The sequence below is a fragment of the Leptolyngbya sp. NK1-12 genome, assembly GCF_032598965.1.
Classification (GTDB): Bacteria; Cyanobacteriota; Cyanobacteriia; order Elainellales; family Elainellaceae; genus Elainella.
Window position 1 is genome coordinate 2,808,290 of sequence record NZ_CP053586.1, and the last position, 114,671, is coordinate 2,922,960.

The 114,671-nt window shown below is 51.1% G+C and carries 105 protein-coding genes and 2 riboswitches; of the genes, 52 read left to right on the forward strand and 53 right to left on the reverse strand.

The window, feature by feature from the left end:
- Nucleotides 1–269: 269 nt before the first annotated feature.
- Nucleotides 270–1,400: a HetZ-related protein 2 gene (locus HJG54_RS11755; RefSeq protein ID WP_316435137.1), complete on the reverse strand. Its 1,131-nt coding sequence runs from the start codon at nt 1,398–1,400 to the stop codon at nt 270–272.
- A gap of 155 nt (nt 1,401–1,555) precedes the next feature.
- Nucleotides 1,556–1,828 carry a hypothetical protein gene (locus HJG54_RS11760; RefSeq protein WP_316435138.1) on the reverse strand — a complete coding sequence of 91 codons (273 nt, stop codon included), beginning with the start codon at nt 1,826–1,828 and terminating at the stop codon, nt 1,556–1,558.
- Between the two features lie 190 nt (nt 1,829–2,018).
- On the opposite strand from HJG54_RS11760, the gene HJG54_RS11765 reads away from it, so the two are divergent.
- The 3 genes from HJG54_RS11765 (at nt 2,019) to HJG54_RS11775 (ending at nt 3,718) form a co-directional block, all read left to right on the forward strand.
- Nucleotides 2,019–2,588, forward strand: coding sequence for a 2'-5' RNA ligase family protein (locus HJG54_RS11765; protein WP_316435139.1), 570 nt, complete (start codon nt 2,019–2,021; stop codon nt 2,586–2,588).
- A gap of 81 nt (nt 2,589–2,669) precedes the next feature.
- Nucleotides 2,670–2,984: an STAS domain-containing protein gene (locus tag HJG54_RS11770; protein WP_211621767.1), complete on the forward strand. Its 315-nt coding sequence runs from the start codon at nt 2,670–2,672 to the stop codon at nt 2,982–2,984.
- Between the two features lie 215 nt (nt 2,985–3,199).
- Nucleotides 3,200–3,718, forward strand: a complete 519-nt coding sequence (locus tag HJG54_RS11775; protein WP_316435141.1) for an ATP-binding protein — start codon at nt 3,200–3,202, stop codon at nt 3,716–3,718.
- Here the strand turns inward: HJG54_RS11775 and rbsK are convergent.
- Nucleotides 3,696–4,640: a ribokinase gene (rbsK, locus tag HJG54_RS11780; protein ID WP_316435142.1), complete on the reverse strand. Its 945-nt coding sequence runs from the start codon at nt 4,638–4,640 to the stop codon at nt 3,696–3,698. The genes HJG54_RS11775 and rbsK overlap by 23 nt on opposite strands.
- Nucleotides 4,641–5,135: 495 nt before the next feature.
- Between rbsK and HJG54_RS11785 the strand changes: the two genes are divergently transcribed.
- From HJG54_RS11785 to HJG54_RS11800, 4 genes are all read left to right on the forward strand, one after another.
- Entirely contained in the window at nt 5,136–6,242 is a 1,107-nt protein-coding gene (locus HJG54_RS11785) for a NupC/NupG family nucleoside CNT transporter (RefSeq protein ID WP_316435144.1), read from the forward strand.
- 4 nt (nt 6,243–6,246) lie between these two features.
- Nucleotides 6,247–6,786 (forward strand): nucleoside 2-deoxyribosyltransferase, encoded by a 540-nt coding sequence (locus HJG54_RS11790; RefSeq protein ID WP_316435145.1) that lies wholly within the window; start codon nt 6,247–6,249, stop codon nt 6,784–6,786.
- Nucleotides 6,787–6,811: 25 nt separating this feature from the next.
- Nucleotides 6,812–7,801 (forward strand): nucleoside hydrolase, encoded by a 990-nt coding sequence (locus tag HJG54_RS11795; RefSeq protein WP_316435147.1) that lies wholly within the window; start codon nt 6,812–6,814, stop codon nt 7,799–7,801.
- A gap of 529 nt (nt 7,802–8,330) precedes the next feature.
- Nucleotides 8,331–8,687, forward strand: coding sequence for a septal ring lytic transglycosylase RlpA family protein (locus HJG54_RS11800; protein WP_051925667.1), 357 nt, complete (start codon nt 8,331–8,333; stop codon nt 8,685–8,687).
- A 50-nt stretch (nt 8,688–8,737) separates the two neighbouring features.
- Here the strand turns inward: HJG54_RS11800 and HJG54_RS11805 are convergent, their stop codons facing one another.
- Entirely contained in the window at nt 8,738–9,454 is a 717-nt protein-coding gene (locus HJG54_RS11805; protein ID WP_316435148.1) for a GntR family transcriptional regulator, read from the reverse strand.
- A gap of 270 nt (nt 9,455–9,724) precedes the next feature.
- Between HJG54_RS11805 and HJG54_RS11810 the strand changes: the two genes are divergently transcribed.
- Entirely contained in the window at nt 9,725–10,333 is a 609-nt protein-coding gene (locus tag HJG54_RS11810; RefSeq protein ID WP_316435149.1) for an NUDIX domain-containing protein, read from the forward strand.
- A gap of 1 nt (nt 10,334) precedes the next feature.
- Here HJG54_RS11810 and HJG54_RS11815 read toward each other — a convergent pair whose 3' ends face one another.
- Nucleotides 10,335–11,810 carry a glycosyltransferase gene (locus HJG54_RS11815; protein ID WP_316435150.1) on the reverse strand — a complete coding sequence of 492 codons (1,476 nt, stop codon included), beginning with the start codon at nt 11,808–11,810 and terminating at the stop codon, nt 10,335–10,337.
- Nucleotides 11,746–12,738, reverse strand: a complete 993-nt coding sequence (locus tag HJG54_RS11820) for a radical SAM protein (RefSeq protein WP_036005007.1) — start codon at nt 12,736–12,738, stop codon at nt 11,746–11,748. Before HJG54_RS11820 ends, HJG54_RS11815 begins: the two co-directional genes overlap by 65 nt.
- 258 nt (nt 12,739–12,996) lie before the next feature.
- Here HJG54_RS11820 and HJG54_RS11825 point away from each other — a divergent pair, with 258 nt between their 5' ends.
- Nucleotides 12,997–13,854, forward strand: a complete 858-nt coding sequence (locus HJG54_RS11825; RefSeq protein ID WP_316435152.1) for a TIGR04283 family arsenosugar biosynthesis glycosyltransferase — start codon at nt 12,997–12,999, stop codon at nt 13,852–13,854.
- Here HJG54_RS11825 and HJG54_RS11830 read toward each other — a convergent pair.
- The 5 genes from HJG54_RS11830 to HJG54_RS35460 form a co-directional block, all read right to left on the reverse strand.
- Nucleotides 13,836–14,531 carry a DUF547 domain-containing protein gene (locus HJG54_RS11830; protein ID WP_316435153.1) on the reverse strand — a complete coding sequence of 232 codons (696 nt, stop codon included), beginning with the start codon at nt 14,529–14,531 and terminating at the stop codon, nt 13,836–13,838. The genes HJG54_RS11825 and HJG54_RS11830 overlap by 19 nt on opposite strands.
- Entirely contained in the window at nt 14,524–14,973 is a 450-nt protein-coding gene (locus HJG54_RS11835) for a GNAT family N-acetyltransferase (RefSeq protein ID WP_316435154.1), read from the reverse strand. The genes HJG54_RS11830 and HJG54_RS11835 overlap by 8 nt, the downstream gene beginning before the upstream one ends.
- A 143-nt stretch (nt 14,974–15,116) precedes the next feature.
- Nucleotides 15,117–15,317, reverse strand: coding sequence for a hypothetical protein (locus HJG54_RS11840; protein ID WP_316435155.1), 201 nt, complete (start codon nt 15,315–15,317; stop codon nt 15,117–15,119).
- Nucleotides 15,318–15,757: 440 nt separating this feature from the next.
- Nucleotides 15,758–15,994 carry a hypothetical protein gene (locus HJG54_RS11845; RefSeq protein ID WP_316435156.1) on the reverse strand — a complete coding sequence of 79 codons (237 nt, stop codon included), beginning with the start codon at nt 15,992–15,994 and terminating at the stop codon, nt 15,758–15,760.
- 224 nt (nt 15,995–16,218) lie between these two features.
- Nucleotides 16,219–16,329 carry a phage integrase N-terminal SAM-like domain-containing protein gene (locus HJG54_RS35460; RefSeq protein WP_420717369.1) on the reverse strand — a complete coding sequence of 37 codons (111 nt, stop codon included), beginning with the start codon at nt 16,327–16,329 and terminating at the stop codon, nt 16,219–16,221.
- A 692-nt stretch (nt 16,330–17,021) separates the two neighbouring features.
- On the opposite strand from HJG54_RS35460, the gene HJG54_RS11850 reads away from it, so the two are divergent.
- The 6 genes from HJG54_RS11850 to ltrA all read left to right on the forward strand — a co-directional run bounded on the left by HJG54_RS11850 (nt 17,022) and on the right by ltrA (nt 22,855).
- Nucleotides 17,022–18,419 (forward strand): IS110 family transposase, encoded by a 1,398-nt coding sequence (locus tag HJG54_RS11850; RefSeq protein ID WP_316431088.1) that lies wholly within the window; start codon nt 17,022–17,024, stop codon nt 18,417–18,419.
- A 90-nt stretch (nt 18,420–18,509) separates the two neighbouring features.
- Nucleotides 18,510–19,247, forward strand: coding sequence for a hypothetical protein (locus tag HJG54_RS11855; protein WP_316435158.1), 738 nt, complete (start codon nt 18,510–18,512; stop codon nt 19,245–19,247).
- Nucleotides 19,231–19,788, forward strand: coding sequence for a hypothetical protein (locus HJG54_RS11860; RefSeq protein ID WP_316435160.1), 558 nt, complete (start codon nt 19,231–19,233; stop codon nt 19,786–19,788). The genes HJG54_RS11855 and HJG54_RS11860 overlap by 17 nt, the downstream gene beginning before the upstream one ends.
- Nucleotides 19,789–19,847: 59 nt before the next feature.
- The gene (locus HJG54_RS11865; RefSeq protein WP_316435161.1) at nt 19,848–20,102 is read left to right on the forward strand and encodes a hypothetical protein; all 255 of its coding nucleotides are present in this window, start codon (nt 19,848–19,850) and stop codon (nt 20,100–20,102) included.
- Nucleotides 20,103–20,107: 5 nt separating this feature from the next.
- Nucleotides 20,108–20,497 carry a PIN domain-containing protein gene (locus HJG54_RS11870; RefSeq protein WP_316435162.1) on the forward strand — a complete coding sequence of 130 codons (390 nt, stop codon included), beginning with the start codon at nt 20,108–20,110 and terminating at the stop codon, nt 20,495–20,497.
- A gap of 672 nt (nt 20,498–21,169) precedes the next feature.
- Nucleotides 21,170–22,855: a group II intron reverse transcriptase/maturase gene (ltrA, locus tag HJG54_RS11875; RefSeq protein WP_316434700.1), complete on the forward strand. Its 1,686-nt coding sequence runs from the start codon at nt 21,170–21,172 to the stop codon at nt 22,853–22,855.
- A gap of 439 nt (nt 22,856–23,294) precedes the next feature.
- Here the strand turns inward: ltrA and HJG54_RS11880 are convergent, their stop codons facing one another.
- From HJG54_RS11880 to HJG54_RS11890, 3 genes are all read right to left on the reverse strand, one after another.
- Complete coding sequence (locus tag HJG54_RS11880) at nt 23,295–25,235, reverse strand: ABC-F family ATP-binding cassette domain-containing protein (protein ID WP_316435163.1); 1,941 nt, start codon at nt 25,233–25,235, stop codon at nt 23,295–23,297.
- A 71-nt stretch (nt 25,236–25,306) separates the two neighbouring features.
- Nucleotides 25,307–26,488, reverse strand: coding sequence for a benzoate/H(+) symporter BenE family transporter (locus tag HJG54_RS11885; protein ID WP_316435164.1), 1,182 nt, complete (start codon nt 26,486–26,488; stop codon nt 25,307–25,309).
- Nucleotides 26,489–26,850: 362 nt separating this feature from the next.
- Nucleotides 26,851–27,228: a DUF423 domain-containing protein gene (locus tag HJG54_RS11890; protein ID WP_316435165.1), complete on the reverse strand. Its 378-nt coding sequence runs from the start codon at nt 27,226–27,228 to the stop codon at nt 26,851–26,853.
- Nucleotides 27,229–27,325: 97 nt separating this feature from the next.
- On the opposite strand from HJG54_RS11890, the gene HJG54_RS11895 reads away from it, so the two are divergent.
- The gene (locus HJG54_RS11895) at nt 27,326–28,168 is read left to right on the forward strand and encodes an MOSC domain-containing protein (RefSeq protein ID WP_316435167.1); all 843 of its coding nucleotides are present in this window, start codon (nt 27,326–27,328) and stop codon (nt 28,166–28,168) included.
- On the opposite strand, the gene HJG54_RS11900 is transcribed toward HJG54_RS11895, so the two are convergent.
- Genes HJG54_RS11900 through HJG54_RS11910 form a run of 3 tightly spaced genes read right to left on the reverse strand, consistent with a single transcriptional unit; the run spans nt 28,149 to nt 29,805 of the window.
- Entirely contained in the window at nt 28,149–28,646 is a 498-nt protein-coding gene (locus HJG54_RS11900; RefSeq protein ID WP_316435169.1) for a carboxypeptidase regulatory-like domain-containing protein, read from the reverse strand. The two genes, HJG54_RS11895 and HJG54_RS11900, sit on opposite strands and share 20 nt — an antisense overlap.
- A gap of 30 nt (nt 28,647–28,676) precedes the next feature.
- Nucleotides 28,677–29,408 carry a Crp/Fnr family transcriptional regulator gene (locus tag HJG54_RS11905; protein ID WP_316435170.1) on the reverse strand — a complete coding sequence of 244 codons (732 nt, stop codon included), beginning with the start codon at nt 29,406–29,408 and terminating at the stop codon, nt 28,677–28,679.
- Between the two features lie 28 nt (nt 29,409–29,436).
- Nucleotides 29,437–29,805, reverse strand: a complete 369-nt coding sequence (locus tag HJG54_RS11910) for a DUF2237 family protein (RefSeq protein WP_316435171.1) — start codon at nt 29,803–29,805, stop codon at nt 29,437–29,439.
- Nucleotides 29,806–30,174: 369 nt separating this feature from the next.
- Between HJG54_RS11910 and HJG54_RS11915 the strand changes: the two genes are divergently transcribed.
- The 3 genes from HJG54_RS11915 (at nt 30,175) to bchH (ending at nt 35,372) form a co-directional block, all read left to right on the forward strand.
- A complete protein-coding gene (locus tag HJG54_RS11915) occupies nt 30,175–30,663 on the forward strand; it encodes a GNAT family N-acetyltransferase (RefSeq protein WP_316435173.1) in 489 nt (162 codons plus the stop codon).
- Nucleotides 30,664–30,692: 29 nt separating this feature from the next.
- Entirely contained in the window at nt 30,693–31,334 is a 642-nt protein-coding gene (locus HJG54_RS11920; protein ID WP_316435174.1) for a DNA-processing protein DprA, read from the forward strand.
- Between the two features lie 228 nt (nt 31,335–31,562).
- A complete protein-coding gene (gene bchH, locus HJG54_RS11925) occupies nt 31,563–35,372 on the forward strand; it encodes a magnesium chelatase subunit H (protein WP_316435175.1) in 3,810 nt (1,269 codons plus the stop codon).
- Nucleotides 35,373–35,491: 119 nt separating this feature from the next.
- Here the strand turns inward: bchH and HJG54_RS11930 are convergent, their stop codons facing one another.
- Nucleotides 35,492–36,124: a Uma2 family endonuclease gene (locus HJG54_RS11930; RefSeq protein WP_316435176.1), complete on the reverse strand. Its 633-nt coding sequence runs from the start codon at nt 36,122–36,124 to the stop codon at nt 35,492–35,494.
- Nucleotides 36,125–36,306: 182 nt separating this feature from the next.
- On the opposite strand from HJG54_RS11930, the gene HJG54_RS11935 reads away from it, so the two are divergent.
- The 3 genes from HJG54_RS11935 (at nt 36,307) to HJG54_RS11945 (ending at nt 39,320) form a co-directional block, all read left to right on the forward strand.
- Nucleotides 36,307–37,080, forward strand: a complete 774-nt coding sequence (locus HJG54_RS11935; RefSeq protein WP_316435177.1) for a cobalt-precorrin-6A reductase — start codon at nt 36,307–36,309, stop codon at nt 37,078–37,080.
- Nucleotides 37,081–37,182: 102 nt separating this feature from the next.
- Nucleotides 37,183–37,857 carry an SDR family oxidoreductase gene (locus HJG54_RS11940; protein ID WP_316435178.1) on the forward strand — a complete coding sequence of 225 codons (675 nt, stop codon included), beginning with the start codon at nt 37,183–37,185 and terminating at the stop codon, nt 37,855–37,857.
- A 104-nt stretch (nt 37,858–37,961) separates the two neighbouring features.
- Entirely contained in the window at nt 37,962–39,320 is a 1,359-nt protein-coding gene (locus tag HJG54_RS11945; protein WP_316435180.1) for a cytochrome P450, read from the forward strand.
- Nucleotides 39,321–39,348: 28 nt separating this feature from the next.
- Here the strand turns inward: HJG54_RS11945 and HJG54_RS11950 are convergent, their stop codons facing one another.
- The 3 genes from HJG54_RS11950 to HJG54_RS11960 all read right to left on the reverse strand — a co-directional run bounded on the left by HJG54_RS11950 (nt 39,349) and on the right by HJG54_RS11960 (nt 42,002).
- Nucleotides 39,349–39,948 (reverse strand): GIY-YIG nuclease family protein, encoded by a 600-nt coding sequence (locus tag HJG54_RS11950; RefSeq protein WP_316435182.1) that lies wholly within the window; start codon nt 39,946–39,948, stop codon nt 39,349–39,351.
- A 74-nt stretch (nt 39,949–40,022) separates the two neighbouring features.
- Nucleotides 40,023–41,300 (reverse strand): CIA30 family protein, encoded by a 1,278-nt coding sequence (locus HJG54_RS11955; protein ID WP_316435183.1) that lies wholly within the window; start codon nt 41,298–41,300, stop codon nt 40,023–40,025.
- A 342-nt stretch (nt 41,301–41,642) separates the two neighbouring features.
- Nucleotides 41,643–42,002 carry a DUF3291 domain-containing protein gene (locus tag HJG54_RS11960; protein ID WP_316435184.1) on the reverse strand — a complete coding sequence of 120 codons (360 nt, stop codon included), beginning with the start codon at nt 42,000–42,002 and terminating at the stop codon, nt 41,643–41,645.
- A gap of 196 nt (nt 42,003–42,198) precedes the next feature.
- Here HJG54_RS11960 and HJG54_RS11965 point away from each other — a divergent pair, with 196 nt between their 5' ends.
- The 3 genes from HJG54_RS11965 to HJG54_RS11975 all read left to right on the forward strand — a co-directional run bounded on the left by HJG54_RS11965 (nt 42,199) and on the right by HJG54_RS11975 (nt 46,388).
- On the forward strand, nt 42,199–42,777 hold the full coding sequence (locus HJG54_RS11965) for a TetR/AcrR family transcriptional regulator (RefSeq protein WP_316435185.1): 579 nt from the start codon (nt 42,199–42,201) through the stop codon (nt 42,775–42,777).
- Nucleotides 42,778–43,476: 699 nt separating this feature from the next.
- Nucleotides 43,477–44,538, forward strand: coding sequence for a hypothetical protein (locus HJG54_RS11970; RefSeq protein WP_316435186.1), 1,062 nt, complete (start codon nt 43,477–43,479; stop codon nt 44,536–44,538).
- 35 nt (nt 44,539–44,573) lie between these two features.
- A riboswitch (TPP riboswitch) is annotated at nt 44,574–44,692 on the forward strand.
- Nucleotides 44,693–44,894: 202 nt separating this feature from the next.
- Complete coding sequence (locus HJG54_RS11975) at nt 44,895–46,388, forward strand: sodium:solute symporter family transporter (protein WP_316435187.1); 1,494 nt, start codon at nt 44,895–44,897, stop codon at nt 46,386–46,388.
- 127 nt (nt 46,389–46,515) lie between these two features.
- Here HJG54_RS11975 and HJG54_RS11980 read toward each other — a convergent pair whose 3' ends face one another.
- From HJG54_RS11980 to HJG54_RS11990, 3 genes are all read right to left on the reverse strand, one after another.
- The gene (locus tag HJG54_RS11980; protein ID WP_316435188.1) at nt 46,516–47,625 is read right to left on the reverse strand and encodes a S1C family serine protease; all 1,110 of its coding nucleotides are present in this window, start codon (nt 47,623–47,625) and stop codon (nt 46,516–46,518) included.
- Between the two features lie 639 nt (nt 47,626–48,264).
- Nucleotides 48,265–48,471: a hypothetical protein gene (locus tag HJG54_RS11985; RefSeq protein ID WP_316435189.1), complete on the reverse strand. Its 207-nt coding sequence runs from the start codon at nt 48,469–48,471 to the stop codon at nt 48,265–48,267.
- Complete coding sequence (locus tag HJG54_RS11990) at nt 48,472–48,600, reverse strand: hypothetical protein (protein ID WP_316435191.1); 129 nt, start codon at nt 48,598–48,600, stop codon at nt 48,472–48,474.
- A 110-nt stretch (nt 48,601–48,710) separates the two neighbouring features.
- Here HJG54_RS11990 and HJG54_RS35465 point away from each other — a divergent pair, with 110 nt between their 5' ends.
- Nucleotides 48,711–48,866 carry a ribbon-helix-helix protein, CopG family gene (locus HJG54_RS35465; protein WP_420717371.1) on the forward strand — a complete coding sequence of 52 codons (156 nt, stop codon included), beginning with the start codon at nt 48,711–48,713 and terminating at the stop codon, nt 48,864–48,866.
- Between the two features lie 26 nt (nt 48,867–48,892).
- The gene (locus HJG54_RS11995) at nt 48,893–49,099 is read left to right on the forward strand and encodes a hypothetical protein (protein WP_316435192.1); all 207 of its coding nucleotides are present in this window, start codon (nt 48,893–48,895) and stop codon (nt 49,097–49,099) included.
- Between the two features lie 231 nt (nt 49,100–49,330).
- On the opposite strand, the gene HJG54_RS12000 is transcribed toward HJG54_RS11995, so the two are convergent.
- The 6 genes from HJG54_RS12000 to HJG54_RS12025 form a co-directional block, all read right to left on the reverse strand.
- Complete coding sequence (locus HJG54_RS12000; RefSeq protein ID WP_316435193.1) at nt 49,331–49,684, reverse strand: type II toxin-antitoxin system PemK/MazF family toxin; 354 nt, start codon at nt 49,682–49,684, stop codon at nt 49,331–49,333.
- On the reverse strand, nt 49,685–49,921 hold the full coding sequence (locus HJG54_RS12005; RefSeq protein WP_316435195.1) for an Arc family DNA-binding protein: 237 nt from the start codon (nt 49,919–49,921) through the stop codon (nt 49,685–49,687).
- 190 nt (nt 49,922–50,111) lie between these two features.
- Nucleotides 50,112–50,318 carry a hypothetical protein gene (locus HJG54_RS12010; RefSeq protein WP_316435196.1) on the reverse strand — a complete coding sequence of 69 codons (207 nt, stop codon included), beginning with the start codon at nt 50,316–50,318 and terminating at the stop codon, nt 50,112–50,114.
- Between the two features lie 379 nt (nt 50,319–50,697).
- Nucleotides 50,698–53,163 carry an SUMF1/EgtB/PvdO family nonheme iron enzyme gene (locus HJG54_RS12015; protein WP_316435198.1) on the reverse strand — a complete coding sequence of 822 codons (2,466 nt, stop codon included), beginning with the start codon at nt 53,161–53,163 and terminating at the stop codon, nt 50,698–50,700.
- Nucleotides 53,164–53,243: 80 nt separating this feature from the next.
- Nucleotides 53,244–53,951 (reverse strand): GDYXXLXY domain-containing protein, encoded by a 708-nt coding sequence (locus HJG54_RS12020; RefSeq protein WP_316435199.1) that lies wholly within the window; start codon nt 53,949–53,951, stop codon nt 53,244–53,246.
- A complete protein-coding gene (locus tag HJG54_RS12025) occupies nt 53,948–55,369 on the reverse strand; it encodes a DUF2157 domain-containing protein (protein WP_316435200.1) in 1,422 nt (473 codons plus the stop codon). The genes HJG54_RS12020 and HJG54_RS12025 overlap by 4 nt, the downstream gene beginning before the upstream one ends.
- Nucleotides 55,370–55,837: 468 nt before the next feature.
- Between HJG54_RS12025 and HJG54_RS12030 the strand changes: the two genes are divergently transcribed.
- The 3 genes from HJG54_RS12030 (at nt 55,838) to HJG54_RS12040 (ending at nt 58,897) form a co-directional block, all read left to right on the forward strand.
- The gene (locus HJG54_RS12030; RefSeq protein ID WP_316435201.1) at nt 55,838–56,572 is read left to right on the forward strand and encodes a DUF928 domain-containing protein; all 735 of its coding nucleotides are present in this window, start codon (nt 55,838–55,840) and stop codon (nt 56,570–56,572) included.
- A 209-nt stretch (nt 56,573–56,781) separates the two neighbouring features.
- The gene (locus HJG54_RS12035) at nt 56,782–57,687 is read left to right on the forward strand and encodes an urease accessory protein UreD (RefSeq protein WP_316435202.1); all 906 of its coding nucleotides are present in this window, start codon (nt 56,782–56,784) and stop codon (nt 57,685–57,687) included.
- 178 nt (nt 57,688–57,865) lie between these two features.
- Nucleotides 57,866–58,897: an isochorismatase gene (locus HJG54_RS12040; RefSeq protein WP_316435203.1), complete on the forward strand. Its 1,032-nt coding sequence runs from the start codon at nt 57,866–57,868 to the stop codon at nt 58,895–58,897.
- Between the two features lie 4 nt (nt 58,898–58,901).
- On the opposite strand, the gene HJG54_RS12045 is transcribed toward HJG54_RS12040, so the two are convergent.
- The gene (locus HJG54_RS12045) at nt 58,902–59,645 is read right to left on the reverse strand and encodes a histidine phosphatase family protein (RefSeq protein WP_316435204.1); all 744 of its coding nucleotides are present in this window, start codon (nt 59,643–59,645) and stop codon (nt 58,902–58,904) included.
- A 266-nt stretch (nt 59,646–59,911) separates the two neighbouring features.
- Nucleotides 59,912–60,127: riboswitch (cobalamin riboswitch) on the forward strand.
- Nucleotides 60,128–60,144: 17 nt separating this feature from the next.
- Here HJG54_RS12045 and HJG54_RS12050 point away from each other — a divergent pair.
- Nucleotides 60,145–60,837, forward strand: a complete 693-nt coding sequence (locus HJG54_RS12050; RefSeq protein WP_316435205.1) for a HupE/UreJ family protein — start codon at nt 60,145–60,147, stop codon at nt 60,835–60,837.
- 44 nt (nt 60,838–60,881) lie between these two features.
- Here the strand turns inward: HJG54_RS12050 and HJG54_RS12055 are convergent, their stop codons facing one another.
- Nucleotides 60,882–62,183, reverse strand: coding sequence for a glutamate-5-semialdehyde dehydrogenase (locus HJG54_RS12055; RefSeq protein WP_316435207.1), 1,302 nt, complete (start codon nt 62,181–62,183; stop codon nt 60,882–60,884).
- Nucleotides 62,162–62,569: a hypothetical protein gene (locus tag HJG54_RS12060; RefSeq protein WP_036005141.1), complete on the reverse strand. Its 408-nt coding sequence runs from the start codon at nt 62,567–62,569 to the stop codon at nt 62,162–62,164. The genes HJG54_RS12055 and HJG54_RS12060 overlap by 22 nt, the downstream gene beginning before the upstream one ends.
- A 221-nt stretch (nt 62,570–62,790) precedes the next feature.
- Between HJG54_RS12060 and HJG54_RS12065 the strand changes: the two genes are divergently transcribed.
- The 4 genes from HJG54_RS12065 (at nt 62,791) to HJG54_RS12080 (ending at nt 67,967) form a co-directional block, all read left to right on the forward strand.
- Nucleotides 62,791–64,872, forward strand: coding sequence for a prolyl oligopeptidase family serine peptidase (locus HJG54_RS12065; RefSeq protein ID WP_316435208.1), 2,082 nt, complete (start codon nt 62,791–62,793; stop codon nt 64,870–64,872).
- A gap of 72 nt (nt 64,873–64,944) precedes the next feature.
- A complete protein-coding gene (locus tag HJG54_RS12070; protein ID WP_316435209.1) occupies nt 64,945–65,988 on the forward strand; it encodes an FKBP-type peptidyl-prolyl cis-trans isomerase in 1,044 nt (347 codons plus the stop codon).
- 157 nt (nt 65,989–66,145) lie between these two features.
- Nucleotides 66,146–66,907: an SDR family NAD(P)-dependent oxidoreductase gene (locus HJG54_RS12075; RefSeq protein WP_316435210.1), complete on the forward strand. Its 762-nt coding sequence runs from the start codon at nt 66,146–66,148 to the stop codon at nt 66,905–66,907.
- A 106-nt stretch (nt 66,908–67,013) separates the two neighbouring features.
- On the forward strand, nt 67,014–67,967 hold the full coding sequence (locus tag HJG54_RS12080) for a S1 family peptidase (protein ID WP_316435211.1): 954 nt from the start codon (nt 67,014–67,016) through the stop codon (nt 67,965–67,967).
- Between the two features lie 202 nt (nt 67,968–68,169).
- On the opposite strand, the gene HJG54_RS12085 is transcribed toward HJG54_RS12080, so the two are convergent.
- Nucleotides 68,170–68,715, reverse strand: a complete 546-nt coding sequence (locus HJG54_RS12085; protein WP_316435213.1) for a 4Fe-4S single cluster domain-containing protein — start codon at nt 68,713–68,715, stop codon at nt 68,170–68,172.
- A gap of 19 nt (nt 68,716–68,734) precedes the next feature.
- On the opposite strand from HJG54_RS12085, the gene HJG54_RS12090 reads away from it, so the two are divergent.
- The gene (locus HJG54_RS12090) at nt 68,735–69,013 is read left to right on the forward strand and encodes a winged helix-turn-helix transcriptional regulator (RefSeq protein WP_316435634.1); all 279 of its coding nucleotides are present in this window, start codon (nt 68,735–68,737) and stop codon (nt 69,011–69,013) included.
- Nucleotides 69,014–69,128: 115 nt separating this feature from the next.
- On the opposite strand, the gene HJG54_RS12095 is transcribed toward HJG54_RS12090, so the two are convergent.
- From HJG54_RS12095 to HJG54_RS12115, 5 genes are all read right to left on the reverse strand, one after another.
- The gene (locus tag HJG54_RS12095; protein ID WP_316435214.1) at nt 69,129–69,965 is read right to left on the reverse strand and encodes a nitrate ABC transporter ATP-binding protein; all 837 of its coding nucleotides are present in this window, start codon (nt 69,963–69,965) and stop codon (nt 69,129–69,131) included.
- 214 nt (nt 69,966–70,179) lie between these two features.
- Entirely contained in the window at nt 70,180–72,180 is a 2,001-nt protein-coding gene (locus HJG54_RS12100) for a nitrate ABC transporter ATP-binding protein (protein WP_316435215.1), read from the reverse strand.
- A gap of 196 nt (nt 72,181–72,376) precedes the next feature.
- Entirely contained in the window at nt 72,377–73,219 is an 843-nt protein-coding gene (gene ntrB, locus HJG54_RS12105; RefSeq protein WP_316435216.1) for a nitrate ABC transporter permease, read from the reverse strand.
- A gap of 143 nt (nt 73,220–73,362) precedes the next feature.
- Nucleotides 73,363–74,718 (reverse strand): CmpA/NrtA family ABC transporter substrate-binding protein, encoded by a 1,356-nt coding sequence (locus tag HJG54_RS12110; RefSeq protein WP_316435217.1) that lies wholly within the window; start codon nt 74,716–74,718, stop codon nt 73,363–73,365.
- Nucleotides 74,719–75,528: 810 nt separating this feature from the next.
- Nucleotides 75,529–76,290, reverse strand: coding sequence for a nucleotidyltransferase family protein (locus tag HJG54_RS12115; RefSeq protein WP_316435218.1), 762 nt, complete (start codon nt 76,288–76,290; stop codon nt 75,529–75,531).
- Nucleotides 76,291–76,480: 190 nt separating this feature from the next.
- Here HJG54_RS12115 and hpsL point away from each other — a divergent pair, with 190 nt between their 5' ends.
- Nucleotides 76,481–78,142: a hormogonium polysaccharide biosynthesis protein HpsL gene (gene hpsL / locus HJG54_RS12120; protein ID WP_316435220.1), complete on the forward strand. Its 1,662-nt coding sequence runs from the start codon at nt 76,481–76,483 to the stop codon at nt 78,140–78,142.
- A 75-nt stretch (nt 78,143–78,217) separates the two neighbouring features.
- Nucleotides 78,218–79,201, forward strand: coding sequence for a hormogonium polysaccharide biosynthesis glycosyltransferase HpsN (hpsN, locus tag HJG54_RS12125; RefSeq protein WP_316435221.1), 984 nt, complete (start codon nt 78,218–78,220; stop codon nt 79,199–79,201).
- A gap of 22 nt (nt 79,202–79,223) precedes the next feature.
- On the opposite strand, the gene HJG54_RS12130 is transcribed toward hpsN, so the two are convergent.
- Nucleotides 79,224–79,562 carry a PRC-barrel domain-containing protein gene (locus HJG54_RS12130; RefSeq protein ID WP_316435222.1) on the reverse strand — a complete coding sequence of 113 codons (339 nt, stop codon included), beginning with the start codon at nt 79,560–79,562 and terminating at the stop codon, nt 79,224–79,226.
- 325 nt (nt 79,563–79,887) lie between these two features.
- Between HJG54_RS12130 and hpsP the strand changes: the two genes are divergently transcribed.
- Complete coding sequence (gene hpsP, locus HJG54_RS12135; protein WP_316435223.1) at nt 79,888–81,093, forward strand: hormogonium polysaccharide biosynthesis glycosyltransferase HpsP; 1,206 nt, start codon at nt 79,888–79,890, stop codon at nt 81,091–81,093.
- On the opposite strand, the gene HJG54_RS12140 is transcribed toward hpsP, so the two are convergent.
- Nucleotides 81,090–83,693 (reverse strand): MASE1 domain-containing protein, encoded by a 2,604-nt coding sequence (locus HJG54_RS12140; RefSeq protein WP_316435224.1) that lies wholly within the window; start codon nt 83,691–83,693, stop codon nt 81,090–81,092. The two genes, hpsP and HJG54_RS12140, sit on opposite strands and share 4 nt — an antisense overlap.
- A gap of 310 nt (nt 83,694–84,003) precedes the next feature.
- Here HJG54_RS12140 and HJG54_RS12145 point away from each other — a divergent pair, with 310 nt between their 5' ends.
- Nucleotides 84,004–84,843 (forward strand): SWIM zinc finger family protein, encoded by an 840-nt coding sequence (locus HJG54_RS12145; protein ID WP_316435225.1) that lies wholly within the window; start codon nt 84,004–84,006, stop codon nt 84,841–84,843.
- 121 nt (nt 84,844–84,964) lie between these two features.
- On the opposite strand, the gene psbC is transcribed toward HJG54_RS12145, so the two are convergent.
- Both psbC and psbD read right to left on the reverse strand, forming a co-directional pair.
- Nucleotides 84,965–86,323 (reverse strand): photosystem II reaction center protein CP43, encoded by a 1,359-nt coding sequence (psbC, locus tag HJG54_RS12150; protein ID WP_420717388.1) that lies wholly within the window; start codon nt 86,321–86,323, stop codon nt 84,965–84,967.
- 10 nt (nt 86,324–86,333) lie between these two features.
- Nucleotides 86,334–87,392, reverse strand: a complete 1,059-nt coding sequence (psbD, locus tag HJG54_RS12155; RefSeq protein ID WP_211628055.1) for a photosystem II D2 protein (photosystem q(a) protein) — start codon at nt 87,390–87,392, stop codon at nt 86,334–86,336.
- 409 nt (nt 87,393–87,801) lie between these two features.
- Between psbD and HJG54_RS12160 the strand changes: the two genes are divergently transcribed.
- Together HJG54_RS12160 and HJG54_RS12165 are read left to right on the forward strand one after the other, a co-directional pair.
- Nucleotides 87,802–88,386, forward strand: coding sequence for a photosystem I assembly protein Ycf4 (locus HJG54_RS12160; protein ID WP_036005188.1), 585 nt, complete (start codon nt 87,802–87,804; stop codon nt 88,384–88,386).
- An 11-nt stretch (nt 88,387–88,397) separates the two neighbouring features.
- Nucleotides 88,398–89,204 (forward strand): peptidylprolyl isomerase, encoded by an 807-nt coding sequence (locus HJG54_RS12165; RefSeq protein WP_316435226.1) that lies wholly within the window; start codon nt 88,398–88,400, stop codon nt 89,202–89,204.
- A 46-nt stretch (nt 89,205–89,250) separates the two neighbouring features.
- On the opposite strand, the gene HJG54_RS12170 is transcribed toward HJG54_RS12165, so the two are convergent.
- The 3 genes from HJG54_RS12170 to HJG54_RS12180 all read right to left on the reverse strand — a co-directional run bounded on the left by HJG54_RS12170 (nt 89,251) and on the right by HJG54_RS12180 (nt 94,116).
- The gene (locus HJG54_RS12170) at nt 89,251–91,998 is read right to left on the reverse strand and encodes an EAL domain-containing protein (RefSeq protein WP_316435227.1); all 2,748 of its coding nucleotides are present in this window, start codon (nt 91,996–91,998) and stop codon (nt 89,251–89,253) included.
- 451 nt (nt 91,999–92,449) lie between these two features.
- Entirely contained in the window at nt 92,450–93,460 is a 1,011-nt protein-coding gene (locus tag HJG54_RS12175) for a pentapeptide repeat-containing protein (protein WP_316435228.1), read from the reverse strand.
- A 110-nt stretch (nt 93,461–93,570) separates the two neighbouring features.
- Nucleotides 93,571–94,116 carry a hypothetical protein gene (locus HJG54_RS12180; RefSeq protein ID WP_316435229.1) on the reverse strand — a complete coding sequence of 182 codons (546 nt, stop codon included), beginning with the start codon at nt 94,114–94,116 and terminating at the stop codon, nt 93,571–93,573.
- A gap of 337 nt (nt 94,117–94,453) precedes the next feature.
- Between HJG54_RS12180 and HJG54_RS12185 the strand changes: the two genes are divergently transcribed.
- The 6 genes from HJG54_RS12185 to HJG54_RS12210 all read left to right on the forward strand — a co-directional run bounded on the left by HJG54_RS12185 (nt 94,454) and on the right by HJG54_RS12210 (nt 101,672).
- The gene (locus HJG54_RS12185; protein ID WP_316435230.1) at nt 94,454–96,337 is read left to right on the forward strand and encodes an NAD(P)H-quinone oxidoreductase subunit F; all 1,884 of its coding nucleotides are present in this window, start codon (nt 94,454–94,456) and stop codon (nt 96,335–96,337) included.
- Between the two features lie 98 nt (nt 96,338–96,435).
- Nucleotides 96,436–97,962: an NADH-quinone oxidoreductase subunit M gene (locus HJG54_RS12190; RefSeq protein WP_316435231.1), complete on the forward strand. Its 1,527-nt coding sequence runs from the start codon at nt 96,436–96,438 to the stop codon at nt 97,960–97,962.
- Nucleotides 97,963–97,990: 28 nt separating this feature from the next.
- Complete coding sequence (locus HJG54_RS12195) at nt 97,991–99,298, forward strand: CO2 hydration protein (RefSeq protein WP_316435232.1); 1,308 nt, start codon at nt 97,991–97,993, stop codon at nt 99,296–99,298.
- 659 nt (nt 99,299–99,957) lie between these two features.
- Nucleotides 99,958–100,203 carry a hypothetical protein gene (locus tag HJG54_RS12200; protein ID WP_316435233.1) on the forward strand — a complete coding sequence of 82 codons (246 nt, stop codon included), beginning with the start codon at nt 99,958–99,960 and terminating at the stop codon, nt 100,201–100,203.
- A 10-nt stretch (nt 100,204–100,213) separates the two neighbouring features.
- Nucleotides 100,214–100,660: an HNH endonuclease gene (locus HJG54_RS12205; protein ID WP_316435234.1), complete on the forward strand. Its 447-nt coding sequence runs from the start codon at nt 100,214–100,216 to the stop codon at nt 100,658–100,660.
- Between the two features lie 76 nt (nt 100,661–100,736).
- Entirely contained in the window at nt 100,737–101,672 is a 936-nt protein-coding gene (locus HJG54_RS12210) for an SGNH/GDSL hydrolase family protein (protein ID WP_316435235.1), read from the forward strand.
- On the opposite strand, the gene HJG54_RS12215 is transcribed toward HJG54_RS12210, so the two are convergent.
- The 5 genes from HJG54_RS12215 to HJG54_RS12235 form a co-directional block, all read right to left on the reverse strand.
- Entirely contained in the window at nt 101,663–103,000 is a 1,338-nt protein-coding gene (locus HJG54_RS12215) for an aspartate aminotransferase family protein (protein ID WP_316435236.1), read from the reverse strand. The genes HJG54_RS12210 and HJG54_RS12215 overlap by 10 nt on opposite strands.
- Before the next feature lie 8 nt (nt 103,001–103,008).
- Complete coding sequence (locus tag HJG54_RS12220; protein ID WP_316435237.1) at nt 103,009–103,701, reverse strand: haloacid dehalogenase type II; 693 nt, start codon at nt 103,699–103,701, stop codon at nt 103,009–103,011.
- Nucleotides 103,702–103,760: 59 nt separating this feature from the next.
- On the reverse strand, nt 103,761–104,444 hold the full coding sequence (locus HJG54_RS12225; protein ID WP_316435239.1) for a GntR family transcriptional regulator: 684 nt from the start codon (nt 104,442–104,444) through the stop codon (nt 103,761–103,763).
- Nucleotides 104,445–104,694: 250 nt separating this feature from the next.
- Nucleotides 104,695–105,462 (reverse strand): class II aldolase/adducin family protein, encoded by a 768-nt coding sequence (locus HJG54_RS12230; protein WP_316435240.1) that lies wholly within the window; start codon nt 105,460–105,462, stop codon nt 104,695–104,697.
- Between the two features lie 172 nt (nt 105,463–105,634).
- Nucleotides 105,635–106,549: a DUF4230 domain-containing protein gene (locus HJG54_RS12235; protein WP_316435241.1), complete on the reverse strand. Its 915-nt coding sequence runs from the start codon at nt 106,547–106,549 to the stop codon at nt 105,635–105,637.
- Nucleotides 106,550–107,087: 538 nt separating this feature from the next.
- Between HJG54_RS12235 and HJG54_RS12240 the strand changes: the two genes are divergently transcribed.
- From HJG54_RS12240 to HJG54_RS12255, 4 genes are all read left to right on the forward strand, one after another.
- Nucleotides 107,088–107,459, forward strand: coding sequence for an NAD(P)H-quinone oxidoreductase subunit M (locus HJG54_RS12240; RefSeq protein WP_036005219.1), 372 nt, complete (start codon nt 107,088–107,090; stop codon nt 107,457–107,459).
- A gap of 189 nt (nt 107,460–107,648) precedes the next feature.
- Nucleotides 107,649–110,075: a protein phosphatase 2C domain-containing protein gene (locus HJG54_RS12245; RefSeq protein ID WP_316435242.1), complete on the forward strand. Its 2,427-nt coding sequence runs from the start codon at nt 107,649–107,651 to the stop codon at nt 110,073–110,075.
- A 317-nt stretch (nt 110,076–110,392) separates the two neighbouring features.
- Nucleotides 110,393–112,048 (forward strand): CHAT domain-containing protein, encoded by a 1,656-nt coding sequence (locus HJG54_RS12250; RefSeq protein ID WP_036005221.1) that lies wholly within the window; start codon nt 110,393–110,395, stop codon nt 112,046–112,048.
- Nucleotides 112,049–112,244: 196 nt separating this feature from the next.
- Nucleotides 112,245–112,904, forward strand: coding sequence for a hypothetical protein (locus tag HJG54_RS12255; RefSeq protein WP_316435243.1), 660 nt, complete (start codon nt 112,245–112,247; stop codon nt 112,902–112,904).
- A 142-nt stretch (nt 112,905–113,046) separates the two neighbouring features.
- On the opposite strand, the gene HJG54_RS12260 is transcribed toward HJG54_RS12255, so the two are convergent.
- Nucleotides 113,047–114,420 (reverse strand): PrsW family glutamic-type intramembrane protease, encoded by a 1,374-nt coding sequence (locus tag HJG54_RS12260; protein WP_316435244.1) that lies wholly within the window; start codon nt 114,418–114,420, stop codon nt 113,047–113,049.
- Between the two features lie 33 nt (nt 114,421–114,453).
- Complete coding sequence (locus HJG54_RS12265; protein WP_036005230.1) at nt 114,454–114,648, reverse strand: hypothetical protein; 195 nt, start codon at nt 114,646–114,648, stop codon at nt 114,454–114,456.
- Nucleotides 114,649–114,671: the final 23 nt, after the last annotated feature.

Genomic DNA, 114,671 nt, shown 5'->3' on the forward strand with positions numbered 1-114,671 from the left:
TTAGAGTGCCCAACTCAGGGCTAAGAGCACTCTTCTGCCGTCTCAACCCTTTGTGTAATTTGCTGTGTAATTTGCCTGTCCAACAAGAACACCCGATACATTAGCCATTCAACCGGTTCAATGCCGAGCCGGTCAAAATAAGGCTGCTCATGCCTGACTCATGCCTGATGGTTGTGATAGCTGTTGGGATAATGATTACTACAGAATGGTTACTGCAAATGGTTCCTACAGACCTTTACAGTCCGTAACTCCAGCCTTTAGTCAAAAATTTAGTATATATTGCGCAATTTCTGAGCCGCTAGATAGATCTTACTCCATTCACCTGTGACCTGATTCACTTTCAAATTCAGCTCTTTAGCAATGGTATCCAGGCCACATTTGGCTTTCAACCGTTCAATGATTTCCCTCTGCACTGGTGTGAGACTATCCCAAAGCGTTTGCCATTGTTCTGGGGTGAGTCCCAAATTGTGCTCGGCCAAGGATGTCCCGAGCCATGTGCCGACTAGCTCTGACTGATGCTTAAACCCAAACACGCGAATCGCATGGTAACTAATTTTCTCTCGTAGCCGATAAACCTGATTTACCGTTAGGTTCAGCGTTTGAGCAATCACCTCTTGGGATTGGCCTTGCAGATGAAGTTTGAGCCACTCGGCCGCGGCAGGTTCTACCTCTTGTTCCAAATAAGTCAGGAATTCTTGCAGCACTTTGGAGCGCATTGCCTGCTGTTCTTCCCAAGCTTGGGATTCCTGGTACTGAGAAATTGCCTGAGCGTCGAGCAAACTGACCGGGTTATCGGCATCATCGGGCGTAATTTCTTCAGATACCAAGCGAATCAGTTCTCCGGTTGGCACTTGAGTCATACCTCCTCGCTGAGACCGCCGCAGATAGTTGACAAAGCGATACACCAGCAGCGGCTGACTACGAATCGGACGCAGGCAATACTCTTCAATGCTGGTCAGCATCAGAGCATTACGCAAGCGGGGATTAGTGGTACAGCGCCCAATCCAGCTGATTTGTTGCCGAATATACTTGTCGCTTTGAATTAGCTCCTGGATCACCTCTTGCAGGACATCCATGACCGTGCGGCGGCGGTCCCGAGACAGCGCTACCCAGGTGCGAATTCGGCTACGAATCAAAAACAAACTGCTGAGCCGTTGCAATAGCTGATTGTAGGCTCGTTCAGGATGAACCCCTAAGTAGCGCTGCTGCAAAATCCGCAGCCGGTAGTCCATCGCCTGCTGAGCAACCGCAAGTTGGGCCGACGGTAGTTCCTCGAACCGCTCTACATCTTCGCCTAGCAGCCAGCTAATCACACTCTCCTGGTCGGCAGATGATAGTGTTATTTCGCTTGCCTGAAGTTTTGCTCGCCAGTTTTGTCTGAGTTCCTCAGCCAGTGACATTAGAATTGCAGTTCCTCACTTGGTAGTTTTCTAGTTTATATCCCTCTCCAACGTTTGTCTCATCGTCTGTCTTGTCGTCGTCGATCCTGGGCAGTTTTTAGGATAGTTTATTGAGCCAGTGGTCAGTTCGCGGGCTTGATAGTTGCTAATCTGCGCTAACCTGCTGGCCGGTCAGTTTCTTCGACCGCTGCAACTAGACGCTGCAACGTATCAGTTAATTGGCCCAAGCGCTCCAGTGCACTATCATGATTTTCTGCCAGGGTTTGGACCGCATCGCTCAGCGCAAAAATTTGATATCCCTGCTGTTGCACTTGAGCGGCTAGCGCATCGACCTGAGTGGCCAGTCGATCCACGGCTTCGGTCGTTGCCAACACAGCTTCTCCAATCTGGAGGACTACAGACTCTAATTGATTTGGTTGAACGTCCACTCCTCAATCACCTTCGGTGCGTAACCTCACTCCGTAGCTTAATCTGGATTCTAAATCCGATCAAAACGGCATAACTAAGCCTACTGTATTTGCATAATTAAGCCTACTGTATTCTGGAGTGATTGCGCTAAAGAACTGTTGACATCGGCAAAAATTGTGAGAGTGTGGGCGAAAAGAGCTGAAAATAGAGATGATTGGGGTCGAAGCAGGGCAAAAGCGATTTTTTATAGCATTGCTGCCTCCGGTTGAGGTACAGCAAGATGCAGCCACAATTATTGAGGAGCTAGGCCAGCGCTACCGCACCTCTACCGCCAAGGCACCACCCCACATCACCCTACAACCGCCCTTCCTGTGGGCCGAGGTGAGCACGCTAGAGAACCATCTAGCTACATTTGCCAGCCACCAGTCGGTGATCCCGATCCACCTGTCAGGGTTCGGTGCCTTCGCGCCACGGGTGCTCTATATCAATGTCTTACCAACGCCTGCGCTGTTGACCGTGCAGACTGCCCTTAGCCGCAAGCTAGAAACTGAATTGGGCATCGTGGATCCGATGGCTAAACGACGACCTTTTGCGCCCCATCTGACGGTCGCTTCCCGCAACGTAACTCGCCAGACCTTTCGGCAAGCTTGGGTTGAATTGCGGTCGCGCCAAGCCGAGTGGCAGTTTGTGGTAGAACGACTAACCCTACTGATCCATGATGGCCACCGCTGGCAAATTCAGGCCGAATTTCCATTCGCTCACCGTTTTCCGGCCCTATGACTATCGTTAAGGAATTTTGCGGATCGGGCATACTTGAAGCTGAATCTAAAGCAAGGCAGTGCTAGTGGCAAGAGTTGAGATATGGATTCCAGAGTGCAGATCATCCAAGTGTCCGGTATTTTAGATGGAATGAATGGGGGGCAGCTACGTCGTACCATTGATGAGATGCTCAAGGCCGGAACCCGTGTGATTTTGATAGATTGCACTGCGGTGGAGTTTATGGACAGTTCTGGTTTAGGTGCTCTAGTCATGGCGCTGAAACAGACCAAGCTGCTCGGTGGACAGCTCTCGCTCTGCGGCATCAACGATCAGGTCAAAATGCTGTTAGATCTGACGAATATGAGCAAGGTGTTTAAAATATTTCCGAGCTGTGAAGCGTTTAAGCAATCGGTGTAGCTTATGCTAGTACCGGCTCTTGGTGTAGGCATCTATGCAAACAGCAGCTATCCAACTATCAACTATCTGATCCAACATTGAACTGTAACAACCGTAACTCTATGCAAAGCCTAGCTGAGTGTTTTAGTCTGTAGCGTTTTCTGAATTAGTAGCTTAACGGATAGTTAACTAGTAGCTTAACTGGTGGCTTAACTTTAGGTAGCTTTACTTGAACTGTGACTCAATCGCATCGGTTGCAAGTTAATACGAATTTAGAAGAACTAGCCCAGATTTTGGATTGGTTTAATAGCCATTATCAGGAAAAGTTGACGCGGAGTGTTTTGATCAAGTCGCAAACCATTTTGGCCGAAGCTTTCACCAATGCGGTGCGCCATGCCCATCGCGACAAACGCACAGAAACACCGATTGAGATTGTTGTCTACCTCCATCCGGATCAGATTGAACTTCAAGTTTGGGACTTTGGGCCTGAATTTGATTGGGAGCAGCAGCTCAAACAAGTTCAAGAGGCTGATCCAGTTAATGCTGAGGCCAGCGGCGGTCGTGGCATTTACCTGATTGCCCGCCTCGCCGATCGGTTTCGATACTATCGCACGCCTGATGAGCGCAATTGTTTGCAGATGATAAATGACTTTAGGACTGAGCCAGTGAGTGGGCAGGAGTCAGGAATCAGGAGCCAGCCTTCCCAGAGCGTCAGCCGACGGGAGCCAGGAGTCAGGAGTCAGCACGGGGGTTAGTTACACCGTGTTTTGTTAAAAAAGCATCGAGTTCGGTTCTGGTGGGCAGAGACGGTTGGGCACCCGCTTTAGTGACGGAAAGGGCAGCGACTGCGGCGGCTTGTTGAGTGGCTTCTCGGAGCGGCATACCAGCGGCCAACCCAGCAGCTAATCCACCATTAAAGGCATCGCCTGCGGCAACGGTATCCACGGCCTGAACAGGAAAGGCTGGAATTTCAAACGTTTCGGTTGGCGTCATGCACAGGGCACCCTGTTTGCCCAGCTTGGTGATCACAGTACCAACTCCCCGCTGCTGCAGAACCGTAGCCGCTTTACGGGCTGTTTCTAAATCGGTTATGGGGAACCCCGCAAGCTGACTCGTTTCTACCTGATTGGGCGTGACAATATCAAGCAGAGGGTAGAGCGCGGTTGGCAAATCGGTGCGAGCCGGAGCCGGATCTAAAATCACGGTGACTCCTGACTGTTTGGCAAGTTTAGCTGCGGCCATGACAGCCTCCAGCGGCACTTCCAACTGCAATAGCAGCACTTTGGCCTGGGCTAGCAGGGGCTGCAATCGCTCCACATCGGTTGTATCGATTAAACCATTCGCGCCTGGAATAATCACGATATTGTTTTCACTCGCATCATCTACGGTAATCATGGCTACACCTGAGTGGGTAGTTGCCTCGGTTAAGATTGCATCACAATTTACACTGCTGGCCTGTAGACCTCGCAGCAATGCTTGTCCAAAGGCATCATTCCCAATTCGGCCAACCATTTGAGTGGGTATTCCTAGGCGAGCAACTGCAACGGCCTGATTGGCGCCTTTTCCCCCTGGGACCGTCTCAAATCGGTGCCCAGTTAAAGTTTCTCCCGGCGCTGGAATTCGGGGCGTTCGTGCCACCAAATCCATATTGATGCTGCCAAATACGATCACGCTCATAGCAATTTGATGCTCTGCTTAATCCCCTGAGTCATGCGCTCAGTATATGCTAGGGGCTTCCACTGCTTGTTTGTCAGTGTCCTAAATCTTCAAGAAACTTAGGCAAACTCTATAGCGCTCCTAAAAGTCTCTCTAGAAATTTCAAAGCCATCCTGGCTCCCTGGTTGACTGACAAAACTCTAGTCGCTGGCGGCTCGAAGCAGCGCCTACACAGACAAAACCTGCGCGGGTTACTGAACCAACGAATAGTCGGCCTGCGCCGGCTTGGCTTCGACTTGGCTTGCATAGCAGCGGTTTTAACCACCATAAGAAAGTGACCATAAGAAAGTGGCCATGAGAAAGTGATTGGTCAGTCAATCAGCCCTAGCTCCTCAACATTAAACAATACAAATTGTTGCAATTGGTTAGGTTGATTTGCTCAGGAATGCGATAGAAATAACTGCAATTCTGTCGTGCTTTTGGACAATTTTCCAAACTTGAGAATCGGGAGTGCGCATGGAGCGGTTCATTTCATTGATTGGTATCTTCGTTTTCTTTGGGCTGGCCTATTTGCTATCAGTTGATCGGCGTGCGATTCGATGGCGTCCAGTAATTTGGGGATTTGCGATCCAATTTCTATTTGGCCTATTTGTGTTGCTGTTGCCCGTTGGCTTTGCTATTTTCAGCACCATTGGTAATCTTGTTACCACGTTTCTCAATTTTTCCGATGTTGGGGCTGAGTTTGTCTACGGTGAAAACTTTGCAGAACATTTCTTTGCCTTCAAGGTGATGTCTACCGTCATCTTTTTCTCTGGCGTGATCAGCCTGCTGTATTACTTTGGGATTTTACAAAAGGTGGTAGCGGCCATCGCTTCGGTAATGCGGCGAACGATGAAAACCTCCGGCCCTGAAACCACCTCTTGTTCGGCCAATATCTTTATCGGTCAAACCGAAGCACCCCTGTTGATTCGTCCGTTTGTGGGTAGGGTAACGCTATCTGCAGAGTTAGATGAGGAACTGCGGGCCGTCAAAGCCAAAGCCGAAGCCGAAGGAGTCGATGAACTGGCCCTGCCTAAAGAAGCCTTTTCTACGGCTAGTGACCCAATTGCCGCCCTCGCCGAAGGAGCGATTCAAGGGGTTCAGCTCGTGCTGTCCATTATCGCAATTTTAATTGTATTTCTTTCCCTGATCGCCCTAATCAACGCGATTTTGGGCTGGGCAGGTGGCCTGTTCGGGTTTCCGCAGCTTTCATTAGAGTTAATTTTGTCCTATCTCTTGTTTCCGTTGGCTTGGGTTATGGGTGTTCCTCTAGCCGACTGTAGTGCCGTGGCCGTATTTCTGGGCAAGAAGATTATTTTGAATGAATTCATTGCTTACTCAGCCTTGGCCGAGTCAATCAAAGCCAATCAAATTTCGGCTCGAGCTGCCGCAATTGCTACGTTTGCCCTCTGCGGTTTCGCTAATATTTCTTCTATCGGTCAACAGATTGGGGCGATTGGCGGCATGGTTCCCTCCCGTCGCAACGATGTGGCTCGATTAGGACCACGGGCAATGATTGCAGGTTCTCTCACCAACTTTGTGAGTGCCTGCATTGCCGGATTGCTGTTGGGGAGTGAACTTTAAAATCATGCGCATCTATCTTGCTGGGCCAGATGTGTTTTTGCCGGAACCATTGAAAATTGCTCGCGCCAAACAGGAAATTTGTCAAGCCTACGGATTTGTGGGTTTGTTCCCATTTGATGCCAACCTGGATCTGTCTAATCTATCGCCCTTTGAAATGGGGATTGCGATCTATACCAGCAACATTGAACTGATGGATAGCTGTGATTTGATCATTGCTAACATGACGCCATTTCGGGGTCCCAGTATGGATGTGGGTACCGCTTTCGAGATGGGCTATATGGCAGCCCAGGGCAAGCCAGTGTTTGGGTACACCAATGATGAACGGCTTTACACCCAGCGAGTCACAGTTAGTACTCCCGGATGGGATGCGAATGGCATGTCAATTGAATCGTTTGAGATGGCAGATAATCTCATGTTAGAAGGAGCAATTTTCACAAGCGGCGGTGTACTGACGCGTGAACAAATCAGCTCCGAGTTTTATTACACTGAGTTGAAAGTTTTTGAGACAACAGTACAATCGGCGGCAGAGCGTTTGTTGTATTGATGAGTTGTGTTGATTGATAGGTCTCATGGTTACTCCGAAGGTCAAAATTGTTCTCGATACTGATCCAGGCGGCGACGATTCCTTTGCGTTTCTGTGGTTACAAAGCTTGGCTAAGCAGGGATTGGCCGAAATTATGGCAGTCACGGCAGTAGATGGTAACGTTCACGCTAACTACACGTTTGCGGCTGCCTGCAAATTACTGCAACTCGGTGGATTTCCAGCAGTAGAGGTGGGACGCGGCGTTATTGGTGGCTCCGCTAAAGACGATGTGGAAGATGCAGGTGCGATTCATGGCGCAGATGGGATGGGTAATTTATCGAATACATTGCCAGCGCCTCATCAGGACTATGAAACGGCGCGCTATTCTGACGATGTGTTGATTGAGCAATTGCATGCAGCTCCAGGAGAAATTACCCTTGTAGCGATTGGCCCGCTCACCAATTTGGCAGCAGCGGAGCGAAAATCTCCAGGTGTTCTCAACCTTGCTAAAGAAATTGTGATCATGGGCGGTGCATTCTTGCATCCTGGCAATATTACACCGGAAGCCGAATTCAATATTGCCTACGACCCAGAAGCGGCTCAGCTTGTGTTTAAATCCTCTACGCGGCTGGTAGTGATTCCACTCGATGTAACCCGGCGGCTGATCTTCACGCCCGAAATGGCTCAGCAAATTAGCGCCGTGAATCCTGATAGTTCAATTGCCAAATTTATCATGGCACTCTGTCAATTTATGGTGGGAACGGCGATGGCATTTCGTGAAACTGGTGGTAGGCCAGGATTCTTAGTACACGATGCGGCAACGCTGGCCTATCTGTTTCATCCAGAGACGCTATTGTTTCGACGAGCACAAGTTGAAATCGAAACCAGCGGTGAATGGACACGCGGCAAAACCGTAATCGATCGCCGCCACTCTGCTAAACCCGATGCTAACGCTTGGGTTGCCCTGGATGTAGATGAGGTGAACCTGCTGGCGGTGATGGTGGAGGATTTGAAGCGGTTAGTGCAGGACGGTTGAGGTGAATAGGTGAGGTGAATAGGTGAGGTGAATAGGTGAGGTAAACAATGGCTTGATAACCTTTTCAGTAGCCTGCTGTGACTTTACGGATAGCTCGTGTGGCTTTAATAAAGTTAGGGCAACCCGTAGGAATAATTTCTTGAACTTTCAGTGAAGTTGAAAAAAAGTATTCTGGATTTGAAACGAAGTTTGCTACTTTACACGAAGTAACACTATGAACTTCCTCTGAGGCATAGTACGAGTTTTCGCTCTAACGTAGGTATTGCTATTTATTTAATGTTCAGTTTGAGATAAACCGAATGCAGGTGCATCTATCTTTGCAATCGCCTTTCGTATAGCCTGGAAAGGCAGCTTGAAAAGTGTACAATGAGCTTTCGACCATCAGAATTCGACCACCAGAATATGCGCTCTTACACGTTCTAGTTCCTAGTTCGAACTGTTTCTGGAGCCGTGTGACTCCTGTTTCTTGACGCGATATGTTGACGGAATTAGGTACCCAGCATTAACAGAGACAAAGCAGGTATTAATTATGCGAATTCTAGGTATTTTGCGGTTGTTCACAACTACCTTATTCAGTTGCCTTGGCATCGCTGATGTTGTCCAAGCGGGAACAGAATGCGGAATTGCCGCCTATTATGATCAGGGTGATCTGACTGCCAATGGCGAAGATTTTGACCCCAGTCAACTAACTGCGGCTCACCCCTGGTTGCCGTTTAACTCCTGGGTTACTGTAGTAGATCAACACACAGGTATTTCGGTAAAAGTACGGATTAACGACCGGGGTCCTTGGGACGGGGAACGAATTTTAGATATGACTCCAGCTACTATCAACGTGATCGATCCTCATCGGACTTCCGATCTGCGCCATGTTTGTATCCACTGGTGAGGTTGGTGAGGTCGTGGTGTCTTTCCCAATCCGCCTTTCCCAATCAATTCCTACACAACAGCAGTTTCTGTGGTGTCTAGAGGCTGATGCAGTTGCTGTAACTCATCCACAACTCTAGCTTTGCTAGCGAGTAAGTGGCTCTGGATGGCTTCTACTGCTGCTGCCGAGTGTCGTTGGGCGATAGCTTGATAGATTTGCCGGTGTTCAATGCGAATTTCTAGTACCTTGGGATTATGGCGGGTGGTCTGCACTCGCAGTAGCATCATTTTGTCAAATACCTGATCGAGCAGCGTCACCAGCCAGCGGTTTCCCGAACTTTCGGCAATCAAGCGATGAAACCCATAGTCGAGGTCGAGTAGATCCATCACCTTCAGGACTGGGGTTTGCTCTTGGACCAGTTGCTCAGCCTGCAAAACGTAGCCTTCGAGCTGCTGTAATTGTACCGAGTCGGCGTGTAGACACGCTTCAGCCACAGCCAGTTCTTCTAACGCCAATCGGCAATCATAAAGCTGGGCGGCATCGACGGCAGAAATGGTAGTGACTTGCAATCCTCCCAACCCATCGGCAGTGACCAAGCCGTCTTTTTGCAACTGCCGAATTGCTTCCCGGATCGGAGTGCGGCTGACCTGCAAGCGCTGGGCCAACTGAGTTTCGACTAAACGTTCCCCTGGGGGCAGATCACCGGATAGAATGCTAGCCCGCAATGCCTGATACGTTTGCTCATGCAGTGATTTGCTCCGCTGAATTGGCACTATCCCTGGGGTCATGCTTCTCCTCACTTAGCCGACATAGCGACATTCTAGAAGTTTTGCGGCGTTTTGCGGCTAGGGGGCAGCCGTCTCCTACTAATCAGTCTCCTACTAATCATAAGTTGTACAGGAATGGCCTGGATGAGGCTGATGTTTCCCCGCTCACGGTAATTTAACATTTATTACGAACTGGGAAAACTTGGGTAAAAGGCGTCAGGTAGGCGATGATTGACTGGAAAGCTACCTTTAATTCATTAGCTTGAAATTGATTGGTGTGAAAGAATTGGTGTGAAATTAGCAGATTTAATTACACCCGAAATGCCGGCTGGAACGGCGCTGTTTCTTCAGTGGGATGGGTATCATGTTTTTTCGATTCCCCAACGTGAGTTGGTGCGTGCGGATGATCGGGTCCGCTTTTTTGGGGTGGGCGGTAAGCGACAGGCCCAGGAATCGCTGATCGAGTGTGCTTTGCGAGAGAGCACCGAAGAAATTGGCGCAGTGGTTTCCCATCTAGAAAGCGCGACCCAAACCTACTTTCTGGCTGCCGATGGTAGCCTCAAAACCATTGATCTGGCCGATGAAATCCGACCTCGCTTGATTCTGGAAAAGCGGCAGCACTCTTCCCAGAGCAGCATGGCTCAGGATGCACCCTACTATCTAGTGGCATTTAATGCGCGCTTGTCAGGCAAACCCGTGCCGAGTAACGAAATTGCTGGGATTCTCTACCTCACTGATGTCCACCTTTCGCTGATTCGCCGCTGGAGTGGCCTGACGATGGCTGATATGCTGAGCCAAGGTGCCCAGATTGACGTTCAGCCTCATCAGGCCATCCACCAGTCCAGGATTCTAATTCCCCACGGCACGGCCAAATTTTTGATTCAGCAACTGCCAGCCTAGTTCATCCCACTTCTTCGTTCAGCCAGATTTCATTGCTGCCGTGATGGATGGTTTTCACCCACTTCAAGCGCTTGGGACGAACAGCCATTCGAGCCGTGGTGCTAGCCATTACAGGCAGCCAGTGCAGCATATACACCGTGCCAAAGACACTATTTGACAGGCCAGATGACCAGCTAGAAACGCGCATCAGCCGTCGTTTTGTCGGTTTGTGGCTTTGGGTCTCTGTGGTTCGCCGCATGCCTCGGATCATGCCAACGAAGGCAAACGCTGTTGCCAAGCTAGTGACCGGCATCAGCATCGGCGGACAGTTGCGCACCATCGCCATCAGAAAATCAGGTACCGCCGCCGTCGGCAGCACATACTGCGTGATCAAGAACATGAACAGATCGACTGTCTTGGTCGTACCCAGACGATTTTGGGCAATTAGCCGCCAGTAGTCGAGGTAGCGCTGGTAGCCGCCCTCGGCCCAGCGATTGCGTTGATGCCAAAGGCCAATCGCGTTGGTGACTCCCTCCTCGCCCACGGCAGGCAGCATCAGAAAATCAATGTCCCAGCGGTCGAGGTGCAGCCGCAGCGTCAGGTCAAGGTCGTCAGTAATGGTTTCCTCATTCCAGCCACCGCAGCGTTCTAGAGCCGTTCGCCGTACAAACTGACCGTTTCCCCGCAGTTCACCGATGCCACCAATCGCAATCCGCTGTTGCTGCACATAGCTGTCGAAGGCCATCTCGATCGCTTGCCCTTTGGTCCAGCCGTTGCTGAGAGCGTTAGAAATCGCCTTGCGCACCTGTACTGCGCCCACCTGCTCGCGCTCAAACAGGGGTAGCACCCGCCGCAGCAGATCCTGGGGGACCTTGGCATCAGCATCGAATACGGCAATAATATCGGCCTTGGTGCGCGACCAGACCTGATTCAGCGCCCCAGACTTACCGCCTCCCGCATTGGGCAGCCGCCGCACGACATGCAGATTGTCATATTCGCAGGCTAGCTTGTCCAGAACGAGCGGAGTATGGTCAGTGCTGTTGTCGTCGATCACCCAGAGATCATAGCGATTGCTGGGATAGTCGAGGCTGCAGAGGTCCCGGACTAGGGAACCAATCACCGCTTCTTCGTTCTTGGCGGCTACCAGAATTGACACATAGGGATAATCGGCCAGATTGTCGCTAGTGAGCGGTGCCGGCACAGGGATCGGACGAGCCAGCAGCACCCGTAGGGCGTGAATCCCCATCATGGTCGTCAAAACAATGACCAGCCACGATCCGTAGGTAGATAGGTGGAGTGCAATTGTGCCACTCCAGATCATGGTTAACGCAACGGCAGCCTTGCGGCGGCGTCCGGCAAAACCAAAGCTGAATCGGTCTTTGTCGATTTCAGAATCTAACTCGGGCGTGGCCAGGTCAGACAGATCAGACAAATCAGACAGGAGTGAGCTGATTGGCTCGCCGTAGGAATCGTTTTCTTGCCAGGAATTCCCCTGCATAGGTCATTTGATTGAGGAACCAGTACTTGTCTACACCTTTGAAGAAACTGGGGATGAGGTAACACCACACCGTACAGCCTTCACACACTGAAAGTTTGCCCTGCGATTGGCGATAAGCCTCCACCTGCTCGGATTCACGATAGAGTTCGTACAACCGACCCTCGATCGGAATGCCGGCTTGGGCGAAATGATAACAGGGCAATAGCAGTTCATCGTGGGGCGAAATGGCGATCACCGCATCCACTGCCTTACAGCGAGGATTGTTGGTGTCATTTCCCCCCGCTGCGATAAACGCTAGGGCAGCCCTATTGTAACCAACATTGTCATATTGCTTGGCGGTTGCTTCGATAGCGGCGGCAATCTCGGGTGTGGGGTTCTTCTTGCTGTTGTAGTTGCTGTGGGCCGTAAAGGCTGGATTCAGCCAAACCCGCACGCCCAACCGTGCTCCCAGAGCTGCGACTTCGCTAATCCGCTCGTAGTTTTGGGCCGTCACCGTATGGTTGAGTACCGGAAACTCGCCCAGCGATAGGGCCAGCTTCACCGAGTCCACCAGCGTATCGAAAATTTTGACGCCACGAGACTGGTCGTGAGTATCGGCATCGGGGCCATCCAACGAAAAATTGAGGAAATCCACTAGCCCTTGGATTTCTTTGGCCTTTTTGGGGTAGAGAATCGTGTTGGTCGTCATGCTGGTGACGAAGCCCTGCTGCTTTGCTTCAGCATAGATTTCGGCTACATCTGCACGCAGCAGTGGCTCTCCGCCAGTAAAGTCTACATACTTGACCCCCAGCCGTCTCAAATCGCGTAGGTTGTGCTGAATGGTTGCAAAGCTAGCCTCCTGCTTTGGCTCCAAGGCCCAGATATCGCAGAAGTGGCAGCGGGCATTACAGCGGTAGGTCAGATAGTAATTGGCAACGAGGGGCGGCATAGTCCTCCAGGTCTCCCAGGTAGATTAAGAACGAGACAATGAAAACCTTTCTGTAGGTGCGCAAATGTGCGCTTCGGGAAAAGGGCGGTGATGTGAAATCTCCTTCAAGGAGGTTGCAATTAGTTTACCAATGGAAATGGTACTTTATGAAGCAAATCTAAAGAAGCAGATCGAAAAACTGGCTCAGCTCTCTTTAGAAAGGGCGATGTCTAGCCTAGCTGGATATTGCAGACTATGGACAGGCTATAACCAAAACCGATGGCTCTGGGCGATTGCACCGTAGGGTGTAGAGCCGAGAGCTGCCGAATTCAAGCGCAATCCAGGTTTCGGGCGCAAGAATTGCAGATTATTGAATTAAAAAATATCGAAGATAAGTTTCCCTCTATGGCGGCTCGTGTTTCGATTGTGATCCCAACCTTGAATGAAGCGTCTGTTTTAGAGCGAACGCTGCGCTGTTTACATTCTCTCACGCCACCTGCTTGGGAGATTTTGGTGGTGGACGGCGGCAGTCAGGACGAAACCGTTACGATTGCTAAGACTGCCGATGTAGTTATTGTTACCAGTCCAGCCGGGCGAGCTGTTCAAATGAATCGGGGTGCAGAGGCCGCAACTGGGGATATTCTCTGCTTTGTACATGCCGATACGCTAGTGCCAGACGATTTGGTCACAGTCATCAAACAAACGCTGACCGATCCGAAGATCATCTGCGGTGGCTTTATCTCCCTCATGACCGGCGACCAAACCACGCGCTGGGGCATTTCGCTGCACAACTTTCTCAAAACCTACTACGCTCCCCTCTTATTTCGCCCCCATCGGTTTTTCCGGGGCCTGCGGCTATTGTTTGGCGACCAGGTGATGTTTTGTCGGCGGCAGGATTTTTGGCGCTGCGGCGGTTTTGATCCTGCTATACCGATTATGGAAGAGGCGGATCTATGCCTGAAGCTGAGTCGCTACGGTCAGATTCGGCAGGTAAATCGGGTTGTGCAGTCCTCAGACCGGCGGGTGGCGAAATGGGGTGCTTGGAAAGCTACCGGCATCTACACGGCAATTGGCGTGCTTTGGGGAATTGGAGTTCCCGCCCCTATCCTAAAGCGGTTTTATGAAGAGGTGCGTTGATTGAGCGCCCAGTCGTAGCTTAAATAGCGAATCGGCGTGGTGGCACTGAGCTGAACCGGGAATGCTAAATATTTTTGAACATACTGTGGAATTGAGTGGGAATGCTGAATAAAATCCTGCTGATACCACTGAAAGATCTTGCTGCAATACAGGACTGGTGGCTGATAGCGTACCTTTTGGGGATTGTTGATGAATCGCTGGGCATCTTCCTCTAGCTGGGCCTGCACCTGATCGGGCTGGTAAGCTTGATTCCGCAATAGCGGGCACCCTACTGCTGCACACACCAGGGCGAAATGAATGCGTGGGTCACGAAACTCAGGCCGAATGATCTGATGCTCGATCTGGTTCAACGTGTAAGAATGCCCACCCATTTGGTAAACCGGTTGTTGAAAAAATTGCAGAAAGGCAACCCAATTGGGAATGCCAAGAAATGTGGGCCGAATCGAACGGATGGGATACATCTCCAGGATCTGATCGATCACTAGCGCATTGTAGAGGTTTAACCAAAGCGCCAAGCGCAGATTTGGCTCGGATGCGTGGTTTAATTTCAGTTGGGCTATCTGATGCAGCCAATCTTTGAGCAACTGAGCTGAGGATTGCCAAGTTTGATAATCGACTCGGCCCTGAGCATCGACATACTGACGCAGCATCTGGTCCCATGGTACAAATTCAAGCATTGGTATTTCCCCCATACTCCATCAAAAACCGTTCAGTTGTTTGCTCGTGCACTACAAACCCCTGCCGTCGATAAAACTGATAGGCCGGATTTACGGCTAGTACTCGCAACCGTAGGGGCAACTGACGCTGCTTTGCTTCCGCGATCAACTGCTGCACAAGAAATGTGCCAATTCCCTGCCGCTGAAACTGAGGTAATAAGTAGAGCTTTGTTAATTGTAGATGAGTGGGATGACGTTCTATCGCTAAACAGCCAATATCTTGACCATCAAGTTGAATGATCTGGTGAGTGGACGGATCGATGGAGTCGTAGATGAGTGCCCGCTGATGATTGTCATCCCAACATCCCCAAGTCAACTCTACATAGGCTTGCATCGTTATTTTTGTCACGGCATAAATGAATTCAAAATCAGCTTCTAAAATGGAACGCAGAGTAATATTCATTTTGAAGTTGTATATTTTGAAGTTGTATATTTTGAATTGTATATACTGAAGCATGTTTAGCTCTCATCAGCAAGACAGGAGCAGAGAGCAATCCCCTCTCCTGTCGCCCTTTCAATCGATTCGTGCCTCAATTGGTGGAGCGATTAGCGTTCTAACACCGTCATGAATTTGCCTTTGGCGAAGGGAGCCGGAATGATTGGTGTAAACCGGACTCGGTCGGTGGCAATCCGCTTGACGTAGAACTCGTTGATCTGGTGCAGCACTTGATCTCGAGTGCCGATAATCCAGATTTGCGATTTCTCATCATCGAACAGGTTCAGCTCTTCGTTTAGTTCAGTAGTCATCGTTGGATAGCCTCGCTTGTTGAATTTCGAGAAGAAATCGCTCAAGGAATTGATGCCCTGACTACGGTTTGCATCAAGCGAAGCTATGACTAATTGCACTGAGCTACAGTACAATCAACACAGCCTTGCTCTCTGGTACCAACAGAGAGTCAGGTGAGCTGGTCCTTGCGTGCTGGTAACACCTTGGATCAGCGCCCCGGTTAGCCTTGAGCGGGCAGCCTAGCCTTCTTCCGGAGCTGAGAAGCACTAGTATCGCAAAGCATAAACCAATCCCTACAGAAACACAAGCGTGAGATTGTAATTGTTAACAATAAATGAATATAAATGAACGTTGCTTGCAGTAAAACCCTTCGCTCAGCTCAACCCACCGCTGCACAGCTGCCGGCTACAACCTCAACCCACTGCTTTCCTACAAAACGCTACGCGAACACAGAAGCAATCTACCAAACTCGCCCCTCACCGCTCGGCTGATTTTTCTGGCCCCATGGGGGCAGTGCGCTCGCGTCGAAGCCCCTCCCCCCCACCCCTATCCAAGCCCGGTCGGCATGAGGATAGTTGCGTTCTAGGGCGAATGGCAAGTAGACCGAACCATAGCCCTGCTGTAAATCTCGCTGGTGGGTTTGCCTGACCTGCTGTAGATGCAGCTGCAACGGTTCGAGTAAGCGAGCGGGGAGCATGGTAATTTGACTCTGATTCCCTTTGACATCGCGGACCACAATCTGACGCTGAGCAAAAGCTAAATCCTTGAATGGTCGTGCTCTTGAGGACTATAGAGATCCTCTCGATCTGCGACCGCTTAGCCCTATCGGTTAAACCCGACAGCGCAACGGAACCCGACTCCAGCTCAAGCTGAGATGGACATGCCTCACAAAACAGAATTTATCATTTGTGATTAGTCCATTTAACGGCGAATCCAATAAAGATAGCGTTCCTCAGTGCGAAAGGAATAGTGCTTCAGTCGAATGACATCGCGAACCTGATCCAACAACTGCTTTGGGCGAGCGTTCATCATCAACACAAAGAGCAGTGGTTCATATGTGCTAAATAATACCTTTCGAGCCTCAGTATTGATGATGCAGATTTGCTGAAGGTGACGGGCGAATTTCCTTAGATGAGAGTACTATGCAGAGTAACATCTATCTAACACCCCATAGAAGAGTGTTATGCAGAATACCGTCTGTCTAACGCCTCGAAGCGGGGCAATAAGCAGATTCATCTCTGTCTAATTTGCTGTTTGGGCAATTGAGGCAGACAAAGTTCAGTCTAATGTCTTGTACAAGATGATTAGCCCGATCGAGATCTGTCTAACACGTCTCATTTAGGTAGTTAGACTGAATGGAGGGAGACAGATCATTCTAATAAGTAGTTAGCATTCCACGTGCTGGCGCACCTTCAGGGTGAAAGAAATTAGATTCGTGGATGAGTATTTATGCTTACTGAAAATCTAATTTCTTAGGAGCGCCTCACTAGGGCAGGTTTGCCCTGTGCACGAATGGAAGAAACAAGTCTGTACTCGATTTATTGTAGAGACAATCCTGAGTTAGGAAACCGAGCGGTCAATAGTATCATCAAGGGTCTGATTAGGAGCGTGGTTGTGGGGCGTACTGGCAATGAGATTGGTGAAGGTGGCAAAGCCTATCCCGTTTGAGAGATTAGCTGTTCAGCCCGCCCCAACTTGGGAGGTTAATCGTAATGAGGAGCGTTATGAAAAATACCTCGTCCATCGCAAAGCGTAAGTTAGCTCAATCTCCAGCCTTGCCTGCCCAGCTGGCTCATCTTGAGCAACTCAATCTGCATGCAGCGGGAATTGATGTGGGTTCTGCTGAGCATTGGGTTTGTGTCCCTGCTGGAAGAGCCGAAGTCAATGTCCGTGCCTTTGGTTGCTTTACCCCAGACTTACAAGCGATGGCAGCATGGTTGCAGGGGTGTGGGGTGACAACAGTCGCAATGGAATCAACAGGAGTCTACTGGATTCCAGTCTTTCAGATTCTGGAGTCCAGCGGGTTGGAGGTCAAACTGGTGAATGCACACCATCTCAAAACGGTGCCTGGACGTAAGAGCGATGTGCTTGATTGTCAATGGCTCCAGAAATTGCACACCTATGGTCTGTTAGCTGGCTCATTCCGTCCTGAGGAGCAAGTATGTGTGCTGCGAAGCTATGTACGTCAACGAGAACGACTGATTCAAAGTGCGGCTGTGCATATTCAACGGATGCAACATGCCTTGATTCAGATGAATCTGCATCTGCACAAGGTGATTAGCGACATTACTGGCTTAACGGGGATGTCCATCATTCGAGCAATTGTTGCAGGAGAGCATGACCCTCAAACCTTAGCTGCCCTCAAGCACTCGCGTATCCGCAGTAGCCATGACGAAATTGCCAAAGCGCTCAGCGGTAATTATCGAGCAGAATTGGTGTTTGTTTTGCAACAGGAGTTAACGCTTTACGATCTGCATCAACAGCAGATTGCTGCTTGTGATGAGCAGATCGAGCAGTGCCTGTTGAAGTTTGATGCAAAAACTGAGCAAGCACCACCAGAGGCAAAGAACAAGCGGCGTAAGACCACTCAAAATGCTCCTGCCTTTGATTTGCGTGGGCAGCTATATCGAATCAGCGGCATCGATTTTACTCAGATTCCTGGGCTTGATGCGTTGAGCGTCCAGACGATTCTCTCTGAGGTGGGCTTAGAGTCCAATCGCTTTGCCAGTGTCAAACACTTTTGTTCCTGGTTGGGATTATGTCCTGGGACGCGCATTACTGGGGGAAAGTCGCTGAGTTCTCAGACACGAGTAGTGGTGAATCGAGCAGCGAATGCTTTTCGTTTAGCGGCTCAAGCTGTTAGCCATAGTCGCTCAGCCTTAGGGGCATTTTATCGACGCCTGCGGTCTCGTTTAGGCGCACCTAAGGCAATCACAGCAACGGCTCACAAGATTGCTCGTCTGTTCTACAAGCTATGGTCTGAGGGCGGAACCTATGCTGACCCTGGAGAAAACTATTATGAGCAGCAATACCGGGAACGCCTGGTTAAACACCTGAAGAAAACAGCTCAGTCTCTCGGTTTTGAAGTTGTGCCCCACTCCTCCACTGAAAGTGTTTCTTGAGAGCCTGCTCATCAGCCTTTTCCTCTAGATGTGCCAAATCCCTGTAGTTGAGCTATGATCTGCCTAATATAGCTACAGCAGTCCACAAGTATGGTAATTTCGCTCAACAGTTTCATAGAAAAAGCTGATTTGCTTACACAAACAGAAATTGACAAAGTTAGGCTGCTAGCGTTTTATCACCACAATCATCAGGAAGATTTTGAATTTTCAGTGGATTTGGTATGCGATTGGTTTGAGAAGTTAGGCTTACATAAGCCAAACAAGTCTCAATTAAAGCAGAGTTTGAGCAAGTCTCGATCTTTTGTAAAAGGTAGAGAGCAAGAGTCTTTTCGGCTTCATGTTAATGAGTTAAAGTCTCTAAGAAGAGAACACTCATTTATGGAGGAGAAGAGTGAGGAGATTGAAGCAACAGATACAATTTTGCCAGCTTCACTTTATGAGAAAACTCGCGGCTATATAGAGTCTCTGTCAAAGCAGATCAATGCTTCATGTGAAAATAATATTTTTGATGGTTGTGCAGTTTTAATGCGAAGGCTATTAGAAATTTGTCTAATTCATTCCTGCGAACATCAAAGCATAGATGCTGAAATAAGAGATTCTAACGGCAGCTATAAAATGCTTTCTGGCATAGTTTCAAATGCGATCAATAATCTAAAACTATCATTGTCTAGAAATACAAAATCCTGCTTAGAAGACTTTCGAGCAATCGGAAATTTTTCTGCTCATAAAATTTATTACAATGCGAGAAGGTCAGATATTCAGAAGGTGATATTGGAATATAGAGCAGTTATAGAGGAGCTACTGTACAAAAATGGAATTAAGAAGTGAAGATGTAGAAATGAATAAGCCAGCAAAAGCTAGGATTAACTTTAAGAAAGGTGAAGTCGAGCTGGAAGGTTCAGAACAATTTGTTGAAGGTCAGCTTGCCAACATAGATGCCATTGCTGATTACATAGCATTATTGTCAACAAATAACTCACTGGATGAAGAGAGTATTGTTGAACAGGAGGAAATTGCTGCTGTAGCAGAAGTGGAACAAGAAAAACTTGCATCTACAAGCGAGAGAGAACTTCAAGCTCCTAACACCTTTGGTGAATGGCTGCACAGATTTAAGGATGACATCAGTGATTTAGAAAAAGCACTTATCACAGCTTACTACGTCCAGAAACAGTCATCACAAAATGACTTCAAGACTTCGGAGGTTAACAAGTCTTTATTAGAACATGGCATCAAGTTGTCAAATCCTTCCCGCTCTTTACAAAATCTCTCTAAAAAGAAACTATTTTTTCAAACACGCAAAGATGGGAAATTGAAGTATATGAGAGTCTCTTCTGATGGTGTTAACCACCTTCAGTTATTACGGAGATGAATTTCTTTAATACATATTAATCAGAAATTATATCTACTAACTTGAGTTGGAGGATGTCAATGCTTATCACTTTAGATTTGCCCTCAGAACTGGAAGATGAACTATCTCTTGAAGCAACCCAGCTAAAGTTGCCTTTGGCAGAATATATTCTACGAGTCCTCTGGTTTCGTCCATTTCTTCAAAATCCTCCAAAAACAGGTGCAGAACTCGTTAGCTATTGGGAAAGTAGCGGAGTCATCAACTCGCGTCCCGATATCACCGATAGCCAAGAATATGCTCGCAGGTTACGTCGTGAAGCTCAAACCCGCGAGTGAACTAGGTGGCGGCATTGTATCTAGTTGATACCGATATTTTTATTGATATTCAAAGGGGCTTTACACCTGCTTTAAGTTGGTTTGCCTCTCTTCAAGAACTGCCAAGTGTTCCTGGCTTCGTTGTTATGGAGTTGATTCAGGACGCACAAAATAAGCAACAAGTTCGTAAAGCCTTGCAACTTGTCGCACCACTACCTGTAGTCTGGCCTACTGAAATTGACTGTGCGCGTGCTCTGTCGGATTTCACAGCTTACCATTTGTCACATAGGGTAGGGTTAATTGATTCTTTGATCGCCGCCTGCGCTGTAGGTCAGAGCTTTACTCTATGCACTTTCAATACTAAGCATTATCGAGTTATACCAGGGCTAAGAATGGAGCAACCATATAATCGCTAGGCACAGGCTACACTGCGTTGGTGCGGACGGTACAGAGGTTGTCGGTGAGAGTTCAAGGTTATCTGCCGCCGCTCAACTTAGCCGTGTGCGATTCGTTCATCCTAAATGGGTAGAGATACTCAGGGACGGATGGCGAGGATAGAACCTCGACAACTGAATCACCGTGAGGGTGAAAGTCCCTCTCTACAGGTGCAAGTAGTAACAGCATCACCCCTACGGTAGCGACTGGTCATCAATCCGTAAAGCGGGGAGAAAAGGCGATAAACTGGAAGCCTCATCTGGTAGCCGCCGAGCATGAATCTATGGATAGCGCAAGCGAAGCTATGTCTGAACTGTCGTGAGTTGAACCCAGCCAAATCAGGCTGACAGGCTGGAGCCAAAAGGCAAAGGATATGGGGCGGGCGTTTACGGTTGCGACCCGTATGCACTCCCACTAAACCCGGCAGAAAGTAGCGTTCTAAGGATTCGATTACGGTGATTTGGAACGAAGTAACCGCTCATTGGCTCTTTAAGCAGGTCGATGCTCAAAGTAGGTGCCAACCGCAAGCCATGAGATGGAGAGATGGTCTAAGAAGCCAATGTCCAGAGTAATATCTGGGATATGCAGACGTAGACCCGATAGTTTGGAATGAATAGGTACAACTAGCAGTTGATAAGTCTAAAGCACAGTTGATGAAACTGATGATGGAATGGAGATTTATCCCCTGGCGAAAGCTGGAGCGACGAGTCTTTAAGCTGCAAACGCGCATATTCAAAGCCTCACGTCGTGGTGATATGAAAGCAGTTCGGCGACTTCAGAAGACACTGATGCGGTCATGGTCAGGCAAGTGTCTGGCAGTGAGGCGGGTGAGTCAAGATAATCAGGGCAAGCAAACGGCAGGGGTAGATGGCATCAAATCCCTCACGCCTGATCAACGGCTAGCGCTGGTGAATCAACTGAGGCTTTCCAGGCGGGCAAAACCAACACGCCGGGTTTGGATTGCCAAACCGGGAGGTGAAGGAGAAAAACGCCCACTTGGAATTCCGACCATTGCCGACCGCGCCCTACAAGCCCTGGTGAAATTGGCGCTGGAACCGGAATGGGAGGCTCGATTCGAGCCAAACTCCTACGGGTTCCGCCCCGGACGCGGATGCCATGATGCGATTGAAGCCATTTACAATGGGATTTTCCTGAAAGCCAAATATGTGCTGGATGCGGACATTTCCCAATGCTTCGACCGCATCAATCAAGAAGCTCTGTTAGCCAAGATCAACACGTTCCCGACATTACATCGCCAGCTTAAGGCATGGCTGAAGTCAGGTGTGATGGATCAAGGACAGTGGTTTGCGACATCTGCCGGAACACCCCAAGGCGGAGTAGTTTCTCCGCTATTGGCAAACATTGCCTTACATGGCATGGAAGAACGAATCAAGCAGGCATTCCCCCGATGGGACAGCCAGCGAGGGGGGCATTGTCAAGTGCCTCATCTGATTCGTTACGCCGATGACCTGGTGGTGCTTCATGCAGACCTGACTATTGTGCAACAATGCCAACAGATGCTCTCGGAATGGCTCACGCAGATGGGGTTAACGCTGCACCCCAGCAAAACTCGAATCACTCATACCCTCCACCCGCATGAAGGGAATCTTGGATTCGACTTCCTCGGCTTCACCGTGCGACAATTTCCGGCAGGAAAATATCGCACGGCTCATGATGCCTATGGAACACCCTTGGGGTTCAAGACCTTGATCCAACCCAGCGCAACGAGCATCAAACGACACCAAGGGAAATTGAAACAGATCATCGAGCGGCATCAAGCGGCAACCCAGTCGCAATTGATTGCTGCGCTCAATCCGGTGATTATCGGATGGTCAAATTATTTCTCCACAGTGGTCAGCTCTCAAGCCTACCAACGGTTGGATCATTGGCTGTATCTTCAGTTAAAAGACTGGGCAACGCATCGTCATCCTCGTAAAAGCCAGCGTTGGATTGCCAACAAATACTGGCACATTGACCGAGGAGAAGGATGGACGTTTGCAACGGTTTCCCCAGATGGCATTCAACGCTTAGCAGTACACAATCACACCGCGATAAAGCGGCATATCAAAGTCCAAAGTACTCGCTCTCCGTTTGATGCCGATTGGCTCTACTGGAGTATCCGCATGGGGCGACATCCTCAAGTCAATGGGCGGGTAGCTTTGCTACTCAAGCGACAAAAAGGAAGCTGTCCACTCTGCCGACTGTTTTTCAAAGATAGAGATTTACTGGAAATCGACCACATCATCCCTCGCTTAAAAGGCGGTAAAGATGAATTGAACAACTTCCAACTTCTCCATCGTCATTGCCATGATGTCAAATCTGCCAACGATGGCAGATGAGGTGTAGATGACAACTACCAAGCTATTGAGGAGCCGGATGAATTGAAACAGTTCATGTCCGGTTTTGAAGACCAGCGAGGCTGTCGCCAGCCTCGTTGAGTTTAATTCGACCGCGTATGCTCAGTAATCAGAGAACCATCCAGAAAGTTAAATTATTATGTCACAGACTCTTCTGCTAAAGAAGTAGCGAACAAGGCATCCAGCAGGTGCATGCTTGTTTGGACGCGACCAATACCTATGGACAAGCCATTGCCAATGACCTGTATGAGCAAGGACATCGGGTGCGCGTCGTCACCCCTGGCCGGGTTCAAGGCTTTGCTCAAAGCGAGTTAAGCCGCACCAAACCAGATAGTGCCGATGGGGCAGCGATTGCTTGCTGCGTTGATTACGGGATAGCCAGTCAAATGTACAGTTTGATCAATCTATCCGGCTGTCCAGCTTACTGCAACTCGGCTAGTTCTAACCAGCGTTCAGTACTGGATTCAATTGTATGTTCCAATTCAGCCAACTTTTCAGTCAACGCTTGCATTGCTGTGAAGTCAGTTGGCGGGTTGCTATAAAGAGTTTTCTCCAGTTCTGTTTTCTCGGCTTCTAACTGCGGAATCTGGATTTCTAGCTGTTCCAATTCACGTTTTTCTTTGTAAGAGAGGCGACGCGGTTTGGTGGTATCTGGACTCTTGGCGGCAGGTGCGGCAGAGGCAGATTTTTGCTCAGGCTTTGACTCAGCTTTCAACTGAGATTTTGGTTCTAAAGCTTTTGTACTCTCCTCATTGGTTTCAGCGCAGTAGTCCAAGTAAACTGAATAGTTCCCTGGATACTGCCGAATCAAGCCATCGGTTTCGATGGCAAAAATTGTGTCTACGGTGCGGTCCAAAAAATAGCGGTCGTGCGACACCACAATCACACAGCCGTTGAAGTCTTCGAGATATTCTTCCAAAACCGCGAGGGTTTGCACGTCTAGATCATTCGTGGGTTCGTCTAGAATCAGGACATTGGGTGCACTCATCAACACCCGCAGTAAAAATAACCGTCGCCTTTCTCCACCAGAAAGTTTATTAATCGGCGCATACTGCTGACTGGGCGGAAACAGGAATCGCTCCAGCATTTGGGACGCGGTAATAATCGAGCCATCCGCCGTTTTGACTAGCTCGGCCACATCTTTGAGGTATTCGATTACGCGCTGATTTGGGTTGAGCAACAAATCTTCGGAATGCTGATCAAAGTAGCCAATATGAATCGTGCTGCCAATTTCTACGGTACCAGCATCTGGCTCTACTCGACCTGTGATGATATTCATCAACGTGGATTTCCCTGTACCGTTGCCGCCAATCACTCCAACTCGGTCTTCTGGGTTAAACGCATAGGTGAAATCTTTGATTAGCACTCGATCTCCATAGGCTTTACCAATACCATTCAGTTCAACCACCTTTTTGCCAATCCGCCGACCGGCAGTTGAAATATCCACCTTACCCTGGGTCTGCTTAAATTCTCGGGCCTGCATATCGCGGATGCGGTCGATTCTGGCTTTTTGCTTCGTGCTACGGGCTTTGGGACCCCGCTTCAGCCATTCCAACTCTCGTCGTAAGACACCTCGATGTTTGCGTTGGGAATTAATTTCGACTTCCTCAGCCTCGGCTTTTTTCTCTAAATAGTAGGAGTAGTTGCCGTCGTAGGTGTACAGCTCACCCCGGTCGATTTCTAGAATCCGGTTGGTGACGCGATCGAGAAAATAGCGGTCGTGGGTGATCAACAGCAGCGCCCCCCGATAGCGATTTAGGTAGCTTTGCAGCCATTCTACCGATAGGGCATCTAGATGGTTGGTCGGCTCGTCCATCAGCAGAACATCGGGTTCCGAGAGCAGTGCCGTTGCCAGGGCAATTCGTTTGCGGTAGCCGCCCGATAGCTGGCCGACCCTGGCGCTAAAATCCTCAATGCCCAGTTTAGAAAGAACTATTTTGGCCTGGGTTTCCAGTTCCCATGCGCCGGTGGCATCCATGCGATGCGTGATGCTAGACAGCCTTGCCATCAGCTGATCCGCGTTGCCCTCTCCTCGTGCCAGCCGATCGGAAATTTCTTCGTATTCGCGCACTAGCCGCATGCGTTCGCCACTGTCGGCAAAGACCTGCTCTAGCACCGTGCGGGCTTCATCCACTTCAGGTTGCTGCGGTAGGTAGACAATCCGCACACCAGAGTTGACCAAAATTTGACCGCTGTCTACTGGCTCTAGCCCAGCAATCATTTTCAGCAGGGTCGATTTACCAGAACCGTTGGTGCCAATTAGGCCAACTTTATCCGTTGCACCCAGGCTGAAGTTAGCCTGCTTGAGGATTTCCTTAATCCCAAAGTCTTTGCGAACGGATTGTAAGGTGAAGATACTCATCACTTCATCATCTGCTACAAGCTCACGCTTAGCACCTTAGCATTTACGACTGCTTTAGTGTTGCTGCTGCCCTATTCTCTACGGCACAAAATTGCCATTGCTAATGCACCGGCCACTAATCCCCAAAAGGCAGAGCCGATCCCGAATAAGGTAACACCAGAGGCAGTGACCAAAAAGGTAATCAAGGCTGGTTCCCGTTCCTGCTCATGCATCAGAGCGGTAGCTAATCCATTGCCGATTGTGCCCAACAGCGCCAATCCCGCGATTGCCAGCACCAGCTCTTTGGGAAAAGCGGCAAACACAGCCCCAACCGTTGCGCCGAACAAACCAATCAGGATATAAAACCCTCCAGCCGCCACGGCAGCAACATAGCGTTTGCTCGCATCTTCGTGGGCTTCGCGGCCCATACAAATTGCGGCAGTAATTGCAGCCAGATTTAAGGCAAAGGCTCCAAAAGGCGCTAACACGAGCGTTGCGGCTCCGGTCCAACCAATCAGAGGCGAGATCGGCACCGAGTAACCAGAGGCTCGCATCACGGCCACACCGGGTACGTTTTGGGAGGCCATTGTCACGACAAATAAAGGCAAAGCCACACCGATGATGGAGCCGAGTGAAAACTGCGGCGTGGTCCACACCGGCTGGGCGAGCTGTAACCGAATTGTGTCAACCTGGAGCAATCCTTGGAGCGCGGCAATCAGAATCCCCAACGCTAAGGCGGCCACTACAGCATAACGCGGTAAGAAACGACGCATGATTAAGTAGACGCAAAACATAGCAAACGTGAGCACAAACTGCGTTTTCATCGCCATGAATACATCCAGGCCAAAGCGCAGCAGAACACCAGCCAGCATCCCAGAGGCGATAGAAATGGGAATTCGATTGATCATCCGCTCGAACCAGCCGCTAAATCCAGCCACGATAATTAGGACGGCTGAAACTAAAAAAGCGCCAATCGCCTCTGGCATCGGCACGCCAGCCGCTGTGGTGATCAACATTGCGGCACCGGGCGTAGACCAAGCCGTAACGACCGGCACCCGATAGCGGAGAGACAAAAGAATGCAGGTCAGTCCCATGCCCAACCCCAACGCCAACATCCAAGAGCCGATCTCAACCGGCGAAGCATTCAGTGCCTGCGCCGCCTGAAACACAATTGCCGCCGAGCTGGTAAACCCAACCAATACCGTGACAAAACCGGCGATTACTGTCGAGGTAGAGATGTCACGAGAAAAACCCTTGAAGGATAACATGGACATAGGGCAAAAAAAGCTAAAGCAACAGTGTTTGAGCTGCCCTGGAATCAGGAGCGATTCCAAGCATAGGCTAGACGATTGGCTCTGTCTTGTACATTTTTGCAGTGGATTTTCCAGCCCTACTTAGTCCGGTAGTGCTAAACAAGTGAGGATGTGCCGCGCGGAGCGCGGCACATCCTCATCCCAAAACCATTACTTCTTGAGCACTACCCTTAGTCCTACTGAAATCAACTCCTTAAGTTGGATACTGCATTGAAACAAAATTTCTGTTTGCCTTCAGACATGCATTATCGATACTAATTGAATTTATACACTGGCTTTTCATAATCATGTTGCAGATATTTGTGGCTTAGCTGTTCCTTGAGTTACTTATAGTTCAAGGCGGCCACCGCCAAGCACCCCCAGCCGATCAAAAAGGCGGCTCCACCCAAAGGGGCAACGGCTCCCAGGATTTTAATTCCCGACAAGCTGAGGCCATACAAGCTGCCGCAAAACAGCACCACCCCAGCAATAAAGGCAAACCCTGCCGCCGTTAGCAGCGATTGGGCTGTCTCGGCTCGACTCAGCAACAGGGCTACTATCAGCAAGGCCAAGGCATGATACATCTGATAGCGAGCACCTGTCTCAAAAATTTCTAGTGCCCGTTCGGCTAAACGCTCCCGCAGAGCATGGGAGGCAAAGGCGCCGCCTGCAACAGATAGGCCGCCTAGAATGGCTGCAATCAGCAGAAAGATTTGTGTCATGGTTGGTCTCCGGGTTTGGTATCTGTTTGAATTTTAAAGGTGCAGATTCTCGCAGATCGAGCTATTGTGACAACTGACCCCCCACCCCCCACCCCTTATGTCTCCAGAAACGCCTTCACCCACCTTAAGCGCCATTTACATCTATCCAATCAAGTCCTGTCGCGGTTTTGCGGTCAATTCAGCCGAATTAGATAACTGGGGCTTTCGGTTTGACCGCAACTGGATGCTGGTCACGCCAAACGGACGGTTTATCACGCAACGAGATGTGCCTCAGATGGCGCTGATCGAAACAGCAATTGAGGCAGAAGCTTTGCACTTGAAGGCACCCGGTCAATCAGGGCTGGAATTACCACTTTCACCTGTGGGCGGGACTGGGATGGAGGTTGAGGTTTGGGGAGATCGCTGTCTGGCCATCGATCAAGGCGATGGGGTGGCAACCTGGTTTAGTCAGTTTTTGGGCATCGAGTGCCGATTGGTGCGGTTAGGGGAGGCATACAACCGTCCAGTCAAGCGGAGAACCACGGCTCAGGTCAGTTTCGCCGATGGTTATCCCCTGCTGTTGATCTCAGAAGCCTCGCTGGCCGATCTGAATCAGCGGTTGCCAGAGCCAATTCCGATGAATCGCTTTCGCCCCAATTTAGTCGTTTCGGGTTGCGACGCCTATGCAGAAGATACCTGGCAGCAGATTCGCATCGGGCCGGTGATGTTTGATCTGGTGAAGCCTTGCGAACGCTGTGTGATTACCACCACCGATCAGGCGACTGGCCGACGCGAGAGCAAGGAGCCGTTGAAGACCTTGGCCACCTATCGGCGCAACAAGGGCGGCGTGATTTTTGGGCAGAACGTGATCCACCGCCAGCAGGGGAAAGTGCAGATAGGCAGCAGGGTAGAGGTATTAGCAATCGCCCTAGCTTCAAGCATTAGCGTCTCCGGCGTCTGAAGCCAGCCACACCCAAACCACTGAGCAGCACACCAGCCACCACCATCTGTTTAACAAACGGGTTAGCAGTTACGTGGGGTGCATCGTAGGGCGATTGGCTGATTGCATCCAGGTCTACGCCCTGCTTGCTTACGGGCACAGACAAAATATCGCCGTGGTCGCCTGTGCCAATCTTGACGGACCATTCACCTGCTAGCCTGCGGTCAGGCTGGAACAGGAAGGTGCCGTTTTGATCGGTTTTGCCCTGAAGCCAGGGTCGGGTCGAATCGTTGGGGGCATAGATTACTACTTCAGCACCTTCAAAAACTTCGCCGGTAGAAAAGCTGGACTGGATTTCTAGCGCATCCTCTACGAGTCGATAATCGGTCAAAACGCTGTGGGCGAAGGCGGGCAGCGGACCAAGGGTTAGACTCAAGGTTAGGCTGAAACTGACTAGCAGCACCAGTAATCCGTTTACCGTCTTTTTCATTCTGAGCATGAACATTCCTCCAGTTTCGTTAAGCTGATTCTACCGAGTCCATGATTGTTCGGATTGGCTTTTGGCCGATTCGGCTCGTGTTGCCATCGCCGCCAATGCTTGCCAGTTAGTCACTTGAATCAAACCACCGCGTTTATAGGAGACAACGGGCTGCAACAGTTTGAACAGCCGCACGCATTCTTCGTAGGTGATGCCAACGCTGCGAGCGAGCTGATAATAGGACAGCTTCACGTTGAGCTGTTCGGCTTGATTAGAAGGCGTGGTACCAAACTGCATTGCATAGTAGCGAATTAAGTGAATCAACCGCACTAAGGCACGCTCGGACACTAAATCATGCACCATATTGTGCAACTGCTGCAACCGCTGATTGTAAATTTCTAGGATACGCAGGGCGACTTCCGGACGGCGGCTAATCGCTTGCAGCAAAGCATCTCGCTCGATAGTCAGCACCTCTGCTGGGCCAGTAGCCATGACCGTGGCTGGAGCAATTCCATCGCCGACTAGCGCTGGAGCCGCAAAAATTTCGCCAGCCGGCAGCACCCGAAATACGGTTTCTTTGCCGGTCTGAGCTACTCGCGTGATTTGCAAAACGCCGCTAAACACGACATAGAGCCGGGACGGCAGCGGGTCTCCGGCATGCATCACCACTTCTCCAGTCTGATAGGCATAGAGAGCCGTCGCAGCTTGCAACTGCTCTAGCTCTGCTTCCTCTAGGTCTCGCAAAACCGAAATCTGCCGAAGCTGGGCAATCGAGGCTTGCATGGTGTGTTGAATAGCTGAGGCGATGCATCTAATTGTTGAGCGCGTGCTGTTTTAACTGATCCAGCGATACATACTCTAGTGTTCTGATGTGGGTAGCGGACAAATCTACCGGCGGAGCTACGCCTGCATCGAAGGCTTCTTTCCAGCGGTTAGCGCAGAGGCACCATTTGTCACCCGGTTTAAGGCCAGGAAACCCAAACATCGGAGCTGGGGTACTCAGATCGTTGCCGCGAGATTTTGTAAAGGTCAAAAACGCCTCGGTCATCTGAGCGCAAACAACATGCACACCCCGATCATCTGCGCCGGTTTCACAGTAGCCAGTGCGGTAAAATCCAGTCATGGGAGAGGTACAGCAGGATGCCAATTCGCTGCCTAAAACGTTCATTGGTTTAGCCATTCGATAGCCTCATGGTGTTCTAAACAACAGGAGTGGATCTAGCGGGTTAGTTCTAGGTTCCGCATCCCAATTTAATAGTAGATGGAGTCCAGCCATCTTGCTATGAGTGATAGGTTTGTCGAGATTGTAGACTTTGAACCATTGTATAGAGGGTGTTTTAAAAGTCCTAAATGCTACTGAAATAGCCTCGCCAACCTTCCTTGCTTGAATGCCTGTTAGAGCTATATCTTAGGTGAACCTCGGTTTGAAAGTCCCCCAAACTTGGGGGATTTAGGGGGTCAATCGAGCCGATTTGGGACTTTCAAGCATCTTCTTATTTCTCCACACGGCTCAATGCTTTTGCAATTCAGCAACAGATTCAGCAACATTATGAGAATTAACATCAGACCAGCCGAAATAACCGATGCTGCCGCGATCTTTGGCATATTACAGGCGCTGGAATGGTTTCCGCACTTGAAGTCAGATGCTGCCGCTGCCAGCGAGCAAATGGTCTGCCACCTCAACGCTTGTTTAGCCGACAATAGCCATTCTGTATATGTTGCTGAACAAATTGGCGAGCAAGACACTGAACAAGCAGATACGAAAATTGTCGGCTATGCTGCGGTTCATTGGTTGCCCTATTTGCTTCTACCGGCTCCAGAAGGCTTTATATCTGAATTATTTGTCGATCAGAATCATCGAGGCGAGGGAATTGGCTCCCTGCTGCTGGCCGCAATTCAAGCCGAAGCCAAAGCACGCGGATGTAGCCGCTTAATGCTGGTGAACAGTCGAGAGCGAGAGTCCTATCAGCGTCAGTTTTACCAAAAACAGGGGTGGATAGAGCGAGAGAATATTGCTAACTTTATCTATAAACTCTAATTTGCTTATCGAAGCTGAATCCTACACCATTGCTTCAGAACCACTCACTTCCACCCGACCACCCCCTCTACCCCGATGCACTGCGGCAATTTCGCGCAGATCCACTTCCGCTTAGCACCATCGGCAACCTGCAACTGCTGCAACGGCCAAAACTAGCCTTTTTCTGCTCAAGTGAATGTCCGGATGATGTATGGTCCCAGACTCGCAGCCTGATGGTAGCCCTGCCAGCAGAGATAGCGGTAATCAGCGGCTTTCACGCGCCTGTAGAAAAGCAAGCTCTGTCGCTACTGCTCCAGCGCACTCAAGCGGTGATTTTTTGTCCAGCTCGTAGTCTCGACGGTATGAAGCTCACAGCCGCATGGCAAACGGGAGTAGCTGAACATCGCCTGTTGCTGCTTTCGATATTCTCAGCCAAACAGTCGCGAGCGACTGCTAAACTGGCCCAAACCCGCAATCAGCTTGTTGCCACCCTAGCCGATGCGATTTTGATTGCCCATGCCACTTCCAACGGTAAAATTGCTGCCCTCGCGCACCAGTGGCAGGAGCAGGGCAAATCCCTATTCGTTTTGGATACTCCGATCAATCAAGCATTGCTAAAGCAGGGTGCTAAGCCAATCACATCGGTACACACGCTCTGCGACCAATTTCTGCCTTCCAGTCAGGGAGGCTAGGGAAAATCTCCAGTCCCCACAGGACATATGCAGAAGCAAGCCCCGATTATTCATAGTTATTCTGCCTCCTGCCTCCTGCCTCCCCTAACTCCTAGCTCCTGCCCCCCTGACTCCCCTCGTTCGGCGAGGCTCACGAGCCGTATCTTTCCCAACTCCTTCCCCTCCCAGTACCCCGTCTCCCAAAATCAGCCTAAGATCAGAGAAGAGTAACGTTTTGTGACTTGAAGCATGAAGCGCATTGTCTTGATCGCAGGATTTGAGTCTTTTAATGCCGACCTCTACCGGGATGCGGCCAAACTGGCGCAGCAGCGGTGTCCAGAGTTGGAGATTTGCGTCTTCAGCGACCGCGATCTGGCGGCCCAGCCTGAAGCAGTCGAGGCCGCCTTGCAGGGCGCTCATGTGTTCTTTGCCAGCTTGATTTTCGATTACGACCAAGTGCAGTGGTTACGGCAACGAGTTCAGCAGATTCCGATTCGGCTGGTGTTTGAGTCGGCGCTGGAGCTAATTAGTCTGACGCAGATCGGTAAGTTTGCGATTGGAGATAAGCCGCAGGGCATGCCCAAACCCGTTAAGTTTATTTTGGACAAATTCAGCAGCGGACGCGAAGAAGACAAACTTGCTGGCTATCTCAGCTTTTTGAAAACTGGACCCAAACTGCTGAAATTTGTGCCGATTGGCAAAGTGCAGGATCTGCGCAACTGGTTGATCATCTACGGCTACTGGAATGCGGGCGGCAGTGAAAACGTGGCGGCCATGTTCTGGTTCTTGACTGAGAAGTATCTGGAGCTGGCCGTGGGCGAAATCCCCGCTGCGATTGAAACTCCCAATATGGGTCTGCTGCATCCCGATTATGCTGGATATTTTGAGTCACCCAAAGCTTACTTAGCCTGGTACAGCCAAAGAAAGCGGGTTAGCTCCAATGGACAAAAGCTATCAGGGGATACCACTTCGTTACCTGTAGTAGGTATTTTACTGTATCGAAAACATGTAATTACAAAACAACGCTATATTCCTCAGTTAATTTATGCATTTGAGCAGGCAGGCTTGGTGCCCTTGCCCATTTTTATTAACGGTGTAGAAGGGCATGTGGCTGTGCGCGATTGGCTCACTACAGCCTATGAACAGCAGCAGCGACGCCAGGGTAAGGTAGAAATTCTGTCTCTGTCGAGTGATGCCGTAAAAGTGAATGCAATTGTTTCCACGATTGGGTTTCCGCTCGTGGGCGGTCCGGCAGGATCGATGGAAGCCGGGCGACAGGTGGATGTGGCGAAGCGAATTTTGAGTGCCAAAAATGTGCCTTATTTTGTGGCAGCTCCCCTGCTAATTCAGGATATTTACTCCTGGACGCGACAGGGCGTTGGTGGCCTCCAGAGTGTGGTGCTGTATGCGCTGCCTGAACTCGATGGTGCTATCGATACGGTGCCGTTGGGCGGCTTGGTGGGCGATCAAATTTACTTGATTCCCGAACGGGTGAAGCGCCTAACCGAACGGGTGAAAAACTGGATTAGCCTACGACGAAAGCCACCTTCAGAACGCAAGCTGGCAATTATTTTGTATGGATTTCCGCCCGGATATGGCGCGACTGGAACCGCAGCCTTGCTGAATGTGCCCAAATCCTTGGTTAGGTTGCTGCAAGGCTTGAAGCAACAGGGCTATAACGTTGGAGACTTTCCCGAGGATGGTGAGGTATTGATCCAGCAAGTGAAAGCTGCCGATAATGCCAATGCACCGGATCTAGAAACTACAACGATGGTGACGGTAAAAACGTTAGAGCGATGGTTGGGATATTTGTTTACCTCGCGAATTGAAAAGCAGTGGCAATCCTTGGATAAAACCGGCATCCGGACGTTAGAGAACAGCGATCAGCCGGAGGCATCGCAGTATTTGCTGGGGGGAGTGACGCTGGGCAATGTTTGGATTGGAGTGCAGCCACCGTTGGGTTTGGCAGGCGATCCGATGCGGTTGATGTTTGAGCGCGATTTAACGCCCCATCCTCAGTACGCCGCCTTCTATAAATGGCTGCAAAACGAATTTGGAGCCGATGCGGTGATTCACTTCGGCATGCATGGTACCGTGGAATGGCTGCCGGGTTCACCCCTGGGCAATACGGGCTATTCCTGGTCAGATATTTTGCTGGGCAACCTGCCGAATTTATATCTCTATGCCGCCAACAATCCATCCGAATCGATCCTGGCGAAGCGACGTGGTTACGGGACGCTGATTTCCTACAATGTGCCGCCCTATGGTCGAGCTGGGCTGTATAAAGAGCTGGTGGCGTTGCGGGAATTGATCAGCGAATATCGCGAGGATCCAGAAAAGAATTATCTGCTAAAAGAAGCGATTTGCAAAAAAATTCTCGATACTGGCCTCGAAGCAGACTGTCCCTTTGCCGAGGCAAAACGATTGGGCATCGAATTCACCTCCGAAAATGCAAGGCTTTTCAGTAACCAAGCATTTCAAAATTATCTAGTGCAGCTCTATGACTACTTGCAGGTCTTAGAAAATCGCCTCTTCTCTGCCGGACTGCATGTTTTGGGTGAATTGCCTGATAGCGAATCTCTGCGGCAATATTTGCAGGCTTATTTGGGTGATACGCTACCCGAAACGGTGATTGCCGATATCGTCAACGGAGTTGATTCGCCTACCGCATTAGCTCACTATCATGCTCAGGCGTTGCCCACCGAACCGAGCCGACAGATTGATCCAGAACTGTCAGACCGCATCAATGAGGCCATTCTAATTCGTACCTTGCTCCAGCAAACTACCGATGAACTGACTAATTTGCTGCGTGGTTTAAACGGCGAGTATATTCCGCCCGCACCAGGAGGCGATCTGCTACGCGATGGTCCCGGCGTTTTGCCAACCGGACGCAACATTCATGCCCTGGATCCCTACCGAATGCCTTCTGCGGCAGCCTATGAACGGGGGCGCGAGATCGCTCGTAAAATTATCGACCAGCATTTGCGCGAGCAGGGCACTTTTCCAGAAACGGTCGCTGTGATGTTATGGGGGTTAGATGCGATTAAAACCAAAGGTGAATCCCTGGGAATCCTGCTGGAATTAGTTGGTGCAGAACCCGTAAAAGAAGGAACAGGGCGAATCGTGCGCTATGAGTTGAAGCCCTTGGCTGAGATCGATCATCCTCGGATTGATGTAATTGCAAATTTATCGGGAATTTTTAGAGACAGTTTTGGAAATATCATCGAGCTATTAGATGATCTGTTTCAACGAGCCGCTACTGCTGACGAAGCAGAGGATCTGAACTTTATTCGCAAACATGCGTTGGCGCTTCAGGCTCAGGGAGTTGAGAATGCCTCGGCGCGTCTATTCTCTAATCCGGCTGGTGACTTTGGTTCGCTAGTGAATGACCGAGTGGTGGATGCCAACTGGGAATCGGGTGATGAGCTGGGCCAAACCTGGCAGGGCCGCAATACCTTTAGCTATGGCAGAAAGGACAAGGGACAGGCGCGTCCAGAGGTTCTAAATACGTTGCTCAAAACGACCGAACGCATCGTGCAGCAAATTGATTCGGTAGAATATGGTCTGACCGATATTCAGGAATACTACGCCAACACCGGCGGTCTAAAAAAAGCAGCAGAGATGCAGCGCGGCAAAAAGGTGACGGCCAGCTTTGTCGAGAGTTTTTCCAACGACACCACACCCCGCAAACTCGAAGATTTATTGCGGATGGAATACCGCACTAAACTACTCAATCCCAAATGGGCTGAAGCAATGGTGAATCAAGGTTCTGGAGGCGCTTATGAGATCTCACAGCGAATGACGACGATGATTGGCTGGGCTGGTACAACAGACTTTAAAGATAACTGGGTCTACGACCAAGCCGCAGATACCTATGCTCTCGATTCAGCGATGGCCGAGAAACTGCGCAAAGCGAACCCAGAAGCATTTCGGAATATTGTTGGCAGAATGTTAGAAGCTCATGGCCGCGGATTCTGGCATCCCGATCAGGAGAAACTAGAGCGATTACGGCAATTGTACGAAATAGCAGATGAAGAATTAGAAGGTGTGGCAATGTAGATTAAATTTAGGTTAGCAGTTTTGGATCGGTTCATGCAGGATTGCAATGTGTTTGCCAAAGCATATAGTCAGCTCCCAATAGCCATCGCGTGCTATAAATCAGATCAGCCACATTCCCCTCAACTAGGAAACTGCTGTCTCAATTGTCGTATTGCCTGACTGCTGCTTTGCTCGTAAGCAATTTGCCGATATTGATCTACGATGGTCTGAAGCTGAAGGCTTGGGAAATAGCGGCTGGCTTGTGTGAGGCAATAGGCGTTACCGTCGAGTATATAAACGTTGAGTCTGTTGCCCTTAAACATCCATATCTCCGGCACTTGATAAGGCAAGTAATCATTCACGTTGCTGTAGTTGGTAACGTCAATTTCTAAAACCAAATTAGGAGGTGGATCAACCTGCCAATCGATTCGTTTTTTGCCTCTGACTTGATCCAAACTTTGAATGTAGAAACAGTAGTCCGGTTCAATGCCGCCTGATTCTGGCAACGTCATGGTAATCGGTGTCAAGGAGTCATACTCCAGCCCTTGAGCATCGAGTAAAACTTCGATAATTCGAGCAATCAAACTAGCATCCTTGCCATGCTCTGGTAACGGCACCATCAGAAATAACTCTCCATTGCAGTACTTCATGCGAGGAATTGATCCATCTCCACGCTGGTCAGCGAGCGTCTGATACTCTTGCCAGGTTGCCGGAACCCGAATGACAGTGCCAGCAGGGAGATCAAGTTGTGTGGGTGTGATCAGGATTTGCATGAGATTTAGCTTGAAGCAGTGGATGAAAGCAGCTTGGCTTTATTGTACTGTTTGCCATATCTGTCGCATCACTTTGCTGTTTTGTCACAATGCATGAATCAGCTTGGATGAAGCGAGAGCAGTAGGTGGTATAGGAATGATAGATTATGAATGTAATCTTGATCGCCGCTTGAGATAATCACATGACGATTTGGTTGATTGGCGGCACGCAAGAAAGCGCAGAATTAGCTGAAGCAATGATGGCATTGCATCTGCCCTGTGTGGTAACGGTTGTCAGTGAATCGGCCCGTTCGCTTTATCCAGCATCTCTGCCCATCTGGGTGGGTCAGCTTTCGATCGAGCAAATTCCAGACTTTTTGCAGCAATACCAGATTGACCGGATCCTGGATGCGTCCCACCCCTTTGCAGTAGCCATTTCCCAGCTTGCCATTACTGTTTCTGAACGCTATCAAATTCCCTACTTGCGCTACGAGCGTCCGCCAGTGAATACTGGTACAGATTCAGCGATTAAACCAAGCATCGAGTATTTCGGCAGCGTTGCAGCGTTGCTGAGTACAGACCGACTGGTGAATCAGCGAGTGTTGCTGACTGTGGGCTATCGATCACTGCCCTTATTTACATCCTGGCACAATCAAGCCTGTTTGTTTGCCCGCATCCTGCCGTCTCCGGTTGCCCTAGAGACCGTGCTAGCAGCCGGATTCACACCCGACCGCATTATTGCCCTACGTCCGCCCATTTCAGTTGCGTTGGAAACCGCCCTCTGGCAGCAGTGGCAAATCTCTACTGTGGTCACAAAGGCGTCTGGAACAGCGGGGGGTGAAGCCGTCAAACAACAGGTGGCAGCCGCCTTAGGCGTCAAACTGATCGTGATTGAGCGGCCTGCCATTGCCTATCCCCAGCAGACTAGCGACCCGGATATGGCGCTCAGTTTCTGTAAGGGCGAAGCATTTGGGTGACAAGCTTTCTATTAGTTGCAGAGTACATCTGTCAAATGCTTCACCCTTACGCCAGAGATCTCCTAAGATCTAAAGCAACTTGATTTATCAATCTACAGCCCTATGACCAACCTATCCTCTATCTTTCTAGCCGGAGCAAGCCGTGGCGTTGGGCGGGAGGTTGCCCACTGTCTGGTCCAGCAGTCTTTGGCTGTTACAGCTCTACTGCGAAATGAAGCGACCCGTCCAGCACTAGAGGCAATGGGAATTCAGGTGGTCATGGGCGATGCGCTCGATCCCGCTGCTATGGCTAAAGCGATGGCGGCCAATCCACCTCAGGCGGTAATCAGTACGATTGGAGGACTACCCAAAGATGGTCAACGGGCCGATTATTTGGGGAATAAACATTTAATTGACGCTGCTGTACAAGCTGGCGTGCAGAAATTTATTCTGGTTTCGTCGATTGGGAGTGGCAATAGCGCTGTAGCCCTACCGCCCCAAGCGCTGGAAACATTACGCTCAGTACTGATTGAAAAAGAGCAGGCAGAAAATTATTTGATCGCCAGCGGTTTAACCTATGTGGTTATTCGTCCGGGTGGGTTGAAATCGGAACCGGCAACTGGCAACGGCGTGCTGACTCCCGATCCGACGGTGGCCGGTACAATTCACCGCGCTGATGTGGCCCAATTGGTCTGTCAGTGTCTGCTGTCTGATCAGGCGAATAACCGGGTGCTGTCTGCCGTTGATCGCACCATGACCTATGGTCAAACCGAGTTTGAGATCTTGAGCTTCGCCTAAGCCGCAGACCTACCCATTTGGGGCAGGCCATTGTTCCAGATTCTTGATAGAGTGAAAACGTCACCTAACCCTCCGTTTGCTCTACACCCCTCAGGAGGTGGACCATGACTTCCCAACTGCTTAGCCCTAACCCGGCTCCTCCCGGACCCAAAGGCCATCCCTTCGTTGGTGTTTTGCCTGAATATAGCCGCGATCCGCTTGGTTTCCTGACTCAGTGGGCCAGAGAGTATGGCGACGCGGTGACGCTGTACGGGTTTCGTAAAGCCTATTTGTTCAGCCATCCAGATGCGATTGAGGAGATTTTAGTGACTCAACAGAGCCACATGCGCAAAGATCGGCTGCTGGGCATTGTCGGGAAAGTCTTGGGGAATGGTTTAGTAGTCAGTGAAGGTGATTTTTGGCGGAGACAGCGACACCTAATGCAGCCCGCATTTCACCGAGAGCGAATCACGGCCTACGGCAATTTGATGATTGAGCAAACCCAAACGCTGACTGCATCCTGGCAAAATGGCGAAATTCGCAACTTGGGCCAAGACATGATGGCACTGACGCTGAAAGTGGCAACTCAGGCTTTTTTCGGTACGGATGTGCCAATGGCGATGCACGAAATCGAGCAGGCGATGCTGCGGGTGCAGCAACAATTTGACCTCCGCACGCGGCATATGCTGCTCTATCTGTTGCCCGATCCCATTCCGACGCCCAATAATTTGCGCTACCGACGGGCCGTGCAGGATCTAGACCGGCTGGTTTATCGCTTGATTGAACAGCGACGTAATGACCCGGTGGAACGCGGTGATCTCCTGTCCATTCTGCTAACATTGCGCGATGAAGCCGGTGAAGGCATGAGTAACCAGCAGTTACGCGATGAGGTGATGACCTTTCTGCTGGCCGGCCATGAGACTACCGCCCTCACCTTAACCTGGGCCTTGACACTGTTGAGTCAGCATCCAGACGTTGAAACAACCTTGCTGAGCGAACTGAAAACCGTTTTAGGCGAACGGCCTCCCACTCCCGCCGATTTGCCGCAGTTGCAGTACACCGATTGGGCGATCCGAGAAGCGATGCGGCTCTATCCTCCCATCTGGGCGATGGGACGCTATGTCGCCTCTGACTGTGAGATTGGCGGCTATCCAATTGCCGCCGGCAGCAATGTGGTGATCAGTCAGTACATTGTGCATCGAGACCCGCGTTGGTTTGACGAGCCAACCCGATTCAAGCCAGAGCGCTGGGCCAACGATTTAGCCAAGCACCTGCCGCCCTTTGCCTATTTTCCGTTTGGGGGTGGCTCCAGAGTTTGTATCGGCAAAGCCTTCGCCATGATGGAAGCGGTTCTGGTGTTGGCAACGCTGATGCAGCAATTCCATCTGGAACTCCTACCCGGCCAAGAAATTGTACCGTGGGCTGCCTTCACACTCCGACCTAAACAGGAGATCAAAGTACGATTACAGCGCCGTTTGGCTTAGTTCTGCTGAGATATTGGTGGCCAATTATTTAACTGCCAATAAACGGAGTACTCCAAAACTGCCAGTTTTCTTTATTAAACGGCGATCGCCACTTGTGAATCAGGGCCGATTCCAGCTTTTGGCGCGGACGAGTTTGGACCGGAGCCTGTGACCAAAAGGCAATTCCCAACATGGATTGAAGTTGATACTGATAGTGCGCCTGTCGATAGTTGAGCAAATAGCGCTTGCAGTCATGCTCTCCTTTCCAGCGCTGGTTCGACTTCACCGTTTCACCCACGTACAGTAAAATCGGCCATTCGTAATCGATCACAAAATAGAGGGCTGCCACACCCGCGTCCTCGGCCTTCCAGCGCCAAAACTCGGTATTTTGCTGCGGTAAGCCAAACGGATCGAGGCTGTCCGGATCGATTACATCAGGCGCAGGATTGGAGGTCAGTTGATCAGACCAGTTAAACAAACTGCCCTGCTGCATCGGCAACTGCTGTTTCACCTGCTGCTGATAGTCGAAAATTCGCTGCTTCCAAGCCGATAGAGCCGATCGACTGATTTCCAACTCGGTTTTGGGAGTGACGGCATAGCAACCGCTCAACTCCGCCGCAGAGAATAGGGAAGGCTGGTGCTCTGTCAACCGTCAAACTCCTGACGCAGATTCATCTAGCCAGTTTGGCATAGATTGCTGAAATTGCAGCAGGAAGCTGACAGCTAGCTGGCAACAGACTTGAACAAACAATGCCAATCACCGACCGCACATTTGCCTTCAGCGGCTGTCACAAATAGGCTGAGATTGCGGGCAGCCGAATCGTCTAACGCCGCCAGACAGAGAGCTGCCACATCGATAGCGCTGACTTGGCCCTGAAGCGGTTGACGAGCAACTTGCAGAAATTGACCTCCGGGAATCTCGTTAACCTGGCTGGGGCAAATCATCGTATAGGGAATGCCGCTGTTTTGGAGCAGTCGCTCGGTTTCCTCTGTTGCGCCCACTAGCACCATCCGGGATGGGCGATGGCGATATACAGCAATGGATTGGATTTGCAGTTGGAAGAAACCTGGCTCAAAGTGTGGGTTTAGGGCACCGTCATACTCAAATTTGCTCAGCATCAGTTGCCAAGCATAGACGTGGCTGGGATCCACCGAGCTATTGGCAACTGTCCGGGCGCGAAACACCGGCACTAGGGCCGAAAACGGAATCCGTACCGTGATCCATTCGTTGGCTACAGTATCGAAGGAATAGCAATAGGCTACCCCATCCCAGCGGGTTTCGCTGCGGAGCATGAATTTATAACGCTTGCCATCGCCTTTGACGCGCAGTTCCACACCGTCGTAGGCAGAGAGGTCCAGCGGCGGCTCCAGATTGCGAGTCCGCACTGAGGCAAAGCCACCCGAATTGGCCGTAGACACAACTCCAGTAAAATAGGCCACTCCATCGCCCAAGCGAATGCTGCTCTGACTCACGCCCCCCATCACCACATCATCCAGTGCTCCCCAAATTTCTTGCAGATCGGTCGAAGGCTGAGCAAAATCGAAAATTGGCTGCCGCACCACCCCGTTTTCTACCTGACGAATCAAAGCAGCATCGCGGCTCTGGGATGCCTCAGTACAGCAGATCACAGCATCGCAGATCACAGCATCTCCATTTGGCCCATCGGTTAGCTCGGACAACTCATCAACCTCGATTGATCTAAACCGATAGTTTTGGGCAGTCAACTGCTGTACCAGCTGCTGTCCGACCGCACTTGTCGATCCGATTACCAGAATCTGCTGAGTTGACTGGGTCTCGGTATCGACTGCACCAGATGACTGAACTGGCACCAATCGACGACTATCCACCTTCGGATCTGGACGACTGCCAAACCACTGCTGAAACCAATCCCAATTACTTAAAAACGGAACCACTCCAAAATAGGACAGGGTTTTGACAAATCGCCCCACATCCCACCGATTGGCGGCAGACGAGCCGGGTGAACCAGAATTTTGCGACATAACCTCCTCTCCTGAAGCAGCAAAGAGCGCTACTTACTAGTGCAGCACATCAGCCCCAGATCGGTATCTGAGCAGAGAAAGAAATCGCATATCCATACCTCCATCTCCCCCACTACGGTATACACACAAGTCGAAGATCCCCCCTAACCCCCCTTACCCAAAGGGGGAACCGTAGGTGCAGCCCATACCAACTAGGGATTGAAGTCCCCCTTATCCTACGCCGAAGGCGCATCCCCGTAGGGCTTTAGGGGGATTATAGCCCTGCGGGCATCTCAGAAAAGGGGGATCAAATCCTTACATTGCGTCGCGATCGAGATCGGTGTACACGGTCGCATCTCCCCCTCACCTCCCTCTCTGCCACACATTCCGACTCAATTCTCTCAAGCGCTCCTCTGCTACTGGCCAACTCGGAAATTCAGCCAGTTCCTGCTGCCAATGGGCCGAGGCTGACTGATCGCACCACCGACGCAGTTTGGGCATAGCTTGCAGATGGACACCAGAGTCGCGGTACGTCTTCATAGCGGTTTCGTCTTGCCATAGGGTTAACGTCCAGAACACCAATCCACCTGTGACGCGAGTCTGGCTACCCAAATTGCCAGAAGCTTGTTTGGCTTGCCGCGCTGCTGGTACGGCGTACCACAAAAATGGCAGCAGATAGCGCAACGAACGGAGCCTCAAGCGAGTCACAGAAACGAGTACCATAACGGCCTCCTCGACCTATGTAGACATTGTCAACATTCATTGAACTCGAAAAAATTGACATTGTCAACATGCGGAAAAACAATGGAGGAAACTGTAGTCACGCAATGGAGATCGGGCGTTGGCATCTACTTCAGACCATTCAAAAGAGTATTCAAATCAAAGGTCAATTAAAAAACCGAAATATCATCACGGAGATTTGCGTCGGGCATTGATTCAGGCCGCCCTGCAGCTCATTGCAGAGCGAGGCGTCGAAGCATTGACGCTTCGAGAAGTGGCACAGCAGGTTGGCGTTTCGCGCATGGCTCCCTATCGACACTTTGCAGACAAAGCAGCCTTGCTAGCAGCCGTTGCTGAAGAGGGATTTCGTGCTCTCAAAGCTCAGTTGCTTCAGGCTGCCGGTCATCTGGAACCCGTTGAGCGCCTCCAGGCGATTGGGGTAGCCTACGTGGACTATGCCGTTACCCATGCGGCCCACTACCGGGTGATGTTTGGAACCGGCAGGGCTGATCCACAGTCTTTTCCAGCATTGTTCCAGGTTGCTGCAGAAACGTTCGATGTGTTGGTGCAAACGCTGGTCGCCGGTCAGCAGAGCGGCACCCTTCGGGCAACTGAGCCAAAACAACAGGCCCAAATTGCCTGGTCCTTGGTGCATGGTTTGTCGATGCTGGCGATTGATGGCCACCTGACGGCAGTTGGCTGTGGCTCAGCAGCAGAACTAGCAGTCGAGGCGACGCGGTCTCTGGCTGAAGGATTGCGAAGACAGGATGGAACTTGAGGCTGGTAGCTGAAAAGGGTGAGGAGTCAGGAGTCAGGCTTCCCAGAGCGTCAGCCGACGGGAGTCAGGAGTCAGGAGTCAGAACTGAAACTCAGTAAGGTAGGTGGGGAGGTGGACTGGTTTTAGAACAACTTGTAGGATTCGCTTCACAGAAATAACAAAAATCAGTTTGCTTGAATTGGAGCAATAGTTTATACCTGCATATTTGAGCAGTTTTCTAGAAAAAGCCCCTTGTTTTTCGCGAAATTTGGGACTGGCAGAGGGGTTGGAAAGTAGAGTAGGATGGATTTGGCGCAAAGTGTTCCTGTTTGAATCAGGGGAATCACTGGATCCTTGCCCTATCCTGTCACAGCCACCCAAATCAAATCAGCTTCAGCATTCGACAGGATTAAAACAAATTTACTTGAAGCCTGTTCTGTATGCTTGAGCGTCCGATGCAGAAGGCAGTAGTCTGGGAAACATGTAGAAGAATGATGATTGCAGAACGGTTTAGGTCCAGTGGGGCAGGCTACCAATCGTTGCTGATCCAGTTTTGGAATCGGCACATAAGGGTCGGCGAAGACGATAGGCAAAAAACCTCTTTTGGGGACAACGATCCTTTTAGCAACCGTCCAGGTTTAAAAGTGGGACGCAACAAACATTGTCTGGGCTGACTCGGCTCTAAGTTCAACATAGGACAGTGAATCAAGGGATAAAGCGGTGAAGATTCGGAGATTGTTAGTTTCAAGTTTTGTTGCCATCACAGCCGTATTGGGTACGAGCTATGCTGCCTTTGAGTATTGGGTGACGCTCAAGGCCAACAACCTACCCAAAGCCGTGACTGAAGGAAAACTGACAGAAGTGACCGCCGTAGATGTCGAGCAAATTGACGGCTTGGCAGACCTGCTGGCCCAGTCTCCGCTGCCCTGGCACCAACAGCAAGCCCATCGCTTCAATGACTTGCTAGAAGTGGTAGATGCAGCCCATCAAGCACTGAGCAGCCAGCGGGTCAATCAGCTCCGTGTCGGTCAGTTGCTGACGCTGCAGCAGGAAATGGAGGACTATGTCCAACGCTACCCTGATCAGCCCTACAGTTCGGAGTTGCAGCAAGAGTTGCCTGCCGTTCGTTCGCTAGTCACCTTTTTCCCAATTATCAAAGCTTCGGCGGGTGAGCGCTCGGTTGATTCTGCTCTGCGAGCTTCGCGTCGGGGCGCTACGCTGGCTGCTCTGGTGATCCGGAAAGTGCCAGCAGAGGTGATGGTAGCCGACAGTACTCCAGCCGTACCAGAAGTGGCCTGGACTAAGGCTGAAAACGATGTCCTGTACGATTATTCTCAGGCATTGCAAGCTGCCGAACGAGAACGGCTGGACAATACGGCTCGCCTCAAGATTGGCCGGCAGGTGTGCAATTGGCTAGAAGCCGGACAAGGCTACTGGAGTGTCCGCTCGCTGTTTGACCTGCGCTACAAAAACCAGGTAGCAGGCGACTATTACCATAACCGCGATGCCTACATTCGCTTTGGCACGGAACGGCTCTGTCCACAGCACATGGCTAGCCTCACACCGCCTCCTGCCAACACCGATGTGCAGATTGCCAAGACTCCGGCAACCAACCCAACGGCAAAGGCAGCCAACAACTGGAATGCAGCAACTACCCCCTATTGGACCACCGAGGTGCCTGCGCCGCCCTATGGACAGGGTGTCCCCGCACCGTTTGTGGCGGTTCCGCCTGGTCAGGGAGTGGTTATGCCCGCACCTGGATTCCCTGGTAGCTTGCGCTAAATCAGCCATTTAGGCCCAGAGGGTGGTACAATCAACAGCTAAGCTAGGGGTGCCTGATTTTTCTGGCCACAAGGCAGGGCGATTCAGGCTGAGATTACACCCTTAGAACCTGAGTCTGGGTAATGCCAGCGGAGGGAAGCGTTGATTCGTATCATCTCCAGAGCGCTACGCCGCGGTTGAGCCAATGGCAGCATGCAATGGCTTGGCCGGTTTTGTAGCAGCAGACTAGCATCGGTTTTGGTCAAGCAGGGGTTAGATCGTTCCTCTGCTGGCTTGTGCACCGTTGTTTCGGGTGTGCCTGGTGTGATCGTTCACCTCTAGCGGACCATGATTTTCTAGAGGAAGGACATCGCATTATGTCTACTGGAGCCGTTGCGCTGTTAGTGACGCTCGTGACTGCGGGTGTATTTGCCTCGCTGGGGCTACTGCACGCCAGTAAACGCACGATTAGCCTAGACGACTTTATGGTCAGCCGGAACCGCTTTGGTTGGGGCATGGCCTTTGCCACGATTGTTTCGTCGGCTATGGGAGTTTGGATCTTGTTTAGCCCGCCCCAGGTGGGAGCCACTAGCGGCATCGCTGGCATTTTCGGCTATTGTCTTGGATCGGCTGCACCAATGCTGCTGTTTACCCAGTTAGGACCACGTATTCGCCGCCTCATGCCCAGCGGTCACTCGCTGAATCAATTCGTCTTACATCGATTCGGCAATGTCATGTATGGGTTGACGCTGGCCGTGATTGTGTTTTACATGTTCATTTATCTGACGGCAGAGTTGACCGCGATTGCCAAAGCCGTACAGATTCTAGCCGATGTGCCCCTGGGTTGGACCGCGCTGGTAGTGATTACTGCCACATTTATCTACACGATCTACGGCGGGCTAGACGCCACTATCTTCACCGATGCCATTCAGTTTGTGGTGATTGTGCCGCTGCTGCTAGTCAGTTTTGCGGTGGCTATAGTAGCCCTGGGCGGCTGGCAGGCTGCCCTCGAACCGGTTCAGCTCAATGCGCCCCAACTCTTATCTGTGGCGAATGGTAGCGGCATCAAAATGGGAGCCAGTTTAATTATTGCGATTGTGGCCGCCGAGTTATTTAACCAAAGCAACTGGCAGCGGGTCTATGCCTGCCGCACCGATAGCACCGTGAAACGCGCCTTTGCCAACTCGACGCTGGCGATCATGCCGATGATCCTGATTGCCGGACTGCTGGGCGTATTGGCGATGCATTTTGGCTTCAACGATGACCGTGCTTTCTTTTCCTTGATGCAGCAACTGTCGCTACCGCTGTGGGTAATGCTGGGGGTGTTGGTTCTGGCTCTGGCCCTGGTGATGAGTACCCTCTCGTCGCTGTTGAATGGCATTGCTAGCGTCTTCACTGTGGACCTGATGCGGCTATTTCCCCAGATGCGTTCAAGCGGACTGCTGCGGGCCTCGCGGATTCTGACGGTAGCTGTGGGGATTCCAGCAATCGGGATTGCGGCGCAGGGGTATGACGTGCTTTATTTGTTTCTGTTGGCCGATCTGGTTTGTGCTGGCGCATTTTTCCCAGTTGTGTACGGTTTCTATTCTCGGCGCTTAACTGGCAGCATTGCGTTTTGGAGTACGGTAATCGGGATTGTGGCAGGAGCAATGTTCTTTCCCAAACCTGATTTCACGCCCTGGCTGACGATTCCATTTGGGGGCGATCTGCTGGCTAGCTTTACGGCATCTGTGTTGGTCTCAGCAGTTGTCAGCTTCGTGGGTAGTTCGCTACACGGTAACAGGGCGCTGTTCGATTTCAGCCAGATTCAAAGCCAGATTCGCGATTATAGCGACTATGAGGTGGAGCCGGTGGATGTTGGCAGAGGATAAACTTTTGGTGCTTCACTAACGTCTGTACAGCCAAACATTGAAGATGCTCGCAGAAACGGAGAGGAGATTAAGAACTTCTCTTTAACTCTTCTGCGTTTCTGCGGTCAGCCATAAAAGGATTTGCGACTCAAGGACAGGGCTGTCCAGCCATGCCGCCTTGGGCAAACGGCGGCATCATCGGCCTACCACCGGGCATGATGGCCCCAGGCGGCATTCCACCCGCGCTAAATTGGTCAAAACCAGGGTTCATGTTGGGACTCATACCCGGCCCCATTCCCGTAGGCGGCAGGGGCGGGCGAGCAGGACCTTCAGCGGTCATCACCCCGGATTTCATAGCGGCCAAGTTTTGCTGTACTAGGGCGGTTGAAATTGCAACGGTAGTGGCGTTATCGGGTAAGTTTGGATTGACGGCGGTGTTGATCCCAATGACTTCGCCACCTTGATTCAGCAAAGGACCACCAGAATTTCCTGGATGCACTTCAGCGCTCGTGAGAATAATTCCGTCGGGAGTCAACCGTTTGAGTACACCACGAGTCACTACTTCAGGTCGAGCATAGGGAGCGCCAATGGCCCATACGGCTTCACCTTCCTGAGGCTGCGCCATCGCCAGTTTGGCCACCGGCAAATTTGTGACTCCATTGACCTGCACCAGCGCCAGATCGCGAAAAATATCGCCTTGCCCTGGACCCGGATGGACCACTGTTGCGGTTAACTCCTGCGCATTGGATAAGCGGACTTTCCATTGTCCCCCGCTACCCTGCACCACATGGCTGTTGGTCAAAATCAGACCATCGGGCGACAGAATAATCCCTGAACCAACGGCTCCAGCACTCTTGAGCATCACCACCGAACGGTTGGCAGCGGCAATTGGCTCTGGCGTATCGTGGGGCAGGTCAGGGTCGGGGCGAATCAGTTGGTTGGCTAGATCTGGTAATTTGGCAAACGGGTTGGCCTGAATACCGGGTTGGGTCACTGCTTCTGGCTGTTGGGCTTCATAGACCCAGGCTTCTGAACTAGCTTCTGAGCCAAGTTCTTGCCGAGCCAGCATTTTGCCGCCAGCCGCTAACAGCAGAGTCAGGGCAGCCCAGCGCAGCAGTTCTGACGCCAGTCGTTGTCGTTGTACTTTCTGCTTGCGGCGTCTTGGTCGGGCAGAATGATTGGAGGAATAAGCGGGAGAATAGGTTGGTGAATCGGCAGGATAAGTGGGGGGGAAAGTTGGAAGTTGAGGTTGCACCATAGGTCACACTCGTTGCTGTTATGCAAGGGATTATGCAAGGGCCTGAAACGCCAGCTTTGATTGCGCGCGTGATTCCTCCAGACGTGATTGATCGCCTGCCCGACGGTTGCTATTGAATTGCGAATGAAGCTTACAAACGCATACAAAATACAAACATATGCAAAGTACAAACATATGCAAAGTACAAACATATGCAAAAACTGAACGGAACGGGTCTGGATGGCAGCACCCAACCGCGTGTCAAAGCTGATTAACAGCATTGTAGAACAAATGTATTAGTTTGGGAAGAGAATTTCTTGTTTTGGTCTACAACACTATCGCCCTGTGGTTTTGATCAAACGATGCCTTCTCATAGCAATCAACGCCAAGATAGGCGAACCGCCTGCTTTAGTACAACGCCAATTGACGAAGCGAGATACACAGTTTACGTGCTAAAGACACAAGCTCTTCGGCATCAGTAACTGACAATTGCTCTTGAGATTTGGCTTGCATGGCTTCATCTTCAGCTCATTGCCTAATCGTATTTAGCAAGCATGAACCCAAGTCCTAATCAGTTGAACTCCTCACGCCAACGAACAAACGACCCGAAAACCGAGGCCGATACATTGACCCATCCATAACATTACACATCCATAACAGCTAACCTAAATTTCTCAGCTCTCTAACAATTTCCTGCGCCAGATTCCTGGACCACAGCGAATCAAAAGGACAGAGAATTTGTCGATTTTCTGGGGATAGCCACAGCAGCGCGTCTTCTACGTCGGCTAATCGGTAGGCTTCGTTCAGCAGAATGCAGGTGAGCAAGCGATGCACCACAATCGTCTGTTCGTCGGTGAGCACAATCATTTAATTTCCTCCTCGGTCGTTTTTGGCCAGAATCACTAACGCTTCATCGATATCTCGCACCTTGATCGCCCGCAGAGCGGTTAGCAGCGAGCGGATCAGGGCAACCTCATCATCGGAGAGGGTAATCATAAATTCATCTCGTCAACATTGATGTTTAATGATGTATTTTACATCATTTTGAACTACCTCAAAATACCTCACTTTCCCTACTATTGTCTAGATGCTGTCTGTAAAACTCTATGACTACTGATAAGGAGAGAGTAACGGTTTATTTACCTTCAGACATAAAAGCCCGTTTAGAAGAGATTTCTAGGCAGGACAGACGCTCGTTGACAGCTACGATCGAGGTGCTGCTGATTGAAGCTTTAGAGACTAGGGATAAGAAGAAAGGTTAGCGTCCGGTGTGCTGCTTCGAGTCTGAATGTTACTAGAAGACGGTAGCAAGTTCATTTTGGAGTGGACGGTGGTCACAAAGAAAAATCAGGTGACTATATATCTGTCAGATGAAGTTAGAGATAGAGTCAAGGCAATTGCTGAGCAGGAACGACGATCATTCAGCTTTGTGGTAGAGGAGCTTTTGATTAAGGGATTAGAAGCTTTAGAAACTCAGGATCAGGGAAGAAAGTAGTGCTTTGCTTGACAGTGTTTCTGTTCCACTTAAGCACAAGTGCCTAAATCTGTGTGGAGCCAGGTATCTCCAATAACACATCCGGAATTGATTCCAGCATCAGATAAATCGTATCTTTTAAGTTAGCAATTGCTGCTTCTCGGTTCTTCCCAAACGAAGACACAAAGTTAAGCTCCGGACAGGTTGCTGAGTAAGCCTGTGCTTCATCGTCCTATTCCAAAATTGCTCGGATCAGCATAGCTCGCCGTCATTTCCTGGTGGCTTTAACATTCGCCAGATTTCCGCATCAACTTGCATCAAATATTGCATCTCCAATTCACCAATCTTGCGAATGATGCGCTTTCGATCAATTGCTCGCATCTGAAACACCATTGCTACAGAGGGTAAGGTCAAACCATTTTGCTCTGATGGCTCAATTTGTACTGTAAACGGAAAGCGCAATGCACCCAATGCAGACGTAACCGGAACCACTATCAACATAGGAGATGCAACATCCGTTTGCACTGCGATTGCTGGACGGTAGCCCTTCTCCTCGCGCTGATCTGAATCTGGCAGGCGAACTAGGAGAACATCTCCTCTCGACATCTAGTTCTCCTGAGACGTTAGCGCTGCTTCTAGATTCAGCCAATCTTCATCACTTGCGGCTTCCCACGCTGCAAATTCTTCGGTCAGTTCAGCGGAATCTTGAACTAATGAAGCAAGCAGCAGGGCAACAATCTCGCTACTAACGGACTGCCCATGTACCTGTGCCCGTTGAGCAATCGCTTGATATAGCTCAATCGGTAAGGCTATTTGAGTGTCAATTGTTTCAGCAGTATTCATAATCTGATGAGGATGATTGGTCACATTACGATGCGAGATGGGCCGACAACCCACGTTTCACAAACTTAATCAGCTATTAAGATTTTAGTGCGGTTCTCCGATGAACTCCTCACGCCAACGAACAAACGACCCGAAAACCGAGGTGGATATCTATCCGTCCCTTGATTGTCCACATCAACTCAGCAGAACTCTATTGTCCACGTCCTGGCTTACAATCTGCAAACCCTAGTGCTTCTGTATCAAGAAAACTGGCAATAGCCATCTCAATCACCGCTTCGATTGGATATTCAATCTCAGCAGCACGAGCAATCAGAGCCAAGCGAATTCGCTCAGGCAAACGTTCCAGGATAACTTCGGCATCAGTAACTGACAATTGCTCTTGAGATTTGGCTTGCATGGCTTCATCCTTCACCTGGAATTTGGACATTATAGGGTGGTTCAAGCAATGGTCTGGTAAGTTCTAGGCGATTATGAACGTCTTGGATTTGAATGAAGCGATCTAGTCATGGTTATTCACTGTAACACCTGATGTTAGGAGGACATTTTGCAAGCATGGTTGGGCTAAAGCAGGCTAGGTCAGAATTGCAGTGCACTTCAGTGTACTTGAACTATTGGCCCGCCGTTCACGTGCGGGTGAGTTAGGTTGCTCAGGAAATCTTCACGTCAACGAACAAACAACCCGAAAACCGAGCTTGCCGTCCCATTGTCGAGATCATCTCTTTGTGCCTTCGTGCCTTTGTGGTAAAAAATTTTAACGCTCGCTCAAGAGCAAAGGGCTAGACAGTCCTGGGGGGGACGCAGACAACTCGAAAACCGGTGAGGTTGCTGCGGGTGGCGGGATAAGCGTGGTTGCGACACGCAGAACGGCAAGACCTAGGACCGCTGTACCAGGAGCCGCCGCGCAGCAGTCGAAGAGCATGTTTATCCTCACTCAACCAAGCACTACCATCATTCGGTGCTCCTTGATAATTTTCGTGCCAATGATCCTGACACCACTCCCAGACATTGCCGTGCATGTCATAGAGTCCAAAAGCATTAGGTGGGAAACTTCCAACCTCAGTTGTTTGCCCTCGATATTCACCTTTAGGCTCCGATCCATAAACAGCTTTACTTGCATCATAGTTTGCCAATGCACTCGTGACTGTTTGACCAAAATGAAAAGGGGTTGTTGTTCTAGCTCGACAGGCATATTCCCACTCGGCTTCACTCGGCAAGCGGTAGGTGCGTCCGGTACGCTGGCTCAACTTGGCACAAAATTCCACTGCATCATTCCAGCTAACATTCTCAACAGGACGTTTTTCACCTTTGAAGATTGCAGGATTACGCCCCATGATTTGCTGATACTGCGCTTGGGTGACGGTAAACTTGCCCATAAAGAAAGATGAGACATTGACAGTACGCTGCGGCGATTCATAGTTAGATCGCCCCTTCTCTGTTTCTGGAGAACCCATCTTGAAGGAACCGCCGGGAATTTGCACCATTTCTAAAATTACACCGTTGCCCAAATCTTCCTTAAAAAGGGTTGCCCGTTTAGCAAAGCGCTTCGTCATCTGCCCTCGTTTATCTACGGTCACAGTTTCAAAATCAGCTTCACATAAGGGCAAACTATTTGCACTTTCCTCACCTATCTGGTTATTTTCGGGAGAAAAGTTTGAAGACAGTGGGGCCGCATCACAAAGGCAATCCTCAGTATCGTCTAGGAGGGAACGATTTATTGTATCGAGTGGTGCGTACGCTATTGGTGCATACACTCTTTGGCTTGCCTCTTGTCTTGTAGTTGAGTAATTGTCTAATAGATTCAGTGGTAACTTAACCAGACGCCATGCAGCTTGAGTCCAAGCACTTTGTTGTTCAAGGATTTTAGTAACCAAACTCAATGAACCTAAAAGAACTGCTCTTTGTTCATCCTTAAATACCTCAACACGGACTCGTGCTCTCGATCGCTTAATTTGAGGCATCATGAAAAAGGTTACAACCCCAGAATCTTGATCAGGGGATAAATACAAGCCCTTGATTGCTTGTTCAACTGCAAAACTTCGAGCAGTGATGGAAATAAACAAAGTGGTGGGTTGAGGTTCCCCTGTTACTGGATCTTTTGGGAAAGTCAGGGGAAATGTGTTTCGATTGACATCTCCTTTTGAGATGAGGTCCCCCGCCTCTGTATAATCTGGCAAATAATTCTTAAGCCCTACTGAATCAGGTAGAGCAATCATGACTCGAACTTCTGTTTCTTGTCCTACCCTGCAAACTTTGGGCATTGCTGCATCTAGTCGTCGGGTATTTGAAGCCTCAACAGGTGGGGGAGGTGGTGGATGTGGAACAGACTTTTTGTTGATCTTCTGATTAATTCGCTCGATTGCAGTTCGGGCTTCTCGGATATGCTCGTCCGACTGAGCTAAAGTCACCTGCCACCACAACTGCTTAGCTGTCTCGAAATCCTCCTCCAGTTCCACTTCTCTTGCCCGCTCGACCAGAACGGTGATATCTGCTGCCGTCACCGCACTCGGAAGCAATGGCTGCAACGCTTTAGACGCAGGTTCAACTCGAATCCGAGGCACCTGATCACGACGCTGATTCAACTCCGCCACTCTGCGCCGCAAATACTGCTCTAGCTGGTCGGGCAGCGTGTGCTGCTTCAGTCCTTCTACTAGCGCATAGGTAAACGCACCCTGTTTGACGCTGTCTAACTCAAAGGAATACTGCCCATAGTCGCAGGAGAAAATAGTGGTAATGCCTCGGCTTTGGGCTAGTTCTATCGTTTGTTTGCCTACCTCACCAGCACTCAATTTGCGGCTGCCCTGAAGCTGACGGCAGTTGTCCAGCACCAGCACAATGTCTGCTGTTTGGTGTTTTCGCAGCGAGGCAATTACCTCATCAATCGGCAAGGCAATCTTCAGCTCAACGTCTTCGATCAAACTATCAGCCGTCAAAAGATAGTCGCGTCCATTCTGACTCACGCCATGCCCACCAAAGAAGAACCAGAGGCGATCCACTTGACCGATGCGGCTGGGATGCAAATCTCGGTTCAATAGCCTGAGTAAGGTAGCGTAGGTTGGATAATTAGGGCTGGTTCGGTGTGCTTCATCTCCCAGGCAAAGCAGAATCTGATCTGGCGCAAAACCAGCCTGAGTCGAGAGAAACTCGTAGATCAACCGAGCATCGGGAACCGCATACTTGAGCTGCTGCTCTGGGTGGTGCTCATAGTGGTTGATGCCGATAATAATCGCCCAATTGTTCGCCATCTATCGCTGTTGCGGCCAAACGATTAGCCCAATCATAGCCGCTGGCAAAGCGGTTAACCAATCCTCCCATTACCAATCCTCTAAAACCGATAATTCCGCTGCTTCACCCAAAGGCTAATCGGCACCGCATTGCCGCTACCATCTACCTTCACATCCACCACAAACGCCTGCCGATCCTGGGTTTGGCTGATGTCGCGATTCAGGGCGTTGCGCTGGGCTTCTGGCATGTAGTAGGTTTCGAGGCCGTAGCTGATTTGTCCATAGCGGTTCGTGCGGCCCTGAATTGCCACCTGATTCGCGGCCAGATCGGTAGGACGAGTGGCGCTGATCCGGACTGGCTGCCACGGTTTGGGCGGAGTGGTTTCGGTCGCCGTTTCGGTTGTCGTTTCGGTTGTCGTTTCGGTTGCAGGCGCTTCCAGCACTAGATAAAACCGGCCTGCCTTAAACTGATGCTGCTCAAACCATTCGCCTCCCGGCAGCGCGCGCAGCTCATCCGATCGGGAAATCTCGTAGCCCAGCGTTTGGTAATGACCCCGCAACAAATCATAGGGATCGACCGGAGCCGTTTGCAGCGTAATTTGTCGTCCTGCTACGTAGGTGTAAGCATCTTGGGCCGGAACCGCCAAAATCAGCCCAGTTTGGAACAGTAGGGGCAACCAGAGTCGCCAACTCGGTAAGCGGCGCGGATTTGCGACCGGCGGCGAGGGTTGGAGCTGCGGTAAAGGCGGGATTTGCTCTGGCAGCCGATCTTGAGGTCGAGGATCTGGGGAGGGAGGATGGAATGTCATAGGGTCTCCTGAGACGCAGAGGGTAAAGATCGAGCAGGATGGGGCTTAACCCGGCGTTCAAACCAGAGTCCCGCCGCAATGATGCCTGCCCCACACAGCGCAAACACAATCGATTTCAGCAATAGCCCTGTGTTGTATTCCAACATACGGCTGATAATGCCCAGCACCAGCAGCACCATGCCGCCCCAAAACGTGCCGCGTTCGCCTAGCGCTAAGCCATCGCGAATCAGCCCCACGGCTAGCAAAAACAACAGCAGGTTGAACATGATCACGCCAACCACAGGCGGACTCCCAGCCAAGCCGGTACCAAAATTCCAGATCAGCGTCACGGCACCTAGCAGCAGCAGCAGCGCCACCATACCCGAATGCAGTGCCCGTTCCTGCAGCCAACTCTGCCGCCAGTCATGCCGCAACTGCATCCAGCCCAGACCCGTCAGACCTGCCAAAATTACCACATCGATCAGCGCCTGGGTAGTCCAGGGATTCTCTCCCACACTCATGATGGGAATCCTCCAAACGACGCGAATCGCAAACAAAAAGTAAGTAACGCCCATATACCAAAGGGCTAGACTGCGGGCCACCGACTGAAACGAATCGACGGTGCCGGAAGAGCGCCAGATGCGGCTACTATAGCTCCAGAGCAGAGCCGGCGGCAGAGTTACGGCAACCGCAACCAGCCAGTTTGGTGGTAACACGCTACTATTCCACAGCGAGATGCAGTTAAAGCAAAACGATACCGCCACGCCAATTCCAGCCAGACCAAACAGCACCTGCGACCGACAGCGATAGGCCAAGGGCACAAATAACCCAGCCATTACCAGCGGCATATGCAGCACCATTAACAGCCAGATTGAGGTGTCCAGACTGCTGAACTGAGCCACCCAGCCACTCCAGTAGCCAATCACGATCAAAATCCAGGCCAGCACGCTCAAGGACACCAACCGCAGGCTGTAGGCCATTGCGATTACGCCAATTCCCCAGACCAAAAACAACTCATAGGCATTGCCGCTCTGGTGAAACATTTGGGACAGCAACGCCAGATTTGCCCCTAACAACAGAGCACCCAGCAGCAGCAACCCATGCCCCAACCGCTGTTGACCCGTGAGAGCACGAGGCCGTCGCCACAGGTAGAACCCAGCCGCATTCACGCCCAAAAACAAACTCAGCAGCAGCAAAACCTTCACCGGACGCGACCAAACCTGCCAGTTGGCGGCCACAAACGTAATGGCGGCTAATCCCAACAGCACACTCCCCAAGCCCATCAAAATCGCAATAAAGCGGTGGCTCGCATCCCGTTCCAACTCCTGAAGCTGATAGCGCTCTGCCAACTGTTGATAGAGGCGAGCATCGATCAAGCCCTCGGTCCACCATTTCTCGGCTTCCTGCCGCAACTGCCGACGAAACTTCTCGGTCACCATGCTGGTCTCTCCTAGTGGAGCATGATTAGAATCCTAAATTACTCAGTAAATCGCGGCATCACCCAAACCAACAGGACAGTCTCTGAGCTGGCAGCAGAGAAAAGTTTTGAGTTTTGAGTTTTGAGTTTTGAGTTTTGAGTTTTGAGTTTTGAGTTTTGGGATTTGGGGGTTGATTAAAGCTAGCAGCGGATGTTGAGGTTGAAGAGTTAGGTTTTCTATGAAAAATTGCATCAGCATATCGCAAACTCGAAGCTCAGGAGCATGCAGACAGTATGAGTTGCCACCATACTTGCGACTATTGCTCCATGCAGATTTCGCCCTTCTCAAATATCACAGACCATTCAAAACTCAAAACTCAAAACTCAAAACTTAAACCTTAAACCTTCCCGTCTTGCTGAATCGCGGTTTGCTATTGTGTAGTCACAAGGGCGAATGGTTGAACTCCTTATCTACCCTAAACTAAATGCCATGAATCACTCCAACTTCAAAGCCCTGCTGGTTTATTGGCGCTATTGGCTGCATCATCGCTTTGCCATATTGTTTCTGTTGCTCTGCGTTGCTGGCTCTGTGCCTGCTCTAGCTTCATTGAGTCTGGCTCAGGAATTTGAACCCCCGGATCGCGGTTTACCCGGTCGGCGAGAAGGAGGCGGAACGCGGGGGGAATGTTTGGTGCAACAACCGGCTCTGACGGCGCTGATGCCGAATACCAACCTGGGGCTGACGGTCGCTGAGCATCCGTCCTTTTTCTGGTACATCCCGCAGAATGGAGCGGCGGCAGGGGAATTTGTGCTGCTGGATCAAACCAATGCTGAAGTCTACAAAACGATTGTGCCAGTCTCCCAAGCGGGTGTGGTCAGCGTTAGTTTGCCTGCGGATGGCAGCGTTCCAGCCCTTGAAGTGGGCCAATCCTACCGCTGGTATTTCTCCCTGATCTGCGACCCGCTCGACCGTTCGGCAGATGTGTTTACAAGCGGCTGGATCAAACGGGTAGAACCCAGCCCCAGTCTGACCCAGAAGTTAGCAGCCGCCACCGCAGAAGAGCAGCCCAAAATCTACGCTGAAGCAGGCATCTGGTACGAAGCGCTCTCTACACTGGTCCAACTTCGCCAAGCTCAGCCTCAAAATCCAGCACTGGTCAGCCAGTGGCAAACGCTGCTTGCATCGGTGGGGCTAGAGCAAATTGCCGATCAACCGTTGCAGTAGAGATGCAGTAAGGTTCAAATTCGCCAACAGTGTGGGGCGCAGCGATGCTTGTGATTGCCGGAAACAAGTATTGGACATCGAGCAGTTCATCGTTTTGGCGCACGCAGCCTCAAAAGTTCTAAATAGTGCAGCTAATCTGACCTATTCAGCTTTTTTTAACTTCCAGAGCGATATGCTGGGATTTCAGAACCTACGAATGAACTCCCACTTTGATTAATCAACCGCTTCCAATTGATTCAGCAGAGCCGCAGCCCGCTTCAACTCAGCGAGCATGGCGAGGTAGCCTATCGCTTCAGTTTGAATGCCGCGATAGCAAAACCATTCTCAGCCGCAGTCGGGTTCAGGCTCCGCTCAAGGTGCAGCGACCGTTTTACCCAGAAGGGGATTCCATCTGCCATAGCGTTATGCTGCATACGGCAGGTGGAATTGTGGGCGGCGACCAGCTTGCTGTGCAGGTGCAGGTAGAGCCACAGGCCCACGCTTTGCTGACAACGGCTGCCGCCACTAAGGTGTATCGCAGTAACGGTCTAGAAGCCCAGCAGACCACCCAAATCCGCGTTGCCCCTGATGCCTGCTTGGAATGGTTGCCGCAGGAAACGATTGTGTTTGACGGTGCTCGATACCGGCAGCAGTTGCGGATAGACTTGGCCGATCAAGCCACGTGGCTGGGTTGGGACATCACTCGCTTGGGGCGTAGTGCACGGGGTGAACGGTTTACTACAGGCGAATGGCGTTCCCGCACCGAGGTTTGGCAGAATCAGCGGCTGATTTGGGTTGATCCGCAGTGGATTCAGGGCGGTGGTGAGATGCTAGAGAGTCTGCATGGGTTAGCGGGTTGCGCTGTAATCGGCAGTTTGGCCTTCGTGGGAGCAAGCGTGGGGGCAGCCGGAACAACCATCAGCGACCCATTACTTGAGAAATTGCGTTCCAAGATTGCTGCCCCAACCCAGATGGGAGTGACTCGCCTGCCAACTGGTGTATTGTGTCGCTATCGAGGTGACTCCACGGCTGAAGCCCGCCATTGGTTTGGCGAGATCTGGAATCTGCTGCGGCAAGACTATCTAGAGCGGCCAAGCTGCATTCCGCGAGTTTGGCAAGTTTCAAGCTTGCGGTAAGCTCCGATGGCATAGGTCGATCTTCCAGCCCGCTTCGGTCAATTATAGTAAAAAGTACCATAATAGAAGAGCAGGGCGAGTCATTCAATGCAATTCACTGCCTTTTGGTTCGAGATTTTGTCCGCTGTGAATTTTGCCCGCTGTGAAATGACGACAAACAACTGTTTGCGAGATATCCATGAGCGTAACCACCCAATTGCCCATTCCGGCTCATTTTGATCGTTCCAGCGTCGCTGAGGTTTGGCGCGTTCCCTATCAAGTTCGAGCTGCCGAAGCCCAAGCTTGGGCCAAGCAACACCAGATTCGGCCTGCCGCTGAGGATAAGCGCCGCATTTGTCTGCTGGCTATTGATGTGCAAAATACTTTCTGCATTCCGGGCTACGAGCTGTTTGTGGGCGGACGCTCTGGCATGGGAGCCGTGGAGGACAACATCCGCCTCTGTGAATTTATCTACCGCAACCTGGGCCAAATCACTGAAATTGCCCTGACAATGGATACCCATACCGCCGCCCAGATTTTCCATTCCCTATTTTGGATTGACCAAGCGGGCAACCATCCACCTGCCATGGCGATGATTTCGTTGGAAGATCTGGAGCAGGGCCGCTGGCAGGTGAATCCCGCCGTTGCCGTCAATCTTGGGAAGGACTACGACGAGCTACAGACCTATGCCCGCCACTACGTGCGTCAGCTCAGCCAAGCCAACAAGTATTTGCTGACCATCTGGCCCTACCATTCGATGCTGGGTGGCATTGGGCATGCGATTGTCTCTGCGGTGGAAGAAGCCTGCTTTTTCCACAATTTGGCTCGCGGCAGCCAAACTCGGTTTGAGATCAAGGGCGGCAATCCCCTGACGGAAAACTACTCGGCCCTGAAGCCAGAAGTATTGGTAGATCAAAACCAGCAGACAATTGCCCAGGAAAATCGCGCCTTTTTGCAGCGGCTGCTCAGCTTCGATGCGATTGTGATTGCCGGTCAAGCCAAAAGTCACTGTGTCGCCTGGACCGTCGCCGATTTGCTGAACGAAATTGAGGCCACCGATCCGAAGCTGGCCCAAAAGGTGTACCTGCTAGAGGATTGCACCTCGGCAGTGGTGGTGCCCGATGTGGTGGACTTCACCGAACAGGCCGATGCGGCCTATCAGCGCTTTGCCGAGGCTGGGATGCATCTAGTTAAATCCACCGAACCGATCGAGGCTTGGGTCCGTTTATAAAAGCCTACTGGGATAGCTGCGCCCACTCCTCCGGCAACAGATTGGCGACCAGCTCAAACCCACCTTGTCCATCTGGTTTGACGACATAGGCGACGCCCTGCGGTTCGGGGTAAATTCCGGTGGCGGCTTCAAACACATCATCATGGCCGACAATTACCGTATTGGTGCCGCTAGCAGGTAGGGCGGTCAGCATCGGCATGACGGCAGCTCGCATCTGCTGCACCTGCTCCTCGGTGTACTCCTCTGCCGGAGGGAAGTTGAGGGCGGCTCGTTTTTCATAGCGGCCAAAGGCCAGATCGGCAGTCTGCCAAGCGCGGCAGTATTCGCTGGAGTAGACCTGACCGACGGGAATTTGCAGATTCTGAAAGGCTTTGCCAATCGTCCTCGCCTGCTGCCAGCCCACTTCACTCAGCATCCGCTGGGTTGAGCAATCGCCCATTGTGGCGGAAACTTGATCGGCGTAGTCTTTTTCGGTTTGAGCATGGCGGAAGTAAATCACATAGCCACCCTGCCGCAATGCATTCACCAAATCAGCGCCGGTCAAGCGATCTTGAAAGGTTGGCGTCGCCCCTTCACCGCCTTCGCCGCCTTCGCCGCCTTGGGCTAACCGTTGCTCTACCAAAATCTCAGCCTGGGGTGGCTGCGCATGTCCTGACGGACTGTCTGATGATGCAACTGCCGCAGGGACTGCTCCCAGCAAGGAATAAACGCCCACACCCACCCAAATTTTGATCTTATTGCTTCCCATGACCGTTTTTTGGCACCTTATTTTTGGCATTAGAGTTAGCTGCAACAAGGCAATAGCTGACTAGTTTCCTGGCCGCAGCACAAGCGTCTGAGCTAGAAACTGTTTTTTCAGCCGCTCACCTTGTTAAGAATAATTTGCGTTAATCATACGGCCAATTTGATTTTTTTTGAAGCGCTTGCTGAGGAGAATCATGAAGCTCTATTACGTCATTTCACTGAATTGTGCGGTTTGTGACGTAATCTAGTTTGCCGTCACCCAAGGTGATATAGTCAGGAAACTCGATTGGTTCTAGCGGGGAGCAGTCGCTAGACGCAAGGGGGAAAGTGCAGTGTCAGTCTGCCGCTGTCCCGCAGCTGTGAGAAAGTTTTGAGTTTTGAGTTTTGAGTTTTGAGTTTTAAGTTTTGCATCACCAACTCAAAACTCAAAACTCAAAACTCAAAACTTTTCAAGCCAGAACACCCGCCAATCGTGGCATGTTCATTTCATCTGCGAGGTACGGATGGTGCGTAGTTCAATGCGTCGTTCAATGGGTTCTCAACTTAGAAAACGGAGCCGGCTCAGTCAGTTATCGCTGCCGCTGGTTAGCAGTGCAGGTCTTTTGCTGACGGCAACGCCGGTTCTGGCTCACCATGCAATGGCAGGCCGCTTACCGGCTAATTTTGTCGAAGGATTTTTGTCGGGGTTGGCGCATCCAGTGATTGGGCTGGATCACCTGGCTTTTGTAGTCGCGGTGGGGCTGTTGGCTGCTACCGAACCAATGGGCCTGGTGATTCCCATCGCCTTTATTCTGACCGCCATGCTGGGCACGGGTTTACATCTGATCTCGGTACCGTTACCGGCGGTGGAGCTGCTAGTTTCGGGGTCGATTCTGCTGTTTGGCAGTTTACTGGTGCGGCAAACCAAACTGAGTCTGCCGATGGTCGCTGGGTTAGCTGCCTTAGCGGGGCTATTCCACGGCTATGCCTACGGAGAGGCCATCTTTGGGGCTGAGATGACGCCGTTGCTTTCGTATCTGATTGGATTTACGGCAATTCAGCTTCTGATTGCCCTGAGTGCCTTTTGGGTAGGTCGTCGGCTGCTGCGGCAACCGGGCCGCGAGTCAGCGAATTTGCGTTCGGCGGGTCTGGTGATTTGCGGGATTGGGATTGCCTTTTTCGCATCTCAGGTTGTAGCCACGGTTTTGCCAGTTTAGGTTGGCTCAGGCTAGGCATCAATTAATCGCATCAATTAATCGCATCAATTAATCCCGTTTCCTTGAACGATATACTTCACGGTTGTCAAGGATTCCAGGCTAATCAACCCACGGCGGTGCCCTTTCTGATTCGACATGCCTAGCGCAATCGGGGTGCCGCGTTTGGGGTTGCGGTGAAAGCGAGGAGAGGCGTTGATATAGGCAATGGCGCTGTTGATGCTGGTGGCAAATTGGCGGCTTTCTTGGTAGGACTCGGTGGCTAGACAGTCCGCGTGGCCGCTACTGTGCTGATTGATCCAGGCAATCGCGCTTTCTAGACTATCCACGACTTTGAAGGCGATTGTATCGCTCAGATAGGCTCGATTCCATTCCGCCGCATCGGCCACCATCGAGAACATATCGGGAAATTCGCTGGCCAGTTCTGCATCGCCGCGTAGATGAAAGCCCTTATCCTTCAAGCTGTTCCAGAGCATGGTCAGGGCCGTGGAGCTGTGTTGCCGGTGAATCAGCACCTTCTCAATCGCATTTACCGGGTCCGGTTCGGTCTGATGGCTGTCTAGAATCATCCAGCGGGCGATATCGAGGCTGCCCGTGGGCGACCAGTAGAGATAGCAGTTGCCAATTGCGGTCCGCAATACGGGAGCCGTTGCTTGTCGGATCACCTGCTGCACCAAGCTAGAACGACCGTAGGGAATCACCAGATTAATATAGCGATCTAGCGTCACCAGTTCCCGAATCACATCGCCCTGTTCGGCAGGCAAAAACTGCAAACAATCCCCCGGCAGCCCCGCATCTTCTATCGCCAGCTTCAGCGTTTCGGCAATGATTTGATTAGAATGGCTGGCTTCGGCCCCGCCCCGTAGGATCAGACTATTGGCTGAGCGCAAACACATACCGGCGGCAATCGCTCCCAATTCCGGCAGCGCTTCGTAGATCAGGGCAATCACCCCCAGCGGCATCAACTGGCAGTAGGTCTGGCACTGATCAACCTGATAGGACGGCGTGTTGAGAATCGGCTGAATCGGGTCCGACAGCTCGGATAATCGCTGGAGGATTTGCCCTGCGGTTTGCAGGCGCTCTGGGGTCAGCTTGAGCCATTCCAGTACCAGCTCCGGAATCGCCATCTCGCGGCTGGCTTCCAGATCTAGCGTGTTGGCCTCCAAAATGTCATTCTGGCGGTCTAGCAACGCTTCGGCCATGAACTGTAGGGCACGGCTCCGGTCCATGCCTCGCAAGGCGGATAGCGCCAAAGAAGACTGTTGAGCCTGTTGAGCAATCGTGGTGAGATCAGGTGATGATGCGTTCAAGGAACTACTGCCTTGGTCTAACGTCTGCAAGCTAGCCATAGCATCAAGACTAGCATCATCGACAGTACCAATGCTGCAATTACCCGAAACGTAACGCTGGAGCTGAATGGAGCGTTTAGGGTGGTCAGTAGTAACAGAAATAGCAGGCCAAAAATGATCGCCAACGTCAGGGGAAAGTAGCCGCTTGCTAGGGAGGAATGGGCGATGTTCCACTGATGCCCGGTCCAGCGCCAGGCCCGCTTGTAGGGGTAGGTCGTAGACAACTGCTCGATCACATAGCCATTCTCTTGGACCACAAAAATTTGCTGACAGCGATTGCAGCCGAACGCCTCGGTCAGGGTGATTGGCACCAGACGGCCTCGACGACGGCAGGGACAGGGATAGTCGTTGTTTAAGTCAATTTTTTGAACTTTTTGGGAATGCACAGGCGCAACGCAAAATGAGGTTTGTTAAGGCGTGATCGAACTCTTACTCTTAAATCTAGCTCAAACCGCATCGGCGGCAATGATTGTTAATACTCTCTTCAAAGTGAGATAAGGGAGATGCGGCTCGTGAGCCTCACCGAACGAGGGGAGATGGGGGAGAGGGGCAAGCCAAGTGGCGTTGAAGTCGGTAGAGTGGAAACAGTTGTTCAGGCGGTTTTGTTATGTCTCCAGTTGAGAAGCCTCAGGCTCAAACAGCACTCTCCTACCCGAAGAGCCGTAAGCTCGATGTCACGGAAACCTATCATGGTACGGCGGTGGCGGATCCCTATCGCTGGTTAGAGGATCCCCATGCGGAGGAGACGCAGGCTTGGATCGAGGCGCAAAATCAGGTGACGTTTGGCTTTTTGAACCAGATTCCGATTCGGGAAACGCTGCGGCAACGGCTGACTCAACTGTGGGACTACGAAAAGTTTGGCACGCCGTTTAAGCAGGCGGATCGCTATTTTTATTTCAAGAATGATGGACTTCAGAACCAGAGCGTTCTCTATACCCTGTCGGATCTGGAGGGCGAGCCGCGGGTTTTGATCGATCCCAATACTCTGTCGGACGATGGCACGGTGGCGCTGTCGGGGTTGTCGATTAGCGAAGATGGCAAACTGATGGCCTATGGGCTGTCTACGGCGGGGTCGGATTGGCAGGAGTGGAAGGTGCGTGATGTGAACAGCGGTGAGGATTTGCCGGATCTGCTCAAGTGGGTGAAATTCTCTGGGGCGAGCTGGACGCACGATCAGCAGGGCTTTTTCTATTCGCGCTACGATGAGCCGAACGAAACCACCAAGCTAGAAGAAGTCAATTATTATCAGAAGCTCTATTACCATCGGCTGGGCACACCCCAGTCTGAGGATCCCCTGATCTACGAACGCTCGGACCAGAAGGAGTGGGGCTTTAGTGGCTTTGTCACCGAAGATGGCCGCTACCTGATCATCTCGGTTTGGATGGGTACCGATCCGAAAAATCTGGTGTTCTACAAAGACTTGACGACCGATGGCCCGGTGGTGGAGTTGATCAATCAGTTTGAGGCTAGCTACAGCCTGATTGACAACGATGGCACTACTTTCTGGTTTCAGACCGACCTAGAGGCACCGCGCGGGCGCGTGATTGCGATCGACATCACCAATCCTGACAAGCAGCACTGGCAGGAGATCATTCCTCAAGCTGCCGAAACGCTGGAAGGAGTTGGCTTGCTCAACAATCAGTTTGTCGCTTCTTATCTCAAGGATGCGCGGACGCAGATCAAGATTTTTCACCTGGATGGCCGCTTTGCCCGCGAAGTCGAATTGCCGGGAGTGGGATCAGCCGGTGGCTTTGGTGGTAAGCGCTACGACACAGAAACCTTCTACAGTTTTACCAGTTTCACCACCCCGACCACGATCTACCGCTACGACATGGTGACCGGCGAAAGCACAATTTTTCGGCAGCCGCAGGTGGATTTTAATCCGGCTGACTATGAGACCAAGCAGGTCTTCTACACCAGTCGGGATGGCACCCAGGTGCCGATGTTCATCACCCACAAGCAGGGGTTGGCGCTGGATGGCAACAATCCCACCCTGCTGTATGGCTATGGCGGTTTCAATGTGTCGCTGACGCCGTCGTTTTCGCCCAGTAACGTGGTTTGGATGGATCTGGGCGGCGTTTATGCCGTTCCCAACCTGCGGGGCGGCGGCGAATATGGCGAAGATTGGCATCAGGCGGGCATGAAGCAAAACAAACAGAATGTGTTTGATGACTTTATTGCCGCAGCGGAGTGGCTGATTGCCAATGGCTACACCTCCTCGAAAAAATTGGCGATTTCCGGCGGCAGCAATGGCGGGTTACTGGTAGGAGCCTGCATGACCCAACGGCCCGATTTGTTTGCGGCAGCCCTACCGGCAGTGGGAGTAATGGATATGCTGCGCTTCCATAAGTTCACCATCGGCTGGGCTTGGTGCTCGGAATATGGCTCTGCCGAAAATCCCGACGAGTTTCCCACCCTCTATGCCTATTCGCCGCTGCACAATCTCAAACCCGGAACCGCCTATCCGGCCACGCTGATCACCACCGCCGACCATGACGATCGGGTAGTGCCAGCCCATAGCTTTAAGTTCGCGGCAGCCCTCCAGGAGGCTCATGCCGGAGATGCACCCGTGCTGATCCGGATTGAAACCAAAGCGGGGCATGGAGCCGGTAAACCCACGGCCAAAATTATCGAAGAGGTGGCGGATCGGTTTGCCTTTTTGGTGAAGGTGTTGGATATCCAGGTCTAACAAATCCCTTGGGCGAAATCGGCAACTTCGGTGTACTCTAAGGATCGCAAATCGCACCGGAAGACCCATCGCATGGCAAAAGATCCAGGCCAAACCCTGAGGACGGCCAGCCTATTTCGACTCAGAGCAACACCCAAAACCGTCCGAGAAACCCTCAGTGCAGCAGACCGAGTTGACCTCTGGAAGCTGACTCCCAAGGTCAGAAGCAGCCTCAACCTCAGGCTCAGCGGTCTAGCGAAACGGGCCAATGCCGATGTGACGCTGCTGAATGCTGCCGGTCGGGTGCTGGCCTCTTCTCGCAAACCGGGCAACAAAGTTGAAACCCTCAGCAACATTTTGCTGACCCCTGGCACCTTCTATGTGCGCGTCAATCTGCGCCGGGGCAGTGCCGATACCCGCTATGCCCTCACCCTCAGCGCCACTCCCACCTCGGATCAGTTTGGCAATTCGTTTGAGACCGCCACGTCTCTCCGAACCGCCACCGGCAGCGGCAGTGATTTTGTCGGCAACAGCGATCCTGATGATTTCATCCGGTTCAGTCCCTTGGTGGCCGGACGGTTTGACTTTACCCTTACCGGACTCACCGACGATGCCAATCTGGAACTCTACGACAGCAATCGCAATCTGATCTTGACCTCCACCAACAGCGGCACCACCGATGAACAGATCAACCAGCGTTTGACTGGAATTGCCGGGTCCACCTATTACTTGCGCATCCTGCCAGCCGCGGGCAAAGAGACAAACTACACATTCAACTATGCCTTTGTGCCTGATACTCCGACCCGTACCGCTTCTGGACTGCAATATATTGACCTGACAACTGGCAATGGCCCCACCCCCACCTCTGGTCAGACTGTGACTGTACAGTACACCGGAATTTTAGTAGATGGCACCAAATTCGACAGTTCCCGCGACCGCAATCAGCCCTTCTCGTTTGCAATTGGCACTGGCCAAGTGATTCCCGGTTGGGACGAGGGCCTCAGCAGCATGAGTGTGGGCAGTCGGCGACAGTTGATTATTCCGCCCAATCTGGCCTATGGGTCTAGGGGCGTTCCTGGCACCATTCCCCCCAACGCTGCCTTGATCTTTGATGTGGAAATTATTGGAATCAGTTAGATGAAATTGTAGAGAACAAGCTGGGACGCATGCTAAGTATCTCACTAGCATATAGACTAACTGTTCCACACCCATTCACCGTTCGGCTGAGTCGCTGACGGCGAAGCCCATCCACCCCTTATATACCGTCATCTTGCTAGCAACGACCTAGATCTCCATGCGCGACTCTGCCCCAACCCAAGCTGAATCTAGTTCAACGGCAGCTTTGATTGTAGGAGCCAGTCAGGGAATTGGGTTGGAATTTGTCCGCCAACTGCTGCCTCGCGCCGATCGGCTCTACGCCACCTATCGGGATCCCCAGGCTGAACTGTTGACCATTCAGGATCCGCGATTGCGCTGCTTGCCGCTCGACATCACGGACGAAAGCCAGATTGCTGCCGCCATTGCCGAAATTCAGGCAGAAACCACTGTCCTGCATACGGTGATCAACTGCGTCGGGGTGCTGCACGAAGGCATGATGCAACCAGAGAAAAGCCTGCGCCAGCTCAATGCCGAGCAATTGCTGCGCTATTTCCAGATCAACAGCATTGGGGCTGTTCTACTGGCGAAACATGTCCAGCCCTTGCTCAAACACACTCACCGCAGTATTTTCGCAACCATTTCCGCCAAAATTGGCAGCATTGGCGATAATCAGTTGGGTGGATGGTACGGCTACCGGGCTTCTAAAGCGGCGTTGAACATGCTGATGCGTACAGCAGCGATTGAGTACAAACGCACCTGCCCGAGAACAATTGTGGTGATGCTCCATCCAGGAACGACCGATACGCGCCTATCCCGCCCGTTTCAGCGCAACGTGCCGCCAGAAAAGCTGTTTAGTGTCGAGCGGACTGTGGGGCAGCTCATCACTATTTTGGATGGGCTAGAGGAAAGCGATAGCGGCGAATTCTTTTCCTGGGATGGTAGCCGCTTGCCATGGTAGAATTCAGCTCGCTGACCAGCCTCCTGACTCCCAAACAAGACGAATGGCGGTAGCGAAACCGATTGGTTTTCTGTCATACTCTGAGAAACCGCTCAGAGGCATCCGTATGAAACAGCCAGCTTCGGATTCTTCCTTTCACGAGCAACGTAGAGATTCAAGACTGTGGCAGTTGGGTAGCCTGAAGAACTTGGGCATTTTGCTGCTGGGAGCCAGTTTAGGCGCAATTGGTACAACTTGGTTGACCGCTAAGACTGATTCGGCCACAGAATCACTCACGGCTGAACCGATTCTGGTGCCGCCCCGTTCCGCTCGCCCCGATCAGGCCAATTCCCGTTCTAACCCTCTGTTCAATCTCTTCTCAGCTCACAATCGCGCAGATACTGTGGTTGAGGCAACCGTTTGCGTCAAGACCCGCATGGGATGGAACGAACAAGCCTGTGCCTCTGGAGTTTCGATTGACCCACAGCTAGCAGGCGTTGGCCAAAGGCGGGGTGCCGTGGTGTTAACGAACTATCATGTGATTGCCGACATGGGCAACCGTCCGCCGCTCCAGCTTGGAGGCAAAGGCGAGGTCTACAATGCAGAAATTCTGCGGCAATCGCCGGAGTTCGATCTGGCGCTGCTGTTTGTCCCGGACGCGGACTTTCCGATTGCGCCTTTGGCTGATGTCTCTCCTAGTCAGGGAACCGCGGTACGGGCGATTGGTTTTCCCAACAATCAACCCTTGACCGTTAAAAATTCATCGCTGCTGGGCACCACGCGAGAGTGTCTGGCCGTAGCTCCCTGTCTAGCCATCCAGCAAGGCACGATCACGTTCGGCAATTCTGGTGGACCGCTAGAAGCGGATGGCAAAGTCATTGGGATTACGCAGGGAGAAATTGTTGATGAAGTGGCGATTCCTGTCGAGCAAATTCGTCAGTTTCTAGCAGGAGAAATTCCACCGGCCACCCGTTCTCCCCAACGCCCTCCCCGATTTGAACCCGATCTGCCGCCCATGCGGGAGCCACCGCCCTATGCTCCTTATCCGATGGAGATGCCGCCGCCGTATCCGGTTTGGTAATTTAGGAGTGAATGGATAGATGGGTAGATGAGTGAAATCACTATGAATTTTTCTTGGCGCAATCAGGAATGATAAAAAGAGAAGCTGGAAATGTCAGATCTAGAGACACGCACGGCCATCGCTCCCTGAATAATTGGATGTTGGGCAGGATGGGAGCCAATTTGCAGGAATGGTAATGTCATAGATTTCTCGAAATTGCCGCTCATCGCTCCGATTCAACCAGGCTCAGTTGCCCCCGATAGCCCGTGACAATCCGACTCCCATCTTTGAGAATGTGAATTTCGATTTGATCACTCGCCCAGGTAAGCTGATCCTGCAATGCCGGATTAAACAGATGCACCCGTTGATTACTGGAAGAAACTAGAGAATCCGGGGAATGAATTGCCAAAGACTGCACATAAGCTCCATCGATTAAAATGTCGAGCTGCTCCAGTAAACCCTGCACTCCTGCGGGAGCCTGCGGCGATCGCAGTTGCTCTAATGTGAAGCCAGTAAAAGACATGACGTTTAGACCAGCGGCTTTGACTCGGCGAGCTAAATCGATCAGAGCGGGCGCTTGCCAGAAGGGTTCTCCACCCGAAAAGGTGACACCTTGATTGCGCGGGTTACTGAGAATCTTTTCAACCAGAGTATCAACGGCAATGAGCTGGTTGATCTCAAATGACCAGGAAGCCGGATTAAAGCAGCCGGGACATTCTCGCAAACAACCCTGCAGCCAGATCACAGCTCGACAACCTGGACCGTTCACCTCCGATTCATAGTGGTCGATTCTAGTACTACGGGAGCTGTTTGGTGGCGATCGTCGGACCCATCAACTCCTTGCAGCCCTGCCTGGTATCAGCACTAAAACCCTGACACAGCGCCTGCGAGAGTTGGAGGCTCAAGGGCTGATCGAGCGACGCATCTATGCCGAAATTCCGCCTCGCGTCGAATATTCTCTCACCGCCAAAGGCCGTCAACTCCAGCCTGTGATGGCGGCTCTGCATCAGGTTGGCTCACAGTGGCTAGCGCAAGACCCCTGTATGTGCCCATTGAACTCAGATTAGGTGTTGAAGTCAAGAAAGAAAAAAGGGCACAGCCAGCGCTGCCACCCTTTCTGCTGCTACCCTTCACCGTTGTGTTGGGGGTCTATCCTAGTTGCCTCTAGGTGCAATCTCAGCGTTAATCCACATCATGGGCAAAGCGGTTATAGAGGAAGTCGAGTGCGTGGTTGCGCAGCTTGTAGTATTCTGGCGTGTCCATAATCCGGGTGCGGTCGCGAGGGCGGCTGAACGGAATTTCCATAATTTCGCCAATGTTGGCAGCGGGTCCGTTAGTCATCATCACTAACCGATCGGCCAGGAAGAGGGCTTCGTCGATGTCGTGGGTGATCATCAGCACCGTACAGCGATTATGGTTCCAGATCTTCAGCAACTCTTCTTGTAGTTCCTCTTTGGTGATGGCGTCCAAGGCACCGAAGGGTTCGTCCAGAATCAATACTTCGGGTCGAATTGCCAGGGCACGGGCAATGGCGACCCGCTGTTTCATCCCACCCGAGATCTCCGGTGGTTTTTTCTCGATAGCATCAGCCAAACCCACCATCGCCAGGTGCTCTTTTACAATCTGGCTTTTCTCGGCTTTGGATTTTTCTGGATACACAGCGTTGACACCCAAGTATACATTGTCAAATACGGTCATCCAGGGCAGCAACGCATAGCCTTGAAACACCACCATCCGGTCGGGACCAGGGCTTTGGATCGGTTGACCCTGTAGACGCACCTCGCCAATTGTTGGTCTGGAAAAACCGCTGACCATATTCAGCAATGTGGTTTTACCGCAACCAGAGTGACCGATGACGCAGATGAACTCGCCTTTCTGAACGGTTAAGTTGACGTTTTGTAGAACGGTATATTGATCGCCTTTCGGTAAGTCATAGATCTTGGAAACGTTGTCAACGACTAAAAAAGGTTGCTGACTAGTAGACTGTGGATACGTTTGAGTTTGAGTTGCAGTAGTCATTAAGGATTGCATAGTTAGAACGGAATGAGGAATGGAAGCTAAGTTTTGAGTTTTGAGTTTTGAGTTTTGAGTTTTGAGTTAGGAATAGTGTCGCTGTAGGGTCAAGGGACAGGGGCGAAGATGAGTTGGAAGCAGACAAGAGTCCCGCACTCGATTACCCCTTGAATAACTGAGAAACTCAAAACTTAGCACTCAAAACTTAAAACTTTTTACTTTAAGCAGAACGGGCAATGGGCGTACTTAGAGGCACTTCGGCCATGTAAATGTCGTGCTTGATCGCCAGACTATTCAGGTAGGCAATCGGATCATCGGCTGTGAAGGTGACTCCATCGAACAAATGGATCGGACCGCGACTGTAGGACAGTTCAGCCAATCCCAATTCACGGGCCGCGATGCTAAAGACGCTGACTTTACAAACCCGCTCCAGCACTTCTACCCAGTTGCGCGGGAAGGGCACCTCTCCCCAGCGGGCCAGTTGGGTCATGATCCACAGGTTTTCAGTTCGGCTGGGACGGTTGACTCCGGCACCGAAGAACTGATGGTGGGCATACTCGCGAGGCGAGGGATGGATATCACAGACGCGATGGCTGGAATCTCCTAAGTAGATGTAGTCCAATTCGGTTGCTAAGTACTCCGGACGAGAGAGAATTTCTCGTACCTCATCGTGGTTCTTTTCGTCAGTGCAGTAACGGCAGGCTTCCAGTAACGCTTTGACCAGCGCTACGTGGGTATTGGGGTAGGCCAATGCCCAATCTTCCCGCACGCCCAGCACCTTACCCGGATGGCCGTCCCAGATTTCCAAATCGGTAGCAATCGTGTAGCCGATATCCTCAACGGCTGCTCGCACATTCCAGGGTTCGCCGATGCAGTAGCCATCGATGTTACCTGCCTCCAATTGCGCCACCATCTGGGCCGGTGGAATCGTAGTAACTGAGACATCGTGATTCGGATCGATGCCGCCCGCCGCCAACCAATAGCGTAGCAGTAGGCTATGCATAGAAGCTGGGTGAACAGCTCCAAAGGTATGCCGTTTGTTCGGTGTTTCCAGCAGCATCCACTTTAGATCGTTCAGGGTCAGGATGCCTTGCTCATAAAAGCGTTTGTCGAGGGTAATCGCGTTACCGTTGCGCGTCATGGTTAGCGCGGTAACAACCGGCAACGGCTGATCATTCATTCCGCCTACTGTCAGCCAGACTGGCATCCCTGAAGGCATTTGTGCCGCATCGAGATAACCACCCGCGATGCCATCTTGAATCCCGCGCCAGCTCGACTCGCGTACCAGATGCACTTCATCCAAACCGTGGTGGGTAAAGAAGCCCTTTTCTTTGGCGACAACCAAGGGAGCGCAGGCAGTCAAAGGCACAAAGCCGATTTCCAGATTTATCTTTTCCAACCCGTGACGAGCAATCGCGGTAGTTTTGCGCGCCCGCAGCTTTTTGATTTGCTTCTGTTGGTTCAGAAAGTAGATAATTTCACTGCGATAGCTGTAGTAGTTGGGGTGGTTCACTACTTCCATGCGCTTGCGTGGACGGGGAATATCCACGTCCAGAATCTGGCCAATCTTGGATTCGGGGCCATTGGTTAGCATCACCACCCGATCCGAAAGCAGGATCGCTTCGTCTACATCGTGAGTCACCATCACGGCGGTCACGTGGTTTTCTTCGCAGATCTGCATTAACTGCTCTTGCAAATTGCCGCGCGTCAAGGCGTCCAGCGCTCCAAACGGTTCATCGAGCAGCAGCAGCTTGGGCCGAATCGCGAGAGCACGGGCAATCGCCACCCGCTGCTTCATGCCGCCAGAGAGTTGATCGGGTGGTTTGTCAGCGGCGTGACGTAATCCCACCATGTCAATGTGCTGTTCAATAACCTGCTCCCGCTCTGTGCTCGGCAAATGTCCCAACACATTATTGACTGCTAGGGCAATATTTTGCCGCACGGTCATCCAGGGCAGTAACGAATAGTTTTGGAATACCACCATCCGGTCAGGACCGGGGCGGAGAATCTGCTCACCTTGCAGTAAGACAATTCCTTCGGTGGGCTGATCCAACCCAGCAATCATGTTCAATAGTGTCGATTTACCGCACCCAGAGTGACCAATTAGGGAAATGAATTCACCTTGTTGAATCGTTAGATCAATACCTTTGAGCGCGATGTATTGATTGCCGTTGGCAAGAGGAAAGGATTTTTTGATGTTGTCAACAGTAACAAAAGCCATAGGAAGACTCAAGAGTGATGGATGAAGAGTGACATTGGGAAAACGCTAACAGATATAGAGCGAAGAAAGACGAAGGGCAACGGAGAACACGTACCGTTGGAGAACAGAGAAACGATATTACAGCCATTACCCCTCATCCGACCGCTACGCAGATTTTAGCTACGCAGCAAACTTTGTATCGCTCAATCCTTTGCTTCTACTGGCGCTGGCTCTGCGGCAGAATCAAGTTCTGCAGATAGGCCATCAACTTATCTAGCAGCCAACCCACCAAACCGATGTAGATGAGCGCTAGGATAATTTCGCTGACCTGCCCGTTCTGATAAGCATTCCAGATAAAGAAGCCAATTCCCACAATCCCCGACATCACAATCTCTGCGGCGATAATCGCCAGCCAAGCTAAACCAATCGCAATCCGCAATCCGGTGAAAATATAGGGCAGAGCAGCCGGAAACAGAATCTTGAAGAAATATTCTGTGCGCGGCAATTGCAGCACTTGGGCCACGTTGTTGTAATCCTGCGGAATTTGCTTTACACCCACGGACGTATTGATCAAGATTGGCCAGACTGCCGTAATGAAAATCACAAATAAAGCTGCAGGCTGGTTTTGCTGGAGAGCGGCCAGTGCAATTGGCACCCACGCTAGCGGAGGAACGGTCCGCAGGATTTGAAATACAGGGTCCAAACCCTTAGAAATTCGCTTGTTCATCCCAACCAGGATGCCCATACTGATGCCAACCACGGCAGCGATGCTATAGCCAATGGCAACCCGCTGCAAGCTAGCAAACACCTGCCAAAACAAACCCTTGTCGGTACCACCCCGGTCATAAAAGGGATAGAGAATCAGAATCCAGGTATCTTGTACCACCTGAATCGGTCCTGGCAATTCAGCACCCGGCAGCGAAGACAGCAGTTGCCAGATCACCAACAGAATCAAGATGGTAACCAAGGGTGTCAGGATGTCATCCAGACGCTCTCTAACCTTTGGATTGCGTAGCCAAGAACTCGCGGTATTTGATGGTCGTTTCTGAGCAATGGTCACGATTGTTCTCCTTGATGCATAGCGGTCGTTATGAACAAAATATCGTCATTAGTCATTGATGATTAGCTGGTTGGTAAAACAACGAATGACAAATGACACATTACGAACAGCGAATCACGAATCACGAAAGCCTATCGATTTAACTAAACTCGCTTGATCTTCAAGCTGTTCAAATAGGCTTCGGGATTTTCAGGATCAAACCTGATGCCGTCGAAGAATTGCTCAACGCCCCGAGATGTGCTGCTAGGGATATCTGCCGCTGGCACTCCCATTTCTTGGGCGGCTTCTTTCCAAAGGTCTTCGCGGTTAACTTTATCGATCAAGGTTTTAGCGTTGGTTAGATAGCTTTTCTCCAAGAAGCCCCAACGAACGCTTTCGGTCAGGAACCACAGGTCGTGGCTCTTGTAGGGGTAAGAAACACTACCCTTCTCATCCTTCCAGTACAGCACGGCCATCGAGCGATCATCGATCGTGCGGCCATCGCCCATGTTGTACTTACCCATCAACGGGTTGATCAGAATGTCTTCGGCTAAACCAAAGTATTCGCGCTGGGCTAGAATTGCAGCCAACTCTTGGCGGTTATTAAAATCATCGCACCACTGCTGCGCTTCCATCAGCCCCTTCAAAATGGCCTTAGTGGCCTTGGGATACTGATCCACCCAATCTTGCCGCATCGCGAGATATTCCTCTGGGTGATTCTTCCAAATCTCGGCGGTTAAGGCAGCCATGAAGCCCACATTGTCTGACACAATCCGGTAAGGCCAGGGGTCGCCCGTACTGAAGGCATCCATTGCACCCCGCTTCATGTCGGCAAACGTTTGGGCAGCTGGCACCGTCAGCATTTCCATATCTTCATCCGGATCCAGTCCACCGGCTGCGGCCCAATAGCGAATCCAGAAATCTTGGTTCGCTTTTGGAAATGTATTGGCAGCCTTGAACCGAGTACCGGCAGATTTGAGCTGAGAGAAGAATGCCTTTTGTTCTTCTAGTTTTAGCCCAATGTTCTTACCCTTGTGCTCTCCAGCAATCGCAATTCCATTCCCGTGGGTGTTTAACTGAGCTAGCACATACATCGGAACCTTAGTGCCATCAGTGATTAGCCCTTCGGTAATCAGATAAGGCATCGGCATCTGCCACTGTCCGCCATCGATACCGCCTCCCTTGGAACCAATCTTGACGTTATCCCGCGCGGCTCCCCAGTTGGCCTGTTTCTCCACCTGTACATCGGGCATGCCATATTTGGCAAAAAAGCCCTTTTCCTTGGCAATGATCAAGGGAGCCGATTCTACGATAGGAATGTAACCCAACTTAGCCGTGGTTACTTCTGGTTCAGTACCAGCAGCAAGCGTCACCGGGGATGCTGCTGGCGAGCTTTGGCCCCCTGTAGTGGTATCTGGTGGATTGCCCATACAGCCTTTCAGCAAAATGGTTGCCGCCGTAGATGCACCAGCGGTAAACAAGAACCTGCGTCGGGAGAATTGGCTGGGAAATTGCGTCATAGTACCTCCATTTAGAACGTTTAGAACTAATGTGACCAACACAAATGCGACTTACAAAATCGCGGCACAGCAAGGTAGAAAAGATTGCAATATCAACCTTTTCACCCCAGATCTGCGTCGCAGATGAGGAAAATTAGGTCAGCTACCCTCTGGGGAAAACAAACCTTCCCTAAAAGCGGCTGGACTATTCTCACTAGAGAAAAGTTTTTAGAGAACAACTCACCGAGATAGACGAGATGGGTCTAAATCAGCAATCAGCGTTGCCACGGCTGACTGGGTGCTTGCTCCATCAACTTATGTCTATGAATCTACTGTTTTTGATAGACAAAGTCTAGGGGTTAAATTGGCGATTATTAAAGAAATCTTATATCACCCCTATAAGTAAAAATTTGAATCTTTTCTTTCGGAACTCGAATTTAGGATTGCCTGCTATCTAATTAATAGTTTGCATAATTTTATTTATGTAGTTTTAGCGGTCCGTTTTATGTTTCAAAAGTGGCTGAAAATGCCGATAAATCAATGTGTTTGAGCTTTACGGCTTGTGATTTGCCACGCTCATGTTTTTCAACAGAGCACATCCTCTTTATGCAATTAATAAAGGCCAATTAATCAATAGAATTGAAAGTTTCACTGATAGAGTCCAGTTGATAGGATGAATTCAAGAACTAATTCATAGAAGTAACTCGATGCTAACCCTGGCGGATACCATGATATTGCTCCGGTGGCGACCCTTTTTGGCTGAGCGCACCTATGCTTTTCTCAAGTTTTGCTGGAACAGCAGCCATCGGCCCAGGCTTGATTAGTATTTGTTTAGGTTAGCTCCCGAATCGCGCGGGCTAGATCGTCAGAAGTGCCCACATCTAGATAGCTGCCCTCTGGAAAGATTTCTGCTTCTACCTGCAATCCTGCCTCAATTCCAGCTTGAATCACATTACCAATCGGCAGTTCAGCTGTAGGAGTGGGGCTGCTCAGAAATTGGTGCAAAAACCTGGTAAAGCTTGGCTTCCACATCGCAATTGCCCACATGTAGCGCAAGTCGGTCTGGGATGGTTTCTCGATGATTTGCTGAACCCGGCCCGACGCATCAAAGGCCACCATACCAGCTTTCCAGTACTGTTCGGTGGGAAATAACCCCAACACCACATCGGCGGCACCGGACTGTAAGCGCTCTAGAACTTGCGCATAGGCATCTTCAGGCTGAAACAAGATATCCGGAAAGCCCAAGGCCACAATTGCCTGTTGCACAAACGGATAGGCTTGGTCCAACGTGTAGGGCACTCCATAGGGCACATGCACCGTCAGATAGGCCAAATGCATATTCACCATTGCCCCATCGCCAAAATAGGCTGGAATATCCCATTTGCCCGGACGCAGAACAAAAAACGCTTTCTGAATCCCGGCTCGCTGCATCTTCTCTAATAAATAGTGCGCCACTACTTTGGGCTTGGGTTTGCCCTCTGCATCAACGCGAAAGCCAAGCGGATACAGTTCCTTGCTGAGAGGCAACGGTGAGAGCCGCGTCGCCTGTCCGCCTGCTGGCAACAACCCAATAATATCAACCTGCTGGTTCATAGGACCTACACTCAAAACTTAAAACTCACATCAGATCCGACTAAACACCCTAATTTAGACACTGTATTGTACAGGCGTTTTGCAAAACGCCTGTACGCACCCCCTTCCCACCCTACGTTACTCCACCCTCACGGTCGGGAATAACTAACAAGGACAAACCGCAAACGTTGTAGAGCTGCACCTATTCATAGTGCTAGTCAGTAGACCCCAGATCCAACCGCCTCCCACTCAAGCCAACTCGCCTGGTCAGGGCGAATTGAGCTTGAAGGAAAAGCTAGCACAGAAGCGCAAAGCCGCCCGACTTCGCAAAGAAGTTACCAATTTCACGATTTTCTCGTTCCTATTTGCCCTGTTTGTCAGCGCACCGTTGGGGCTAATTGGTGGCCCTAAGGTCGCTGTGGCGGTTGTGGTAGCCATCTTGTGCCTGTCGCTTTCGTTTAAATATCCGCGTTTGGCGCTGTGGGCATTTTTAATCTACATGCCGTTTGGCGGCACCATCACCTATTTGATCGGTAACAGTCCCCTCTTGCAGCTCGCCAAGGATGGGTTCTATCTACCGGCCCTAATTGGTATCTATCAACATTGCCGCCGCGAACGATTGCCGATTCTGATTCCTAAGCAGTTAGTGACGCCCTTGATCATTCTGCTGGTCTGCTGTACGTTCACGATGCTAGCCAGCAACACGTATCAGCAGTTCTTTGGCAAAGGCGGTGAGCAGCCGATTGCGATGGGAATTTTGGGCCTCAAGGTTTTGATTGGCTATGCGCCTCTGATTCCTTGTGCCTACTACCTGATCCGCAACAAGAAAGAAATGCTGTTTTTGATGCGCCTATCCAGCATTTTGATCTTGATTTGCTGCGGTTTAGCCTTCATTCAGTACCTGATGCTGTTAACAGGGAAATGTGCAGGCACGCGCTTTGCCGAAGGAGCCGATCTGTTCAAGGCATCGCTGGAGGCGCGCTGTTTTGTCGGCGGATCGTTGCTCTACAGCCCGCAACAGGGAGTAATTCGGCTACCCGGTACGTTTGTGGCACCGTGGCAGTGGGGTTGGTTTCTGATTTCCAGTACGTTTTTTGCCTTTGCCTCGGCTTTCAGCGATCCCAAATTCTATGGCCGCATACTGGGATTGAGCGCCTTGGGAATGACCTTTGTGCTGGCTGTGGTGTCTGGGCAACGGATTGCTCTAGCGCTAGTGCCTACCGTCGCGGGACTATTGTTGATCCTCACCGGACAGGTAGCCAATCTGAAGCGATTTATTCCAATCGCCATTGGGTTAGGTATCGTGCTGAGTGTGGCAGCGGTGCAAAATGCAGCTACAGTGCAGGAGCGGATTAACAGTTTTATTGTGCGCTGGGCGGCTTCCCCTCCCGATGCGTTTATTCGTGCCCAGTTTTTCTGGTCGCTAAAAGAAGGCGGCCTACTGGGTGCCGGATTGGGACGGGCGACCAATTCGGCCCGTGCGCTGGGCAAAACCGAGCTAGTGGAAACCTACTACCCCAAGCTGATCTACGAAATCGGTCCGTTTGGCACACTGGCGTTTCTAGCCGTGGTGACGATCCTGACGATGGTGACATTCAAAGCCTATCGCTCGGTGCGTAATCGCAATATTCGCAGCTATGGGGCCACGCTCTGGGTGTTTGTTCTATTTATCAGCTATAACACCTACTACTACCCACTCGATGTCGATCCGGTTGCGGTCTACTACTGGTTTTTTGCGGGTGTAATTCTCAAATTGCCAGAAATTGAGCGTTTAGCCAAATTGCAGCCAGACGAAGAGGAAGAACAGGAAAGTAATCCGAAAGGCAAGAAGAAAAAAAAGAAGAAGAAAAAGAAAAAGCAGCGACGAAGGTGATAGCGGGAACAGTAAGAACGAAAGTCTGAGCGAATTAAAGCAAATTTAAGCAAGTTTCAACAGGAGGTATAGGTCATGGTGCCCTCGGTTTCGGTGATTATTCCCACCTATGGACGCGAGCAAGTGCTGCGGGAAACGCTGGCGAATGTGCTGCAACAAGATTATCCCAATTATGAGCTGTTGATCGTCGATCAAACTGCCCAACATGAGCCGGAAACGCAGGCATACCTGGAGCAACTAGCCGCCGAGCAAAAAATCCGCTGGTTTCGGGTTAACTGGGCTAGTTTGCCAGGTGCCCGTAACTATGGCGTGCGTCGCTCGCGGGGCGAAATCATTGTTTTTTTGGATGACGATGTGCTGCTGCCGCCCAACTTCTTGCAGATGCATGTGCGCAACTTTGTAGAGCGCCCGGATGTTGGTGCCGTGGCCGGACGAGTGTTGGACCGCATGAAGTTAGCCGAAGCCGATCCGAATTTAATTATTGAAGATTTGCCACCCGAAGCAATGGATCCGGGTACCGCTTGGTACAGCCTAAATCTGGTGCATACCATCAAACCACAGCAGGTACTAACAGCAAGGGGCTGCAATATGTCGTTTCGACGCGCTTTGTTTGAACAGCACAGTCTCTGGTTTGACGAACGCTTTCAAGGCAGCGCAGTCCGCGAAGAATCTGACTTTTGCTTACGCATCCGCAAAACCGGTTACAAAATTTGGTACGACCCAACAGCCCACCTGGTTCATTTGGGCGAAGAATCAGGAGGTTGCCACGATATTAGTACGCGCTCCTTCAAATACCAAATCACGTTCTATCACAACAACTTTTTGATGGGTCTAAAAAATTTGACTCCTATTCAATTTTTGCGTTTATCCACTGACTTATTCGATTGCCAAGTTTTGGGGCATCCACCTTGCTGTAAAAGTGGCTCGCCGCTTAGTATCATTAGTCGCGCTATCTTTTATATTCTAGGTTGTTTGGCAGCCGTCAAAACCTTGCTGGGTTCGCTATGGAATGACGGCCAGCGCTATACTCAACTCGACCAAATGGTCGGCGATATGTAAGGGGTGCTAGTGTCAGTTCAAGTTAGTACTGCATTTGCGAATTGTATGCTGGCAGTTGCTCAGCCTGCTCTTTGCTTAGCCCCGTAGCATACACGCGACGCTGGTCTTGGTCAATTCGTGCCCGGTCCGCCGAAAGCAGAACTTCTCTGCCTGAAGGATTGGTTCCTAGATCAACCACGATGTACTGAATCTGACCCATGTCATCCACCAACGCATTGGCTACAGTACCAATCTTTTCTTCGGTTTTGCTAGCCAACATGCCGGCTACCAAGTCAGAATACACGCCAAATCCGCTAATTCTGTAGCTACCCGGCTGACGATTTGAATTCAGATCATATTCATCAATTGTTTTCAAAGCCATAACATGTACCTCAAAATATCTTCAATGTGATTATCAGACAGCAAATTTAATTTCGATAGGCTCTACTCCATGCCTAGTCCAGTGCAGTCCAGTGCAGTAATGTTGCACTTTACTAAAAACTTACCCCGCTTATGTCTCAAAGATCATCACTCAAAAGGTCGGAAGGCTGCTACTCCTTTGGCAGTAGTTAGCTTGGTAACACCTTACATATTTGGGCTGAACGTATTTGGGCTGAACGTATTTAGGCTGCACGTATTCAGACTGAGCCATGATCCTTGACTGTTTCTCGTAACCTTATCTTGCCTTTATTGATTTAACTTCATCTATGAAATCATTGCGAGTTCTGCAAATTGTTCCATCCCTATCTTTAGTCTATGGTGGCCCTAGCCAAATGGTATTGGGGCTATCAAAAAGTCTGGCAGCGCAAGCCATTGATGTGACTATTCTGACCACTGATGCCAACGGCGATACGGGCCAGACTCCACTCGATGTGCCGCTTGATCGAGCGGTACTCCAAGATGGATATCAGATTCGTTATTTTCATTGTTCACCATTTCGTCGCTATAAGTTTTCGCCGCTTCTATTAAACTGGCTTGTCGATCATGCTCACGAGTATGATATCGCTCATATTCATGCCTTATTCTCACCGGTTAGTAGTGCAGCAGCGGCAATCGCTCGTTGGAAGAAGTTGCCTTACATTCTGCGGCCCTTAGGTACCCTTGATCCAGCCGACTTACAAAAGAAAAAACAGCTCAAACGACTTTATGCAGCCCTGATAGAACGCCCCAATCTAGCAGGAGCAGCGGCAGTGCATTTTACTAGCGATCAGGAAGCAAAGGTATCTGAACGGTTCGGCACCGTAACCCGTGACGTTGTGCTGCCTTTGGGCGTTGAGCTGCCAAATATAGCTGAACCCATCCAGAAGGACCAGATCCGCTCACAGTTGGGTCTGCCCTTAGATCAGCCACTAGTTTTGTTCATGTCGCGCATTGATCCGAAGAAGGGGTTAGATCTGTTGCTACCGGCATTGGAGCAGCTATTGGCAGAAGGAGTGGAGTTTCATTTCGTATTAGCAGGGGCCAATCCACAGGATCCAAACTATGAGAATCAGATTCATGCCCAGATTCAGGCTTCACCTTTAGCACACTGTACTACCATGACTGGCTTTGTGACTGGAGCTGCTAAGGTCCAGCTCTTGCAGGCAGCCGATTTGTTTGTGTTGCCATCCTATTACGAAAATTTTGGCATTGCAGTAGCAGAGGCAATGGCCGTAGGAGTGCCTGTGATTGTTTCCGATCAGGTTCATATTTGGCAGGAGATTGCGCAGGCTGAAGCGGGCTGGATCTGTACCTGTGAGGTTGATTTCTTAATCCAGCAGTTGAGATTTGCTCTCGCTAATCCAGCTAATCGGATCGAGCGGGGAGCCAAGGCCCAAACCCATGCCCTGACGCACTATAGCTGGCAGGCGATCGGGCAACAGATGATTCAAGTTTACAAGTCTGTTTTGGATCGTTCTCAGTGCGCCCGCTAGCGTGGCAGGGTGAACCAAAAGCGCGAGCCGTGGCCCACTTCGCTTTCTACGCCAATCTGGCCACCATGAGCCGTGATGATTTGTTGACAGAGGCAGAGACCAACGCCGATACCTGTCAACTGCCGATCTGGTCCTGCGCCCAGTTTGAGATCAAACAGCCGTTCCCGCTGCGACTGACTCATCCCTTTGCCATTGTCTGCCACAATAAAACGCAACCACTGCGGTTCTGGTTTGACCTCAACTGTAATGTGCACTCCAGGCAGATTGTGCTTCACCGCATTGAGCAAGAGTTGCTGGAACACTCGTCTAAGCTGTTCTCCATCCGCCAGCACTGGAGGCAACTGGTCTACTGCCAGCTCTAGCGTGGCTTGGTTTCGCTCCAGTAACGGTTTGAGGTCGGTTGCAACCGTTTGCAGCAGTTCCTGTACTTGCATCGGCTCTGGCTGGAGTACCACTCCTTCGGTACGATTTGTGTAAGCTTCGAGCAGGGCATTCAACTTACAGAGCTGGGTTTCGCCTGATTGGGTCATTCGCTCTAGTAGGGAACGGGGAATCGAAATTTCATCACCTGGATGTTGCTGGAAATTTTTCAAAACCATCAGCGTTCCCATAATCGTTGTCCGTAAATCATGGGCAATCGCATGTAGAAAAACATCCTGTAATTCATTCATGTCTTCTAGCTTCTCCAGGTTCTTTTGCAATTGCAGCGTCCGTTCTGCCACCTGTTGTTCTAAATTACTATTCAGCTGCTGCACTTGTTGGTAAAGCTGGCCCTGTTGAATGGCAATCGTGATTTGAGTCGCTAGTTGCTCCATCAGCTCGATCTCTAGCGGCTGCCACTCGCGTGGGTGAGAACATTGATGCACGATCAGTAGCCCAAATAAACGGCAATGTTCTACTGCTTCTGGATCGGAGGTAATCGCTACGCCCATCCCCGCCTTGACCTGATAGCGGTCATGATATTGCCGAATGAAAGGGGTACGCTCCTGTTGGGATGTATCGTTGACGATGCAGAGATGCCGCTCGGCAAAAATAGCTTGAATTTCAGGATAGACGCTAGCATCTGAAGTCATGGATAAGGCCGAGTTCCATTCAGGCAACACCGATTCCGCCACAACCCAGCCGTTGCCTTCAGCGTCGAACCGACAGATGAATACCCGATCGGCCTGCAAGACTTGCCGGACTTCCTGCACAATCGTATTCAGAATCTGGTCGAGGTCAAGTGACTGCCGAATCCGCAATGCCATTTCGCTCAACAACCGATTGCGCTCAGCATTCAAGCGCAGCTTGGCTTCAGTTAGTTTGCGTTCGGTGATATCAAGCACGGTTCCGGTGGCCGTCTGGGGTCCAATTACCACCTGTTCCTCGATAATGCGTTCAGTGTGATCAGGCAGTTGCAGGCGGTAATCCATGCGGTAAGGAATCCGCTGTTCCAAGGCGCGAGTAATAGCTTGCTCTACCCGGGGTCGGTCTTCTGGATGGACGGCGGCCAGAAACGCCTGCTGGCTCGGCACCACACTGGCAATAGTAAATCCCAAGAGCCGATAGAGTTCATCAGACCAAGTCCACCGCTGTTGCTGAAAATCAAAATCCCAGTTTCCCAGCCGAGCTAAATGTTGGGCCTTGGCTAAGCTCGCCTGACTGTGCCTGAGCAAGCGTTCAACTCGCTGACGTTCGGTGGTCACGGCAGCCAACAGCAAGCCAGTTGTTGTGATGACGCCCAAAAACGTCTGGAGCAGCAACACCATCTGATGATTGGCCTCAGTTCGGCTCAGCAGGTTTGCCCGCACTAACAATGTATTGGCCATCGTTACAAATGGACCGTTACCGGCAATGGTGCCACTAATAGCAATCACAGCCAACAGAAAGCTAGCCATAATCCCTGTCGGCTGCCCCAGTCGGAGTGCCGCCCAAATTACGAAGGGAAACGGAAGATACTCGATTGGGTAGTTCACCAGAATTTCAGGCAGGCGTGAGTGAAACACCAGCCAGCTCGTTCCAGCCAAGAGGCTCAAGCAGAGCAGGCGCTCCAGCCATTGAGCCGAAAAACGCAGAGCAAATAATTCAGGTTTCCGAAATCGCAGTTGCTGAGGTTGTAGAACTAATAAGAAAGGAGTGAACACCAGAATACTAGTGCTGTCGCTTAACCAATAGGTCCACCAAGTCGGAATTGCAAGTTGCTGGCTGAGGTGGCCAAAGGAGACAGCGGTACCTGTACTGATCGTGGCATTCAAAATGGGCGGAATCAGCACTGCTAGAACCAGAAAACTCAATACATCTCGCAAGCGCTCCAGCGAGTCGCAAAATCCGTTCCACCGCAGTAGGGTGGTGCCCAAAACCGCTTCAATCGTCGCGCCAATCGCTGATCCTAGTGCCAACCATCCGGAAACCCCCAGCCACGATCCCACCAGCAACACGCCCAGCGCCACACCCGGCCACACCCAGCGCCCTTGCTGTAGCAACACAAACAACGCAATGCCTGCCGGAGGCCAGACCGGAGATGGTTCAATACCCAACTGCAAACTGGAAAACACAAGCTTTGCTACTAGAAAATAGAGTAAAGCTGTGATTCCAACCGAAATGCAGTATCCCTTGCTCATATGCCGCATCCAAGCCAGCCTAGACAATTGAGGCAAAGGTTTCAGAATTCGGAATCGAGCTGGATTCAATCATTTCACCTCCTTGGTGCTGGGTCAGGGTTGGGCAATTCACGATACCCTATTGATTAAGGGTGGCTTAAAAGTGAAGAGAGCCACTTCCCCCAGACGGATGACTAGAGGGAAAACCGAATCAAATTGCCCTGGCAGCTCTGGTAATTGATGATACTTCGGCTAGCTGGGGTTAGAACTGGAAAAGCTACAATCCTACAATCACTGCATTCCTACTGAATTTTTCAAAATAGCCACAACGATGACCTACGATACTCAGTCATACGATACTCAGTCCAATCGAGAATGGTGGGCACAGCGCTGGGTTGATGTTTTGGAGTCGTTTGGTTGGGTGCGCCGCTTGGCCCGTGCCCGCAACTATGCCCGCGAAGGCAATGTGCTCAAAATTGAGTTTCAAGGCGCTAAAGTGCAGGCGTTAGTTCAGGGAACGGCACCAGAACCCTATCGGGTCTCGCTATCGCTGGATCCGTTTGATGATGAGCAGTGGCAGTATGTGATCGAGTCGCTGTCGGAACGCGCCATTTTTTCGGCTAAGCTGCTGGCGGGTGAAATGCCCCAGAACATTGAGGAAGTGTTTACAGCAAATGGGCTGAGCTTGTTTCCGCTGACCAAGTTTGATATCCACAGCAAATGCAGTTGTCCGGACCCAGCCAATCCCTGTAAGCATATTGGGGCAGTTTATTACGTGCTTGGCGACCGCTTCAGCGAAGATCCGTTTGTGCTATTCCAATTGCGGGGTCGCACCAAAGAGCAGATCATCACAGCCCTGCGACAAATGCGCAGCACTCAGGCGGAGTCGGTTTCCGAAATCTCAGAGGCTACCTCTGAACCTCAAATTGACCTGCAATCGTTTTGGCAATACAACGAGCAACTCGAACCCTCGCTAGTCGTAATTACACCACCACCCAGCAGTGAAACGGTTCTAGACTTGCTTGGCCCGATTCCGCTCAAGTCCGATATTTCGACTAGCCACAGTTCTGCTGCCGCCCAGTTGGTGCTCGAACATTTGAAAGGCATTTATGCTCAGGTCAGCCAGCAGGCTGTGATGACTGCTATGACCGCCGGCAACCAGGAAACCTAGCCTAGGCTGTTCGACTCTTGCCATCTCGTTAGACCACCAAAGGCAATTGAATAATTCACCTATACAAAAAGGCTCCCGCCAAAGCAGGAGCCAAACACAAGTTAAGGAGAATTAGCCTAACTTAGTCAATATCAGGCATCGAGAGTACGGGTTCTGACTCGCGGTCAATTCCCTTCTCGAAACCAGCCGCAGCCGCACGAGCACGACCCGCGTGCCACAGGTGGCCTACCAAGAAGAAGAAACCAAGCACAAAGTGAGAGGTTGCCAACCAAGCGCGCGGAGACACGAAGTTGACTGAGTTGATTTCAGTCGCCACACCACCAACCGAGTTCAGCGAACCCAGTGGTGCATGCGTCATGTACTCAGCTGCACGACGCGCCTGCCAAGGCTGAATGTCGTTCTTAATCTTGTCGAGGTCTAGACCGTTGGGTCCACGCAGCGGCTCCAGCCAAGGACCTTGGAAGTCCCAGAAGCGCATGGTTTCACCACCGAAAATGATCTCGCCGGTCGGAGAACGCATCAGGTATTTACCCAAACCAGTCGGACCTTGAGCGGAACCAACGTTAGCACCTAGGCGCTGGTCACGAATCAAGAATGTCAAGGCTTGAGCCTGAGACGCTTCCGGACCCGTGGGGCCATAGAACTCACTGGGGTAAGCGGTATTGTTGTACCACACCATTGTGGAAGCAATAAAGCCCATCAGCGACAGCGCACCAAGGCTGTAGGACAGATAAGCTTCACCCGACCAGATGAAGGTACGACGCACCCAACCAAACGGCTTGGTCAGGATGTGCCAGATACCGCCGGCGATGCAGATGAAACCAACCCAGATGTGACCGCCAATGATGTCTTCCATGTTGTTGACGCTGACAATCCAGCCTTCGCCACCAAACGGAGACTTGAGCAGGTAGCCAAAGATCACGGCTGGGTTGAGGGTGGGGTTGGTAATGACGCGCACGTCACCACCGCCCGGTGCCCAAGTATCATAAACGCCGCCAAAGAACATGGCTTTCAATACTAACAAGAAGGCACCACAGCCCAACAGGATCAGGTGAATCCCGATGATAGTGGTCATCTTGTTCTTATCTCGCCAGTCGTAGCCGAAGAAGGAAGAGTATTCTTCCAGCACTTCCGGACCACGAATCGCGTGATAGATGCCGCCCAAACCGAGCACGGCAGACGAAATTAGGTGCAGAACCCCAACCACAAAGTAGGGGAAGGTGTTGATGACTTCACCGCCCGGACCGACACCCCAACCCAAGGTGGCGAGGTGAGGCAGCAGGATCAGTCCTTGCTCGTACATGGGCTTTTCCGGAATGAAGTGAGCCACTTCAAACAAAGTCATGGCTCCAGCCCAGAAGACAATCAGACCAGCATGGGCCACATGAGCGCCCAGCAGCTTACCAGACAGGTTAATTAGACGGGCGTTACCAGCCCACCAGGCGAATCCGGTGGAATCTTGGTCACGACCGCTCATCATAATTGAATTATTAGAGAGCGTTACCACGGGGCAATACCTCTTCGGGGAATACAAAACGTTCATGAGGCTGATCTTGAGGAGCCATCCACGCCCGGATGCCCTCGTTCAGCAAGATATTCTTCGTGTAGAAGGTCTCAAACTCCGGGTCCTCCGCTGCACGAATCTCCTGCGACACAAAGTCATACGCTCGCAGGTTCAGCGCTAACCCCACAATCCCAATGCTCGCCATCCACAAGCCCGTCACCGGCACAAACAACATGAAGAAGTGCAGCCACCGCTTGTTGGAAAAGGCAATCCCAAAGATCTGCGACCAGAACCGGTTGGCCGTCACCATCGAGTAGGTCTCTTCACTCTGGGTCGGGTTGAAGGCACGGAAGGTGTTGGCCTTGTCCCCATCCTCATACAGCGTGTTCTCCACCGTCGCTCCATGAATCGCACACAGCAAGGCACCACCGAGAATGCCAGCGACCCCCATCATGTGGAACGGATTGAGCGTGAAGTTGTGGAACCCTTGGATGAACAAGATGAAGCGGAAAATTGCCGCTACGCCGAAGCTGGGTGCAAAGAACCACCCCGACTGCCCCAACGGGTACATCAGGAACACGCTGACAAACACCGCAATCGGACCCGAGAAGGCCAAGGCGTTGTAGGGGCGGATGCCCACAAGCCGAGCGATCTCGAACTGCCGCAGCATGAAGCCGATTAAGCCAAACGCGCCATGCAGGGCCACAAAGGTCCACAAGCCGCCGAGTTGGCACCAGCGGGTGAAGTCCCACTGGGCTTCGGGTCCCCACAGAAACAGCAGCGAGTGGCCGAGTGAGTTAGCAGGAGTCGAGACGGCGGCGGTCAGGAAGTTGCAGCCTTCCAAGTAGGAGGAGGCGATGCCGTGGGTGTACCAGGAGGTGACAAAGGTGGTGCCGGTCAGCCAGCCGCCGAGCGCGAGGTAGGCGCAGGGAAACAGCAGGATGCCGGACCAGCCGACGAAGACGAAACGGTCGCGCTTGAGCCAGTCGTCGAGGACGTCGAACCATCCTCGCTCTGCTCGCGCTCTCCCCATTGCTATGGTCATTTCATATCCTCTTAATATGACAATGCATCCTCAGTTACCGAACGTCTTTAAGAAACTCGTTCAGCTAAGAGGGAAACCAACCTTGAAGTTGACGCTAATCGGAATATGGATCAATCAACCGATATTAAAACCGGTACCTGTCCATATCTCCCCTCTAAGCACCCGGAATAAATACCTATCAAGGTTTGCTGAGAGAGGAGTTAACGTTTCTATATGATAGGGAGATATGAAAATTTTTACAATCTGACATGTACTGTTCTTATCAAATGCTTGCCTATTGCAGTTTCTAATCATTCCAGATGCTGCAAACCCGCGTTTGGCTCTCCTGGAGGGCAAACCCTAAAATTAGAATCTGTGGCGTTTACGCTTGTGTGCTTTTGTAAATTTTGTAAACTGGTCGTTTTCATCTATGGCTGTACCGCTCGCCTCGAAACCGGATAATAAGCCGGATAATAAATTAGTTTTGCGTCAATCCGTCTTGGGGGCACGTCGTCCTAGTAACTATTTTTGGGCGGCGGCCACGACGCTTGGAGGAGTTGGCTTTCTGCTGTCGAGTCTTTCCAGCTATTTCAAAGTCAATTTACTGCCGTTCTCGGACCCTACCCAGTTGGTCTTCATTCCGCAAGGTGTAGCCATGGGGTTCTATGGTATAGCAGGAACCCTCCTGGCGCTGTACCTATGGCTAATCATTGCCTGGGATGTGGGCGGTGGCTATAACGAGTTCAACCGCGAGACCGGCCAACTCACAATTTTTCGCTGGGGGTTTCCGGGCAAGAATCGCAAGATCGAAGTGACGCATCCACTAACTGACGTGCAGTCGATTCGGGTAGAAATTCGAGAAGGGCTAAATCCACGGCGAGCACTGTACCTGCGTATCAAAGGCAAAGGCGATATTCCCCTGACGCGCGTCGGGCAGCCGATTGCCCTTTCAGAATTAGAAAATCAGGGCGCAGAATTAGCCCGGTTTCTAGCCGTTCCCTTAGAAGGGTTGTAGAGGAGTTAAACATGCGAATCAGAATGGGCTATTGGATCACCTCCTGTCTGTTAGCTAGCTTGCTAATTCTGTCGGGTTGCACGGGCAACACCGCTCAAGATACGGCAACTCCCGCTAGTCCCACGGCTCCAGAGAGTCCTACAGCGGCAGTCTCACCTACCGCATCACCGACTGCAGCCTCCCCCAGCGCCGTTGTCCAGGTGGATCCTCAGTTCAACAATCTGCCCCAGCTGTTAGGCGAAGCTACCGTGGAGTTGGTCGTCAAGGGTTCACCGATCGTGATTCGAGTTGATGGAGCCGATGCGCCAATCACGGCAGGGAATTTTGTTGACCTCGTGAATCGAGGAGTCTACAACGGATTGGCTTTTCACCGCGTGGTGCGTGAGCCTCAGCCCTTTGTCGTGCAGGGTGGCGATCCGCAGGGCAAAGATCCCAGCTTCCCAATTGACCGACTGGGGACCGGCAGTTTTATCGATCCAGCAACGGCTCAACCGCGCTACATTCCGCTAGAAATCAGACCCACAGATGGCGATCAGCCGATTTACAGCAAAACCTTTGATACGGCGGGCATTACGGAAGCCCCAAAGCTGAGACATACACGTGGCGCAGTGGCAATGGCCCGTTCTAACCCACCCGATTCGGCATCATCCCAGTTCTACATTGCCCTCGCCGATCTGGACTTCCTGGATGGCAAATATGCTGTCTTTGGCTATGTCACGAGCGGCATGGAAGTGGTGGATCAAATTCAACCAGGCGACCGGATCACCTCAGCTCGCGTTGTTTCCGGGCTGGAAAACATGAAGTTACCAGGCGGCTGATCGGTTACTAGTTGTCGGTTACCAGTTGTCGGTTACCAGTTGTCAGTTACCACTTGGGTGATTGGGCAATCAACGCCGCTACTGCAGCAGCATGCAGGGGTGGGGAGAAAAAATATCCCTGCCCTTGTTCGCAACGAAGCGCCTTTAATCGAGCAAATTGTTCCGCGACCTCAATGCCCTCGGCCACAACGTCCATATCCAGGTTATGGGCTAGCGAAATAATCGCATGCACAATCTCATCGTTTTCGCTGGTTTCATGCATCTGGCTTACAAAAGAGCGGTCAATCTTCAAGGTGTCGATCGGAAATTGCTGCAACCGGCTCAACGACGAATAGCCCGTGCCAAAGTCATCAATGCAAAGCTGGAGTTGTAGTGCCTTGAGTTGACTCAGCAGCGCTGTTGGTTCGGCAGTTTGGATAATTCCACTTTCCGTAATTTCCAGTTTTAGCAGGGCTGGATTGAGCTGAGTAGTTTGCAGCACTTGAGCCACCTGCTCCACCAAATCGGGCTGTAAGAGCTGTCTGGCAGAAAGATTGACGCTAATCGTTAAAGCACTGGCTTGCGGAAACTGAGCTTGCCAGTGACAGAGTTGTTGGCAGGCTTCCTGCAAAACCCAGTGCCCAATGGGCAGGATCAGCCCCATCTCTTCGGCTAGAGGAATAAACTCTGCTGGGGAAATCAAGCCGCGTTCGGGATGGTGCCACCGCACCAACGCTTCAAAGCCGACAATGGCTCCGGTCTTCAGGCAAACAATTGGCTGATAGTAGATACAGAGCTGCCGCTGCTCAATTGCCCAGCGTAAATCAGTTTCAAGCTGCAAGAGTGCTACAGCCTGGTTATACATAGCGGTATCGAAAACGGCGTGGGACATCTTGCTGTGCCCTTTGGCTTGATAGAGCGCAATGTCGGCATCTCGGAGGACTTGCTCTGGTGAGTCATATCCATCGACGCTGAGGGCAATGCCGATGCTGGCGCTGGCAAAGATTTTTTCACCGTTTAAGGTAAAGGGTAACTGGAGCGCTTGGTGAATTCGCTCGGCCAAGTGAGTGGCTTCCTGCACCTGCTCCATGCCATCGAGTAAAACAGTGAATTCATCGCCTCCCAGCCGTGCAATCGTTTCGTTAGGACGCAGGCAGTTGGCTAGCCGATGGGCAATTGCCACCAAGAGCTGATCGCCAACTAGATGTCCCAGACTGTCATTCACGAGTTTGAACCGATCCAGATCGAGAAACAGCACCGCAAACAAATGGTCAGCAGTTTTTTTTGAGTGCGCAATCGCTTGAGCTAGCTGCTTCATAAACAGCACTCGGTTGGGTAGCCCAGTAAGATTGTCATGACAAGCATCGTGAATCAGCTGTTCCTGCATGCGCTTGCGTTCTGTGATGTCTGTAGCTATCCCATCCAGCGAGAAGGGTGCTCCCTGGGCATCGTAGGTGACATGATAGCGATCACAAAGCCAGCGCACTTCTCCATTGGCGTGCAAAATTCGATATTCGATTTCACCGCTGCCAGTTTGGTACAGCCGTAGTAAGGATTGCTGAACCTGAGCCTGGTCGTCTGGGTGAATCACCTTAAACCAGAGATCTGGATCCTGCAGAAAGTCATGGACTGGACGACCGTATACTTTCTCAGTGGCTGGATTGACGTAGCGCAATCGATTTTCGGTGAGGGAGTAGGACCAGACCACATCTTCTAAAGATTTGAGGATGCTGTTTAACTTTTGTTCACTTGCCTTCAGCGCCTCCTCGGCTCGAATGCGGTCGGTGATATTGGTTTGCACGCCGACAAAGTGGGTCAAATAGCCATCGGTATCATAAACCGGAGCCACCCGCAGCTCATTCCAAAACAGAGAGCCATCCTTACGATAATTGCGCACTACGACATGACATTCGCGTACTTCTCGCAGAGCGGTGCGGAGGACTTCTAGACCCGGTTGCTTCCGATCGTCCTGCTGCAGTAAGCGACAGTTCTTTCCCAAGATTTCGCTGGCACTGTAGCCGGTCATGGCTTCAAACGCAGGATTCACATACACAATCGGGTTATCTGGCTGTTGAACATCGGTGAGAATGATGCCATTACTGCTGGCCGCAATCGCCCGTTCCATCAGCCGCAAGCGTGCCTCAAATTTCTTGCGAGCAACCGTTGCTGCTAGAACGTTTGCAACTGCTTGCAGAAAATGAATATCATCCTGAGTAAATGTCCAGAATTTTGTGGTGTAGACACCTAAAATACCAAAAGGCTGGTCTTGACCTGGAATCACTAGATTGATCCCGCTTTTGATCCGGTGGCTATACAACAGAGCGGGACAGCCAAAGCGTGTTTCAATTAGCAGATCCCGAATCACAACCGGCTGTCGCTGAGCCAGAGTGTAGCCAAACAGCCAGTTGGGCTGGGTCCCCATCTGTGTCCCCACCAGACCTGGTTGCCAGCCAGTTCCAGCCTGAAGCATCAACGTGCTGCCATTGGGTAAGAGTTCAAAGATGGCGCAATATTGCATTTTGAGAACTTGAGCAACGGTAGTGACCGCTTCGTGCATGAGCTTAGGCAAGTCGATGTTCAGCAGTGCCCGTTGTCCTAGATTGGCTACCGCTGCCTGCTGGCGAGCGTGGCGTCGCAAAACGGCCTCAGTTTGCTGCCAATGGCTGTTGCATAGAGGGCTGCATGCCGGTTGAAACCGATTTAATCTTTCTGCTACTGGTTCTAATGATGCATGGATGGGCTGGTAGTTGGCAGGCTGATAAGAGGCGGTATCAAATGGCTGCTCGTTTTGAGGATGCTGGTTAGCAGGAAGCATTGTCAGAGTCCTAAAAGATTTTAAAAAGCGGGCAGAACAGAGCCATAACCCAGGAGACTTGCCTCCAGGGTTCTTGACTCAAATAGAAAATAGATATAAAAAAACAAATTTTCGAGTGAAACCGGCTTGACTTTGTTTAGCCAACAATTGGGGGGACTAAGCAGAAATTCGTTTTTTCAATGTTCCCTATTTAATCAGACAAATGTTGAAAAATATTCAAATTTATTGAATTCTTAAAATGTTAGATCATAGATTTTGAGGGCGCGAACCATGACATCAAAAGTTTGGCCCAGAAAGCCACAGGCTTTTGTTAAAGATTCTTTGTTAAACTTACAACTGCGCAGTTCGTCCCCATTTTTGACTGACGAGATTGAGTCAAATCAAGGTTACGTTAGATTGAATCTTCAAAGCAGTTTATAGGCGACCCATGCTCTAAACTTCCTAAAACTTCCTAAACTTCGTAGATTAGGCCGTCGGGCATGGTGGTGCCAATCAGAATAGCGTCCTCAAAATTGGCGGCACTAATTTCTGCTTTGGTCAGAATGGCATCGGTCAGGTCAGCCTGGCTCAGGTCAGCTCGTGCTAAAAACGCATCAGTTAAATTGGTAGCTCGGAGAATCGCTTGGTAAAGATTGGCACGGCTCAGATCGGCCCGGAGCAATCGAGCAAAGGACAGATTGGCTTGGAATAGGCAGGCTTGAGTTAATTTGGCATCGGCCAACAAAGCCGATTGAAGCTGAGTATTAGTTAGATCGGTGTTGGTTAAACTGGCCCGCTCTAAATTGGCGTTACTCAGATTGGCTTTGCGTAGATTGGCCTGAGCCAAGTTGGCTTCGGTGAGCAAGCTTTCCTGCAAGTTGGCATAGGTTAAATTAGCGCCACTGCAATCTACCTTGTGCAGAGTCGCCTTTTGCAGATTGGCTTTGCGCAGATTCGCTTTGGATAAATCAACCCCTGTCAAGTCAACGCTCCGTAGATCGGCCTTACGCAGATTCGCGCCCCGCAGATTGGCGCTTGTATGCCGTCGTTCTTGCCGGAAGTTAGCGCCCCTGAGGCAGGCTCCCGTTAGATTGGCTCCTTCTAGACTGGCATTGCGCAGATCGGCATCCATCAGGTTCACATCCTGGAGATTCGCCAGGGTCAAATTAGCGCTGCGCAAATTGGCTCCTTGTAAGTTAGCACCGTGGAGGATGGCATCCTGAAGATTGGCTGCTTGCAACGATGCCTGACTCAGATTCACACCACTCAAATCGGCAGCCACTAAATTAGCGTGATTTAACTGAGCGCGGTTCAAAAAAGCCAGCATCAGCGATGCCCGCCGCAAATCAGCCCGACTTAAATTTACCCCAATCAAATCTGCCTGTACCAGGTTTAATCCAGCTAAGTTGATGCCCACAAATTCGGTTCGCCCCGATTGATACTGTTCTAGAAAGGTGGTGACTGCGGCTCCAACAGATCCCATAGTGGTGGCTTTCCAGGTGCAATGGTTAAATTCCAGATGTATTGACTTAAGTATCTTTAAGGTGTCCAATGACTTAAGTATAGAAGCGGCGGCTTCGTTGTTTCTCAGGCTCAGGGCTTCAGTTTGGTTTGAGGTGATTGCTGAACGAGCGGAGCAGGCGATTCCTGGTACAGTGGTTTCACAGCTCGCAAAATGGCTGCGGCAGTCTGGCTATATTCGACTGGGTTATCTAATCGTCGCGCGGTTTTTTTCAGTTGAACTGTGAGCACAGCTAACTGATCGTAGGTTTGCAGCATCCGCGCTAACAGTTTATCGAGTTCGTAGCCTTTGAGCAGAAATGCCTGCTCAACTCGGTCAGAGCGGTAGCGGTGATGCAACAGCGAGAACAGCAGGATTTTGGCCCGTAGGGGGTTTGTATTGCACATGACAGTCTGGCGCAAGTCAAATAGATTAGTCGGGCGCAAAGGAGCGGGGTTCGGAGCCGGTGCCTCTAAACTCCCTGCGACAGCCTCCGATGCAGCCTTAGAAGCAGGGGAATCCTCAGCCCAATCCCAGATTCGCTCACTCGAAGCCAACGCACCGGACGGAAGGGCGCGACTGCGGCGGAAAATAGCACGAAGCGTTTTCAATTGCTCGTCTGAAAATTCTTTCCACATAATAATTAATTTTCGCTAAAACGAGCCGTACCCCACCGGCCTAATATCCGCCAACAACTATCACAAGCTTTGTTTAAGTTTACTTATCAATTGGCTTGGCTTTCTCAATTGTGCCTGGGCTTTTCTTTGCCAAGGGCTTAGGTTAATATGACTTCATATAGATTAAAGTCTATATGATTAGATTTAACTGATAGACTTAAGTCTATAATGCTTCAAGCTTCTTAACTGATTTAATTTCCTCGTTCTATTTATCTTATCGGCTCAGCTCGTTGTCGCTTATCGGCTCGACTTTCCTATCGCAAGAACAGTTCAACCTGATGCACCAAGGATGGTATCGATGTTTCAGTGGCTTGCTCAAACCGCCTGGTTAATTCCCTGCTATCCGCTGGTTGGGATGTTGCTATCTACTCTCTGGTTTCCGGCAATTACCCGCCGCACCGGACCCCGACCCGCAGGCTATATTAATGCGATCACAACCTTTATTGCTTTTGTCCATGCTGTCCTAGCATTACCAGCCTTATTAAATCAACCTCCACTGTATTTATCCGCGGCTTGGCTGCAAGTGGCGGGGTTAGATTTAACCGTTCCGCTAGAGATTTCGGCCCTAACGGTAGGTGCCATCGTATTAATTACCGGGTTAAATCTGCTGGCCCAGATCTATGCTGTCGGTTATCTGGAAATGGACTGGGGATGGGCGCGTTTCTATGCACTGCTGGCCTTGTTTGAAGCCGGGATGTGCGCTTTAGTTTTGTGCAACTCCCTGTTCTTCGGCTACATGATTCTGGAAATCCTGACGCTAGGAACCTATTTGCTGATCGGCATTTGGTTTAACCAATCGCTGGTGGTGACGGGTGCTCGCGATGCCTTCCTGACCAAGCGGATTGGAGATTTGTTTTTGCTGATGGGCGTGCTGGCGATCTATCCGCTGGCTCACACCTGGAACTATGATGAACTGGCTCAGTGGGCACAAACAGCTACAGTGGATCCCAAATTAATCACGCTTGTCGGTTTAGCGCTGTTGGCTGGTCCGATGGGTAAGTGTGCTCAGTTTCCGCTGCATCTGTGGCTAGACGAAGCCATGGAGGGACCGATTCCCAGTACAATCCTGCGGAACTCGGTCGTGGTCGCTACTGGAGCCTGGGTGTTAGTTAAATTAGAACCCGTGCTGGCTATGTCACCCTTCGTTCTGAATGCGGCGATTGCGATCGGTGCAGTCACGGCAATTGGTGGAACCTTGATTGCGATTGCCCAAATCGACACGAAGCGGTCTTTGTCTTACCTGGTCAGTGCCTATATGGGCCTCATCTTCATCGCTGTTGGAGCACAGCAAACTGACGCCGCTCTGCTGCTGGTTCTTACCCATGCAGTGGCTATGGCAACCCTAGTTGCGAGCTGCGGTTCAATTATTCTCAACAACATCACGCAAGATCTAACTCAGCTAGGCGGACTGTGGAGCCGTCGCCCAATCACTGGCTTATCTTTTGTGGTGGGAGCGCTAGGGTTAATCGCACTGCCTCCCCTGGGTGGGTTCTGGGCCATGCTGGAATTGGCCGATGAACTGTGGACGACTCGTCCGGGTGTGGTCGGACTACTGCTGCTGATTAATGCGCTTTCGGCCTTCAGCGTCACCCGTACCTTTGGTCTCATCTTTGCTGGTGATGTCAAGCCCATGACGGTACGGTCGCCAGAAAACCTCTGGGCCATAACGTTACCAATGGCGATGCTGGCTGGCTTTGTGCTGCATGTGCCGATGATTCTCAACAGTCTGTCGCTGCTGCCGGCCTGGGCAACGCTGAACAAAGATGTAGCTTTGTTACTAACTTGGTCCAGCATTTTTGGAGTAAGCCTCAGTGCCGTGCTCTATGTGGGCAACTATGTGAAGAAGCCGGTTCAGCTTCCCTGGAAGCCCCTGCAGGATCTGTTTGCCTACGATTTCTATACGCCTAGAATCTACCGTTCGAGCGTAGTTGGCAGCGTTGACATTATTTCCCGCATTACCGACTGGGTCGATCGCTACATTGTTGATGGTTTGGTAAACCTGGTAGGACTGTCGTCTATCTTCGGCGGGGAAGCGCTCAAGTACGGCAACTCTGGTCAGACTCAGTTCTATGCTCTGACGATCGCCGTTGGTGTGGTTTTGACCGCGCTATGGGTGAGCTGGTCCTACATTGCCCATCTGTCGATTACGACTCAGATCGTGTCGCTGCTGACCGGAAATTAATTCTAAGTTTTGAGTTTTGAGTTTTGAATTTTCAAGTTCATGACTTAAAACTCGTAACTTAAAACTCATCACTTAAAACTCATCACTTTTGTAAGTCTATGCTCAGTGTACTGATTTGGCTGCCGATGCTCGGTGCCGCTGTGATTGGATGTTTACCGCAATCGGTTCCTACAAAGCAAGTTCGCAATGCGGCTTTGGCTGTTTCTGGTGTTGTTCTGCTCTGGACCATCTGGCTGTTCACGCAGTTTGATCTGTCGGATTCTGGCTTGCAGTTCCGCGAGTATTTGCCGTGGATTGAAACCCTGGGAATGAACTATGAGCTGGCAATGGATGGCTTAGCTTTGGTCCTGGTGGGATTAAATAGTATCCTCACGTTCATTGCTCTATTGAGCAGCAGTGAGAAAACCGAGCGCCCCCGCTTGTTCTACTCGATGATATTGTTAGTCTGCGGTGGCGTAGCCGGAGCGTTTTTGGCCCAGAATCTGCTGCTGTTCTTCCTGTTCTATGAGTTGGAATTAGTGCCTTTCTACCTGCTGATCTCGATCTGGGGTGGAGCCAAGCGCGGCTATGCGGCAGTTAAGTTTTTGATCTACACGGCGATCTCGGGAGCGCTGATTCTGGCTGGCTTCCTGGGCTTGGTTTGGTTGACGGGCAATTCTGACTTTAGCTATGAAGCTGCATTGGGACAAAAGCTGCCAATCGAGCTACAGGTCGTGCTGCTGGGCGTCCTGCTAGTTGGGTTTGGCATCAAGATTCCGCTGGTGCCTTTCCACACTTGGCTGCCCGATACCTACGTCGAAGCGTCGGCACCGATTGCGATTTTGCTCGGCGGTGTACTGGCTAAGCTGGGAGCCTATGGCGTGATCCGTTTTGGCTTGGGTCTGTTCCCCGATGCGTGGTCGAAACTGGCTCCGCTGCTAGCCACTTGGGCGGCCATCAGTATTCTCTATGGTGCGATGGCGGCGATTGCACAAAAGGACATCAAGCGGATGGTGGCCTACAGCTCGATTGGACATATGGGTTATATTCTGCTGGGAGCAGCGGCTCTGACTCCGTTGGCGCTGGTGGGTTCGGTGTCCCAGATGGTAGCGCATGGATTGATTTTGGCGATTCTGTTCCATTTGGTGGGCGTGATCGAGCAGAAGGTGGGTAGCCGCGAACTGGATGTGCTGAATGGTTTGCTGAACCCGATTCGGGGCTTGTCGTCGATTAGTTCCCTGCTGATTTTGGGCGCAATGGCGAGCGCGGGTATTCCCGGTTTGGCTGGATTTGTGGCAGAATTTCTGATTTTCCAGGGCAGCTACAGCACTTTCCCGATTCAAACGCTGGTTGGTGTGGTCGGTACAGGTTTAACGGCAGTTTATTTTGTGATTTTGCTCAACCGTACCTGCTTCGGTCGCTTGGATAACGCGACGGCCTACTATCCCAGAGTGCTGTTTGAAGACCGCTTGCCCGCATTGATTTTGGCAGGGCTAATTATTTTCCTGGGCGTGCAGCCAAACTGGTTGGTGCGCTGGAGTGAAGCAAGCTCTACGGCAATGGTAGCCGCGGCTCCGGCGATTGAACAGGTTGAACAAGTAGCCGTACAGGCAACTGCAAATCCCGAATTGCCAGCGTTAGACTAATTTACCCTACATCTCCAGACCTAAACCTATGACTGCAACTCTGATTCCTCCTTCCACAACTAAGTTACCGCCTTCAACTCACGAGTTTGCTGAAATTGTGCATCGGTTAGAAGCGGGTGGGGCTATGTTACCCGATACGCCCGAAAACCTGATGCAGATCATCGGGCTGTATAAGGCGTATGCGGTGCCAATGGACTTCTACTGGCGCGATCTGCTTTACATTGCCGAGCAGGTATTTCTGAATCCGCTGCCGTTTTTCAAGTACTTCATTTCCGACGAATACTTGCAGCGGCAAAACCACTATGCAGGCGACAATGCCGACCTCCGCATCTGGCGCGGTACCGGCAGCGCTCACCCAGAACTGCTGGAATTTATGGAAAAAGGCGAGCTGAAAAAAAAGCTGCCCAAACTGCTGCACCACTGGTACCACGACCGCATTAACATGGAATTCGCCGAAGAATGTATGCGGGCAATGCTGTGGCATGGCCGGGATATGGGCATGGGTAAGTTCGATGCCTACCTGGATAGCGAAGAATATCAGCAAAATGCCGACCGCGCCATCAAAGCCTACTTCAAGGGCAACCCGCTGATGCTGGGCTTATACAAGGCCTTTCCCGATATGTTCCTAGAGCAAGTGCGGCAGATGTCCTACTATGCCAATCTAGGGCTGTTCTGGGAAGTGATGGCTCCCGTATTCTTCGAGATGTCTGACCTGTATGACGAAGGCAAGATCGCCAGCGTCCCCGATGCCATGAATTTCCTGGTCAACGGCATTTTCGCGATCGCGGGTCGTCCGATTTACCATCACGTTTACATTAACGGCGAGTGCTACGAGATCATTCCCAAATCAAAGGGCTTTATGTGGCTCTACGAAGCTGCTCTGCCTTACGTTGAGGCTGTGTTCTACCGCACCTCCCCGTTCCGAGGCACCAAATCCTACAATGCCCAAGCCGGTCAGGTTCCGGCAGAGCAGAAGGACTTCCATTATGGCGTGCTTTACGCCGATAAGTTCCCAGTCGGAACCGCTGGAATTCCGCCCACACTGCTGGCTCAAGACATGCTGCACTTTTTGCCGCCCTATTTGGTGGAATACTATAAGCGGCACTGCCGGGGCGAAGACGATATGCTGATTCAGCTAGCAATCAGCTTCCAGCGCTCGATGTACTGCGTTACCTCTGCCGTCATCCAAGCGTTGCGCACGGCGTTGCTGTATCCGCTCGATGATTCCAATCCTGAGCACCTGATGGCAAACCGCAAGTTTTTTGAAGCTCAGTTGGATCGGTTCAAGCGTCCAGAAGCACGGCTGCGGAATATTCAATCGCCAGACTATCGATAGAAAGCCAGACATCGGTAAACAACTCGGTAAACAGAATGTAGATTGCGTCTATTGAGCTGGGATAAAGGGCAATTGTCTGCATACTTGATCAATTTCAGACCTGATCAAGGCGGACGATTGCCCTAAAATATTTGTGCAGTTCACTGCATGGTTCTGCAGTCTAAAACTCCACTAGGTTTAGCAAGTTTTGAGTTTTGAGTTTTGAGTTTTGAGTTTTGAGTTTTGAATAGATTGATGCCCAGTAACTCAACATTCAAAACTCAACATTCAAAACTCGATTGCTTCCAAAACCGAAGCCACCCCGCTTTTTGTCTGCATAGCAAAGCTAAGGTGGCTAGTGGAGTGTTAAACTGCCTTCTAGCCCACCAGACTGCCTTACACAGTTTGGTGGTTAGTTCCTTGAGGGTGTTCCCGCACTCTCTTGGAACGCTTCCAGTTGAGGAATTTTCAGTTGTGATTACTGAGCCTATCGCAGTGCGCCGCTTTTGGCAAGTCGTTCTTGATACAGGTTTACAAGCTGAGATTTTAAGCTTAGTGATGAATGCGCTAAACGACAGTTTGCAGGCTGAAAGTCAATCGTCTCATGTGAGGATTTCAAACCTATAATCAATTCACAGGTCGTTATTTCACAAGCTGAGATGATCCTACCATTACCTAAGTTGAACACCCTTCCAGCCACACTGCCAATGGATGGTGCAGTGCGCATTGAACTAGAAGAAGGCGTGCCAATTTTTCGAGCATCTCAGGAGGTGCAGAACCGGATTGAAGAGCTGTTAGAAAAACAGAAATTGACAGCCCTAAGTCTGGCAGAAGAGCGTGAACTGAACTCGTATGAGGAGATGGATGACTATTTGGGGTTTGTCAATCGCATGATTCGTAACCTTTTCTTTCAGGAAAACCAGTAGGTTTGTTAAGGTGGTTTCTCGCAACAAAATTCCTGAAGCTGTTCGAAAACAAGTACGACATCAGGCAAACCATTTATGTGAATATTGCCATGCATCTGAGCAATGGCAGTACGTGAAATTCACGGTTGATCATATTTTGCCCTTATCGCTTGGTGGAACAGATAGTCTGGACAACTTAGCTCTGGCCTGTTTTCATTGCAACCGTCGGAAAACTAATCGCGTTACTGCAAGCGATCCTGAATCGGGAGAAACTGTGCCGTTATTCAATCCCCGTCAGGACAGATGGAGAGAGCATTTCGTCTGGTCTGCTGATAAACTTCGAGTCATAGGTCTGACTGCAACTGGACGAGCCACAATTGCCACTTTAGACTTGAATCGGGAAAGAATTATTCATATCAGAGCGGCTGACCTAGAAATCGGTCGGCATCCTCCAGCCGATGATCCAATTGCCGAATAGAGTTCTCAATGTCTTTTTGCCATGCAGGTATTCATCCCCATCAGGGCACACTGAGTAGCGGGTATTAGGAGGCAACATGAACCACTGGATTGCTGGATTGCTGGCATCTGGACTTTTGCTGGAATTGGGACTGCGGCTGTTTGGCTTTGGCAATCCGTTAATCTATATTGCCGATCCGCAAATCGGCTATTTGCTCGCTCCAAATCAGCAAACGCGCCGCTTCGGTAAGCGAATTGCGATTAACCAGTACTCGATGCGCAGTCCTAACATCACGGCAACCCGTCCTCCGGAAACCCTGCGGGTCCTACTGCTGGGCGACTCGATTGTCAACGGCGGCTGGTGGACCGATCAATCCCAAACCATTTCTGCCCTGCTTCAGCAGCAGCTTCAGTCCCAATCCCTTCCCTACCACCAGGTTGAAGTTCTGAATGCCTCGGCCAACTCCTGGGCACCGCGCAATCAGCTCGCCTATCTCCAGCGATTCGGCAGTTTTGAGGCTCAGATGATTGTGTTGGTGATCAATACTGATGATTTGTTTGCGGCGGCTCCAACTTCGGTGGTAGTGGGGCGCGATCGGAATTATCCAAATCGTAAGCCAGTGCTGGGCTTAATCGAAGTGCTACAGCGCTACCTGCTCAAACCCAAACCGATTCCGGAACTAGCCGCTGTTCAGGCCGAAGCCGGTGATCGAGTCGGAGCGAACTTGGCTGCCGTTCAGCAGATCCAGCAGTTGGCTGAAAAACAGAACGCTAAATTTATGCTACTGATGACGCCTCTTCTACGCGAAGTTGAACCTCCAGGTCCACGGGATTATGAACAGAAAGCGAGACAGCGCCTACAGGCGTTTGCACAGACTAATCGAATTCCGCTGATTGACTGTTTACCCCTATTCAACAGCCTCAAACAGCCCGAAACCATCTATCGAGACCATATCCACCTCAACCCCAGCGGGAATCAGCGAGTCAGCACCTTGATTCTGCAACAGATCTTGGCGCTGCTGCATCAGGAATAACCAGAAGCCAAGCAATCTTGTAGCGCCTGTTCCAAAATACCTAAACCTTGATCAATCTCATCAACTGTAATAGTCAACGGCGGTGCAATTCGCAATACGCTTCCCATGCCAGCAATCCCTTTGACAATATTCACATTTAATCCCAACTCCAGACAGCGCTGAGTCACTTGAATGCCCAACTGCTCATCCGGCAAACGGCTGTCGCGGTCTTTGACGAATTCCACTCCAATCAATAAACCGCGCCCGCGCACATCACCAATCATTTCATAGGTTTTCTGCAACTCTCGTAAGCCCTGCTGCAAGTACTGACCCAATTCCGCCGCTCGCTGACCCAACTGCTCTGCTTGCAGAAGCTGCAACACTGCTAGACCCACCCGTGCGGGTAGCGGATCGGAGACATGGGACGTGTAGAAAATAAACCCTTTCGCATAACAGTCGGCTTCGATCTCGGCGCTGGTGACTGTTGCTGCCAAGGGCAAACCTCCGCCCAGTGTTTTCGAGACGGTTAGAATATCAGGCAATACGCCAATTTGTTCAAAGGCAAAATTGCGGCCCAAGCGACCAAAGGCCGTCTGCGCTTCGTCGAAAATCAGCAGCATGCCCCGCGCTTCACAGAGCTGCTTCAAGCGTTGGAAATAGCCATCCGGCGGCACGATCATTCCACCCGCACTCAGAATCGGTTCGGCAATCACGGCAGCATAGGCTCCTACGGATTGGCTATCGACTAGCTCAAACCCGACTTCTAGACAGGTGAGATCACAGGAATCGCGGCAGTGTTGAATCGGGCAGCGGTAGCAGTTGGGCGTGGGCAGGGTCATCGTACCGGGCATGGTAGGGCCGTAGCCGCGGCGAGCGGCGGCATAGGTGCTGGCATTGGCCCAGCCGGTCATGCCATGCCAAGAGGTACTTAAGCCAATTACTTCAAAGCCGCCAGTCTTCAGTTTGGCGATGCGTAAGGCCGCTTCGTTCGATTCGCCGCCGGTATTCAGAAAAATCACCTTTTGCAGTTGGGGTGGCAACAGTTCGGCTAGGGCTTGGGCCAGATGCACCACTGCCGGAGACAGCATGCCGCTAAACAAATGAATCGCCTCACGACAGGCTTGCTCAATCGCCGCCACAATCGCCGGATGGTTGTGCCCCAAGGTAGAACACATCTGCCCGGACGTAAAATCCAAAATCGCTCGTCCCGTGTGGTCGTAAACATAAGCGCCCTCTGCCCGTTCAATAATCAGAGGCGCAAAGCCGCCAGCATAGCGAATCAAATGAGCATCGACGAGCTGCCAGAATTCCGGCGCAATTTCCTGCTGGGGATTGGGGGGTGCATCCATGCTGCCTCCTAGGATTGGGCTAACTTAGCGAGAGTGGCTAGATCGGGAACCTGCAAGTCTGGTTTGCCTTCAGCAGCCTTAGCGGCACCAGAGCTGCCATCGTGCCTGCGGTCTACGAATACTGTTGATAATCCCAGAGAACTGGCCGGAATAACGTCGTGGTAGATACTAGCACCGACATGCAGAATTTTTTCGCTCGGCAACCCAAGCCGCTGCATCATAGTTTTGAAGTTATACAGCGAGGGTTTGTAGCTCTGCACCTGCTGGGCTGTGATCACCTGATCAAACGGAACCTGTAAGTGTTTAGCGGTGTCGGCAAATAAGTCATCGTCTACATTAGAGAGAATTACCAGCTTATACTTCTGCTTCAAGGTTTTTAAGGCATCAACCGTATCCGAAAACGGCAGCCACTGCTTGATCGAATCGGGCAATGCGCTTTTTTCGGCCTCCGAGGGCGAGAAGCCAAACCGCTCACCAAATTTTTGCACTACTTGTTCCAATACCTGACGGTAGGGTTTGTACTCTCCTTGCTCCAGCTCTGCTTCAAATTCAGCAAATAGGTCTAGAATAGCATCATCGTCTAATTCAACTCCATGCTGGGAAAGCAGTGGCTTCAATGCCCCTAACATTCCAGTTTCCCAATCTACCAGCGTGCCATAGCAATCGAACGTCAGTGCTTCGTAACGTTCAAAGTCGAGCATTTCTTTTCTCCTTTAGTTCTGATTTATTGAAGTAACGAATCTATTCTAGAGTTATTAACTCAAGTTGATTTTTGACTTTCCATTTTCTGTAGATACTCAATTAACAACGGACCATCAATACTATGTTCTTTTGCAATTTGCTCGGCTAAATCCGCATCACCTGAGGTAATGGCTTGAACAAGCCGTTGATGCTCCTCAGCAATCTCATCCAAATTGAGATGCAGCGCATTAGAAGAGATGATGTATAGGCGAATCTGCTGTTCTACAAACTTGTATTGCTGTTGCAGCCGCCGATGTCCAGAGCACTGAATAATGGCTTGGTGCAGCGCAAAATCTGCATCGGCCAATTCGCTCCAGCTTCCTTGTTTGGCTGACTGCATAATTCGCTGCAAGGCCGCTTCCAACAGTTCCACCTGAGTGGGTGTGATTGCCTCTGCGGCCAATCGAGCTGCCAAACTCTCTAGCGCTTGCCGCAGCGTGTACAGCTCCCAAGCATCCTGCGAACTCAACCCACAAACCGTGCAGCCACGATAGGGATACTGCACGACCAATCCCTCATAGGTCAACTGCTGCAACGCCGAACGAATCGTACCCCGACTCAAATTGAGCTGTTCGGATAGCTCGATCTCTAGCAACCGTGAGCCGGGAGGTAAATTGCCGGATAGAATTTGTTCCCGCAATACATCAGCAGCCTGGACATCTAAACTGCGGGGATTAATTGGGCTAGAAGCGGTTTTTCTCATGAATTAATGACTGAACGAATGTTAGGTAGGGAGAGCTACCATGTACCCATAACTCTAACTGGTGACTAATCGAGGGATTGCCGCCCCCTACATCCCCCACCCGTGGGGGAGTTTGAACCCGCTGGTTCTCTCGTTCCACCAACATCGCCTGCTATTTCTAAAACGACTGGCTCGTGGGATGGACTAAAGATCGGCAGTCCCTCGTGCATGAGAAATTTAGGGAGCGGCAAGGACCAGAATATAGAAAGCACTACTCTCGATAGGACGGATCTTCACGATCGAGCATTCGCAATAGAGCATTCCACTGAAGCTGACCTAGATTGTCAAACTCTTGTTGAGTAGCCGATTTCTCGCAGACATCAACGGGCGGGTAAATCAGTTTACTGCCGGTTGATTGGGCCAAAATCTGAGTCTCACAAGCTTTTTCCATATAGTAAGCTCGATAAAATGCCTCAGCAACGGTACGTCCTACGGTTAATAACCCATGATTGCGCATCAGCATCACGTTTCGATTACCCAAATCGCGCTGGAGGCGTTCTTGCTCTTCTAACTCCAACGAGACTCCTTCATAGTCGTGATAGGCCACCCGATCGTAAAACTGAAGCGCGATCTGAGAAATGGGCAGCAGTCCGCATTCCAACGCTGAGACCGCCATTGCATAGGGGGAATGGGTATGCAGCACACAAACCGCATCAGATTGAGCCGCATATACCGCACTGTGAATCACAAAGCCGGCAGGATTTACATGTTGATTGCCTGGATCAACTCGGTTCCCTTGCAAATCGATTTTTACCAGACTAGAGGCGGTGATTTCGTGAAACAGCAGCCCGTAGGGATTGAGCAAAAAATGATCCTCGGTTCCGGGCAAGCGCACCGAAATATGGGTATCCACCAGATCCGACATGCCAAATTTATCGATTAACCGATAGGCCGCAGCAAGCTGAATCCGCAAAGACTGTTCATCGGGCGTGGGTTCTTTCGGTAAAGACAGCAAAGCTAATTCTAGTTTCTGGCTCATGACTGCCACCTACTCTCTACTGCTAAAACTGTATGAGCAATTTTGTCGATTGTCAACAATCTGCAGGTAAACTTTTGGCAGGCGTCGCCGTTGATTGAGACGCCTGCCAAGTGATCCTAGAAACGCGAGGGCAGCAGTCATCGCAAACATCACGAATGTGCTCGGCTAGGGGTCAAATCGCAGGTTGCTGCGGCACAACAATGGTCTCAGGTGTGACTGAACTAGGCGGAGTAGCACTAGGCACAGGCGGCGGTGGCGGTACCGTCCCACTCGGCAGAGGCGCACTAGGCACAACACTGGCAGGAGCATTAGAGGCGATGCAAGCTTCCAGGCTGGGGGTTTGAGTTTCAATTGTAAATTGGCTATAGCCGGCAGTGGTCAAAAGCTGGCTCACTGCGAGTTTGGCTCGCTCATTCGCGGATTGCAGCACCCCATCGGTGCAGGCTGCTGCCACAATTTTGCTCAAGGTTTCTCGCTGGGCTAATTCTTGCAGCTCCGGTGCCACATCAGGTCCTAGTCCTAGAAAGCCACGGTCATAGTCGTAAACCTGGGAACGGTTAACGTCAATTTTGCTGTCGAGAATTTTCGGCGGCGGCAGACGTAGCAGAATTGCATTGTCACTGACTTGTACATCGTTGGGCTGGAGGGCAGCCAGATCAACCCCGGCCCTGACTTCACCGTGAGCAATGTAGAGCAACGTGGTTTTACCAATCACATAGCCGCCAATCGTGCGTTCGCGACTTGTTGGCACCACTGACTCCATGCTGTAAACCGCCGTGGTTAATTCGCTGGCTCCCCGCACTTGCTGCACGACCGTAGACCGCACATCGACTTTGGCAGGCGGCTCAGCTACCGTAAACCAAGACCGCAAGTTATTGAGAAACTGACTACCCGTGTGCCATATCCCTATCAGGCTGAGAAAGCCCAACATCAATGCTCCGCCCGTTGCCATCAGGGACAGATTCTTGAACAAAAAGCCAAGCCATTGACCAGATTTTTTGCGCTCTGCCGCAATCGACAAATCCTTCGTGCGATCCACTGCCCAATCCAGGTTTCTGCGCTTCTGTTGAGTTTGGTTGATACCCATGCGAATCTTTCCTGTTGCACCCGTGGAATAACCGATGTCAATGAGCAAATAACCCGTGCGAACCCATCCAGAGTGCCCTGATTCTGGTTCTGGATCACCCAACCGTTTGCCACCCTTTAAGATTCTACAGATCTGTCATTTTCCTATAGTAGGGAAAAATTAATAGAATCGGCAGTTCGATAAAGTGTTGATAAAACTTTGATTGCTGATTCAAAAGCTAGGTCAGGCAGTCGCTGCAATCACAATGGCAGCAACAAAGCTGTTAATAGAATCCATAAGAAAGATATAAGAACCGCAGCTCAAGCTGGGAAAACCTTTGTGCTGCGCCTGATTGAAGCAACAGCTAACCCAGCCCGATTAGGATCAACTGCAACGGTTGCTGTCCAGGGTTCAAAGATACTTGTAAGATAACTTTAAGAAACTAAATTCCTTCCAGGCTCAACCCCGATTCAACTTCAGTTCATACCGTCTACAACGAAAACTGTCTACAACGAAAACTGTCTACAACGAAAACTGTCTACAACGAAACTGTCACCCTATGCTGCTCAAGTCCACAACCCGCCATATTCGGATCTTTACTGCCGAAATTCAGAATGACGAGCTGGTTCCCAGTGAAAATAAGCTGACGCTCGATGTCGATCCGGATAACGAACTGCTGTGGAATGATGATGCCCTGCAGCAGGTATATCGCAAGTTCGACGAATTGGTGGCAGCCTACGACGGAGCAGACCTGACTGATTACAACCTGCGCCGAATTGGTTCGGATCTGGAGCACTTTGTGCGCTCTCTGCTCAATGCCGGTCAGGTCTCCTACAACCTGAATAGCCGTGTCCGAAACTATAGTCTGGGCTTACCACGCTTGGCCGACGACGGCAGTTCGAGCGATCACCTCGCGATCAAGAGCGAGTAAGAGCTGCTCGGAAGACTGGTTAGGGTTTTGAATTTCAAAACTCCTTGCTTGAATAGCCAGGAAGCAGGTGGTCAAGGCAAGTAAAAGCAGGCGACCCGTAAGTTATGTTGCACAAATTTGGCTGGGAAGAGCATGATCCAGCTATGGGCGTCTAAGATATCCTGGTAAGACTGTCGTATTCCTGGCTTCATGCAAAACGCTGCGGCAATGCTCTACTGCCCCAACCCAACCTGTCAAGCAGCCAACTCAGAAGATCAAAAGTTTTGCCAGAAGTGTTCCACGCCATTGCCCCACCGTTATTTGTGGGCATTGGGGGAAAGCGCTTCTGCCTATCGGGCTGGCGATCTAGTGGCCGAGCGCTATCTGTGCAAGCAGCCTTCTGTATTTCTCGATACCAAGCCAGGTTTGCTGTCCGGCACCTATCAGGAACTGCCCGAATTCCTTTTGCCCTATCTGCGACTGACCTCCTATCCGCTTCATATTCCCCAAATTTATGATTGGTTGCCAATCGGTACGACTGTTGGCATGGCCCTGCTGGACCATGTGCCGCTTTGCCCAACTGATACTTGGATGGAGCGCCAGCTGCCTGGATTGCCTTCCGCGTCCGATCTAATTCAGCTTTTGCCGACTCTAACCGCCCAATGGCCACAAGCTTCGCCTCTGCGTCAACTCAACTGGCTCTGGCAAATTGCCAACCTCTGGCAGCCCCTCAGCAGTGAGAATGCAGCAACTACCCTATTTACTCCAGACTTGTTGCGGGTAGAGTCCGGTTTATTGCGGCTCCTAGAGCTAAAATTTCAAACCAACCAGCCCACCCTGGCTGATCTGGGACAGCTCTGGCTGCAATGGGCTAAAACTGCCCAGCCAGAAGTCGCCGATTTCCTAGTCAAACTCTGTCAAGGATTAATTCAAGGGCAGATCCACAATGCCGAGCTGTTGATGGGCTATCTGGATCAAGGGCTAGCCCAACTGAGTCAGGCGCAAACACGGCAGATTCAGATTGCTACCTTGAGCGACCAGGGACCCACTCGCCAACGCAACGAAGATGCCTGCTATCCGGCTAGCGGCACCAAAACGCCCATCCTTGCAGACCAAGCACTGCTAATTGTCTGCGATGGTATTGGCGGGCATCAGGGTGGTGATGTGGCCTCCCATCTAGCAATTACCACCCTAGAGCAGCGGGTGAAAGGGTTGGATATCAGCCAGCTAGACTCGACTAGTCTGGCAATTGAGCTAGAAAAAGCTATCTGTGCTGCAAATGACCAGATCAGCCAGCGTAATGACAGCGAGCATCGGTTTGATCGGCAGCGGATGGGCACCACCGTCGTGATGGCCCTGGTCCGTGGACATGAACTATACATCACCCATGTAGGAGACAGCCGCGCCTACTGGATTACTCACTGGGGCTGTCATCAGCTCACGTTAGATGACGATGTTGCCTCGCGAGAAGTGCGGTTGGGCTACAGCTTCTATCGGCAGGCGCTGCATCAGCCGAGTGGGGGTTCTCTGGTGCAAGCATTGGGAATGGGTACCTCATCAACCCTCTACCCAACGGTGCAGCGGTTCATTCCCGACGAAGACGGGATTTTTCTGCTTTGTTCGGATGGCTTGAGCGATAACGATCGGGTGGAAGCGTTTTGGGAGAGCGAAATCTTACCGCTGCTCAGTCGGAAAGGCGATCTGCTGAGGGTGGCCCAACGCTTGGTTGAAATTGGCAATACTCACAACGGCTACGATAATGTCACCGTGGGGCTAGTTCACTACCAAACTGCCATCACTCACCCCATCCCAACCTTGGCAGAACTGGGACCACTGCAGCTTCCCATCACGACCCAACCAACCGAATCAGGGATACGGGAGTCGCAATTGACCGAGTTAGTGTCTCCGGTGGCTAGTTCTACCTCCTATCCCACAGCTTCCACAGCAACTGAACAAACGGCTGAAAAATCTAATTTACTGCCGCTATTGATTGGCATTGGACTGTTGCTTGGCCTAGGTGGACTGTTGGCAGTTCTGTTGCCCACGCTGCAATCAGATCCAGGTACAACTCCATTCGGCGATTTGCCTGCTCCTACCCCATCACCGACGTTAAGCAGCCCATCTCCTTCAGATCCAGTCCCAACGTCCTTAGAAGTTGGCAGTAAACTCCAGCTTGTGCGTTCACCGGAGGCGAGTAGTTCCGCTAGTGGCTCTGCTAATCCCCCAGTTTTGGTTAGTCGCCCGCCCCAGGATAGAGCCAATTCCCTGGCTGCTCCGGCGCTATCAACTCCGTCTCCCACAGTCCAAACCATCGGTTTGATTCCAATCGGTACGGTTCTGGAGGTGCTCCGTAAGCAAAGTCTCAGCCAGCAGGAAAACTGGGTTGAGCTGCGAGTTTGTTCAACTAGTGTTGGCGATAGTCCCGAAGCACCAGCCTCCCCGCCTTCTAGCCCTAGCCCGCCTGCTCCCTCCCCCATAGCCTCTCCGGAAGCTACATCCAGTACGCCAACACCCACTACGCCTCTGCTACAGCCCGGACAAACTGGCTGGATTCAGGAAGCAGAAATTTTACCACTGGTTACCCTCAAAACCGATTTGACTCCAGAGCAGCAGCAAGCGTGCAGTAGAGGCCAGTAGAGGCCAGTAGAGGCCAGTAGAGTCAATCGGGCTTAGCTGAGAGTCGCTTGGAAATTTAAATCAGCCTCTTGTGTTGACCGATTCAGGTTGCTAAGAGTAGAGTCGGTTCTGAGATGGAGCTAGGTCTAGGATAAAAGAGAGTATTCTCGTGCTTACTCGCGCAGCAGACCAGATAGACTGATAAAGGTGTACGTCTAATGGACTAGACCTGCATCATCTGCCAAGCTGGTGCGAGATGTTTTTATCATTGGCATCAGAGAGGTTATCTCAACCGGTCTTGTTCTCCACAGTCCTTGCTTTAGCCTGATTTCTGTCTAATGACTTCTCTTCCTTGCCTGAGATTGGCAATTCACCGATTAGAGGGTTTAGAGCCACGGCACTATGCCATCTGGGTGCTAAATGCCCCCTACCCAGGTGGATATGTTCACCATAATCGTGTATGGACTGACTCATTGACCAAAACCTGGCAGGCTTGGCAAAGCTTTTTCCCGTTGCGGGGTGTCCCCTCGGTCCCGTTTGTGTCATCAGCCTACACCCCCTCTATCCCAGAATTTAATCCAGATACAGCTACTCCAGCGGGAGGCCAACCCACAAGCCAAACCGCCCGGTTGATGCAACAGCTTGGCGTCAGCCTGTGGCAATGGTTATTTGACGGTCCGATCCAGAGCAGTCTCAATCAAAGCCAGGGGATTGCCATGGGACAAGGACGGCCTCTGCGGTTACGTTTGGAGGTCCGCGATCCAGAGCTGATCACCTTGCCCTGGGAAATCATGCAACCCCAACCCGGCAGACCCGCCATATCCCTCAGCAATCAACAGGTGCTGTTCAGCCGCACGACCAGCGATGTCGATTCGTTGCCACCCCAGCGCTCAGAGCAAGTTTTGCGGATTCTGCTCGTCCTGGGTCATAATCCAGAGCTGCAGTCCCTCCAATCAGGTCGGGGTGCAAGACGCTACCTGAATTTAGAACAAGAAGCAGCTTCTCTGGCGCGGCTGTTGGAAAGTGCTGGCGAAGTCGATGGCTACAGCAATGCGGTAAATCCAGTAGCTTGTTTGGTAAAGACGCTGATTGAACCCACGCCTGGGGAGTTGATCAACAACTTAGAAACCGGAGCCTACAACGTTTTATTCTATTCAGGCCACGGGGAGCCTGCTCCCGATGGTGGTCTGCTGTTTTTGCGGCCCGATGCGGAAATCAACGGCACGGAACTGGCTCAAGTGCTGGTGCGCCATCAGGTGAAGTTAGCCGTGTTTAACGCCTGTTGGGGTGCCCAGCCCGATCAGCGCAATGGACAGGCGATCCCTCGCAGCAGTTTGGCCGAAGTGCTGATTCACCACGGGGTGCCTGCTGTTTTGGGGATGCGCGATTCCATCACCGACGAGGAGGCACTCAGCTTTATCCAGGTGTTTGCCCAGCAGTTGGCGCGTCGGTCGCCTATCGACGAAGCGGTCGCCATTGCCCGGCAGAACTTGCTGACTCTCTACCGTTTCAACCAAGCTGCCTGGACCTTGCCGGTGCTATACATGCATCCAGAGTTTGATGGCGAGCTGATCAAGCCCTACACTGAGGGGGTCACTGAGATTCCAGATCAGTCGATTAGCTGGCTGAATCGGCACATGACTCAGGCGTATCTACGCTCCCTCTCGGTGCCGCCTAAGATCTGGTCTTTGCGCGGTGGGATTATGCGGGTGGGACGAGGTGAAAGCAATGATGTGGTGTTGCAACAGCCAGAAGTTTCGCGAGAACATGCTGAGATCCTCTATCGGGATTCCTCATCGATTGACGATAGTGAACCAATCTATCTCCTGCGGGATCGCTCTCGCTGGGGCACCTGGATCTCTAGCCCCTCTAATCCGGGTGGCTGGACTTTTGTGCATCACCGCGAAGTGCCACTGCCATCTAGAACTCAGCTAAAATTTGGCAACCCCAGCAGTCAGGCGCTGGAATTTGTGATTGGTGCACCGCCTGGTTAAGGAAATTCTGATTAAGAAGATTCTGGATTTGAATCATCGTTAACGACTAAACCTCAGCCAATTGGACTAAGCTATTTGGATTAAAAATTAAATCGATCCCTAAACCCATTCGGAACCGGTCTTTTTGCCAGTGTAGTGACTCCATGTCAACCAATTCACAGGATTTGAATCCTTCAGACAGTTTTAGGAGTAAATCATGACCCACAATCCCAGCCGCCCTTCCATGTTTCCCTTCCAAGCGCAGGCTGAGCTTGAACTGCTACAGCTGATGTTGCAGGGAGAGCCGATTCAATATCCTTGTGAGCCTGAAGAGTCCTATCTCTACCCTTGGAATCCGATTGCACCAGAGGCTGACGCCTATTTTGATGCACTCGAGGAGGAAATTGTTAAGGCTGGTTGGTCGGTGGAAGAGTTGGCTGAACAGGGACAGCGGTTGTCGAACTATTTGGAACAGGTGTGGTCAGCTCCTGAGTTTGGCTTTGCGCCAGCTACGCAAACTACGGCAGATATGGCTTGCGTTCACCTCCTGCAACAGTTTGCCACTCAGGTGCCTCAGCAATTGCTGGAGACGATTGCCCGTCGTGCTCGCCAGGTAATGACCTCGAACCTATCGTTGGCCGATCAAATGGTGCAGTGTGTGCAGGAGTGTTTACCCAACTGGGCCGAGGAAGACTTGCAGGTTTTGGCTCGTCCGTTTGCCTATGCGATGCGGGGTACGGATACGGAAATGCTAGAAGCGGCTTTGCGCTCGGTTCGCTGTGCCGCCTGGACCGAACTCTCCGGAATTGAACAAGCTCGTCTCAGTTTGGCGATTGCCCGCTACGCAATTGCTCAAATGCCTGCTGATGCCGAATAGATGCACCCATACTGGTAATTCATCAGAACCAAGCTGGTGACTATACCGCTTCCTAGTCAGCTCCTGCTTTCGACCAGTCAACCGATCAGTCATACTGACCCGCCCAGACGCTCATCTACCCTTTTTTACCTGTTGCTTTCTCTCAGCGTAGGCGCGTGAACCTTGTAGCAAAATTTTGTGACCTTGTGGGTGATAAAGCCCTCGCTTTCAAAATTGCTGCCGCCAAAAACGCATAGGAAACCACGCCAACCACAGCCAGCACCAGCAGGTTCACCAGCCCCATCGTATTCCAGAGTGCGTGCAGAGCGGCTGCCGTTAAGTATCCAACTCCCAAGATACGCCAACGCTTGGCCGGTTTCAGTACGCTGAGGCCAATAAAATATCCCAGATAGCCGCTGTAGGCCATATGTCCTGAAATTGAGCCGAGAATCCGAGGAATCAAGAGCTGTAGGCCCAATAGTTCTCGATAATTCGCTCCCGCCTGAAACGTCACATCATTTACTACTCCAGGTACATAATGTCCTAGGGTTTCCAGCAGGGTGAATCCCACCGCTGAAGCGGCTCCTAACAAAATTCCATCCAACGGCTCCCATACGCCAACCTGTTCTCGATAGGGCGACCGCAGTTTTGTTCCCAGCCAGTAGGCCAGCAGAATGGGCACTGCCTTCAGTAGCTCTTCCATCAGACCGGCCCCAAAAAACATCTGCACCAAGGTGGGCAGAAATCCAGCTGAGTTATCGCTGGGAATGGCTCCCGGCAGGATGCCCCGAAAAACAAACAGAAACAGGTTCAGCACCGGGCTGGTGAGCAGCAGGATTGTTACAAGTCCAGCTCCGACCAGCAACCACCATGGTTTCTGTTTGCCGCATAGTTGGTAGACGAAATAGTAGGCAATCCCTGCAATGTAAGCGGCTAATAGCCCATTAAAGAAATTGGGCTTGCCAATCGAGACAAACATCAGCACCACAAATGAGACGGTGACGATGCCGGGAATCAGATAGGCTTTGCGAGTCAAATCGCGCCCAGTTGATAAAATCGGGAACAGTTGACTGAGGGTAACCGCATCCGGTGCGGGGGCTGCTTCTTTCGCGAATGGCACGGGCCGAGAGATGCTCGGCTCTGGTTCAGTCGGCGCAGGCAATTTGGAAGCAGAGGCAGACAGGGGAACCGCATTACGCAGCTCAAAAATAAACTGAGGTCCGGTTTGCGACAACGAAATCCGGTCGCCCGCTCTCAAGTAGCGACAACCTCGCAGCCGCTGGCCATTCACAAATGTGCCGTTAGCACTCTCTAGATCGCAGATTTGCCAGCCCGATGGCGAGGCAGGCGATGGGCTAATGCGGGCATGCTGCCGCGAAACAGCTCCGTATAGCTGGGAGTCGAGCACAATTTGGCAGCGGGGATCGCGCCCAATCACCACTGAAGCTGGAGCCACCAGTGGATAGGAAGCTAAAGACGACTCTTGATGCTGAGAGGCCAGTCGTCTTAAAAACGCGCAGCACAAAGGGCCGGTCATCGTCGGGGATGCCGCAATGAACAGGACAGGAAATCACTGATTAGCCCTAGCGTCCTGAACCGCTGCATAAAACAGAATTCCAGTTAAAGGAATGGCAAGGGCTAAAATCACGCTTGTCACCACGCTTCCCAACTGCGGTTGCCCTGAGGAAAGCTCAAAAATTGAACCGACTGCCGCGATTGCAGCAATACAGGAGCCAGCTAAAAATACACCACTCTTTGGAGTCACCAGTGATCCTACCCTGTAGAAAC

Bases quoted from the DNA above. Each gene is read 5' to 3' on its own strand.
- HJG54_RS11890 (WP_316435165.1), bottom strand. From the start codon at position 27,228: ATGACACAAATCTTTCTGCTGATTGCAGCCATTCTAGGCGGCCTATCT.
- HJG54_RS11805 (WP_316435148.1), bottom strand. From the start codon at position 9,454: ATGACCCCAGGGATAGTGCCAATTCAGCGGAGCAAATCACTGCATGAG.
- HJG54_RS12195 (WP_316435232.1), top strand. From the start codon at position 97,991: ATGACTGCAACTCTGATTCCTCCTTCCACAACTAAGTTACCGCCTTCA.
- HJG54_RS12210 (WP_316435235.1), top strand. From the start codon at position 100,737: ATGAACCACTGGATTGCTGGATTGCTGGCATCTGGACTTTTGCTGGAA.
- HJG54_RS12260 (WP_316435244.1), bottom strand. From the start codon at position 114,420: ATGACCGGCCCTTTGTGCTGCGCGTTTTTAAGACGACTGGCCTCTCAG.
- HJG54_RS11910 (WP_316435171.1), bottom strand. From the start codon at position 29,805: ATGGCTAAACCAATGAACGTTTTAGGCAGCGAATTGGCATCCTGCTGT.
- HJG54_RS11770 (WP_211621767.1), top strand. From the start codon at position 2,670: ATGGATTCCAGAGTGCAGATCATCCAAGTGTCCGGTATTTTAGATGGA.
- HJG54_RS11845 (WP_316435156.1), bottom strand. From the start codon at position 15,994: ATGCTCCCCGCTCGCTTACTCGAACCGTTGCAGCTGCATCTACAGCAG.
- HJG54_RS12230 (WP_316435240.1), bottom strand. From the start codon at position 105,462: ATGAGCCAGAAACTAGAATTAGCTTTGCTGTCTTTACCGAAAGAACCC.
- HJG54_RS12050 (WP_316435205.1), top strand. From the start codon at position 60,145: ATGGTGCGTAGTTCAATGCGTCGTTCAATGGGTTCTCAACTTAGAAAA.
- HJG54_RS11995 (WP_316435192.1), top strand. From the start codon at position 48,893: ATGTTACTAGAAGACGGTAGCAAGTTCATTTTGGAGTGGACGGTGGTC.
- HJG54_RS12110 (WP_316435217.1), bottom strand. From the start codon at position 74,718: ATGACGCAATTTCCCAGCCAATTCTCCCGACGCAGGTTCTTGTTTACC.
- HJG54_RS12065 (WP_316435208.1), top strand. From the start codon at position 62,791: ATGTCTCCAGTTGAGAAGCCTCAGGCTCAAACAGCACTCTCCTACCCG.
- HJG54_RS12180 (WP_316435229.1), bottom strand. From the start codon at position 94,116: ATGTGGAAAGAATTTTCAGACGAGCAATTGAAAACGCTTCGTGCTATT.
- rbsK (WP_316435142.1), bottom strand. From the start codon at position 4,640: ATGAGCGTGATCGTATTTGGCAGCATCAATATGGATTTGGTGGCACGA.
- HJG54_RS11825 (WP_316435152.1), top strand. From the start codon at position 12,997: ATGGCTCTGGGCGATTGCACCGTAGGGTGTAGAGCCGAGAGCTGCCGA.
- HJG54_RS12045 (WP_316435204.1), bottom strand. From the start codon at position 59,645: ATGGGAAGCAATAAGATCAAAATTTGGGTGGGTGTGGGCGTTTATTCC.
- HJG54_RS11820 (WP_036005007.1), bottom strand. From the start codon at position 12,738: ATGCCGCCCCTCGTTGCCAATTACTATCTGACCTACCGCTGTAATGCC.
- HJG54_RS12015 (WP_316435198.1), bottom strand. From the start codon at position 53,163: ATGGCGAACAATTGGGCGATTATTATCGGCATCAACCACTATGAGCAC.
- HJG54_RS12000 (WP_316435193.1), bottom strand. From the start codon at position 49,684: ATGTCGAGAGGAGATGTTCTCCTAGTTCGCCTGCCAGATTCAGATCAG.
- HJG54_RS12020 (WP_316435199.1), bottom strand. From the start codon at position 53,951: ATGACATTCCATCCTCCCTCCCCAGATCCTCGACCTCAAGATCGGCTG.
- HJG54_RS11990 (WP_316435191.1), bottom strand. From the start codon at position 48,600: ATGATTACCCTCTCCGATGATGAGGTTGCCCTGATCCGCTCGCTGCTA.
- HJG54_RS12030 (WP_316435201.1), top strand. From the start codon at position 55,838: ATGAATCACTCCAACTTCAAAGCCCTGCTGGTTTATTGGCGCTATTGG.
- HJG54_RS11900 (WP_316435169.1), bottom strand. From the start codon at position 28,646: ATGCTCAGAATGAAAAAGACGGTAAACGGATTACTGGTGCTGCTAGTC.
- HJG54_RS11865 (WP_316435161.1), top strand. From the start codon at position 19,848: ATGCTTATCACTTTAGATTTGCCCTCAGAACTGGAAGATGAACTATCT.
- bchH (WP_316435175.1), top strand. From the start codon at position 31,563: ATGAAGCGCATTGTCTTGATCGCAGGATTTGAGTCTTTTAATGCCGAC.
- HJG54_RS12140 (WP_316435224.1), bottom strand. From the start codon at position 83,693: ATGAGCAAGGGATACTGCATTTCGGTTGGAATCACAGCTTTACTCTAT.
- psbC (WP_420717388.1), bottom strand. From the start codon at position 86,323: ATGATGAGCGGTCGTGACCAAGATTCCACCGGATTCGCCTGGTGGGCT.
- HJG54_RS12070 (WP_316435209.1), top strand. From the start codon at position 64,945: ATGGCAAAAGATCCAGGCCAAACCCTGAGGACGGCCAGCCTATTTCGA.
- HJG54_RS11850 (WP_316431088.1), top strand. From the start codon at position 17,022: ATGAAAAATACCTCGTCCATCGCAAAGCGTAAGTTAGCTCAATCTCCA.
- HJG54_RS11985 (WP_316435189.1), bottom strand. From the start codon at position 48,471: ATGATTGTGCTCACCGACGAACAGACGATTGTGGTGCATCGCTTGCTC.
- HJG54_RS12025 (WP_316435200.1), bottom strand. From the start codon at position 55,369: ATGGTGACCGAGAAGTTTCGTCGGCAGTTGCGGCAGGAAGCCGAGAAA.
- HJG54_RS12075 (WP_316435210.1), top strand. From the start codon at position 66,146: ATGCGCGACTCTGCCCCAACCCAAGCTGAATCTAGTTCAACGGCAGCT.
- HJG54_RS12235 (WP_316435241.1), bottom strand. From the start codon at position 106,549: ATGGGTATCAACCAAACTCAACAGAAGCGCAGAAACCTGGATTGGGCA.
- HJG54_RS12165 (WP_316435226.1), top strand. From the start codon at position 88,398: ATGCGAATCAGAATGGGCTATTGGATCACCTCCTGTCTGTTAGCTAGC.
- HJG54_RS11930 (WP_316435176.1), bottom strand. From the start codon at position 36,124: ATGCAAATCCTGATCACACCCACACAACTTGATCTCCCTGCTGGCACT.
- HJG54_RS11880 (WP_316435163.1), bottom strand. From the start codon at position 25,235: ATGAGTATCTTCACCTTACAATCCGTTCGCAAAGACTTTGGGATTAAG.
- HJG54_RS11975 (WP_316435187.1), top strand. From the start codon at position 44,895: ATGTCTACTGGAGCCGTTGCGCTGTTAGTGACGCTCGTGACTGCGGGT.
- HJG54_RS11915 (WP_316435173.1), top strand. From the start codon at position 30,175: ATGAGAATTAACATCAGACCAGCCGAAATAACCGATGCTGCCGCGATC.
- HJG54_RS12130 (WP_316435222.1), bottom strand. From the start codon at position 79,562: ATGGCTTTGAAAACAATTGATGAATATGATCTGAATTCAAATCGTCAG.
- HJG54_RS11755 (WP_316435137.1), bottom strand. From the start codon at position 1,400: ATGTCACTGGCTGAGGAACTCAGACAAAACTGGCGAGCAAAACTTCAG.
- HJG54_RS11765 (WP_316435139.1), top strand. From the start codon at position 2,019: ATGATTGGGGTCGAAGCAGGGCAAAAGCGATTTTTTATAGCATTGCTG.
- HJG54_RS11855 (WP_316435158.1), top strand. From the start codon at position 18,510: ATGGTAATTTCGCTCAACAGTTTCATAGAAAAAGCTGATTTGCTTACA.
- HJG54_RS12115 (WP_316435218.1), bottom strand. From the start codon at position 76,290: ATGAACCAGCAGGTTGATATTATTGGGTTGTTGCCAGCAGGCGGACAG.
- HJG54_RS12215 (WP_316435236.1), bottom strand. From the start codon at position 103,000: ATGGATGCACCCCCCAATCCCCAGCAGGAAATTGCGCCGGAATTCTGG.
- HJG54_RS11905 (WP_316435170.1), bottom strand. From the start codon at position 29,408: ATGCAAGCCTCGATTGCCCAGCTTCGGCAGATTTCGGTTTTGCGAGAC.
- HJG54_RS11860 (WP_316435160.1), top strand. From the start codon at position 19,231: ATGGAATTAAGAAGTGAAGATGTAGAAATGAATAAGCCAGCAAAAGCT.
- HJG54_RS12160 (WP_036005188.1), top strand. From the start codon at position 87,802: ATGGCTGTACCGCTCGCCTCGAAACCGGATAATAAGCCGGATAATAAA.
- HJG54_RS12080 (WP_316435211.1), top strand. From the start codon at position 67,014: ATGAAACAGCCAGCTTCGGATTCTTCCTTTCACGAGCAACGTAGAGAT.
- HJG54_RS11980 (WP_316435188.1), bottom strand. From the start codon at position 47,625: ATGGTGCAACCTCAACTTCCAACTTTCCCCCCCACTTATCCTGCCGAT.
- HJG54_RS11790 (WP_316435145.1), top strand. From the start codon at position 6,247: ATGCGCATCTATCTTGCTGGGCCAGATGTGTTTTTGCCGGAACCATTG.
- HJG54_RS12220 (WP_316435237.1), bottom strand. From the start codon at position 103,701: ATGCTCGACTTTGAACGTTACGAAGCACTGACGTTCGATTGCTATGGC.
- HJG54_RS11840 (WP_316435155.1), bottom strand. From the start codon at position 15,317: ATGACTACTGAACTAAACGAAGAGCTGAACCTGTTCGATGATGAGAAA.
- HJG54_RS12190 (WP_316435231.1), top strand. From the start codon at position 96,436: ATGCTCAGTGTACTGATTTGGCTGCCGATGCTCGGTGCCGCTGTGATT.
- HJG54_RS12225 (WP_316435239.1), bottom strand. From the start codon at position 104,444: ATGAGAAAAACCGCTTCTAGCCCAATTAATCCCCGCAGTTTAGATGTC.
- HJG54_RS11800 (WP_051925667.1), top strand. From the start codon at position 8,331: ATGCGAATTCTAGGTATTTTGCGGTTGTTCACAACTACCTTATTCAGT.
- HJG54_RS11835 (WP_316435154.1), bottom strand. From the start codon at position 14,973: ATGAATATTACTCTGCGTTCCATTTTAGAAGCTGATTTTGAATTCATT.
- HJG54_RS35465 (WP_420717371.1), top strand. From the start codon at position 48,711: ATGACTACTGATAAGGAGAGAGTAACGGTTTATTTACCTTCAGACATA.
- HJG54_RS12095 (WP_316435214.1), bottom strand. From the start codon at position 69,965: ATGACTACTGCAACTCAAACTCAAACGTATCCACAGTCTACTAGTCAG.
- HJG54_RS12170 (WP_316435227.1), bottom strand. From the start codon at position 91,998: ATGCTTCCTGCTAACCAGCATCCTCAAAACGAGCAGCCATTTGATACC.
- HJG54_RS11940 (WP_316435178.1), top strand. From the start codon at position 37,183: ATGACCAACCTATCCTCTATCTTTCTAGCCGGAGCAAGCCGTGGCGTT.
- HJG54_RS12145 (WP_316435225.1), top strand. From the start codon at position 84,004: ATGACCTACGATACTCAGTCATACGATACTCAGTCCAATCGAGAATGG.
- hpsN (WP_316435221.1), top strand. From the start codon at position 78,218: ATGGTGCCCTCGGTTTCGGTGATTATTCCCACCTATGGACGCGAGCAA.
- HJG54_RS12185 (WP_316435230.1), top strand. From the start codon at position 94,454: ATGTTTCAGTGGCTTGCTCAAACCGCCTGGTTAATTCCCTGCTATCCG.
- HJG54_RS11815 (WP_316435150.1), bottom strand. From the start codon at position 11,810: ATGCAGGGGAATTCCTGGCAAGAAAACGATTCCTACGGCGAGCCAATC.
- HJG54_RS35460 (WP_420717369.1), bottom strand. From the start codon at position 16,329: ATGATGAACGCTCGCCCAAAGCAGTTGTTGGATCAGGTTCGCGATGTC.
- HJG54_RS11935 (WP_316435177.1), top strand. From the start codon at position 36,307: ATGACGATTTGGTTGATTGGCGGCACGCAAGAAAGCGCAGAATTAGCT.
- HJG54_RS11895 (WP_316435167.1), top strand. From the start codon at position 27,326: ATGTCTCCAGAAACGCCTTCACCCACCTTAAGCGCCATTTACATCTAT.
- psbD (WP_211628055.1), bottom strand. From the start codon at position 87,392: ATGACCATAGCAATGGGGAGAGCGCGAGCAGAGCGAGGATGGTTCGAC.
- HJG54_RS12245 (WP_316435242.1), top strand. From the start codon at position 107,649: ATGCAAAACGCTGCGGCAATGCTCTACTGCCCCAACCCAACCTGTCAA.
- HJG54_RS12255 (WP_316435243.1), top strand. From the start codon at position 112,245: ATGACCCACAATCCCAGCCGCCCTTCCATGTTTCCCTTCCAAGCGCAG.
- HJG54_RS11945 (WP_316435180.1), top strand. From the start codon at position 37,962: ATGACTTCCCAACTGCTTAGCCCTAACCCGGCTCCTCCCGGACCCAAA.
- HJG54_RS12055 (WP_316435207.1), bottom strand. From the start codon at position 62,183: ATGGCTAGCTTGCAGACGTTAGACCAAGGCAGTAGTTCCTTGAACGCA.
- HJG54_RS12100 (WP_316435215.1), bottom strand. From the start codon at position 72,180: ATGGCTTTTGTTACTGTTGACAACATCAAAAAATCCTTTCCTCTTGCC.
- HJG54_RS12005 (WP_316435195.1), bottom strand. From the start codon at position 49,921: ATGAATACTGCTGAAACAATTGACACTCAAATAGCCTTACCGATTGAG.
- HJG54_RS11960 (WP_316435184.1), bottom strand. From the start codon at position 42,002: ATGGTACTCGTTTCTGTGACTCGCTTGAGGCTCCGTTCGTTGCGCTAT.
- HJG54_RS11785 (WP_316435144.1), top strand. From the start codon at position 5,136: ATGGAGCGGTTCATTTCATTGATTGGTATCTTCGTTTTCTTTGGGCTG.
- HJG54_RS12175 (WP_316435228.1), bottom strand. From the start codon at position 93,460: ATGGGATCTGTTGGAGCCGCAGTCACCACCTTTCTAGAACAGTATCAA.
- HJG54_RS11795 (WP_316435147.1), top strand. From the start codon at position 6,812: ATGGTTACTCCGAAGGTCAAAATTGTTCTCGATACTGATCCAGGCGGC.
- HJG54_RS11955 (WP_316435183.1), bottom strand. From the start codon at position 41,300: ATGTCGCAAAATTCTGGTTCACCCGGCTCGTCTGCCGCCAATCGGTGG.
- hpsP (WP_316435223.1), top strand. From the start codon at position 79,888: ATGAAATCATTGCGAGTTCTGCAAATTGTTCCATCCCTATCTTTAGTC.
- HJG54_RS12010 (WP_316435196.1), bottom strand. From the start codon at position 50,318: ATGCAAGCCAAATCTCAAGAGCAATTGTCAGTTACTGATGCCGAAGTT.
- HJG54_RS11830 (WP_316435153.1), bottom strand. From the start codon at position 14,531: ATGCTTGAATTTGTACCATGGGACCAGATGCTGCGTCAGTATGTCGAT.
- HJG54_RS12040 (WP_316435203.1), top strand. From the start codon at position 57,866: ATGAGCGTAACCACCCAATTGCCCATTCCGGCTCATTTTGATCGTTCC.
- HJG54_RS11885 (WP_316435164.1), bottom strand. From the start codon at position 26,488: ATGTCCATGTTATCCTTCAAGGGTTTTTCTCGTGACATCTCTACCTCG.
- HJG54_RS12250 (WP_036005221.1), top strand. From the start codon at position 110,393: ATGACTTCTCTTCCTTGCCTGAGATTGGCAATTCACCGATTAGAGGGT.
- HJG54_RS12240 (WP_036005219.1), top strand. From the start codon at position 107,088: ATGCTGCTCAAGTCCACAACCCGCCATATTCGGATCTTTACTGCCGAA.
- ltrA (WP_316434700.1), top strand. From the start codon at position 21,170: ATGAAACTGATGATGGAATGGAGATTTATCCCCTGGCGAAAGCTGGAG.